A 114981-nucleotide genomic window follows, 5' to 3' on the forward strand; every position below is an offset into this window, starting at 1 on the left:
GCGGGGGCCGGATTTGAACCGACGACCTTCGGGTTATGAGCCCGACGAGCTACCAGGCTGCTCCACCCCGCGTCCGTGGAAGCGCACTATACACTCCATAGGAGGGTATGCAACCTCTATTTGAAAAAAAGAGGATCTTCCCAACATGTATGTCGGTTTTATCTGCTAATTGTTTGTTTTTTGTTCGATTTGAGGCTGTTTTGGAGTTCAATACGTTTTCATATGGAAATGTGTTTGTTATTGTGCGCTCACTGATTTGCCATGCTGTAATGAGAGCGTAAGAGAAATGAGAGGATGTTGGGGTAAGTATGTGCTGACCGGAGTAGTGATTGCTATTCTGGCCGGGTGTCAGTCCAGACCGACTGACCGTGGGCAGCAGTATAAAGATGGGCGGCTTGAGCAGCCACTTGCGCTCGTTAATGAACCCAACGCCACCGGTAAGCCGGTGAATGCAGGCGACTTTGTTAATCAGGTGACTGAGATCAAGAACGCCTCTCCCGCGCTGTATGCCCGCAATCAGGACATCTTTCAGGCCATTCAACGTTGGATGCAGGCTGGTGCCGACACGCGCAATCTGAGCCAGTTTGGCCTTAATGCCTGGCAAATGGAGGGCGTGGACAATTTTGGCAACGTGCAGTTTACCGGGTACTACACGCCGGTAGTGCAGGCGCGTTACACCCGTCAGGGTGAATTCCGCCATCCTCTTTATGGTATGCCTGCCCCCAACAAAAAGAGTCGTCGCTTACCCGATCGGGCGGGTATTTATGCTGGTGCGCTGGGCGAACGCAATGTCCTCGCCTGGACCAACTCGCTGATGGACAATTTCTTGATGGAAGTGCAGGGCAGCGGGTATATCGATTTTGGTGATGGCCGACCGCTGACCTTCTTTGCCTATGGCGGCAAGAACGGGCACGCCTATCGCAGTATTGGTAAAGTGCTGATCGACAGAGGCGAAGTGCCTAAAGAAGAGATGTCGATGCAGGCGATCCGCCACTGGGGCGAGACGCACTCCGAATATGACGTGCGTGAACTGCTGGAGCAGAATCCTTCCTTCGTTTTCTTTAAACCGATGTCATCTGCGCCAGTGAAGGGCGCAAGCGCCGTACCGTTGATTGCCAAAGCCTCTGTGGCGTCCGATCGTTCGCTGATCCCGCCGGGCACGGCTTTGCTGGCAGAAGTTCCGTTACTCAACAACGAAGGGAAGTTTACCGGCCGCTACGAGATGCGCATGATGGTAGCGCTTGACGTTGGCGGTGCCATCAAGGGCCAGCATTTTGACATCTATCAGGGGATCGGGCACGAGGCAGGCCATGCCGCCGGGTATTACAACCACTATGGCCGCGTCTGGGTGCTGAAAAATAATGCAGCGTCTCCCTTCAGCACTACTCCTTTATTAATGCAAAGCGCCGCGCGTTAACGCATTCCTTATCGATGCCGGGAAAGAATATCTTTCCCGGCATTTTTATTGAGCAACGGTTTATTTTATTATTAATGCTTATGCCATATTCTGGATAAGGTAATAAATATAACTTTGTTTGCAAAAATGAACTTATTGTTACACTCCTCAGGCGCATCAATTTGATACGCCGTCATTTATCGCGGAAGGGACTCCCTTCGTCTGTGAAGTTGTTGACGTCATCATAATAGCAGTAATGCAATTTGATTCTCGGGGAAATACAATGAAATTAAAATTAATCACGCTGGCAATCACTTCGTTGGTTACGCTCAATACGCTTGCGGCGACCATCGATTATCGTCACGAATTCAAAGATACTTCAAACGGTGACCATAAAGATCGTTTGCTGTTTTCTCATCGTTTTGAGCAAGGTTTTGGCCTGTCAGTGGAAGCGCGTTGGGGGCAACACACCAATGATAAGACGCCAAACAAACCGTTTAACGAAAGCGTCAGCAACGGCACGGAAGTTGTCGCCAGCTATCTGTATAACTTCAATAAAACCTTCTCGTTGGAGCCGGGCTTTTCGTTAGATTCCACCTCTAACTACAATAATTATCGTCCATACCTGCGCGGTAAGGCGAATATTACCAACGATCTGTCGGTGTCGCTGCGTTATCGCCCTTATTATAAACGCAACAGCAATAATATTGGCACGTCGAGTAAAACTTCGGAAAATGGCTATAACCTGACATCAGTGATTGCTTATAACTTCCTCAAAGATTATACGCTTGAATATGAATTGGATTATCAAAAAGCCAACGCGGCAAGAATAAAACTATCCGATAATGACAATTACTCTTTCGGCCATGATGTGAAGTTGAGTTATAAATGGGATAAAAACTGGCGTCCTTTCGTGGCGGTGGGGAATGTTCCTGAATCATCAGGTATCACGGATAACCGTCAAACCCGCTACCGTGTCGGGGTTCAATACAGCTTCTGATGAAGCATGTGGTGATAAAATAAAAGCCGCCTGACTATTCAGGCGGCTTTTTTATGAACAGCTAATTTATCAACCTTTAAAACCGTACTTCTTGCTCAGGCCCAGTTCGTTGACGATACGAATACCATTTTGTAACGCATCGCCTTGCAGGTCACGCAGCGGTCGACGCAGGCTGCCCGCCGGCAAGCCGATGGCTTTCATCAGCGATTTTACCGCCACCGGGTTGATGGCCGAATAGGTGTAGTGCAACAGCGGCAGCAAGTGCTGGTAAGCGGTGCGGAAGCGTGCAGCGTCGTCGCCGTTTTTCCACGGGCGTGAGATTTCTGCCAGCTCTGCCGGCGCAATGTTGCCCGTCATGTTGGCGGTGCCGTGTCCACCGAGTGACATGGTTGGAACCACCAGTCCCAGATTTGGGGAGTCGCAGCACATAACCGAAACGTCCGGGTTGCCTGCCAGTACTTGCGCTACCTGCCCCACGCGGGTGGTGGATTCTTTATGTACCACATAGTTCGGGTGCTTGAAGATACGCAGCAGTGATGTCCAGTGCAGATCGGACTTCACGCGCGGTGGGTTGTTGTAGATGCCGAGCGGCAAATCGGTGGCATCCGCCACTTCAAGGAAGTAACTTTCGATATCGCTTTCCGGTGCACAGATATAGGCCGGTGCTGCGATGATCGCGCCGTCTGCGCCGTTGTCTTGCGCATAGCGAACATAATCGATGGTGGTGTCAGTGTTATTGCCGGTGCAACCGAAGAAAATCTTCATGTCGCCCTGACGGAATTGCGCCGTGCGGTGAATAATGGCCTTACGTTCTTCCGCTGACAGCATCGAGACTTCACCGGTTGATCCCATGATCAGCACGGCGGAGGTGCCGTTTTCAGCCTGGAACTGCAACAGCGTCTCAAATGCGCCGAAATCGACGCTGCCATCCTCGTTGAACGGGGTAATCAGCGCTACAAAGGAGCCTTCAATTTTTGGTTTACTCATGGTTTTCAGCCTGCATTATTTCCTGACGGTGTGAAAAACGGCACGGACGACGCGTGTGACGGCGTTTCCATGCGATGAATGTGAGAGATATCGTTATGGGAAGGCGCGCAGAAACCGGTGCTGACGAAGGTGAGCAAATGCGCCAGCACCTGTTCGTCGTCACGGTTATCGCACAGCCCTTGTGACAGTAAAGCCAATCTGCCCGAACGAGGATCGGCATCGGTCAGCACATGCATGGCGGCACCGCGGGCAAATTCATAACGCCAAATCACTTCCGCACGCGCCAGATGTGGCAAGGTGCGCGAAAGTGCATCAATAAACCGATGTGCTACATGGTCGAACTGGGCGGAAAGCAATGACGTGACGCTGTGTTCCGGTGTGGCGCGCAAGTGTTGCAACAGCCGCACCACAATGCGACCACCATCGGGCGTTTTGGCGGTTTGTACCAATGGGCGCAACAGCGCATCCAACAGCGCGTCTATCGGAATGGGGCGATCGCCGTAGCGGGCTTCGGCGGCATCCAACAACTGCGCGCGCGCCTCGCTCAGCGGGCCCAACACGGCGTCCAGCACCGCGTGCAGCAGGCCATCCTTGGAGCCGAAGTAATAGTTTACCGAGGCCAGATTCACCTGCGTGGCCTGAGTAATTTCACGGATAGTGGTCAACTCAGAGCCTTTATGGGCAAAACGCGCAATCGCCTCTTGCAGGATGCGCTGACGGATTTCCGGTTGTTTCTCTCTTGTCGCTGTGGTCATGGCAGTATCCTTGATTCAGGCGCTTTTCAGCTCCTGATACACCAGCGCGGCCCAATACTGGACGCCGACAGGAATCAGGTCATCGTTAAAGTCGTAGTGTGGCGTGTGTAGCGCAGAAGTATCGCCGTTACCGACCATCATGAATGCGCCAGGGCGCTGTTCCAGCATGTAGGCGAAATCCTCTGCGCCCAGTAGCGGTGTCATGTTCGGGTTCACGCTGGCGACCGTATGCGCGGCGCGGATCGCACGGTCGGTGGCGTCGGCATCGTTCACCAGCACCGGATATTGATAGTCATAAGTGACTTCCGCGCGCGCGCCGTAACCCTGGGCACAATGCTGTGCCAACGTTTCAAGGCGGGAAGCCAGCAGTTCACGAATTACGGGCGAATAGCTTCGTCCCGTGCCTTTGATACGCACCGTGTCGGGAATGACGTTCGGCGCATTGGCATCACCCGCCTGAATGTGACCGATACTCAACACGGCGGACTCCATGGCCGGCACGTTACGGCTGACGATGGTCTGCAACGCGCTGATAAACTGCGCCGCGGGCAGCGTAGGGTCGATAGACAGGTGTGCGCCCGATCCACCGTGTCCCCCCGTGCCGCGAAACACTACCTGCCAGGTATCGCTGGCGCACAGCATCGGCCCGGCGCGCAGCGCAAACGTGCCGAGAGGGACGCCCGGTTTGTTGTGCAAACCGTAAAGGGCATCGCAGGGGAAGCGTTCCAACAACCCATCGTTGAGCATGGCCGGTGCGCCGCCCAACCCCTCTTCTGCCGGTTGAAAAATAAAGTGTACGGTGCCTGCGAAGTCGGGATGCAGCGACAGGTAACGCGCCGCACCCAGCAGCATAGCCACATGGCCATCGTGGCCGCAGGCGTGCATCTTGCCGGCGTGCGCAGACGCATAAGGCAGCCCGGTTTGTTCATGGATATAGAGTGCATCCATATCGGCACGTAGGCCGAGACTGCCCGTGCCGGGATAACGCCCTTTTAGCGTGGCGACAACGCCGGTCCCGCCGATATCGGTGGTAACCTCAATGCCCCATTCGGTTAAGGTGCTCGCAATCAAGCGAGCGGTTTGCCACTCTTCAAAACCGATTTCCGGGTGCTGGTGAATCTGGCGGCGCAGTGCCGTCAATTCGGGCAATAAGGTCTCTACTGTCGCCTTATTAACGCGCGGCGTCTCTGTTGATGGTGCAGATGGCGTCATGATGATTCCTTAAAACGTACCGGGATAGCTGCCGCCATCAATCAACAGGTTTTGTCCGGTGATAAACCCGGCTTGCTGTGAGCAGAGAAACGCGCAGGTGGCACCAAACTCTTCGGGTTTCCCATAGCGCTGAGCCGGGTTAGCCGCCGCTCGTTCCTTGTGGATTGCCGAAAAGTCGCGTCCGGTCTGTTCGCTCAGCGACTGAATATGGTGCCATTGGCCTTCGGTATCGAAGATGCCAGGCAGGATATTGTTGATCGTCACGTTGCGGTGCACTTGCGTGCGCGCCAATCCGGCGACAAAACCCGTCAGGCCGGAACGTGCACTGTTGGACAAGCCCAGTTCCAACTGCGGGATCTTGACGCTACGCGAGGTGATATTGATGATGCGACCAAAACCGCGCTCTGCCATGCCGTCAACCGTGAGGCGCATCATGGCAATCGGGCCGAGCATCATGCTGTCGAGCGCATCGAGCCAATCTTGTCTCTGCCATTCGCGAAAATCACCCGGCGTTGGGCCGCTGGCGTTATTGATCAGAATGTCGGGAGCAGGGCAGGCAGCAATGGCCGCCTGTCGGCCCGCTTCTGTGGTGATATCCGCCACAACGGCATTCGGACGCACGCCGGTTTGCAGCAAAATGCTCTCTTGTGCTTCGTGCAAGGCCTGAGGGGTGCGTGACAGTAGCGTGACCTCAACCCCTTCCTGAGTCAGTTGCAGCGCGGCTGCTTTTCCCAGCCCGCGGCTGGCTCCCCACACCAATGCTTTTTTTCCTTGAATGCCCAAATTCATGCCGTTTGTCTCTCTGTCAGGTGGACGGTTGGGGACGTGCTCGCCGGGAGTTCTTGTGCAGTACGCGGCGTCGCGCCCGGTACTGCATCGATCAGTTTTCGGGTATACGGGTGTTGCGGCTGATGCCAGATGCGGTAACTGTCGCCTTGTTCCACGCAGTTGCCGTTGTGCATCACCATCACGTTATCGGCGATATAGCGCACCACGGCCAAATCGTGCGAGATAAACAGCAGCGCCAGCCCCATTTCGTTTTTCAGTTCCACCAGCAGGTTAAGAATTTGTGCCTGAATGGACACATCCAGCGCAGAGACCGGCTCATCACAAATGACCAGCGAGGGTCTGATCACCAGCGCGCGGGCAATGCCGATGCGTTGGCGCTGGCCGCCAGAAAATTCGTGCGGGTAGCGTTCCAGACTGCGTTGCGGCAGCCCGACTTTATCAAGGATTTCGCGCACGGCGCGTTGGCGTTCGGCGCGCGAACCCATGCCGTGCACCACCAGTGGCGTTTCCAGAATGTGCTGAATGCTGTGGCGCGGGTTAAGCGACGCGTAGGGGTCCTGAAATATCATCTGCACACGCTGACGCAGTGACGCCAGGCGTGACGCTTTGTGGTGGGTGATATCCTCACCGTCGAAAATGATGCTGCCCTGCGAGGTGGGCAGCAGGCGCAGGATGGTTTTTGACAAGGTCGATTTTCCGCAGCCGGATTCGCCGACCAGCCCCAGGGTTTCCCCCGGATGGATATCCAGCGATATGCCGTTTACCGCGCTGACTGTCCCTTGTGCCGTCTGGTATTCGGTGTGGACGTCGCGCAGCGACAGCAGCGGCTGTTGATCGGTCTGACGCGGGCTGTGAACCAACGGCGGCGGGGTGATCAGTGTGAAAGCGGAACCTTGCGCGTCCTGCTGATGATGAATTTCCGGCAGACGTGAATCCCGGTAATGCATGTCCTGATCCATATGCAGCGAGGTGCCAAGCAGTCCGCGCGTGTAAGGATGCTGCGGTGCGCTAAACAGTTGCGCGGTGGGCGCTTCTTCGACCTTTTGCCCGGCATACATTACCGCCACGCGATCCGCCCACTGTGACACCAAGCCGAGGTCGTGCGTGATCAGCAGCAGCCCCATCGACAATTCGCGTCTCAATCGATCCAGCAGTGCCAGAATCTGCGCCTGAATGGTGACATCGAGCGCCGTGGTGGGTTCATCGGCAATCAGTAAACGCGGCTGGCAGGCAACCGCCATGGCGATCATCACGCGCTGGCGCTGTCCGCCGGAGAGGTTATGCGGGTAATCATCAACGCGCCGCGCCGGTTCGGGGATCCGTACCAGATCGAGTAATTCAATGGCCCGCTTGCGCGCAGCGGCTGGGGTTAATTGCTGGTGCACATGCAGCGTTTCCACGATTTGCTGACCGATGCTCAACACCGGGTTTAGCGATGTCATCGGCTCCTGAAAGATCATAGAAAGCTGATTGCCACGCCGGTGGCGCATTTGTGCATCGGACAACGTCAGCAGGTTTTGCCCGTCAAACAGAATTTCCCCCTGCAAACGCGCGCTGTCAGGCAGCAGGCGCATCAGCGACAGGGCGGTGGCTGATTTTCCGCAACCGGATTCACCGACCAGTGCCAGCGTTTCACCGGCATTCAGGGTCAGGTTCAAACCACGCACCGCCTCATGGCCGGGAAAGGTGACGCGCAGATCGTTGATAGTGAGTAGCGAAGTCATGATGCTCTCCTGCGCAAACGGGGGTTCAACGCGTCGTTAAGCGCATCACCGACCAGATTGAGTGACAACACCGTCAGCACCAGCGCGCCGCCGGGCAATGCAGTGAGGAACCAGGCGGTGCGCAGCGATTCGCGTCCGGCACCGATCATGCTGCCCCAACTGACCCGGTTGGGATCGCCAAAACCGAGAAATGCCAACGCGGATTCAATCAGAATGGACGACGCCACCATGACCGAGGTGGTCACGATGATGGACGGCAGGGCGTTTGGCAGCATTTCCTGAAAGATAATGCGCAGCGACGAAAAACCCTGACTGCGGGCTGCCATCACAAAATCGCTGGCGCGCAGCGAACGAAACTCAGCGCGTACCAGACGGGCAATGGTTGGCCAGGAGGCAATGCCGATCGCGCTGGATATCAGGCCAATCGAGGGATTACCAATGGCGACCAACACCACCACCAATAAGAAGGTGGGAAAGGTTTGGAACAGTTCGGTGATATGCACCAGAACATCGTCGATTGTGCCGCCAAAATAGCCTGCTAATGCACCGACGACGGTGCCGATAGCAAGGCTGACCAACACGGCGCTGAAGCCTATCTGCAACGAAACCTGTGAACCGTGCACAATACCGGCGGCCACGTCACGGCCCAGCGAATCGGTTCCCAGTGGGAACTGGGGATCCTGTCCGGGCCACAAAAACGGCTGTGCCACCATATCCAGGGGATCGCCCGGATAGATGAGCGGGGCGAGAAACGCCATCACCAACACCGCCAGTAGCATCAGAAAACCTGCCATGCCGGAAGGATTACGCAAAAAGGCGTTCACTTCAGGTGACAGGCGGAACGTGCGGCGCACAGGGCCTTTTTCATCAACAAGGTTACTCATGTCGGGAATTACCTATTTCATTGTATTCTGGTGTGATTTTCGACCAGACTCAGTGCGCTTTGATGCGCGGATCCAACCAGGACTGAAGTAAGTCCACCAGAATATTCGCCACAATCACCAGCAGGGCGGACAGCAGCAGTACACCCAGCAGCACGTTAAAATCACGTGCCATCACCGCTTCCAGCGCCAGCCTACCCAGGCCAGGCCAACTGAATACGGTTTCTACGACGGCAGCGCCGCCAAGCAGGTTGCCAAAGTGCATACCTGCGACGGTAGTGATCGGCAGTAACGCGCAGCGCAGAATGTGACGCACGGTGACAAACCACGGCGCAAGGCCTTTGGCATGGGCGGTGCGGACAAAATCCTGCTGGGCGATTTCCAGCATCGCCGCGCGGGTTAAGCGGGCGTATATCGCAATAAAAAAGCTGCTCAACGCCAGCACTGGCAAAATGGCGTGACGCAGCATATCCGCGACGTAGGCCCAGCCAGTGAGATCGGCGCCGATGGTGATGTTGCCGCCGCTCGGCAGCCAATCAAGCTGTACCGAGAACAGAATCAGCGTCATCAGCCCGATCCAGAACCCCGGCGTGGAGTAGAGCAGCAGCGCCAGCAGCGACAGCAGACGGTCAGGCCATTTCCCGGCCCATACCGCCATCACCGCGCCCAGCGCGATCCCGAGCACGATAGCGATGGTCTGCGACAGCAGCATCAACAGCAGCGTGCTGGGCAGACGCGACATGATCAGGTCCATCACCGGTGCGTTATAACGCGGTGAGAAGCCGAGGCTGAAGTGGCTGAGATTGCCAAGGTAGCTGAGAAGTTGGGAAAGAATAGGCTGATCCAGCCCGAACTGGGCGCGCAGCATCGTCATGGTTTCTGCGGTGGCACTGCCCGCTTCGGCAGCCAGCACGTCGGCGGCATCGCCCGGTACCAGTTGCAGCAGAAAAAATACCACGATCACGATGCCGAGCGTCGTGGGCAGCGCATGCAATAGCGTGCGTTGCAAAATACGTCGGGTGCGTTGCAATCTGTTCATCGCCCTACCTCTATCAAAAAAACACAGCCCCGCCGTCGCGGGGCTGTCGTATTACTTACTGTTCAATCCAAACGTCAGCCAGGCTGCCATTCACACCCTGAATACCGTTGATAAAGCCGTGGACGTGTTTGTTGTAGATAGTCAGTCGGTTGATCTGCAACAGGTTCAGGTCCGGGATCTCGGTGGCGATGATGTGTTGGAACTGTTTGTACAGCTCCACGCGTTTCGCCTGGTCGGTCTCAACGGCGGCTTGCTCCAGCAGACGGTCTACTTCCGGGTTGCTGTAGTGCGAGCCATTACCAAACGGAACGCCCGGTGAGTAGGTTTTCGACCAGTAGAGGCGCTGCACGCCAACAGCCGGATCGAACAGGTTGGAAATGGAGCCGTTGTTGAAGTCAAAGTCGCGGTCGGTATAGACGCGTTTAACAAAGGTGGCGAAATCCTGAGAACGGATGGTGACGTCAATACCCACTTTGGCCAGTGCGGATTTCAGGTATTCAGCGACGCGTTTAAAGCTGTCACCGTAAGGCATAAAATCGTGCACCAGTTGGAAACGGATACCGTTGGCCTGACGCGGGAAGCCCGCTTCATCCAGCAGTTTGTTGGCCTTGGCGATGTCGAAATTGTACGGTGACGGCGTGCTGTCGTGGAATTGCGTCAATTCCGGCGTGATCCCGGTAGGGGAGTTCGAGGCATAGCCATACCACACCACTTTTTTCAGCACGTCGAGATTGATGCTGTGCGCGATCGCCTGACGAACCTTAAGGTTTTTTAGATAAGGGTTATCCAGGTTGAACTCGATACGGGTTTGCGTCGGGCTGTAGCCATAACCACGGGTTTCGATACCCAGTTTCGGGTTCTTCTTGATGCGCTCAATTTCACTCATCGGGATGGGCGTATCACTGCCCAGATCCAACGCGCCGGTTTCCAAGGCAATGGTGCGCGTGGCGGCATCAGGAATGATTTTTACCACTAAACGATCGATATAAGGCTTGGGCTTATCCCAGTAGTTCGGGTTGCGTTCATACAGAATGTGGCTGCCGCGTACCCACTCTTTAAACACAAACGGGCCAGTACCGACCGGTGCCGTGTTGTAAGGGTTGGAGAGAATATTGGTGCCTTCATAGAGATGCTTGGGAACGATAGGCGCTTCGTTGGCAGAAAACGCGCTCAACAAATAGGGCGCGGGCTGCGACAGCTCGATGATAGCGGTATAAGGATCGGGCGTTTTCACCTCGGTGACGTTAGCAAACGTGCCTTTACCCCGGGAGTTATACTGTTTCACGGTGAGAATGGAGAAGGCGACGTCCGCAGAGGTGAAGTCTTTGCCATCGTGCCATTTTACGCCCTGACGCAAATGGAAGGTATACTCTTTGCCATCTGGACTGACAGACCAACTGGTCGCCAGTTGCGGCACCGGGTTCATGTTGAAATCGTAATCCAGCAACCCTTCGATCACTTTGGCGTTAACCTTCATCACCGCACCGCTGGTGCTGACCAGGCTGGTCAGCACGGGGGGTTCCGGCTCCGCCAGGAAATTGAGCGTTCCGCCGCGTTGTGGGGTAACACCCGGTTGCGGCGTTGCCGTATCGGCTAACCCCGGCAGACTGAATAATGAGGTTGCCATTATCAGCGCAGATAATATCGCTTTATGTTTCATGGTATTTATCCGTATTTTTCAGGGATATTATCCCTGTCGATTATGCGGTTTTTTGTGAGCGTTTTTTCCGCTGATATACCAGCCTGACAGCGTAAGCATTCGACGCGCTATTCAGAGGAAAAGTGCGGTAATCACGGTGATCGTGAAATAACTGTCAGGAAACTAACATCGGGTCATCAATAAAGGGATTGTCTGTGCGTGAGTCATTGTGAATTCCTGGCTTTGGTGTTTGCTATTTAATAAAAACTAACTAAAACAAGTGATTATTTATTATTTTCGCATGGTGCGAATCAATCACAGCCCGTTGCTGAGGCAAACTTTCTGACTGTGCTTATTGAGGCTAAACCCTATCCTAACGTGCGTTTTAAACAAACGTTTAAATCTGCATAAGCAAAGCTATATTCCGCATAACCCGCATACTTGATGTATCTGGGGTATTTCTTTTATAACTGTGGCATTGTTTGTTGCGACAATGTTTTTACGATTTTTTTAACGCCGTATTTGGCGTTGTTTCTTACCAGGGCTGCGTTGTCGCGCTATCCAGCGTGACACGAGAAAGTATTGAGGTTGCGAATGGCTATTAAGCGTTATCCACATCTGGCGCATTGGGGCGCTTTTACCGCCGTCGTGGAGGACGGAAAACTGATCCGCTGCGAGCCGTTTGCCAGCGATCCGGCCCCCTCTGCGATGCTTGATTCTATCGTGCCGTTGGTCTATTCCGACAAGCGCATTCGTCGCCCGGCCGTGCGCCGTTCCTGGTTACAAAAGCGTGAAAACAGCGACGGTGCGCTGCGCGGCAAAGAGGATTTCGTTGAGGTGGACTGGGATGTTGCGCTCGATCTGGTGGCGCAGGAGAACCGGCGCGTACGCGATCGTTACGGCGCAGATGGCCTGTTCGCCGGATCCTACGGCTGGTCCTCTGCGGGGCGCTTTCACCATGCGCGTTCGCAGGTGCGACGTTTCTATTTTTCCGGCGGCGGTGCCGTTGATCAACAGGGCAACTACAGCTGGGGCGCGGCGCAATTCTTTTTGCCCTACGTCATCGGCACCTTTCAGCCGTTAACCGGGAAGGTGACTGAGTGGCGCAGCGTGTTAGAACACTGCAATATTTTTCTCGCGTTTGGCGGATTGGCGCTGAAAAACGCGCAGGTGGCTTCCGGCGGGGCGGGATATCACAGTCTGGAACCGGCGTTGCGTCAGTTGGCTGAGAAAAAAATTCCGGTTATCAATATCAGCCCGATGCGCGACGACTGTCCGGCCTTTCTCGGTGCCGAGTGGATCCCGATTCGTCCAAATACCGATGTGGCGTTGATGCTGGCGCTCGGTTATGAAATTCAGCGGCAGGGCGCGGATGACATCGATTTTCTGCGGCGTTATTGCGTGGGCTATGAGGCGTTACGTCACTATCTGACCGGTGAACGCGATGGTGTGCCGAAGACGCCGGAGTGGGCCAGCGCCATCACCGGCATTCCCGCCGAGCGCATTCGTCGTCTGGCGCAGCAACTGATTGGCGTGCGCAGTTTCATCACCTGTGCCTATTCGGTGCAGCGTGCCCATCGTGGAGAGCAGCCGTATTGGATGATGATCGCGCTGTCGGCCATGCTGGGCCAGATTGGCCTGCCGGGCGGCGGTTTTTCCTTCGGCCATGGCTCCATGAATGGCGTCGGCAATGAGCGTATCTCAAGCCCCGCGCCAGAATCTCCCTCGGTGAAGAACCCAGGGCGAGCCATTCCGGTGGCGCGTATTGCCGATATGCTGCTGCATCCCGGCCAGCCCTATACCTTCAAGGGCGAAACCCATCGCTACCCCGAGATCCATCTGATTCACTGGGCCGGTGGCAATCCGTTTCACCATCATCAGCAGCTTAACCGTCTGGTTGAAGGCTGGCGCAAGCCTGAGACGGTTATCGTACAGGATATCGTGTGGACGCCCGCCGCGCAGATGGCCGACATCGTACTGCCCGTGACCACCACGCTTGAACGTAACGATCTGGGCGGATCGTCGCGCGATCGACATCTGTTCGCCATGCATCAGGCGATTGCGCCGCAGCATCAGGCGCGTAATGACTATGATATTTTCAGCGAACTGGCGGAACGACTGGGTTATGGCGATGCCTTTACTCAAGGGCGTGATGAGCAGGCATGGCTGGAAGCACTGTATGAGGAGTGCCGTGGGCGTCAGCAGGGCGTGGAATGGCCTGAGTTCGGCGAGTTTTGGCAGCGCGGGCATCTGGATGTGCCACAAGGTGAGAAGCCGTTTGTGTTCTTTGACGCGTTCCGCGACAGCCCCGAACAGCATCCGCTGCAAACGCCGAGCGGCAAGATTGAACTGTACAGCGATACTATCGCCCGTTACGGCTATGAGGATTTTGCCCCGCATCCGGAATGGCGTCCGCCGGTAGAGTGGCTCGGGGCCGAAACCGCAGAGCGCTGGCCGCTGCATTTTATCTCTATCCAGCCATCCGATCGTTTGCACAGCCAACTGGCCGCGACGCCGCAGGTGGCGGCGAACAAAACCGCAGGGAAAGAGACGCTTTATATGCACCCGCAGGATGCAAATGCGCGCGGCATTGTGGATGAGCAGCAGGTGGAAGTATTTAACGCGCGCGGTCGCATTTATGCCGGGGTCCGCGTGACCGAAGGGGTGGCACCCGGCGTGGTGATCATGTCTACCGGTGCCTGGTTCGAACCGGGTTTCGGTCAGAAAGAGTGGCATGCGGTGGAACAGTCCGGCAATGCCAACGTGCTGACGCTGGATATTGGCACCTCACCGCTGACGCAGGGGCCGAATGCCATGAGCTGCCTGGTGGACGTGGCGGCAGCCTGATTTTCATTTCATCAGTAGCGCAACAGGCTCGATCGCTTTATGATCGGGCCTGTTTTTTTAGCGATTATCAGAGTCAAGGGTTGGTGGTCATGAGTGGTACGTTATCCGAAGCCTATCTGCAACGCTTCGGCGGCACAGCGCGGTTATACGGTCAGCAGGCGCTGGCGCTGTTTGCACAGGCGCACGTGTGCGTTATCGGCATTGGTGGTGTGGGCTCCTGGGCCGCAGAGGCACTGGCGCGCACCGGCATTGGTGCGATTACGCTGATTGATATGGATGACGTCTGTGTCAGCAACACCAACCGGCAGATTCACGCGCTGCGCGAACATACCGGGCAGGCGAAAACGGAAGTGATGGCGGAGCGTATCCGTGCCATCAATCCTGAATGTCAGGTCACCTGCGTGGATGATTTCGTCACGGTGGATAACGTGGCGGAGTATCTCAACCGTGGCTTTAGCTATGTGATTGATGCGATTGACAGCGTGCGTCCGAAAGCGGCGCTGCTGGCCTACTGTCGGCGTTATAAAATTCCGGTGGTGACGACCGGCGGGGCGGGTGGGCAAATCGATCCGACACGCATCAGCGTGGTGGATCTTGCCAAAACCATTCAAGACCCGCTGGCGGCCAAGCTGCGTGAGCGTCTCAAACATGATTTCAACGTGGTCAAGAACAGCAAAGGTCGGTTAGGCATCGATTGTGTGTTTTCCGATGAGCCGCTGATGTACCCGCAGGCCGATGGCTCGGTGTGCGCGTCGCGCAGTACCGCGGAAGGGGTGAAACGTATGGATTGCGCCTCCGGTTTCGGGGCTGCCACCATGGTGACCGCGACCTTTGGTTTTGTCGCGGTATCCCACGCGTTAAAGAAAATGATGGCGAAGGCGGCGCGCGAGGCGCAGCAGGTTGCTTCCTGAGTAGTGCTTGGCCCGTGATACCTTAATCCATCATTCCTGTATACCCCTCGTCATTCCCGCGCAGGCGGGAATCTCCCACAGGCTAAACGCCTTCTTCCTGGCAGAGATCCCCGGCTTACGCCGAGGATGACATAGGTGTGGCCTAGCTGGGATCCCTTGTCGCCTGCGCGGCTATGGCCTGAATCCGCTGTGCCAGCGCGGACAACCCGCTGGCGCGTGAGGCGCTGAGCTGCGCGCGCAGGCCAAGTTGATCAAACAGGGACAACGGATCTTGCCCGAGCACATCGGCAGCCTGTTTGCCTTCTACCGCCGTGAGCAGAACGGCAAGCAAACCGCGCACGATACGCCCGTCGCTGTCGCCGTAAAAGTGCAATCGACCATCCTGCTGTTTCTCATAGCCTAACCAGACGCGGTTTTCACAGCCGGACAGGGCGATGGTGTCATTTTTCAACGTGTCCGGCAGGGCAGGAAGCTGTTTAGCCAGCAGGATCAGTTGCCGATAACGCTCTTCCCACGAGCGGCAGGCATCGAAGGTGTGCTGTAAGGTCTCTGCCGTGATGGCGCTGCCAAAAGGGTGAGCGGTGTGCTCAGTCATGGAGTGTTGTGTCATGGTGTAAGCCAGTCCCATTTTTTTGCTATCAATCCAGCAGTAAATCCAACGCATTGCCAACGGCAGTCACCAGCGCGGTGACATCGTGCTCGTTATTATAAGGCGCGAAAGAGGCGCGTACTGCGCCATCAAAGCCCAGTGCCGTGAATAACGGTTGAGCGCAATGGTGCCCGGCGCGAACGGCAATCTGCTGCTCTGCAAGAAGCGTTGCCAGATCGTTCGGGTGCACGTCGGTCAGGGTAAACGACAGGATGGTCGCGTTGGGACTGCGCAGTGAGCGAAAACCGGGGAAACGCGCCAACTGCTGTTCAGCCAACTGGGCCAACCCTTGGCTATATCGCTCCGCTGCGCGCCAGTCATAGCCTTGCATCCATGTCAGCGCCGCCCCTAACCCGAGCACTTCAGCGATAGCGGGTGTGCCTGCTTCAAAGCGTTGAGGAATGGCCTGCGGTGTAAATCCATCAAAAGAGACCGCGCTCATCATTTTCCCCCCGCCGTGCCAGGGCGGCATGGATTCCAGCAGGTCGGCCTTGCCGTACAACACGCCAATACCGGTCGGGCCAAAAAGCTTATGGCCGGAGAACGCGTAAAAATCGATATCCAGCGCCTGTACATCCGGTGCGCTGTGCACAATGCCTTGCGCGCCGTCGATCATCACCACGGCACCGACCTGATGCGCCAGCGCGATGGCTCGCGCCAGATCGGGTTGACCCCCTGTCACATTAGACATCTGGCCCAGTGCCAACAGCCGTGTGCGTGAGGTCATCAGGTCGGCTAATGCCTCCAGATTGGGCTGTGCATCCGCGCCAATCGGCAGTTTGACGACGTGGGCACCGGTTTGCTGCGCCACCATCAGCCAGGGAATCAGGTTGGCGTGGTGCTCCGCTTCACTGACGATGATCTCATCACCCGGCTGCAAACGTGGACGCGCATAGCTCTGCGCCACCAGATTGATGGCCTCTGTCGTTCCGCGCGTCCACACGACACAACGTGGATCGTCGGCGTTGAGCAGTGTGGCTACTGCGCATCGAACCTGCTCGAACCGCGCTGTCACCTGCTGCGCGTGGGCATGTTGGCTGCGGTGCACATTGCCGGTCTCGGCGGTGTAATACTGCGAGATAGCATCAATGACCGGCTGCGGCTTAAGCGCCGTTGCCGCGCTGTCCAGATAAACGCCGGATTGCGCGAGTGCAGGGAAGTCATTACGAAAGGTTGCGGGATTGAATGCTGTCATGGTGTTCCTCTTCTGGCAGACGATCCTGTCGCATTTTTCACGGGGAAACAAGTTTTAGGACGATCCCTAAACGCATATTGAAATGATTTTGCTAGGCTTAACAGTGTCAATAAACGGAACTATCGTTCGGTAGTGGCGAGATAAGTAACTTAAAAATTTACTTGGAGTACACTATGAAGAATAAAATAGCAATTATTGCCATTGCGATGGCCGCGCTCTCTTTAACTGCCTGTTCGAGTAATTATGTGCTGCATACCAACGACGGGCGCACCATTGTCGCTGAAGGGAAACCGAAAGTGGATGAGGATACCGGGATGATCCGCTATATCGATGCCTACGGTCACGAGCAGCAGATCAACCGCGATAACCTGAGGGAAATGGTGGAAGCCAAGTAGTTTTCCTCTGGTGTAACCTGTGTCTAGATTCCCGCACTGCCATTTCGCTGCTTACCTACCGGGTAGGGCTTGTCTGAAATGTCAGCGCGGGAATTGTCATTTCTGGCGCATGGCGCGTCGTCGATGAGTCGCCTGTCAGGCAAAAAAAAAGCACCGCTAAAAAGCGGTGCCACATAAAAATCACTATGGACAGACAGGGTAAATGTACAGGAAGTGAAAGGTAGCCTTGGCTACCATGTCTGAAAAGCAGACAATAAATAGCAAACACAACATCACAACCACAAGCCAAAAGCACTTCAGGAAACGCCTGCCGCACCTTTCGTTCCGGCTCAAGGAAGTGGCGCTAATATAGGTATTTGCTGGTGCATCCTCAACGGACAAATTATAATGTCTCGGATAAAAAAAACTAATGGCTGGAACGGTGCTGCCTCCGTGCACCTCTTAGGAAAAAGAAGAACATTACCCTATGTCAAAGCGACTCCCTCCGCTCAATGCGTTGCGTGTATTCGATTCCGCCGCCCGCCATCTCAGTTTCACCAAAGCGGCGGAAGAACTGTTTGTCACACAGGCTGCCGTCAGTCATCAAATCAAGTCATTAGAAGATTTTTTGGGGCTCAAGCTGTTTCGTCGCCGCAATCGCTCGTTGCTGCTGACGGAAGAGGGGCAAAGCTACTATCTTGATATAAAAGAGATCTTCTCTTCACTCAATGAAGCGACGCGCAAGTTACAATCACGCAGCGCCAAAGGGGCATTGACAGTCAGTTTGTTGCCCAGCTTTGCTATCCATTGGCTGGTGCCGCGGTTATCGAGCTTCAATGCGGAGTTTCCGGGGATTGATGTGCGAATTCAGGCAGTGGATCGCCAGGAAGATCGCCTGTCAGACGATGTGGACGTGGCGATTTTTTACGGGCGTGGCAACTGGCATGGATTGCGCGTTGAAAAGCTCTATACCGAATATCTATTGCCCGTCTGTTCTCCTGTCTTGCTAACGGGTAAACATCCGCTTAAAACCCCGCAGGATCTGGTAGGGCACACCTTGTTGCACGACGCGTCTCGGCGTGACTGGTTGGCCTACACCCGGCAGCTTGGCGTGCAGATTAACGTACAGCAAGGGCCGATATTCAGCCACAGCGCGATGGTGTTGCAGGCGGCGATCCACGGGCAGGGGGTCGCTTTGGCCAATAACGTGATGGCCCAGACTGAGATTGAAGCGGGTCGGTTAGTGTGTCCGTTTAACGAAGTTTTGGTCAGCAAAAATGCTTTTTATCTGGTTTGTCATGACAGTCAGTCTGAACTGGGTAAAATAGCCGCCTTTCGCCACTGGATTTTGGCGCGTGCGGCGAGCGAGCAAGAGAAGTTTCGTTTCCGCTATGACAACGCCGCGCGTTGAGATGTGGCGTTCGGGTGGTATTTGATTCGATTTACTGTGGAAAATACGATGAACAGTCGTTTTATGCTGATGTTTTCCGCGATCAGCGGGTTTGTGTTTGTGGCATTGGGCGCCTTTGGTGCACATGTGCTCAGCAAATCGCTGGGCGCTGCCGAAATGGCCTGGCTAAAAACCGGGCTTGAATATCAGGCGTTTCATACGCTGGCGATTCTGGCGCTGTCGGTATTGATGCGCCAGCGTCGTAATGTGTGGTTTTATTGGAGCAGCATTGCGTTGGCACTTGGCACCGTGCTGTTTAGCGGCAGCCTTTATTGTCTGGCGCTGTCGCACCTGCGGTTTTGGGCGTTTGTCACGCCGGTTGGCGGTCTGTTCTTCCTGACCGGATGGGTATTGATGTTGGTTGGCGTGCTGCGCCAGACAAGAAAGGCGAAAAGTCATGAATAAGGTAATTTTATATTGCCGCCCCGGTTTCGAAAAAGAGTGTGCGGCAGAGATAACGGAAAAAGCCACCGCCCACGAGGTTTTTGGTTTTGCCAGGGTTAAAGAAAATTGTGGCTATGTGATGTATGAATGCTATCAGCATGAAGATGCCGATCGCTTAATCAAAACATTGCCGTTTGATACGCTGGTTTTTGCCCGGCAATGGTTCGTGTGCGGTGAGCTGTTGCGCGACTTGCCGCCGGAAGATCGCATTACCCCGATCGTGGGTATGCTGACCGGTGCGATTGAACGGGCAGGGGAACTGCGCGTTGAAGTACCGGACACCAATGAAAGCAAAGAACTGCTGAAATTTTGCCGCAAGTTTACCGTGCCTTTGCGCGCCGCCCTGAAAGAAAACGGCATTCTGCTGCCGTATGAAAAGGCCCATCGCCCGGTTGTCCATGTGCTGTTTATTGCTCCGGGGCATTGCTATGTGGGCTATTCCTACAGTAATAACCACTCGCCGTTTTACATGGGTATCCCGCGCCTGAAATTCCCTTCCGATGCCCCAAGCCGTTCTACGTTGAAACTGGAAGAGGCGTTTCACGTCTTCATTCCGGCAGATGAGTGGGATGAGCGTTTGGCAAGCGGCATGTACGCGGTGGATTTGGGGGCGTGCCCCGGCGGTTGGACTTATCAACTGGTGAAGCGCAGCATGATGGTGCACGCCGTGGATAACGGCACCATGGCGCAAAGTCTGATGGATACCGGGCAGGTAACACACCATGCCGTCGATGGTTTCCGCTTTGAGCCGCCGCGTAATAACGTGACTTGGCTGGTGTGCGATATGGTGGAGAAACCGGCGCGGGTGGCCAACCTGATGGCCGACTGGCTGGTGAAGGGCTGGTGCCGGGAAGTGATATTCAACCTTAAGCTGCCGATGAAAAAACGCTATGAGGAAGTGACGCAAAATCTGGCGTTGCTGAGCGAACGCTTGAGTGAGAATGGCATTAATTTTGAGATCCGTGCTCGCCAGTTGTATCACGATCGCGAGGAAGTGACGGTACACGCGCGGCGCATATGGGGCGCGGTGCCGGGACGGCGCGACGAGCGTTAATTTTTATATTCGTCATCCTCGGCGAAAGCCGGGGATCTCTGCCAGAAGAAACGTGTTTTACCGGCCAGAGATTCCCGCATTCGCGGGAATGACGGAGGGTGGCGGGAATGACTGTTCTAGTAGGTTTGTCACCAACCTCATGCGTCGTTCGAGAAGAATGGCGTGTTTATTTCCCCGCTGTCAGCCGTAGCTGCTGTAAATTCCCTTCCAGTGCCAAATCCGTGCGTAACGTTGCCACCTGACGACTCGCAAAGGCCATCTCACGTTGTGATTCCAGCTTGTGCCGCCATTTTTCCGGTATGGCATCCAACTGCTGATAAATCTGCTCCAACGTTCCCGCGTGGGCAAGCAGTTGACTGGCGCTTTTGGGGCCAATGCCCACTACACCGGGTATTTTGCTGCTGCTGATGCCTGCCAGCCCCCAGAAATCAGGCAGTTGCTGTGGTGAAACGCCAAACTCCTGGGCGATAAAAGGCACATCCAGCCAGCGCTTTTGAAAATAATCGCGAATCTGGATAGTTGGCGCCAGCAGTTGGCAGTAGCCCTTGTCGGTCGAGACAATTGTCGCCTGATGGCCAGCCTGGGCAACTTTTGTGGCGAGCGTTGCCGCCAAATCATCGGCTTCATTGCCTGGCGTATGCCAGCAGACAATGCCCATTGTTTCCAGCGCTTGCCGTATGTGTGGCAGTTCCAGCGCCAGATTCTCTGGCATGGGCGGGCGGCCCGCTTTGTAGTCCGGCAGTAACTGGTGCCGCCAACTGTCGGCGCGCTGTTCATCATCAAACACCGCGACGGCGTGCGTCGGCTGGCTATGCTGTAGCAGTTGGGTAACGGCGTGCTGACAGGCTGTCACACAGGGCGATCCCTGCACGGCATGGATACGACGAATCAGGTTTAATGCATCGATAATCAGCAAATGTACAGGCATCAGGCGGTCCCGGCGTGAAGCGTGGTGAAGGTGGCGGGAAAATCCGGTTTTCCCGCCAGCATGGCATCAGGAGCAGATCTCATAGCAAGGGATGTAGGCGCTGCCCGGCAGCTTCATCCTTTGCTGCGCAACGAACCCTTGCAGCAACTTATCCATGCTTTGCATCAGCTGCGCATCGCCGTGGATCTTGTACGGGCCGTGCTCTTCAATCGCCTGAATGCCAACCTCTTTGACGTTGCCCGCCACAATGCCGGAAAACGCTTTGCGCAGCGCAGAGGCCAACGCTTCCGGTGCTTGATTGGGGTGCAGGTTGAGATTTGCCATATTTTCGTGAGTGGGCTCAAACGGCAATTGCAGATCGGGTGCGATACGCAATGACCAGTTGAAGCTGTAAGCATCACCGGTATGGCGGCGATGGTCTTTCACCTGCGGCATTGCTTTCTTCATCTGCCGCGCCACTTCCGCCGCATCATTGATGATGATGGAGTAGTAACGGCGCGCCTGACGGCCCAGGGTGGTGATGATAAATTCATCCAGAACGTGGAAATAATTGGCACTTTCTTCTGGCCCAGTCAGGATGATCGGCAGCACCTGTTCGCTGTTTTCCGGGTTCATCATGATACTCAGCAGGTAGAGGAATTCTTCCGCTGTACCCACGCCGCCGGGGAAAATAATGATACCGTGTCCGATACGCACGAAGGCTTCGAGGCGTTTTTCGATATCAGGCATGATGATAAGTTCATTCACCAGCGGGTTGGGCGGCTCGGCGGCGATGATGGACGGTTCCGTCATGCCAATAAAGCGGCCTTCTTTATAGCGCTGCTGCGCGTGGCCGACGGCGGCACCTTTCATAGGCGCTTCCATTGCGCCGGGACCGCAGCCGGTGCAGATGTTTAGCTCACGCAATCCCAACTGGCTGCCGACTTTTCGCCCATAGAGATATTCGGTTTCATTGATGGAGTGGCCGCCCCAGCACACCACCATGTTTGGTTCTTCACCAACGTGCAGCGCGCGCGCATTACGCATGATGGAGAACACCAGGTTGGTGATGTGGGCGCTGTTTTCCAGATTCAGGTTCTGATAGCGGCCTGCCGAGGTGATTTGTCCGCTAACAAACAGAATATCGCGCAGAACGGCGAACAGGTTGGCCTGTAATGAACGGATGATATTGCCATCGACGAACGCGTCTTCCGGAGGGTTGACCAGTTCCAGTTTCACGCCGCGCTCACGGCGTAACACGTTGATATCGAAATCTTCGTAGCGGGATAGCAGCTCTTTGCTGTTATCGGTTTGGCTGCCGGAGTTCAGCACGGCAAGCGAACAGTTGCGGAATAAACGGTAAAGATCGCTGCTGGCCGTGCTTTTCAACATGTCCACTTCCAACTGCGATAACAAATCCATAGACCCTAACGGGCTGATATGTGTAATCAATTTTACTCCTTGAGAACGCAGTGTATAACAACAACATTTCCAGGCTACCCCTTGTCGCCGCGGCGGTGGCAAGACGCATAACACTGATTTTATGTATTACTCCACCTTAACCTGATGGTATCAGTTTTTCCAATAATGACGTTTCTGAATGGCGATATTGTATCGTATCCCGCACTATTGCCGGGGTAAGCGCCCGGTGTTTGCAATAAAGTCGGTGTTGCTGCGCCAGGGGTTGATGTCCAGCCCGCCACGGCGCGTATAGCGCGCGTAAACGGTCAGTGCTTCTGGCTGGCAAAAACGCATCAAGTCGTTGAAAATGCGCTCCACGCACTGCTCATGGAACTCGTTGTGGTGGCGAAAGGAGACGATGTAGCGCAGCAGGGCTTCTCTGTCGATACGTTTGCCCCGGTAGTGAATTTGGACCGAGCCCCAATCCGGCTGGTGCGTGATCAGGCAGTTGGATTTAAGCACATGGCTCACCAATGTTTCTTCAACAACGGGGCTCTGCGCGTGACAGGCGCGGGCGAGATGGTCGGCATTAAACGCATAATCCGCGATCTGAATATCCAGTCCGTCAATGCATTCCCCCTGGAACTGGCCCAGCGTCTGTCCCTGAAAGGTATCCAGTGAGAACAGCGTCACGCTAACCTTACCCTGCGCACAGGCGGCCAGATCGCGCGTTAACGTCTCTTGTACCCGTTGCCAATTTTCAAATACCGTCTGATTGAAGCTGTTCAGGTAGAGCTTGAAGCTTTTGGATTCGATCAGGTTCGGGCTATCGGCCTGCAAATGCATTTCGCCTACGGCAACCTGCGGCACCCCGTTGGGCGCCAGCCAGGAGAGCTCGTATAATGTCCAGATATCTTCACCGTGAAACGGCAAATGCGCGGCATCGATGCCCAACGGGTCGCGGTTTAAACTGCGAGGCACCGCTTGTAATAAGCCCGCATCGTAGCTGTCGTGGTAAGCTGTGGGCTTTCCTAACGGTAACGCACTGAGCGCATCCTGTTTGTCAAAAGTGGACATAACATGCCTTTGCAAAGTAAAAACGATATGCAGTAGTGTAACCGACTCGCCCAGTGAAGAGAAAAAGTATGGATGACAATGTGCAGCAAGCGCTCCAAGGGTTTACCCAGCGCTACATGGCGGCCTGGCGGCAAGCCTATGACCATTTGCCCGCCAGTGAGGCGTTGTTTGGTGTTGCTTCACCCTGCGCGGTGGAAAATGACGGCGAGCGGGTATTTTGGACGCCTCAGCCAGTGGCCGAGGGGGCTGCGCTTGACGGCGTGTCGCGTGCGCTGAATATTGCCTTGCATCCTGACGCTGAAGCCTTTTTTACCACGCAGTATGCCGGGGATATGGAAGCGCACTTTGCCGATATCGATTGTCTGCTACTGCAATCGTGGAGCGAGGATGATTTTGTGCGTATGCAGGAAAATCTGATCGGACATTTGCTGACGCAAAAGCGACTTAAATTGCCGCCGACGCTGTTTTTAGCCATGACGGAATCAGAAATGGCCCTGATCTCGTTATCCAATGTCAGCGGTGAAGTGTGGCTTGAAACCTTTGGTACACGTGAACATCGGGTGCTGGCCCCCTCTTTGTTTGTGTTCCTGCAACAGCTGCAACCGAGAGTAAGATGATTTTTGTCCGCGCTATCTGGCGGATATGCGTGTAAGAGATATCTTACATTTGTTGTGAGATATCTCTGTGTTTTACCCATTTTACGCGTTTTTTTTAAATTTTTATCCTTTTAAATTAATGTATTATATTTTTCTTTGCATTCAGGGTTTCAGCGTAAATATAAGAAAAAAACCGATCAGGGTCTTGCTGTTCGTCGCCATTTAATACATCTTAGTAACCGGTTACAGGATGTATCACTTTATCGCTAAATGTGGTGAAGAAGGATAGCGGCTTCAGGATGAAACCAAGGACACCTCCAGGAAGGAGATTGAGAGCCGTTACGGAGTGGCGGTGGGGCAGGAGCCTGAAAGGAATATCTTCACGGAAGATGCAGGAAGAACGGTCAGGACGAAAGTTGGACGCTTGCACGGAGAGCTGGTTAGGATAACCGCCAAGGAAAAGTTTTCACGGATGAGCAGGGACGCAGTGGTGTAGCGGGAAAGCTATAAAACGAACCGGGGGCACTGAATATCAGTGCCCCCAACTTTTTTGTCGCACAGTATCCGTTAACGCTATGCAGACACCGTCCCCTATTCTGCCGCCACCGCCACCGCCACCGCCACCGCCACCGCCACCGCCACCGCCACCGCAGCCCCGTGCCTGTTGGGCTCCTCTTGCTTCAATGGTATGCTTTGCCGTCCACGCAGCCGGTGAGAGGAAAGCATGACGCACCAAGACCAGATTCGACACGCCTTATGGGAAATTGAACGCACGTTACGCGACAGTGTGTTTTGGCAATCCACCCCGCCGCAGGCCAGTGCGTTTACCAGCACAGAACCTTTTTGCATTGACACCATGAGCGCCGAACAGTGGTTGCAATGGGTATTGTTGCCGCGATTGCATGCGATGCTGGATGGCGGCGTTCCCTTGCCCGAGGCGCTCGCGATTACCCCCTATTTTGAAGAAGCCCTGACGGGTGACATCAACGACACCGCGCCGCTGTTGGAGCAACTGCGTGCGTTGGATGCGCTGTTTGTGCCTGTCGATGCGCAGGGAGATCTGGATGCTTGAAATTCTGTATCAGGATGAGCACTTGATCGCCATTAATAAACCCGCAGGATGGTTGGTTCACCGCAGTTGGCTGGATCGCAGAGAAAAAGTGGTGATCATGCAGACGCTACGCGATCAGATTGGTCAGCATGTTTTCACCGTCCATCGGCTGGATAGGCCAACCTCAGGTGTGCTGCTGCTGGGGCTTTCCAGTGACATTGCGCGCCTGCTTTCGCAACAGTTCGAGCAGCATCAGATTCAGAAAACCTACCATGCGGTGGTGCGTGGTTACCTTTCCGGCAGCGACACTATTGACTACGCGCTGACTGAAGAGTTGGACAAAGTGGCTGACAAGCTCGCACAGCGCGATAAAGAACCTCAGACGGCCATCACCCATTACCGCTCTCTGGCGCAAGTGGAGCAACCGGTGGCGGTAGGGCGCTATCCTACGGCCCGATACAGCCTGGTTGAGTTGATGCCGCAGACCGGACGCAAACATCAGTTGCGCCGTCATATGGTGCATTTGCGACATCCTATTTTGGGCGACTCGAAACACGGTGATTTGCGTCAGAATCGCGCAATGGCTGCGCATTTCGGTTGTGGGCGCTTGATGTTACATGCCAGTCAGCTAGCGCTGTGCCATCCTGTAACGGGGGAACCCTTGGTATTACGTGCCGGGTTGGACATGGCCTGGATGCGGGTAATGACGCAATTTGGCTGGCTAGGCAGTCTCCCTGATGTTGAAAGGGTTGAGTTTCCGCCTGACTCGGGGCAGGATAACGGCCTTTCCAGTACTGCCGAATAGCGCGGATGCGCGCTATCGGGCACGCAGCGATACATTACACGTGGAGTCATCATCATGGCGCAAATTGGTATTTTTGTTGGCACGGTTTATGGAAACGCATTGCTGGTTGCAGAAGAAGCAGAGAACCTGCTGAGCGAGCGCGGCCATCAGGTCAAGGTGTTTGAAGATGCCGACCTGTCATCCTGGCTGGTGTATCGCGAGCAGTATGTGTTGGTGGTGACATCCACCACCGGGCAAGGGGATCTGCCAGATTCCATCGCCCCGTTGTTTGCTGCGCTACGTGAAAAGGGTGGGCATCAGCCAGCGTTGCGCTATGGCGTCATTGCACTGGGCGACAGCAGCTATACCCATTTTTGCGGCGCGGGTCAGCAGTTTGACGCCTTGTTGCAAGAGATGGGGGCTCAGCGTGTGGGAGATGTGCTCCAGATTGATGCGACAGAATGCCCGGAACCGGAAGTGCTCTCCTGCCCGTGGGTAGAGCAGTGGGCAGGGTTGGTTGAAGCAGGCTGATAACCGCGCATGGGCTATACATATGCTATGCATCTGCATATACTTGGGATATGCGTTGAAAGCATCAAGGCCGAACGGCCAGTGAGGTATAACCATGCGTATCGTTTCTGTGTTTAAAAATGGCAATAACCGGGCTATCCGCCTGCCTCGTGATATGGATTTTGAAGGCGTCACCGAACTGGAGATCGTGCGAGAGGGCGATACGCTCATCTTGCGCCCGGTCAAACCCAGTTGGGGCTCCTTTCTGCAAGAAGCAAAGGCGGATGCAGATTTCCTGACAGAACGTGAGAACGTTGTCTGCGATGAGGGCCGCTTTCAGCTATGAGCAACCTGTACATGCTGGACACCAATATCTGTTCTTTCATCATGCGAGAGCATCCTGAGGCGGTTATTCGTCGTCTGGAACAGGCTGTTTTACGCCGCCACCGTATTGTGGTGTCGGCGATCACTTATGCTGAAATGCGTTCTGGCGCTATCGGTAAAAAAGCCTCTCCGCGCCATACTGCGTTGGTTGATGCGTTTTGCCTTCGCCTTGATGCCGTATTGCCTTGGGACCGGGCTGCCGTTGATGCGACGACTGCTATCAAGGCAGCGATGGCGACAGCGGGAACGCCCATCGGGCCAAATGATACCGCGATTGCTGGTCATGCCGTGGCTACGGGCGCGATTCTTGTCACCAACAATGTGCGGGAATTTGAACGCGTGCCCGCGTTGATGCTGGAAGATTGGGTACACTGACACCAGGTCAGTGACGTAAAAACCTGTCACAGTAAAAACAAAACCCCACGTCAATGCATGGGGTTTGTTAGCAGCCATCAAAGACGTGGAGACGTGCAGCGTATCAACGCCCTTTGGTCAGCTTCTCCAGATCGGACTCGATCTCATTAATTTTATTCGCCACCACGCTTTCCAGATGACGCAGATCGTCGAGGATTTTGCGTTTCAGATCGACTTCAACCTGATCGCGTTGGCAAATTTGGTCCAATTCATCAATGACATAGCGCAGGTTGGGGCTGATCTCATTGATCTCTTTAAAGCCTTGCCCGCTGTTATCCGCGACGATGGTTTTACGCTGGCGCGGATATTTAAATTTTACGCTTTTGGCGAAAAACTCCCCTTTATCCTTACGAAAATAGATTTTCAGGATGTCGTTGCTGGCCTCCTGGCGCAGGCTATAGCGATCAATTTCATCGGGATGGGAGATACCCAGGCTTTTTAGATTGTCATACATGGCGCCACCTTTTGGGGAGTGATAAAGAAAAGGCGGGTAACACCCGCCTTGTTCAGTTTAGTCGATGGTGCGAAGCAACTCATTGATACCCACTTTACCGCGGGTTTTCGCATCCACTTTTTTCACGATCACGGCACAGTACAGGCTGTAGCTACCATCTTTCGACGGCAGGTTGCCGGAAACGACGACCGAGCCTGCCGGTACGCGACCGTAATGCACTTCACCGGTTTCGCGATCGTAGATTTTAGTGCTTTGGCCGATAAACACGCCCATGGAGATGACGGCGCCTTCTTCCACGATCACGCCTTCTACCACTTCAGAGCGGGCACCGATAAAGCAGTTGTCTTCGATGATGGTCGGGTTAGCCTGCAACGGCTCCAGCACGCCACCGATGCCGACGCCGCCGGACAGGTGAACGTTTTTCCCGATCTGTGCGCAAGAGCCAACGGTCGCCCAGGTATCAACCATGGTGCCTTCATCGACGTAAGCACCGATGTTGACATAAGACGGCATCAGCACCGTGTTGCGGGCGATAAACGCGCCCTGACGCACGCTGGCAGGGGGCACTACACGGAAACCTTCGCGTTGGAAGCGCGCTTCATCGTAACCGGCGAATTTCATCGGCACTTTGTCGTAGTAGCGGGTTTCCGTGCCTTCCATCAGTTGGTTGTCATTGATACGGAAAGAGAGCAGCACCGCTTTTTTCAACCATTGGTGCGTCACCCACTCGCCATTGATTTTTTCCGCCACGCGCAGAGCGCCGCTGTCCAATAAGCCAATCACCTGATTAACGGCTTCACGAGTTACGCTGTCCACGGAGGTCGGCGTAATGTCGGCACGGCGTTCAAAGGCGGTTTCGATAACGTTTTGTAATTGATGCATCCTGTTTCTCTTTCTGTGCTGTCAGTCAATAATTAATTCAGGGTTACTTTATCGTTTGGGTCGAGGGCTTCTGTCAACCGTTGTTGCAAGATAAGGCGCAATTCCGGAGATAATGCGCGTCTGTCTTTGTCTGCAAGGATAAAAAGGTCTTCTACCCGCTCGCCAATCGTGGAAATGCGCGCGCCGTGTAACGACACGTTGAGATCGGCGAACACTTTACCCAGGCGTGCCAGCAGACCCGGTTGATCGAGTGCGCTCAACTCCATGTAGCTGCGTCTGTCCGTGTGCGTCGGCAGGAAGGTGATTTCCGTGGGTACGCTGAAATGGCGCAATTTGGAGGAGGCGCGGCGCGGGCGAGGATGTTGGTAATCGCGTTGCGTGAGCGCCTGAACCAACGCCTGGCGAATAAATTCGTGGCGATCCGGGGCGACCGGGCTGCCATCGGGCTCCAAGACGATAAAGGTATCCATCGCCATGCCATCGCGGCTGGTGAAGATTTGCGCATCATGTACGCTCAGGTTACGACGATCGAGTTCGCCCGCTACGGCGGCGAACAGGTAAGGGCGGTCTGGGCTCCAAATGAAAATTTCTGTGCCACCCCGGCTGGCCTGATGGCTGATAAGCACCAACGGCTGATGCAAATCGTGCTCAACCAGATGGCGAGCATGCCAGGCAAGCTGATTTGGCGAATGACGCAGAAAATAATCCGCGCGGCAACGGCTCCAGATAGGGTGCAGCGCTTCTTCATCGATATTGTCCATGCGCAGCAACGCCAAGGCCTGAAGGCGATGATGGCGTACGCGATCGCGCACATCGGGCGTGTTTTGCATCCCGCGGCGCAACTGTTTCTCAGTGGCGAAATAGAGTTCGCGCAACAGGCTCTGTTTCCAACTGTTCCACAAGGTTTCGTTGGTCGCACAGATATCGGCCACCGTGAGACTGACCAGATAGCGCAGGCGGGTTTCGCTTTTCATTTCAGCGGCGAATTGCTGGATAACCGCCGGGTCCTGAATGTCGCGACGTTGTGCGGTAACTGACATCAACAGGTGGCAGCGCACCAGCCAGGAAACCAGTTGCGCCTCGCGTGAATTGAGCTGGTGCAGCGCGGCAAACTCAAGCACATCTTGCGCCCCCAGCTCCGAGTGATCGCCGCCGCGCCCTTTGGCGATGTCATGAAACAGGGCGGCAAGCAGCAGCAACTCCGGCTGCGGCAGGCGCGGATACAACTCAACGCACAGCGGATGCTGCGCGCGCGTCTCTTCGTCGGCGAAGCTTTCCAGTTTGAGCAGCACGCGCAGCGTATGCTCATCCACGGTATAGGCATGAAACAGATCGAACTGCATCTGCCCGACGATATTGCTCCACAGTGGCGTATACGCTTCCAACACGCTATGACGATGCATCGGCAGCAGGGCACGGTTCACCGCGTGTGGATGGCGCAGAATAGCCATAAAAAGGTGCCGTGCTTCGGGAATGGTGCACAACGGTTGGGCCAGATGGCGACGCGCATGGCGTAACTGGCGCAGCGTGGTGGAGTAGATGCCGATAATCTCACCGTTGCGCACCATGGTGCTAAACATGCGCATAATGGCTTCCGGCTTATGCATGAACAGGGTTTCATCACGCAGGTCGATCAGGTTGCCACGCAGTTGGAATTCGTCATCTATCGCGCGCGGCTTTTCACTGGCATCCAGCGCCAGGATGGCCTCATCGAACAGTTGCAGCAGCATATGATTAAGCTCGCTGACGCGGCGCGTCGCGCGATAGAAATCTTTCATCATGTGCTCAACCGGTGCATTACCCTCGCCACGGTAATTCAGCAACTGTGCCACGTTGAGCTGGCGGTCAAACAGCAGGCGGTTGTCATAACGCGTCAGGATCAGGTGCAAGGCAAAGCGAATGCGCCACAGGAAGCTCTGGCATTCATTGAGCTCGTTGCGCTCGGCTTCGGTGAGAAAACCAAAACCGACCATTTCGTTGAGCGAGGTGGCACCAAAATGACGTCGGGCAACCCAGAGCAGGGTGTGGATATCGCGCAGCCCGCCGGGACTACTTTTTATATCCGGTTCGAGATTGTAGCTGGTGCTGTGGTAACGCTGATGCCGCTCTTGCTGCTCGATAATTTTTGCCGGGAAAAAGGCGGCGGAGGGCCAAAAATCTTCGCTAAAAATCTGTTTTTGTAAGGAGAGAAACAGCGCCACATCGCCGCAGATCAAGCGTGATTCGATGAGGTTTGTCGCCACGGAAATATCCGCTCTGCCCTCTTGCAGGCACTCATCCAGCGTACGCACGCTATGGCCGACTTCAAGCTTGAGGTCCCACAGCAGCGTAATAAACGCGCCCACTTGCTGAGATTGGTGGGCGCTGAGCGACTGACCGCTGAGCACCAGCACATCAATATCCGACAGCGGGTGCAATTCACCGCGCCCGTATCCGCCAACGGCCACCAGCGCCGTTTGTGCGGCGGATTCGAAACCGTAAAACGTCCACAGGCGTTGCAGCAGATGGTCGATAAAAAAGGTTCTGGCGGTAATCAGCGTTTCGGCAGCCACCCCGGCGCGAAACTCAGCGTTCAGCCACGCCTGAAAACGCTCCATAGAGAGTTTTAGCGCTGAGCAATCCAATTCGCTATCGCTGTAGGTTAACGGGGAGGCGGGGGGCTGTATGTCAGCGGTGAACAGGTCGGCGGAGTGAAAAGCGTTGTTGTCATTCATAAATTCACAGCCCTTAAGCGTTGCCTGGCAAACGCCACAAAAGAGACGCCAGCCCTGTTAACGGTATCCCTGGCCGCCGCCGAAAGATAACCCGTCGGGCTGGCGCACCATTATGCCGGGTGCGAAATGATGTTGGGGATGGTGTCGTCTTTCCTCAGCGTCATAATTTCGCAACCGTTTTCGGTTACCACAATAGTATGCTCGTATTGCGCCGACAAGCTGCGATCTTTGGTTTTTACCGTCCAACCGTCTTTCATGGTGCGGATGCGGAAATCACCGGCGTTAAGCATCGGCTCAATGGTGAATGCCATGCCCGCTTGCAGCACTACGCCGCCGTCATCGGCATCGTAATGCAGCACCTGCGGCTCTTCATGGAAACCGCGACCAATGCCGTGGCCGCAATATTCACGCACCACGGAGAAATCGTTGCTTTCCGCGAATATCTGGATGGCTTTACCCAAGGCGCGCAGCCGGATGCCCGGTTTGACCATTTTCAGCGCCAGATAGAGGCTTTCCTGTGTGATGCGGCACAGACGTTCGCCCAGAATGGTGGGGGTACCGGCGATGAACATCTTGGAGGTATCACCGTGGAAGCCGTCCTTGATGACCGTGACGTCGATATTGACGATATCACCGTCTTTCAGCAGACGCTCATCGCTGGGAATGCCGTGGCACACCACTTCGTTGATAGAGATACACACCGATTTCGGGAAGCCGTGATAACCAAGGCTGGCAGAAATGGCCTGCTGCTTATTGGTGATATGGTCGTGGCAGATGCGATCCAGCTCGCCAGTGCTGACACCGGGAACCACATACGGTTCGATGATTTCCAGCACTTCCGCCGCCAGGCGGCCAGCGACGCGCATTTTTTCGATGTCTTCAGGGGTTTTTATTGATATAGCCATGCAAAATTGTCCGCAGGTGTCGAAGCAGTCGACGAATTTAAGGTTACTCACTAACCACTTATGTTATCAGCCCTGACCGATGGTGCCAAATCCCCATTTGGATTCAATGGCGGTGTGTCAGGAGAAAATCGGGTAAAGGGTGCAACAAAAGTTGGTGTCCGTAGCGACTTTATGGTATAAAGCGCGCCGGTGATCTGACTGGGTCTGGCTAACAGGTTCAGCGGAATTCACTAAACTCATATGTGTAAATAACACACACATGTCGACACGTTCACCGGGGTGCTCGAAGGTTACTGTCTTATGACGTGGCTGGAGGGTCGGTGTAATGGGACATGTGGAGGCTTAACCCCATACTCAATTTATAGAGGTAATCATGGCAACTGTTTCCATGCGCGATATGCTCAAGGCTGGCGTACACTTCGGTCACCAGACCCGTTACTGGAACCCGAAAATGAAACCCTTCATTTTTGGTGCACGTAACAAAGTTCACATCATCAACCTTGAAAAAACCGTTCCGATGTTCAACGATGCATTGGCTGAGCTGAGCAAAATCTCTTCTCGCAAAGGCAAAATCCTGTTCGTTGGTACGAAACGCGCTGCAAGCGAAGCGGTAAAAGATGCTGCAAACAACTGCGACCAGTTCTTCGTGAACCATCGCTGGTTGGGTGGTATGCTGACCAACTGGAAAACCGTTCGTCAGTCCATTAAGCGTTTGAAAGATCTGGAAATCCAATCTCAAGACGGCACCTTCGACAAGCTGACCAAAAAAGAAGCTCTGATGCGTACCCGTGAACTGGACAAGCTGGAAAACAGCCTGGGTGGTATCAAGGATATGGGCGGCCTGCCAGATGCGCTGTTCGTGGTCGATGCAGATCATGAACACATCGCCATCAAAGAAGCAAACAATCTGGGTATCCCGGTATTTTCCATCGTTGATACCAACTCCGATCCGGATGGCGTTGACTTCATCATCCCTGGCAACGACGACGCCATCCGTGCAGTAACCCTGTACCTGAGCGCTGTTGCTACCGCTGTCCGTGAAGGCCGTTCTCAAGATCTGGCCGTTCAAGCGGAAGAAGGCTTGGTAGAAGCTGAATAATAAGACTGGCTCCGTCGAGCCCTTATTAACCAGGTATTGAATATGTTGGTTAGGGGGCCTTAATAGGCCCCCTTTTACTTATCTCCCACGAGATAACCGAGGAAAAGATAATGGCTGAAATTACCGCTGCCCTGGTAAAAGAACTGCGCGAGCGTACTGGCGCTGGCATGATGGAATGCAAGAAAGCGCTGGTTGAAGCTAACGGTGATATCGAACTTGCTATCGATAACATGCGTAAGTCTGGCCAGGCTAAGGCTGCGAAAAAAGCAGGCCGTGTTGCTGCTGAAGGTGTGATTCTGACCAAGATCGCGGCTGACGGCAAATATGGCGTTATCGTCGAGCTGAACTGCGAAACTGACTTCGTTGCTAAAGATGCTGGCTTCAAAGCTTTCGGTGAAGAAGTTGCAACGGCTGCGCTGAACGAACGCATCACTGACGTTGACGTTCTGAAAGCGAAATTCGAAGAACAGCGTACTACGCTGGTTGCGAAAATTGGTGAAAACATCAATATTCGCCGTATCGCTATTCAGGAAGGTGACGTGCTGGGGGCTTACCTGCACGGCGCGCGTATTGGCGTACTGGTTGCCGCTACCGGCGCTGACGACGAGCTGGTTAAGCACGTTGCCATGCACATTGCTGCCAGCAAACCTGAGTACGTGAAATCCGAAGACGTTCCGGCGGATGTGGTTGCTCGTGAGCACCAGATCCAGTTGGACATTGCCATGCAATCTGGCAAACCGCGTGAAATCGCAGAAAAAATGGTCGAAGGCCGTATGCGTAAATTCACCGGCGAAATCTCTCTGACCGGTCAACACTTCGTGATGGATCCCAACAAAACCGTTGGCGATCTGCTGAAAGAGCACAAAGCTGACGTCATCAGCTTCATCCGTTTCGAAGTGGGTGAAGGCATTGAGAAAGCGGAAGTTGACTTCGCTGCTGAAGTCGCCGCGATGAGCAAGCAGTCTTAAGATGCAAAAAAGGAGCCGCCAGTTGGCGGTTCCTTTTTATACCCGTCATACTTCACAAAATTTTCAACACGTTTTACTGCCACTGCGCATTTCTGCGTCGGTTTAATGACGCGCGCGGTATGAGGCACTAAGGCGTGACAGTAATCACATTCCCATTATGATGATAGCCCGTTAGGACAACAACACCATGGCAACCAACGCAAAACCCGTATATCAACGTATCCTGCTTAAGCTCAGTGGCGAAGCATTACAAGGAGCCGAAGGTTTTGGTATTGATGCGAGCATTCTGGATCGCATGGCTCAGGAAATTAAAGAACTGGTTGAGCTGGGCATTCAGGTCGGCGTCGTTATCGGTGGTGGCAACCTGTTCCGCGGTGCCGGTCTGGCACAGGCCGGTATGAATCGCGTGGTGGGCGATCACATGGGGATGTTGGCCACCGTCATGAACGGCCTGGCAATGCGCGATGCGCTGCACCGTGCCTATGTCAACGCGCGCTTGATGTCCGCCATTCCGCTCAACGGCGTGTGCGACAATTACAGCTGGGCCGAGGCTATCAGCCTGCTGCGTAATAACCGCGTGGTGATTTTCTCCGCCGGTACCGGCAACCCCTTCTTCACCACCGATTCTGCCGCTTGTCTGCGCGGTATCGAGATTGAAGCTGATGTGGTGCTGAAAGCCACCAAAGTGGATGGCGTTTTCTCAGCCGATCCGGTGAAAGATCCCACTGCGACGCTGCATGAGTCGCTAACCTATCAGGACGTTCTCGAACGGGAACTGAAAGTGATGGATTTGGCCGCCTTTACGCTGGCTCGCGATCATAATCTGCCGATCCGCGTGTTCAACATGAACAAACCCGGTGCATTGCGCCGTGTGGTCATGGGTGAAAAAGAAGGCACCTTGATCACGAAGTAATAACGGGTGTACTGAAAAATAAGGTACTATCCTGATCGTGGTAGTACTGCCTTATTTTCGTAATACCGATAGATAACGCGCTGCGTCGGCACCCCGGCGCAAGCATCAATGATTTACCGGGTTTGCTGTATGCATCCCTGTCTGCTTTTATCATGCGCGTTGGTTTCATGATAAAGCGCAGGGCAATAACCTGTCTGGCAACCAGTATTCAAGGGTCCGCAACGTGATTAATGACATCAGAAAAGATGCTGATACACGCATGGAAAAATGTGTAGAAGCGTTTAAGCACCAAATTAGCAGAGTTCGTACTGGCCGCGCTTCACCGAGCCTGCTGGACGGCATCCAGGTAGAATATTACGGTTCTGCCACGCCGCTGCGTCAGTTGGCGAACGTTGTGGTTGAAGACACGCGTACTCTGGCGATTACCGTGTTTGACCGCTCGTTGGGCCCGGCCGTTGAGAAAGCGATCATGGCCTCCGATCTGGGGTTAAACCCGTCCTCTGCGGGCGCGGTAATCCGTGTGCCGTTGCCTCCGCTGACGGAAGAGCGCCGTAAAGATTTGACCAAAGTGGTGCGCGGTGAAGCGGAACAAGGGCGTATCTCCGTGCGTAACGTGCGCCGCGATGCGAACGACAAGCTGAAAGCGCTGTTGAAAGATAAAGCGATCAGTGAAGATGAAGAGCGTCGTGCGCAAGATGACGTGCAAAAACTGACTGACGCCTATATCAAGAAAGTTGATGTCGCGCTGACAGAAAAAGAAAATGAGCTGATGGAGTTTTAATCGGCTTCCAATGTATACCCTAAATAATTCGCGTTGCAGGACAAAACGTTAACGTTTTGAACAGCGCTTGCGCTGGCCCTTTAGGGCGAGACTCATTGATGAGTCTCGTCATGCGGCAAGTGAGCGAATTCCGATGAGCTTACTCAGGTAAGTGATTCGGGTGAGTGAGCGCAGCCAACGCATCTGCAACGTGAAGTATGACGGGTATAAAAGCGCCAGCCAGCATCATTACTGGCGGCGCTTTATTTTTTAGAGCAATTTCATGAAGCAACTGACGATCCTCGGTTCAACCGGTTCGATTGGCGTTAGTACGCTGGCTGTAGTGAAAGCCAATCCGGATAAATTCGCCGTCACTGCCCTGGCAGCGGGGCGTAACGTTGATGTGATGCTGGCGCAATGCCTGCAATTCCAACCTGCCTATGCCTCCCTGTCCGATCCTCAGGCTGCAACACAGTTACGTGCACGGCTGATGGCCGCAGGCTGCCGTACCGAAGTGCTGGCGGGTGAGCAGGCTGCGTGTGAGTTGGCTGCGCTGGATGGCGTCGATCAGGTGATGGCGGCCATCGTCGGTGCAGCAGGATTACTGCCAACGCTCGCGGCCATCAAGGCCGGTAAGCAAGTGCTGTTGGCGAACAAAGAGTCTTTGGTCACCTGTGGCCGATTGTTTATGAACGCTGTTGCACAATATGGTGCGCAACTGCTGCCGATAGACAGTGAACACAACGCCATTTTTCAGAGTTTACCTGAGCACATTCAACGCCAATTGGGTTACGCTTCATTAACGGAACATGGGGTGGAACGTATTGTCCTGACCGGTTCGGGTGGCCCCTTTCGTGAAACACCGCTTGGTGCATTGGCGGCGATGACGCCCGATCAGGCCTGTGCTCATCCAAACTGGTCCATGGGTCGCAAGATTTCCGTAGATTCCGCCACCATGATGAACAAAGGGCTGGAGTATATCGAGGCGCGCTGGTTGTTTAACGCGTCAGCGGCACAGATGGAGATCATCATCCATCCGCAGTCGGTTATTCACTCCATGGTGCGCTATCGGGATGGCAGCGTCTTGGCTCAACTTGGCACACCGGATATGCGTACGCCGATTGCTCATGCAATGGCCTATCCGCAGCGGGTTGTATCTGACGTGGCACCGCTGGATTTTATGCGTCTTGGTCCACTCACGTTCAGCGAGCCGGACATGACGCGTTATCCCTGCTTGCAGTTGGCGATCGATGCCTGTAATCAGGGCCAGGCGGCAACAACCGCGCTTAATGGGGCCAATGAAATTGCCGTTGACGCCTTTTTGCACGGTGAGATTCGCTTTACCGATATCGCGTCGTTGAATCAGCGCGTGCTGGCACAGCTTTCCTGCGCCGAGCCAGAGTCCGTTGACGATGTCCTGGCCATTGACCGTTGGGCTCGCGAGAAAGGCCGGCAGGCGTTACGCGCTTTCCACTGACAATGTGCGCTTGCTGACGCGATCGTCACGGCACAATTTGTTCATGTGGGATCAAGGTGATATAGTCTGCGCCATTCGCGTCGAGGTCAGTGCGAAAACACTGGCGAAAGACGGACAGCCGTGCTCGTTCACGGCTTTTTTGTGCTAACGGGTCTGATGTTAGGGATGGATTGTTTTCTTACTTGAGGATATTAAGTTCGCGTTATGCCGTCGGATAATCAACAAACACCCACTACGCCACCCGAAAGCGGGCCAAGGCATGTCGCCATCATCATGGATGGTAATGGCCGTTGGGCGAAAAACCGTGGCAAGCTGCGCGTTTTTGGCCATCAGGCTGGTGTGAAAGCGGTGCGGCGTGCTGTGAGCTTTGCGGTAAGCCATCGGCTGGATGCCTTGACCTTATATGCCTTTAGTAGCGAAAACTGGAACCGTCCGGCGCAAGAAGTGAAAGCGCTGATGGAACTGTTTGTTCGGGCGCTGGACAGTGAGGTCAAAAGCCTGCATAAACACGGCGTTCAGTTGCGTATCATCGGTGATATCAGCCGTTTCAGTCCGCGTTTACAAGAGCGCATTCGCCGCTCCGAAGCACTGACAAAAAATAATCCAGGGTTAATACTGAATATTGCCGCGAATTATGGCGGACGTTGGGATATCATTCAGGGCGTCAGACAATTGGCTGAGCAGGTGCAGGAAGGCACGCTCCGCCCGGATACGATCGATGAAGATACCTTATCCCACACCCTGTGTTTGAGCGATCACACGCCGGTCGATTTGGTCATCAGGACGGGGGGAGAACACCGCATCAGTAATTTTTTGCTGTGGCAGATTGCTTACGCTGAGCTTTACTTTACCGATGTCCTTTGGCCTGATTTCGATGAACACGATTTTGAAGGTGCGATGAATGCATTTGCGCAACGTGAACGGCGCTTCGGTGGAACTGCACCTTCCGATGCTGACGCATCATAGGGGGAAGGTGTGCTGAAGTATCGATTGATAACTGCCTTGATTTTAATCCCATTGGTGATTGCGGCACTGTTTATGCTGCCACCGAAGGGATTTGCTCTGGTAACGCTTGGCGTTTGCATGTTGGCCGCCTGGGAGTGGGGTCAATTCGCCGGGTTAGGCTCCTCTGCCCAGCGCTTGTCTCTTGCCTTTATGTGCGGCGCACTGCTGGCATTGATGACGCTATCACTGCCCAATTATCACTATTCAGTCCATCTGCTGCCTATCCGCGTTTCGCTCTGGGTATCACTGGTGTGGTGGTGTGCCGCACTGCTGCTGGTGCTCTCCTACCCCGGTTCTGCGGGATTTTGGCGCAACTCGAAAACGCTGCGTCTGCTGTTTGGCGTATTGACCATCGTGCCTTTCTTCTGGGGCATGGTGGCGTTGCGCCAGCACCATTATGATAGCGATCCCTTCTTCGGTGCCTGGTGGTTGCTCTACGTGATGTTGCTGGTGTGGGGCGCAGACAGCGGTGCGTACATGTTTGGTAAACTGTTTGGCAAGCATAAACTGGCACCCAAAGTGTCTCCGGGTAAAACCTGGGAGGGCTTTATCGGTGGCTTAGCCACGTCCGCGATTATCTCCCTGCTGTTTAGCGTTTATGCGCCTTTGGGCGTTGCGCCTTTTACGCTGCTCATCTGTTCGGTGATTGCGGCGCTGGCATCCGTGCTGGGCGATTTGACAGAAAGCATGTTCAAACGGGAAGCCGGTATTAAAGACAGCAGCCACCTGATTCCCGGACATGGTGGCGTGCTTGACCGCATCGATAGCCTGACGGCGGCGATCCCGGTATTTGCCTGCCTGATGTTTTTAGTGTTTAAAACGGTTTAGGATGACCTGACAGATGATGAATGTCCTTTGGAGTTTGGCTGCATTTGTTGTTGCACTGGGTGTATTGATCACGGTGCATGAATTTGGCCACTTCTGGGTTGCTCGTCGCTGTGGGGTTAAGGTTGAGCGTTTTTCTGTCGGATTTGGCAAGGCGCTATGGCGTTGGCGCGATCGGCGGGGGACAGAGTTTGTCATTGCCTTAATCCCGCTGGGTGGCTATGTCAAAATGCTCGACGAGCGCGTAGATACCGTCTCGCCGGAACAGCATCATCTCTCTTTTAACCGTAAAACCGTGTGGCAGCGCGCTGCCATCGTCAGTGCGGGTCCGATTGCCAATTTCTTGTTTGCGATTGCCGCCTACTGGCTGGTGTTTATTATTGGCGTGCCGGGTGTACGGCCCGTGGTTGGCGAAATAGTGCCCAACTCGATTGCCGCTGTGGCGCAAATGTCGCCGGGTATGGAACTAAAAGCGGTAGATGGTATCGAAACGCCTGACTGGGACACGGCGCGTTTAACGCTGATCGGCAAGATTGGCGATAACGAGGTCACGCTTGATGTGGCTCCGCTTGGCTCTTCTTCCGTAGTGCGTAAGACGCTGGATTTGCGTGACTGGCAGTTCAATCCTGAAAAGCAGGATCCCGCTTCCTCATTGGGTATGGTGCCGCGCATGCCGCAAATCGATGCGGTGCTGACACAGGTGCAGGATGGGTCGGCGGCGCAAAAAGCCGGTTTGCAAGTCGGGGACAGGATCGTTAAAGTCGATGGGCAACCGCTGACGCGCTGGTCGCTGTTTGCCAGTACGGTGCGTGACAAGCCGGATGCAGATATTGCGCTGGACATTGAACGAAATGGTGAGACTCGCTCTCTAATCTTGACGCCGGACAGCAAAACGACCGGTGGCAGGGTGGAAGGGTTTGCCGGGGTGGTGCCAAAAGTCATCCCGCTGCCCGAGGAGTACCGGACGGTGCGGCAATACGGACCGTTTAGTGCGATTTATCAAGCTGCGGATAAAACCTGGCAACTGATGCGGTTAACCGTCAGTATGCTGGGAAAACTGATAACAGGCGATGTTAAGCTCAACAACCTGAGCGGGCCAATCTCTATCGCTCAGGGGGCCGGGATGTCGGCCGACTATGGGCTGATTTACTACCTGATGTTTTTGGCATTGATCAGTGTAAATCTGGGCATTATCAATTTGTTCCCGCTACCGGTTTTGGATGGTGGACACCTGCTCTTTCTGCTGGTTGAAAAACTGAAAGGCAGGCCGGTTTCTGAGCGTGTGCAGGACTTTTGTTATCGTATCGGCACGGTGGTGTTGATGCTGTTAATGGGGCTCGCACTTTTTAATGATTTCTCTCGCCTGTAGGCGGGGGAGTAGGTTAGGAAAAACGCATAACAACGATGGCGATGAAAAAGTTGCTCATAGCGTCGCTGCTGTTCAGCAGCGCCACCGTATACGGTGCAGACGGATTCGTGGTGAAGGATATTCATTTCGAGGGCTTGCAGCGTGTTGCTGTCGGTGCGGCACTACTCAGCATGCCTGTCCGTGTGGGTGATACCGTCAGTGATGACGATATCGGGAATACCATCCGTGCTCTGTTCACGACCGGAAACTTCGAGGATGTCCGGGTACTGCGTGACGGTGAAACCTTGATTGTGCAGGTGAAAGAACGGCCCACCATCGCCAGCATCACATTCTCCGGCAATAAAGCGGTCAAGGATGAGATGCTGAAAGAAAACATGGAAGCGTCCAGCGTGCGTGTCGGCGAAGCGTTAGACCGCACCACACTCTCTTCTATCGAGAAGGGGCTGGAGGATTTCTACTACAGCGTCGGTAAATACAGCGCCTCTGTAAAGGCGGTGGTGACACCGCTACCGCGCAATCGTGTTGACCTCAAACTGGTGTTTACCGAAGGGGTTTCCGCGCAGATCCAGCAGATCAACATTGTTGGTAACAAAGCCTTCACCTCTGATGAATTGATTGCCCAATTCCAACTGCGCGATGACGTGCCGTGGTGGAACGTCATGGGCGATCGTAAATATCAGAAACAGAAACTCTCCGGCGATCTGGAGACGTTGCGCAGCTTCTATCTCGATCGCGGCTACGCGCGTTTCACGATTGATTCCACTCAGGTGAGCCTGACGCCCGACAAAAAGGGCATCTACATTACCATCAACATCACGGAAGGCGATCAGTACAAGCTGTCCGGGGTGGCGGTGCGCGGTAATCTGGCGGGCCACTCAGCCGAGATTGAAGGGCTGACGAAAGTGAATCCGGGCGAGCTGTATAACGGCGCCAAAGTGACCCGCATGGAAGAGGATATCAAAAAGCTGCTGGGCCGTTATGGCTACGCTTATCCACGTGTGGTGACACAGCCTGAAATCAGCGACGGGGATAAAACCGTCAAGCTCAATATCAACGTCGATGCCGGTAACCGCTTCTCGGTGCGCCGTGTGCGCTTCGAGGGTAACGATACCTCCAAAGATTCCGTACTGCGCCGCGAAATGCGCCAGATGGAAGGGGCGTGGTTGGGCAACGACTTGGTTGAGCAGGGCAAAGAACGTCTCAACCGTCTCGGCTACTTTGAAAGCGTTGACGTAGAAACCCAGCGCGTGCCGGGCACCGCCGATCAGGTGGATGTCACCTACAAGGTGAAAGAGCGTAATACCGGTACCTTGAACTTCGGTGTCGGCTTCGGTACGGAAAGTGGTGTCAGCTTCCAGGCAGGGGTTCAGCAAGACAACTGGCTGGGCACCGGTAACTCGGTGGGCATCAGCGGGACCAAAAACAGCTACCAGACCTATGTCGAGCTGTCGATGACCAACCCCTACTTTACCGTGGATGGTGTCAGCCTCGGTGGTCGTATCTTCTATAACGACTTTAAAGCCTACGATGCTGAACTTTCTGACTATACCAACCGCAGCTACGGCGTAGGCACGACGTTAGGTTTCCCGATCAATGAGAACAACTCATTGCGTCTGGGTCTGGACTATGTACATAACGATGTGTCGGATATGTCACCGCAGGTGGCGATGTGGCGCTATCTTAATTCGGTGGGTGTCAATCCTCCGGTTGTAGAATCGGGTAACCATTCCAGCGCCGATTTTAACGCGAACGATTTCTTCCTGAATGCGGGATGGGTCTACAATAGTCTGGACCGCGGCTTCTTCCCGACGGAAGGGAGCCGTGCCAGCTTCAACGCCAAAGTGACGGTGCCGGGTTCTGACAACGAATATTACAAGCTGACCTTTGATTCAGCGACCTACTTACCGTTGAGTGAAAACCACCACTGGGTGTTGATGGGCCGTGCACGCGCGGGCTATGCGGACGGCATTGGCAGCAAGGATGTGCCGTTCTACGACAACTTCTACGCCGGTGGTTCCAGTACGGTACGTGGCTTCCAGTCCAATACCATTGGTCCTAAAGCGGCATATTACCGGTGTAAAGGTACGCCTTTACCTGGCAGTTACTCGGGTTGTCCGGTAGAGAACTCGGATGATGCGGTGGGCGGTAACGCCATGGCGGTCGCCAGTGCGGAACTGATTCTGCCGACGCCGTTTGCCAGCGATAAGTATGCCAGTTCGCTGCGTACCTCGCTGTTTGTGGATGCCGGTACGGTATGGGATACCAACTGGAAAAACACCTCTCAGACAAGGGATGCGCAGATTCCAGACTACAGCGAGCCGGGCAATATTCGCGTATCGACCGGTCTTGCCGTGCAGTGGATGTCCCCGCTTGGGCCATTGGTGTTCTCCTACGCCCAGCCGGTCAAGAAAATTGACGGAGACAAGTCGGAGCAGTTCCAGTTTAACATTGGTAAGACATGGTAGTGTAACGACAAACACGTCGTCTCTATGTGAGGTATAGGGCTCTGGTAACGCGCCGCGTGCGTCGACCCAGAGCTTTATGCACGTTAATGTGTGATAAAAAAGATCAGGTTGAGGAGTAATAACGTGAAAAAGTGGTTGTGTGCCGCAGGTCTCGGTTTAGCTCTGGCTGCGTCTGCCAGCGTTCAAGCGGCCGACAAGATTGCCGTTGTCAACGTTGCCAGCATTTTCCAGCAGTTGCCACAGCGTGAAACCGTTGCCAAGCAGTTGGAAAACGAGTTCAAAGGCCGTGCTTCAGAATTGCAGAAAATGGAAAACGATCTGCAAACCAAAATGCAAAAATTGCAGCGTGATGGTTCTACCATGAAAGCCAGCGATCGCAGCAAGTCTGAAAACGATCTGATGGCGCAGCGTGAGCAGTTCTCCAACAAGGCTCAGGCGTTTGAACAAGACAATCGCCGTCGTCAGATGGAAGAACGTAACAAGATCCTGAGCCGTATTCAGGATGCCATCAAAAGCGTTGCCAGCAAAGATGGCTACGATATCGTGATTGATGCCAACGCGGTTGCCTATGTCGGCAACGCGAAAGACATCACGGCTGATGTGCTGAAACAGGTTAAATAACTCATGGTTTCAATTCGACTGGACGCCTTGGCAGCACAGTTGGATGCGCAATTACACGGTGATGGCGATATCGTCATCACCGGTGTTGCTTCTATGCATTCGGCACGCTCTGGACAAATCACCTTTCTTTCAGACAGCCGCTATCGTGAGCAACTGGACTCGACACAGGCGTCAGCCGTGGTGGTGACAGAGGCTGACCTGCCGTACTGCAAAGCAGCCGCATTGGTGGTGAAAAACCCGTATCTGACTTATGCGCGTATGGCGCAATTGATGGATACCACGCCGCAACCTGCGCAGGATATCGCACCCAGTGCGGTGATTGCCGATGATGCTGTGCTGGGGCGCAATGTCGCCATTGGTGCGAATGCGGTTATCGAGTCGGGCGTTGAGTTAGGCGATGGTGTGGTGATTGGTGCCGGTTGTTTTGTGGGAAAACACGCAAAGATTGGCGCGGGTTCTCGTCTGTGGGCCAATGTGACGATCTATCATCGGGTTGAGTTGGGGGCGCAATGCCTGATTCAATCTGGCGCGGTGATTGGTTCCGATGGTTTTGGCTATGCCAACGAGCGCGGTAACTGGATAAAGATCCCGCAGTTAGGGACGGTGCGCATTGGCGATCGCGTCGAAATTGGCGCTAGCACCACCATCGATCGTGGCGCGTTGGATGACACCATTATTGGTGACGGCGTTATCATTGATAACCAATGCCAGATTGCACACAACGTCGTGATTGGCGACAATACAGCAGTCGCGGGTGGCGTCATCATGGCAGGCAGCCTGAAAATTGGCCGTTACTGCATGATTGGCGGTGCCAGTGTGATTAATGGTCATATGGAAATTTGCGATAAGGTCACGGTTACCGGCATGGGGATGGTCATGAGACCTATCACCGAACCCGGCGTATACTCATCGGGAATTCCGTTACAGCCAAATAAAACGTGGCGTAAAACCGCAGCGCTGGTGATGAGTATTGATGATATGAGCAAACGGCTGAAAGCCGTTGAGCGTAAAGTCAACCAGGATTGATCTCCGTGCCAGCCTTGCCAAAACAGTGGCAGGCGGCGTGATGGATACGGGTTTATACGCGTTGGTTGTTGTGGATTGCCTGCTTAGGCCGGCGTAAAAATCCTTATTTGCGGCCTGCCAGATGATCCTCCTTTTGGGATCTCGCAGGCCGTGTTGTTGATGGCATCAGTTTTTACGGACAGGAAGAGTATTTTGACAACTAACACTCATACTCTGAATATTGAAGAGATATTAGAACTATTACCGCACCGCTTCCCCTTTTTGCTGGTGGACCGCGTATTGGATTTCGAAGAAGGGAAATTCCTGCGTGCGGTGAAAAACGTCTCGTTCAATGAACCCTTCTTTCAGGGACACTTCCCCGGGAAGCCGATTTTCCCCGGCGTGCTGATTCTGGAAGCCATGGCTCAGGCCACCGGCATTCTGGCGTTTAAAAGCGTGGGTAAACTGGAACCGGGTGAGCTTTACTACTTCGCGGCTGTGGACGAAGCACGTTTCAAACGTCCGGTACAGCCAGGGGATCAGATGATTCTTGAAGTTGAATTCATTAAAGAGCGCCGTGGTGTTGCGCGCTTCAAAGGCGTCGCCAAAGTAGATGGCGAAGTGGCTTGTGAAGCGTCAATGATGTGTGCTCGTCGTCGGGAGGCCTGATAACGTGATTGATCAAACCGCCTTTATTCATCCCAGCGCCATTGTTGAAGACGGTGCCATTATTGGTGCGCGTGTACACATTGGCCCGTTCTGCTATGTCGGTTCTCACGTTGAGATCGGCGAAGGCACGGTATTAAAATCCCATGTTGTGGTAAACGGGATCACTAAAATCGGCCGTGATAATGAGATCTACCAATTTTCCTCCATTGGTGAGGTAAATCAGGATCTGAAATACGCCGGTGAACCTACCCGCGTAGAGATCGGCGATCGTAACCGTATTCGTGAAAGCGTCACGATTCATCGTGGTACGGAACAAGGTGGTGGATTGACTAAAGTCGGCAGCGATAATTTGCTGATGATCAACACGCATATCGCCCATGACTGCGTCATTGGCAACCGCTGCATTCTGGCGAACAATGCCACGCTGGGCGGACACGTTGAAGTCGATGATTTTGCGATTATCGGCGGCATGACGGCGGTGCACCAGTTCTGTGTCATCGGTGCACACGTCATGGTCGGCGGCTGTTCCGGTGTGGCACAAGATGTGCCGCCGTACGTTATTGCTCAAGGTAACCATGCGACGCCGTTCGGCCTCAATATTGAAGGGCTGAAACGCCGCGGGTTTGAAAAAGAGACCCAGCAGGCGATTCGTAACGCCTACAAGCTGCTGTATCGCAGTGGGAGAACGCTGGAAGAGGTGAAACCGGAAATCGAAGCGCTGGCGAAAGATCATGCTGCGGTTCAAGCTTTTATCGATTTCTTTGCCCGTTCTACCCGCGGCATTATCCGGTAATTCATGTCAACGCGTCCCCTTGTGATAGGTATCGTCGCCGGAGAAACCTCCGGCGACATTCTTGGTGCGGGCCTGATTCGGGCGCTGAAAAGTCAGATGCCTGACGCTCGCTTTGTCGGTGTTGCCGGGCCGCGCATGCAGGAAGCCGGGTGTGAAACCTGGTATGAGATGGAAGAGCTCGCGGTGATGGGCATCGTTGAGGTGCTGGGCCGTTTGCCGCGCCTGCTGTCGATCCGCCGTGACCTTACGCAGCGTTTTACCGAACTTGCGCCTGACGTTTTTGTTGGCATTGATGCGCCCGATTTTAATATCACGCTCGAAGGCCGTCTCAAGGCGCGCGGTATCCGCACTATTCATTACGTCAGCCCCTCTGTGTGGGCCTGGCGTCAGAAACGCGTTTTTAAAATTGGGCGCGCCACCGATTTGGTGTTGGCGTTTCTTCCCTTTGAAAAAGCGTTTTACGACAAATTCAACGTGCCTTGCCGCTTTATCGGTCACACCATGGCCGATGCCATGCCGTTACAGCCGGATAAACTGGCGGCGCGCGCGCATTTAGGCATCGCGCCTGAGCGCCATTGCCTGGCGCTGCTGCCGGGCAGCCGCGGAGCCGAAGTGGAGATGCTGAGCGCTGATTTTCTACGCAGCGCACAGCTATTACGCCAGCGCTACCCTGATTTAGCCGTGTTAGTGCCGCTGGTGAATGCCAAACGGCGTGAACAGTTTGAACGCATCAAGCAAGAAACCGCTCCTGAGCTAGACGTGCATTTGCTGGATGGTCAGGCGCGTGAAGCGATGATCGCCAGCGATGCGGCGCTGCTGGCATCTGGCACCGCCGCGTTGGAATGTATGCTGGCGAAATGCCCGATGGTGGTGGGTTACCGCATGAAGCCCTTTACCTTCTGGCTGGCAAAGCGACTGGTCAAAACCCCCTGGGTGTCGTTGCCCAATTTGTTGGCCGGGCGCGAACTGGTAAAAGAGTTGCTGCAAGAGGATTGCACGCCGGACAAGCTGGCGGCGGCGTTGCTTCCCTGGCTGGACGGTGGGGAAGACGTGAAACAACTGCACGAGACCTTTTTGGCGCTGCACCAACAGATTCGTTGTGATGCTGATGCGCAGGCGGCACAGGCTGTGCTGGAATTGGCCCGAGGTGAAGTGAACCATGTATGATGTTTTTGTCTATCCGGATGCTGCGCGCATAGCCGGTGTAGATGAAGTGGGGCGCGGCCCGCTGGTTGGCGCGGTCGTCACCGCAGCGGTGATTCTCGACCCGCAGCGCCCGATTGTTGGATTGGCTGATTCAAAACAGCTCAGTGAAAAACGCCGCTTGGCGCTTTATGATGAGATCAAGGACAAAGCGCTGTCATGGAGTCTGGGGCGCGCCGAGCCCGAAGAGATTGACCAATTGAATATCCTGCATGCCACGATGCTGGCAATGCAGCGCGCTGTGGCTGGGTTACACCTGGCACCCGATTACGTGCTGATAGACGGCAATCGCTGCCCGCTGTTGCCTATGCCCGCGCTGGCGGTGGTGAAAGGCGATAGCCGTGTTGCCGAGATCAGTGCCGCATCCATTCTCGCCAAAGTGACGCGAGACCGGGAAATGGTCGAACTGGATGCCCGTTTTCCTGAATATGGCTTTGCGCAGCACAAAGGTTACCCGACGGCTTATCACCTTGAGAAACTCGCGCTGTTAGGCGCTACCGAGTACCATCGGCGCAGTTTCGCCCCCGTAAAACGCGTATTGGGGTTGGCATAGCCCGTCAACCGCGCGCAATCAGGTAATATCGGTACCCCGCGGGTAATGCGGGGCTGTTTTCGACAACGTCTAGGATCTGGATATGGCCGAACCACGTTTTGTCCATCTGCGTGTGCACAGTGACTATTCCATGATCGATGGGTTGGCAAAAGTCGGGCCGCTGGTAAAAAAGGCGGCCGCGCTGGGCATGCCAGCCCTGGCGATCACGGATTTCACCAACCTGTGCGGGCTGGTGAAATTTTATGGCGGCGCACACGGTGCGGGCCTTAAACCCATTGTCGGCGCGGATGTTCTGGTGAGTAGCGATGTGTTGGGCGATGAACTTGCGCAACTCACCCTGCTCGCCATGGACAACGAGGGCTATCAAAACCTCACCCTGCTGATCTCCCATGCTTATCAGCGCGGCTACGGTGCCGAAGGTCCCACCATCGAACGCGACTGGCTGATCGAATACGGTAAAGGTTTACTGCTGATTTCGGGCGCCCGGCACGGCGACGTGGGCAAGTTTATCCTGCGCGGTAATCAGGCATTGGTCGAGCAAAGCCTGGCCTTTTATCAAGAGCACTTTCCAGGCCGCTATTATCTGGAACTGATTCGCACCGGTCGCCCGGATGAAGAGAGCTATCTTCACGCGGCGATTGAATTAGCCATGAAACACCATTTGCCGGTGGTGGCGACTAACGATGTCCGATTCATCAACGCCGAGGAGTTCGATGCCCATGAGATTCGCGTCGCGATCCACGATGGGTATACGCTCGATGACGCAAAGCGCCCGCGTAACTACAGCGCGCAGCAGTATATGCGCAGCGAAGACGAGATGTGCGCGCTGTTCGCCGACATCCCGGAAGCGCTGGTTAACAGCGTCGAGATAGCCAAACGTTGTAACGTCACCATCCGTCTGGGGGAGTATTTCCTACCCCAATTCCCTACCGGTGAGATGTCCACTGCGGATTTTCTGGTTAAACGCGCCAGGGAAGGGCTGGAAGAGCGCCTCGCTTTCCTGTTTCCCGACGAAGAGGTGCGTAAGCAGCGTCGCCCGGAATATGACGAGCGTCTGGAGATCGAACTCAACGTTATCAACCAGATGGGGTTCCCTGGCTACTTCCTGATCGTAATGGAGTTTATCCAGTGGTCTAAAGACAACGATGTGCCAGTAGGACCGGGGCGCGGCTCGGGGGCGGGTTCACTGGTGGCCTACTCACTGAAAATCACCGATCTCGACCCGCTTGAATTTGATCTGCTGTTCGAACGCTTTCTTAACCCGGAACGCGTGTCAATGCCTGACTTTGACGTCGACTTCTGTATGGAGAAGCGCGATCTGGTCATCGATCACGTCGCGGAGATGTACGGGCGTGATGCGGTATCGCAGATCATCACCTTTGGTACCATGGCGGCCAAAGCCGTTATCCGCGACGTGGGCCGTGTGCTCGGGCACCCTTACGGCTTTGTCGACCGAATTTCCAAGCTGGTGCCGCCCGATCCGGGCATGACGCTGGAAAAAGCGTTTGTGGCCGAGCCGCAACTACAAGAAATTTACGACGCCGACGAAGAAGTCAAAGCGCTTATCGACATGGCGCGCAAACTGGAAGGGGTGACGCGCAACGCGGGTAAACACGCCGGTGGGGTGGTGATATCACCGACCAAAATCACCGACTTTGCGCCGCTCTATTGCGATTCGGAAGGGAATCATCCGGTTACCCAGTTTGACAAAAACGACGTGGAATATGCCGGGCTGGTGAAGTTTGACTTCCTGGGTCTGCGCACGCTGACCATCATCGACTGGGCGCTGGAGATGATCAACGCCCGTCGTGCCAGACAAGGGCTGGAGCCGATTGATATCGCGGCGATCCCGCTTGACGATAAAAAAAGTTTCGACATGCTGCAACGTTCGGAAACCACGGCGGTGTTCCAGCTTGAATCGCGCGGCATGAAAGACCTGATCAAACGTTTGAAGCCGGACTGCTTTGAAGACATGATCGCACTGGTGGCGCTGTTCCGTCCGGGGCCTTTGCAGTCAGGGATGGTGGATAACTTTATCGACCGTAAACACGGACGTGAAGAAATCTCCTATCCTGATATTCAGTGGCAGCATGAATCGCTCAAGCCGGTGCTGGAGCCGACCTATGGTATCATCCTGTATCAGGAACAGGTGATGCAGATAGCCCAGGTGCTTTCCGGCTATACGCTGGGCGGCGCAGACATGCTGCGTCGCGCCATGGGTAAGAAAAAACCCGAAGAGATGGCCAAGCAGCGCTCCGTGTTTGAGGACGGGGCGAAGAGTATGGGCGTCGACGGCGAATTGTCGATGAAGATCTTCGACCTGGTGGAAAAATTTGCCGGGTATGGGTTTAACAAATCGCACTCAGCCGCTTACGCACTGGTGTCGTATCAAACGCTGTGGCTTAAGGCGCATTATCCTGCCGAATTCATGGCCGCCGTAATGACGGCGGACATGGATAACACCGATAAAGTGGTGGGGCTGGTGGATGAGTGCTGGCGTATGGGGTTAAAAATCCTGCCGCCGGATATCAACAGCGGGCTGTACCATTTTCACGTTAATAATGACGGCGAAATTGTCTATGGCATCGGCGCGATCAAGGGCGTCGGTGAAGGGCCGATAGAAGCGATCATCGACGCGCGAAATCAGGGCGGGTATTTCCGCGAGCTGTTCGATCTCTGTGCCCGCACTGATATCAAGAAACTGAATCGCCGCGTGCTGGAAAAGCTGATCATGTCCGGTGCGTTTGACCGGCTGGGGCCGCATCGCGCGGCGTTGATGAATTCGCTCAACGATGCGCTGAAGGCCGCCGATCAGCATGCCAAGGCCGAAGCAATCGGTCAGGCAGATATGTTTGGTGTTCTGGCGGAAGCGCCGGAGCAGGTAGAACAGTCCTACAGCACGGTGGTTCCCTGGCCGGAGCAGGTGGTGTTGGACGGTGAGCGGGAAACGTTAGGGCTTTATCTGACGGGCCACCCGATCACGCAGTATCTCAAGGAGATTGAACGCTATGCTGCTGGCTTGCGTTTGAAGGACATGCACCCGACGGATCGGGGCAAAGTGACAACGGCCGTCGGCCTGGTGCTGGCTGCCCGCGTAATGGTCACCAAGCGAGGCAATCGCATTGGCGTGTGTACATTGGACGATCGTTCCGGCCGATTGGAAGTGATGCTGTTTACGGAAGCGTTGGATAAGTATCAGCATCTGCTCGAAAAAGACCGAATTCTGATCGTCAGTGGACAGGTCAGCTTTGATGACTTTAGCGGGGGCCTTAAAATGATGGCCCGAGAGGTCATGGATATCAGTGAAGCGCGTGAAAAATATGCGCGCGGGCTTGCTATCTCGCTGACTGACAGGCAAATTGATGACCAGCTATTAAACCGTCTCCGCCAATCGTTGGAACCTCACCGATCGGGGACGATCCCGGTACACCTTTACTACCAGCGGGAGGATGCCTGCGCCCGGTTACGTTTTGGCGTGGCATGGCGTGTGACGCCAACCGATGTGCTGCTTAATGACCTGCGCACGCTGCTGGGGAACACCCAGGTGGAACTGGAATTTGACTAAAATAGGAATACTATGAGTCTGAATTTTCTTGATTTTGAGCAGCCGATTGCAGAGTTGGAAGCGAAAATTGACTCGCTGACCTCAGTCAGCCGTCAAGATGAAAAATTGGATATTAATCTGGACGAAGAGATCCAGCGACTGCGGGAAAAAAGCGTTGAGCTGACGCGCAAGATTTTTGCCGATCTGGGTGCCTGGCAGATTGCGCAATTGGCACGTCATCCGCAGCGTCCCTACACGCTGGACTATGTCAGCCATATTTTTACCGACTTTGATGAGTTGGCGGGCGATCGCGCCTATGCCGATGACAAAGCGATTGTGGGCGGCATCGCGCGTTTGGATGGGCGTCCGGTGATGATCATTGGTCATCAGAAAGGGCGCGAAACCAAAGAGAAAATTCGCCGCAACTTCGGTATGCCTGCGCCTGAAGGATACCGTAAAGCGCTGCGCCTGATGGAAATGGCAGAGCGTTTTAACCTGCCGATCATCACCTTTATCGACACGCCGGGCGCATACCCTGGCGTTGGCGCTGAAGAGCGCGGCCAGTCAGAAGCCATTGCGCGCAACTTGCGTGAGATGTCCGGTCTGAGCGTGCCGATTATCTGTACGGTGATCGGTGAGGGCGGTTCCGGTGGTGCATTGGCGATCGGCGTGGGTGACAAGGTCAACATGCTGCAATACAGCACCTATTCCGTGATTTCACCGGAAGGCTGTGCCTCTATCCTGTGGAAGAGCGCCGATAAAGCGCCGCTGGCGGCGGAAGCGATGGGCATAATCGCCCCGCGTCTGAAAGAGTTGAATCTGATTGATGCTATCATTCCTGAACCGCTGGGATCTGCGCACCGTGATGTAGAAACCATGGCGGCGTCGCTGAAGGCGCAACTGCTGTCAGACTTGCGTGAGCTGGATGAATTTGATAAAGACGCGCTGCTGGATCGCCGTTATCATCGTCTGATGAACTACGGTTACTGTTGATCCCAGACGTATCAGGCTGAACAAAGTCCGCTTTCCGCAAGGAGGCGGACTTTTTGCTATTATGCGGCTATTCCCATTACCCCCTTGCCACCACAAGGAGTACGCATGCTGGCGTTGACCGCTATTCACCACATTGCCATTATCGCTTCTGACTACCAGCGCAGTAAGGCATTTTATTGCGATGTCCTTGGGTTTGAGCTGTTGGCGGAAACCTATCGGGCAGAGCGTGACTCATGGAAGGGCGATCTGGCGTTAAAGGGGCGCTACGTTATCGAGCTGTTCTCGTTTCCCTCTCCACCGCCACGACCTACTCAGCCTGAATCCTGTGGCCTGCGCCATCTTGCTTTTGCGGTGGCCGATATTGACGAGGCGTGCGATGCACTGCAACGCGCAGGCGTCGCCTGTGAGGCTGTGCGCGTGGATGAATTTACCCAGCGTCGTTTCACCTTCTTACGCGATCCGGATGGATTACCGTTGGAGCTTTATGAGCAGTGAGCGAACAGATGTGGCAACGCTACTCAAAAACGTAGCGGTGCAGCTTGCTGGCTGTCAGCGTGTGCTGGTGGCTTATAGCGGTGGGCTGGATTCCAGCGTGCTGTTGCATATGCTGTATCAATTGATGCAGCAGCGCTCGGATCTTGTTGTACGTGCTGCCTATGTGCACCATGGGCTAAGTGCTCAGGCGGATCGTTGGGCGCAGCACTGCATGCATACCTGCCAGCAATGGGACATTCCCTGCGCGGTGCTGCCGGTCACGGTCGATGCGCGTGAGCGTGGCGTTGAAGCGGCAGCGCGCGAGGTGCGCTACCAGGCACTGCGCCAGCATCTGCTGCCTGACGAGGTGCTGCTCACCGCACAGCATCTCGACGATCAGAGTGAAACGTTCCTGTTGGCGCTCAAGCGCGGCAGCGGCCCCGCCGGGCTTTCCGCGATGGGGGCTACGGGGTTGTTGGGGACGAATCCCTTACTGCGCCCATTGCTGGGTGTAGCGCGGGCGCGACTTGATGATTATGCCCATCATTACCGGCTCGCGTGGGTGGAAGACGAGAGCAATGGCGACGCGCGTTACGATCGCAACTTTCTCCGTTTGCAGGTACTACCGCAACTAAAACAGCGCTGGCCGTCATTTCCAGAGGCCGTAGCACGCAGCGCGCGGCTGTGCGCCGAGCAGGAACAACTGTTGGATGAGCTTTTGGCGGCATCGCTTCAGTTGGCCTGTGATACAGAAGGCGCGCTGGCGATTGATGCTTTGATCCCTCTGAGTGAACCGCACCGTTTTGCGCTGTTGCGGCGTTGGCTGAGAGCGCATGAGGTGACGATGCCTTCACGCGAACAACTGCTGCACCTGTGGCAGGATGTGGCACTCAGCCGTCAGGATGCAGAACCGCTGTTACAGTTGGGTAGCGTGCAGATTCGACGCTTTCGTCAGCGTTTGTACTGCGTTGCCCCATGCGCCAACGTCGCCAGCCTGGTGTTACCCTGGCACCCCGAGCAGGGCGCACTAACGCTTCCGCACCGGTTAGGTTTTCTGTCCTTGGCCGAACAAGGGATGCGTATCCGACGCCCGCATCCCGACGAGCAAGTGAGCGTGCGTTTTGGTCTGAAAGGGACACTGCATATTGTTGGGCGCAGCGGCGGACGATCTGCGAAAAAACTGTGGCAGGAATATGCGATCCCTCCGTGGAAGCGCGAACAAATTCCTATTGTGTATTATAACCAGCAGCCGATCGCCGCTGTTGGTGTCTTTGTGATGCGGGAAGGGGATACGTCAGCAAATGATACCGCATGGCAGATAGTGTGGCGGATGACGTAGCGCTGATTCAGAATCTATCAGCGCTACTCAGGCTACTGACTACCCATGCAGGGGCAAAGCGATAAAGGGTAAGTCTGTTTCGGTGTGGGCGGGTACTATTTGGGGCTGTATATTGAGCTGCTGCCTCAATCTCTCTATTTCTGCTCGTAACGGCTGTATTGTCACTTCTAACTGTCGCGTGATTTCCTGCTGGATACTTTCTTGTTGTTCTGATGTATCACGCAGTAACGCGTTGCCCCCGTTGAGTAATTCCGCTTTTCTTGTGGCCAAACTGGTTATACCGATGAGTTTAATCTCATTCAAATAATCGTGTAATTTTGAAAATGCATCAGCGAATTCAATGGATTCCGTTTTCTTCGACTTTTGATAGCACTTATTTATTGCATCACGAATATTCAGTGACCCATCGGTGCAGGAAACCAACAACCCCAACCCGCGTAGCGCACCCAGTAATAGCGGGGCTGAAATAGCCAGTGCCGGAATAGCGATAGGCAGAACAAATGCGGTAGCTGCCAACGCCATACCGACGATTGTAAGGGCGATTCCCAACACCACCCGCCTGGAGAAAAAGCATTTTTGAGACGCTTCACTGTGGATGATTCTGTCGCTCTTCCTGATGTCTGACAAGGTATTGAAGAACAAATCCGCAGTGGCTTCAATTTCTTTTATTTTTTCTTTCAATTCAGGGGTGATGCGATGTGAAGCCGATTCGTCATGGTGCAGCGCTAAGATTTTTTCCACAACCTCAAGATCAATTTCGCGTAACTTTTTCTGGCACTGTAAGATCTTTTCATAGGTGGCAGAGTCACTGGCAAAATGTCGGGAATAATTCGTTTCCATCAGCGCAGCCTGTAATGCCGGGAATTTCTCCCATTTCTTTTTGGTGAATGTATTACTGATATTACTGACATGCAGTAATTTTTGTGGCCACACGGCTTTATCGGGGTTTGTCTGCGAAGATTTCCCCATGACGGTAGCATTTTGACCCTGGTTTAATGGCTGGTAGTCGTTCGTTGAATAGAGTTGGCGATCCAGACTTATTCCAGCGATACACATAAAACCCCCTTGAACAGATTGTCTGATTTATTTCATAGATAGATTTATCTGAGAGCGGTTTTTTGTCACTCGGGTTTTTACTGGGGGACATTTTTTTTCGCGTGATCTACAGCAAATATTAGCGATTTAGTCGTGGATGCAAAACGGACAACCAGGGTTGTCCGTTAGAGAAATGTTGTATTGAGCATTGGCGCTCTTAGGCGTCAGGATTCACTGACCACCACTTTGCCGATGCCTGGATTACTGAAGCTCACGATATGATCCAGACGCAGCTCTCGCAGTGCGCCATTTTCTTCCACTACCAGATATTCCACTTGCTTGCGCGAGACAATATCCTTGGCCTTGCCTGTGAGGGTTTCTCCGCTGCGCAACTCGAGCGTCAGCGTGAGATGTTGCTGGCACGTAGCCTCAAGGCTATCGTAATCATCACAATTGATGGGTTGATATTCGTTACTCATTGACATAATCGCTCACCAATAAGTTAGCTGCGGCGAAGGCCGCCTGTTCCCTGACGGTGGACGGCAAGTCGCCATTGGCTGCGATCCCATCCAGGGTTTGCAAAACACAACCTAATGCATCGGGTATGTAGCCCAGATTGCCGCTGGCGATCTCCGCGTATAAACGACGAACCAATTCAGAATGTTGCTGCACAATATCCTCCCTTGGAAGCCCACCGCCGTAGGCTTTTGTGCCTGTTGTCGCCGCGATGGCCTCGTTTTTTGCTGATAAGGGGAGATAATCCCACGAAAATAAGTATTCGTTATCAAAAGGACTATAGCATAGGCATCAGCAGGATATCAGCATTCCGCTGTTAAGCAATGCTTCAGTTAGCGCACAATTTTAACCTTTTGAGGTGTTATACGTGAGGCTGTGACCGGTCTGTTTTCCGAATTGCTGTCGGTATGCTGTGCGTCTCACCGGTTCTCAAGGTACACTTGTGGCAGACGGAGACGAGGTAGCGAATGGCATTAAAAGCAACGATTTATAAAGCAGCAGTGAATATTGCGGATTTGGACCGCTCTTTTTTTTACGATGCCAATTTGACCTTGGCGCAGCACCCCTCCGAAACCGAACAGCGCATGATGCTGCGGCTGCTGGCGTGGATCTGCCATGCGGATGAAAATTTGCGCTTCACCAAGGGGTTATGTGCCGATGATGAACCGGAAATCTGGTTGCGTGATGACACACTGGCGCTGAAACTGTGGATTGAATTAGGGCTGCCCGATGAGCGTCGGCTCAAAAAAGCCTGCAACCAGTCTCCCAACGTCGTGCTGTATGTCTACGGTGAGCGAGCGGCCCATGTCTGGTGGCAATCGATGGAACAAAAGCTGCGGCCGTATCGCAATCTTGCCGTCCGTTTTTTAGACGATCGCCAATTGCAGGCGCTGGCCTCCATGGTACAGCGCACCATGACGTTACAGGCAACCCTCCAGGATCGTGCGGTGTGGTTGTCTGATGATAAGAATAATCTGGAAATTACCTTTGCCGAGTGGCAACCGGCCCAATAGTCGTCATGATCCTGGGTGACAGGAGAGGATGGGGGAGGAGTATAGCGTGAAAAAAATGGCGCTTGGCTTACTACTGGTTTTAGTGGCAGCAGGGTTGATGGGGTGCCATACGCCCAAACCGGTGCGTGAGGAAGCATTGCAGCCCATGGCACAGAGTTATCGCGGCGTATTGCCTTGTGCAGATTGTGCCGGTATCGATACTTCATTATTCCTGGCTGAAAATGGTACGTTCATACTACAACATCATTATCAAACCGATCGCCCTGGCAATCGCGTGTTTGCGACCTATGGCAAATGGGCGCGCACGGCGGATAAGCTGGTGCTCACCGATGTGCAAGGCGAAAAAAGCTACTTCAGACCGCTGGAAAATGGTCTGGAAATGCTCGATCGAGACGGTGCGCCAATCGTATCGTCCAATACCTATCGCCTGACGGCGACCCAAGCGCCGTTGCCGACCACACCGATGGCGATGCGTGGTTTGTACCGCTATATGGCCGATGCGGCGGTATTTGCTGATTGTTTTACCGGTGTCACCTACCCGGTGGTAAACAATATCGTGATGGAAAAGCGTTACTTACAGGTGCGTAAATCCTCGGAGGACGCGGTGCTGCTTACCTTCAGCGCGCATTTTGCCGTTGTGCCTTCGATGGAAGAGGGGATGACGGTAAAAAGCCTGGTGCCCAGCAGCGCGCCATTTCAGATGAAAGCGCAAAACCACTGTAACGAATAACAACACCGAAGCGACGGGATAAAAAGCGGCCTCCCAGAGAAAGGCCGCTGTTGTCGTGACGCTATACCATCGCTTTCAGTTTATACAGCCATTCCAGAGCCTGACGCGGCGTTAACGTATCGGGATCTAACGCTTCCAGTGCTTCGACCGCCGGAGCAGGCTCTTCACTGGTTAACAGTGCCAGTTGCGCACCATCCACGTGGCTGGCAGAAGCGTGATTGGAAAGTGACTCCAGCTCTTTAAGCTTTTGCCGCGCACGTTTAATCACTTCCTTGGGCACGCCCGCCAGTGCCGCAACGGCGAGGCCGTAGCTCTTGCTGGCGGCTCCCTCCTGAACGCTGTGCATAAACGCTATGGTGTCGCCATGCTCCAGTGCATCCAGATGCACATTCGCTACGCCTTCCATTTTTTCTGGCAAATGGGTTAATTCAAAGTAATGGGTTGCAAACAGCGTCATGGCTTTGATGCGTTGCGCCAGATTTTCCGCACAGGCCCAGGCCAGGGATAAACCATCGTAGGTCGATGTGCCACGCCCAATTTCATCCATCAATATCAGGCTGTTGGCGGTGGCATTGTGCAGAATGTTGGCCGTCTCCGTCATCTCTACCATGAAGGTGGAACGTCCAGAGGCAAGATCGTCTGCGGCACCAATACGGGTGAAGATGCGATCAACCGGCCCAATGGTGGCCTTATCAGCAGGCACAAAGCTGCCGATATGGGCCATCAGCACGATCAGCGCCGCCTGACGCATATAGGTACTCTTACCGCCCATGTTCGGGCCGGTAACGATCAGCATACGGCGCTGCGGTGTGAGCGACAGGGGGTTGGCAATAAACGGCTCGCTCAACACCTGCTCCACTACCGGATGGCGGCCCCCTTCAATTTTTAACCCCGGCTGCTCGCTCAGCGTCGGGCAAACGTAATTCAGCGTATCTGCACGTTCTGCCAGATTGCTTAGAACATCAAGTTCCGCTAACGCGGCGGCGCTTTGTTGCAGTGCTTCAAGGTGCGGCAGCAGTTGGTCAAACAGGTCGTCGTACAGGGCTTTTTCCAGCGCCAGCGCCTTGCCCTTAGAGGTGAGCACTTTATCTTCGTACTCTTTCAATTCAGGAATAATGTAGCGCTCGGCATTCTTCAGCGTTTGGCGGCGCACATAGTGAATGGGCACCAAATGGCTCTGCCCACGGCTCACCTGAATGTAATAACCGTGCACGCCGTTAAACCCGACTTTGAGGGTATCCAGTCCCAGTTTTTCGCGTTCGCGTATTTCCAAACGATCGAGATAATCGCTGGCACCGTCGGCCAGCGCACGCCATTCATCCAACTCGGCGTTATAGCCGCTGGCGATCACTCCGCCATCGCGCACTAGCACGGGGGGGGCTTCCACCACGGCACGCTCCAGCAGTGCGCACAGTTCGTCAAACTGATGAACATGCTGAGAAAGCTGTTGGATATATGCTGCGCTGCTTTCTGCCAGCAGCGCATGGATGGCTGGATATTGATGAAATGCATGGCGCATGCGCGCCAGATCGCGCGGTCGGGCGGTGCGCAGCGCCAGACGAGCCAAAATACGTTCCAGATCGCCAATCTGCCGCAAGGGGGGCTGAAGGGCTTCTGCCAGCGGCTGCAACGCGAGAATGGTGCTCTGGCGTTGCGTCAGCGCGTGTCTGTCGCGAGTGGGCATGTGCAGCCAGCGCTTAAGCATACGGCTACCCATTGGGGTGACGGTACAATCCAGAATGGCAGCCAGGGTATTTTCGACGCCGCCTGCCAGATTCTGTGTCAGTTCCAGATTACGACGCGTAGCGGCATCCATAATGATGCCGTCTTGCAGGCGTTCCATGGTGATGCTGCGGATATGTGGCAGTGAGGTACGCTGCGTATCTTTGGCATACTGAAGCAGGCAGCCTGCGGCGCGCAGTGCCAGTTTCGCCTGTTCTACGCCGAAACCGATCAGATCGCGTGTGCCAAACTGCATATTGAGCTGCTGACGCGCCGTTTCCAACTCAAATTCCCACAGCGGACGGCGGCGCAGCCCATGGCGATGCTCAATCAAATGAGAGGCACCAAACGATTCCGGGTAAAGCAACTCCGCGGGGTTGGTTCGTTGCAGCTCTGCCGCCATGGTCTCTTCATCAGCCGGTTCCATAACGCGAAAACGCCCGGAGCTGATATCCAATGTGGCATAGCCAAAGCCACGCCCGTCCTGCCAAATGGCGGCTAAAAGATTGTCCTGTTTTTCCTGCAACAGCGCTTCATCGCTGATCGTTCCCGGGGTGACGATACGCACCACTTTGCGCTCTACCGGGCCTTTGCTGGTAGCAGGATCGCCAATTTGTTCGCAGATGGCGACGGATTCGCCTTGCTGCACCAGTTTTGCCAGGTAGTTTTCAACCGCATGGTGCGGGACGCCTGCCATGGGGATGGGCTCACCGGCCGAAGCACCGCGTTTGGTGAGCGAAATATCCAATAGCTGTGATGCACGTTTGGCATCATCGTAAAACAACTCATAAAAGTCGCCCATGCGGTAAAATAGCAGGATGTCAGGATGCTGCGCCTTTAGCCTGAAATACTGCTGCATCATGGGCGTATGGTCGGTGAAATCCTTCTCGATAGGTTCATTCATCTCTGTCTTACTCATTTTTAGCTATTGGGGATTCAATGGACAAGCCACTTATGCTGCAAGCACTTGCTTAAACCAAAAGACCCTGCCAGCAACATTTCCAATCCAGGGTACGGTATATCTTACCACTTCCCCCCGCACGGATTCACCCAAAGAGGTTTACCCTCCAGAACGTTATCAAAGCGCTAACGGAAAATGTATCTGATTCTGATGCTAGCTTCTTCATGCGCGAAGCGTATCGTATATTTATGCGGATAATTTGCAAACGGCGGGCATGGGTACCGAGTACCATGATAACAATGCGACGGATAGTTGCGTTGAACGAACGGCATTGTCTATTTTTTTCTTGGTATGGTTAATTTCCTGTGTCCTGAGCAAAAAGGGATTGTTATATTCCCCCCATCTTTATGACTTATCCACGCGTTATTATAGTGGGAAAATTTATTATCTATAACGATAAATGTATTAATCTCTCCGGAAATTGTCTTTGCTGTCTTGGTGGTGAACAAGGGATGCCGTAAATAGCGGCATCCCCCTTGTTATGCATTATTTATTTTTCCGGGTATTCTCGTCAGGCAAAACAATAAGCGGTTCGATATCACTTTCTTTTTTTATCACCAGGGTATCATCGCCACGCAAACAAGCGCCGCCATAACTGCCGCCGATGGTAAAAGTACAAACCTGAAGGTATTTTCCGTCCACCTTCGGCAGGCACCAGAGTTGTTGATAGATGTTTTTCCGGTCAACAAACTGGCCGTGGGTCTGGTCCAGCACTTCCTCGTGCCGGTTGATCAAATCAATGTTGTTGCCACAGCGTCCCGATATCGGTTTTACCGCATATCCCGTTTGCGCCAATTCCTCATTCACCACGAAGTCGGTATCGAGTAAGTAGCGATGGTGGGGAAACAGTGACCACAATACCGGCAGTATTGCCTTGTTTCCGGGGATCATGGTCCACAGCGGCTCAAAGACTCGCACTTCAGGGCGCAGCAGCACGTCAATAAGGCGCACCTCATTTTGCGGATGGCCGGTACGGATAGGCAGCGCGGCATATTCGGTATCGCTTACTTCACGAAGCTGCTCAACCACGGTTTCCCATGCCCAGGTTTTCCACACGCAGTTAACCGGGCGACTTTCGCTATCAATCAGTTGCCCGGCACTATCCCAGCCCAATTCATCCAGTCCGTAGAGGATTTTGCTGTCAAAGCCCGCCTGTGTCAGTGCACGTTGCATAAACTGCGCGTGATAGCTTTCTTCCACATCTTTGTCCTGCATGATGTGAACGAAGGGGGCGGCGTGGCTGTGCTGCCAGGCACCCGCCAATTCGTCAAGCAACGCTTCCGAGGGGTTGTAGCCGTCGGTGATATTGCCCTGCTTCATCCACTGCTCAAGAATCAGTCCACCTTCTGTGTGGCATGATGCGGAATCTGCATTGTATTCATAGACTTTCAGTCCACGCTCATCCATACAAAAATCCAGCCGCCCGGTGATCATATGGTGACGCCGGCGTTGCCAGGAAAGCCGCAGACGTGGCCACAAGATCCTGGGGATATCAAACAGTGCCAACAGATCGTCATCTTTCAAGACCTTATCCGTTGCATGTAGATACATCAAATGCAGTTCATTGGTGGCTTTGATCAGTTCCTGCTCGGCGCGTTCCGTCATGGTGAAGTAACGGCAGGGATCGGCATTAATGCGGTGGCCGTTGGCCTGCGCATAGGCATTCTGCAACGGATCGGCTTCGTTGAGCCATTTGCCGTCGAACTGCCCTTTATTTTCGAGTCGCGCGCTACCGAGCACCAATGCTGCCGGGGGAATGGTCGGCTGCGGCAGGCTGTGCTCCGTGTTGCTGGTCTGGATCATCCAACCCAGGATGGTGGTGTCGCTGAAGGTATCTTTGAGGGTGTAGTGGCCTTCACTGACTTCCAGCGTTAATTCTCGTGTCCACTGCTGACCGGGGGGCAGCGGTGTGTGGTGAACGTTCTGTTCTGCAATCCTGACCTTATTACCCAGCAGTTGGGTAATCACGGCGACGTGGCCCGTGTGTTTGAACTCACCGCCTTTCTGCCAGATCAACAAGGCCCCGGCGACAGGAGGACGCGGGGAGCCGTTGGCGAAGGCTTGAAGTGGCAGCAGATTGTCGTTAACGACTTGGCGCAGGAAGCGTAAGGAGAAGATTTCATAGGCCATCCCGACATCAGTAAAGACGGAGCCATAGTTCAGGAACAAAAAACGGCGGGCAAACTCAACGCACTGCCATTTATGCCCCATATATTCATTGCCAATATAGCTGCGGAAACTGGCATCACGGTGATCGTGTTCTGGGGGTAACGTGCTGTAATTCGAAGAATAAATGGCTACGCCGCCGGGCGCATATCCCAATAGCGTGCCAAAGGGGGCATCGCTACCTGTTGACGCTGTACTCATTAGTCAGACCTCAGATGTATGCCTCTCTGGCCGTAGCAATTGAAATCCCTCTTTGCCCTTCAGCCAAAGGAGCGTCTCAGACAGATGTGGCTCCATGATAGCACCAATCGTTCCCGTCAAAAGCACATGCTGTTTGCCCAGTGTGTAACCTGATAATGCTGCGATAGTCAGGAGGGAGAAGATAAATGCGCGAAATAAGATTGAAATGATATTCATTTTCTTTTTTCTTTTTTTTATTTGAGTCGATTTTTGGTTTGTGGGTTTGTTTTTTAAATTTTTTTAAAATGAGTGTATCGAAATTAGGAAGAGCGTTCATGAGGTTATATGTTCCAATATATTGTGTTGATGTGGCGTTAATTTCTTCGCCCTGATTTTGGGCGTATCCTGCCTTTTCGTATTCTGGTCGATGTTAATTGTTTTTTGAAATTTCCAGTGATGAATAAATAGGCTTTCATAGTAGATGGCCATGTTTTTATTTCTTGATTTTTGTAATTCGTTTTTCTTCTTTTTTTACGGTGAATAAATATGAACATGACTCCCCAGCGGGGAACGACATTCTGTCAAAAACTTTTTGTCTGGATAAATATAGGCATTCAGGTCTGCTTTCCGCTTCTCGGTACGTTTTCCGTGTCACGGGTTTTCGCCGAGCCAGCACCCACTGTCGACGCTGTCGGCGCTGAGGAACAGACCCTGGCGGAATGGGCTTCCCGGGCCGGAGGATGGTTAAGTGACCGCCATCGAGCCGATGCTTCTGACATGGCGCGTGGCGTTGCGGCAGAACGCGCCAGCCAGGCGATTACGCAATGGTTAAGCCCCTATGCTTCTGTTCGCGCACAGTTTGGCATAGATCGGGAGTTTTCGTTAAAACGGTCTCAATTCGATGTGCTGTATCCGTTGCAGGAACAGAAAGATCGGCTGATTTTTATGCAGGCAAGCTTACATAATAATGATGACCATCCTCAGACCAATCTGGGATTTGGCGTGCGTTATAGCTCAAACGATTATCTCATTGGGGGGAACGCTTTTCTTGATTATGACCTGTCTCAGTCCCATGCTCGCATCGGTTTTGGCCTGGAGTATTGGCGTGATTTTTTAAAGTTTGGTTTCAATAGTTATTTACGCATGAGCGGCTGGAAACCATCACCAGACATTGTTGATTATCAGGCGCGTCCCGCGCATGGCTGGGATATTCGCACCGAGGGATATTTGCCAGACTGGCCACAGCTTGGCGGCAAGTTGGTCTATGAACAATATTACGGTGATGAGGTGGCGCTGTTTGGCAAAGATGACCGCCAACGCAACCCTTATGCTCTCACGATAGGGTCCAGCTATACGCCGTTCCCGCTCTTGACCTTGAACGCCGAACAGCGTCAGGGGAAATCAGGGGCGAGCGAGACGCGATGGGGAATGGAACTCAATTACCGCTTGAATCAACCGTGGCATCAGCAGATCGACCCTGGGCAGGTGACCGCTCTGCGTCGCGTTGCTGGCAGCCGGTTTGATTTCGTCGATCGTAATAATCAGATTGTCCTGGAGTATCGTAAATCCCGCCTGCTTCATCTGTTTACCCCATCTTTACTGATGGGATATGGCGGTGAGCAGAAGGCGTTCCCCCTTTCCGTCAATAGCAAATATGCTCTGGCGCGCATTGACTGGTCTGCCTCTGCGTTACTGGCGCAAGGGGGAAAGATTATTAAAGAGAGCCACGATCGTTTCAGTGTTCAATTGCCGCAGTATCGCCCGCAAGGAGAGAATACCTACAGCATGAGTGCGGTTGCGGTGGATACGCAAGGCAATATGTCGCGCAGTGCGACAACGCAGGTGACGGTATTACCCGCAGAGGTCAGCGCACTCAACAGCAGCCTTGAGCCAGAAAATGTCTCGCTCCCCGCCAATGGTAAAGCGCAGCAGCGCTTAACGCTTAAGGTGAGAGATCTGCACGGAAATCCTGTCGATCTGGATCCCAATGAGATTCAGATTTCGGCAAAAAGGACGAAGCGCAGTGCGGATGCCTCGGTGATTTCTGCATTTCAGCGCCAGTCTGCGGGAGAATATGCCGCAACCTTAACGGCTGGCACGCAGCCCACCGTGTTCACCATCGCGCCTTCTGCGCGTGACATCACGCTGGCGACAACGCGTGTCACGTTGACAGCGGATGCGGCAAGCGCTGCCATTAGCGATTTGGCGGTGGAAACAAATAATGCCGTAGCCAACGGTAAAGCGGCCAATGCGATTAGCGTTACCGTCACGGATGCCAGTGGACATCGGGTTCCCGATGTGCAGATACACTTGCAGGCTGACAATGGCGCCGTGATAAGTGCGACCGCGCTCACCGATGCTCAAGGCGAAGCTCGGGTATCACTGACCAATACCCGGGCGGGCAACACCACGGTGACTGCGCATACTCAGGGTTCATCCGCGCATCAGGTTACGCTGGCATTCCAGCCTGAGCACCACACTGCGCAGGTGGTCGAGCTATTGCCCTCCGCAGCACCTTACATCGCGGACGGCCAATCACCAGTGCACTATCGTGCGTTGATCAAGGATGCTCAGGGTAACCCCGTGCCGGGTGTCAGAGTGAACTGGTCTTCCGATCGTGATGCTCGTGTGGTCAGGTTTAGCAACGTGCAAAGCCTTTCCAACCAGGAGGGTGTTGCCGTAACCGCTATAACCAGTAGCCAGGCGTTTGGTGTTACTGTCACAGCGTCGAGCCCACTTTCAACGCGCGCGGCGGAGACGATAATCTTCACAACCGGTACGTTATCGGAAGCTCACTCCTCGTTACGGGTTCACCCCACCACGCTGGTGGCAGGCAAAGAAAAGGCGGTCTTGCTGCTGGTATTGCGCGACAACAAAGGCAATCCACTGACAGGGCAGCGCGTCGTTGCTGTCAGCGACAAATCCAACGTACTGTTTGGTGAAACCAAAGCGTTCGCGGAAGGACGCTATCGCATCGAGGTCAGCTCGACACATGCACAAGAGGTGTTGCTTTCCGTGCGCGTCAATGATGTTCCGCTCAGTCTTACGCAACCCTTGGTGGTGACCGGCGATGGCAGCCAAGGGGTTATTGACGCAGTAAGTGTCAACAGGATGCGGTTGACCGCCGGAGATCCTGTTGGCATCACTTACAGCGCAACCATTGTCGATCCCAATGGCAATCCGCTACCGGGCATGATGGTATTTTGGCAGCCGGAGGGTAATGTCAGTACGGGAGAGCGGATTACGAGTACCGATGCCAATGGGATCGCTCATATCACTTTAAACACTCAAACGGCAGGCATTCTGCGCATGACGGCGTATCTGAACGATCGGAACCAAAAAAAGGCACCCGATGTCACGATTGATCCCGCTGCCGTTGACCAAGATGTTTCTCGATTCCACGCGGATAAAACGGAGATTGGTTCCGACGGTAAAGATGCCGCATTGTTGAACGTAATGTTGCGGGATGTCTACGGTAATGCAATTTCGGGTAAAACGGTGGTGTTTCATGGCGCAGCGTCGCTTTCCGGATTTTCTATTACGCCAACGCGCGATAACCAGGATGGCTCCTATCAGGCCAGAGCAACATCAGTAGAAAAGGGGCGCGTGTCTCTGAATGCAAGCGTTGAAGGAAAAACCATAGGCAGCGCTGTGGTTATCTCGGTGGGCGCAGTGATGCCGGATTTGCGGTTCGACAATGCCCTACAGAAGGTGACGTATACGCATCAATTTCGCTACTCTCAGACGGTAAAAGGGGCGCCTGCGACGCTGCAACAAATGTGGTCAAGTTCCGATCCTGACATTGCATCGGTTGCCAGGGGAACGGGGCAAATAACGCTGCGTAAAGCGGGAACCGTAACCATCACGGTGCAGACCGCGGGGAACGCGCAATATCATCCCGCCAGTGCGAGCTACCAGCTTCAGGTTGCGAAAGCGTCGCCTGGGCTCAATGTCAAAACTCAACAAATTGCGGCTGTCTGGGGGGAGGGGAAGACGTATTCTGTGGAAGGCCATTTCACTAACCCAGATGTTGGCGCATCGTTACCGTTAACCTATCAGAGCGATCGGGAACGCGTGGTTCAGGTAACGGATAGCGGTGAGCTCCGTCCGATCGCGCCGGGCAATGCCCTGATCTCCCTTCATACGCAGGAAACCGCACAGTTTCTCTCTGAGACGGTGAACGTTTCATACCTGTTAAGTAAGGGAAGTGTACCGGTGCGTTTTGCATCAGAGGTCGTGACGACGACCGATCTCAGCGTATTCACGTTACAGAAACCGACGAACCTGCCTGCCGATGCCATCGTTGAGTGGAGTTCAAGCGATCAGGAAGTCATTGCCATCACGCCTCAAGGGCAGATCTCAGGGCCATTAAAAAAAGGCAAAACCCGACTTCGGCTGACGATTCAGGAAAATGCGTTTTATACCAGCAGCACGGGCGCTTACGATGTGCAGGTGTTCACTACGCCTATGCCCAGCGTATCGGGGGTAAAATATGGCAACAACGGTTTCCTAGTGGAGTCAGGGCAGATATGGGCCCCGGTTTTCACCGAGGATAAACTGCGCGTAATCTGGTCGGTTAACAGCAGCACCCCTTATGATGCCCCGCATTATGTCGAGGTGACGTTACTCGATGAATGGGGCCGCAAACTCGATTATCAACGTATTGATTCACCGACTGGCAGCGTCGAAACCGCTTTTAGCCCGCAGGAACGCTATATCGGTAAGCGTGTACACGTGGAAGTGGTTGCTTATGGCCATGGCATATTGCAAGGGAAAACATCCACTTCTGAGGCAAGTGTCAACCCGACCAAACCGACGCAAATATACGGCAGCCATTTGGCGACCTCGTATTATTCGCGCAGAATTGTCACCAGCACGGGAGAGTATGATGATGCGTGCCAAGGAAGCCATTTTGGCAAAATGCATCATGCACTGGTACAACCCAACACGCGTTTTGATTTAGCAGGGCAAAGGAGGCTGATGGCACCGTTGACCATTGTACACAAGGTTATCGATGGGCAAGGTGATACGCGTAACGTTAATTATCCCATTAATCCAGGCGTCTTTACGAGCGCTGATGTGGGCTATCAAGAGAAGTCACATGTTTATGCGATTAAGGAACAGTGTTGGGCCAGCCATTCCGGCTCGGGCATTTTGCAAACGCGTATAACCTTTACCGGTTTGTCGGAGGTCACCACACATCCTTTCCGGTGGCACGGATAAGCTCTGCTTGCGCCCTGAGGGATATAACCTGGGTGCATCCTTATTATTTACCGTGACGAGGGCAGGGAAGTTTTGCAAGAATCGTTTTTTGCAAGAGTAACCCTGCCCGGAAGATTATAGTGCCATATCATAAATGAATCATATCTTGAAAAAAGGGGGTTATATCAATGTCTAACCAATACCACAAAACCGCTTTCATAGTAAAATTATGTTTTATTATTTTTAATGGCTTGGTGAGACATTTTCAATGTGGCAACTGTTATGCACCGAGCCAAATAACCTATGCTAGCAGCCTGGCGTGATAGACTGTCTTAAAAATTATTATTGTATATATATTTACTTTTTTTCTCTGATCACTTATCGCTAAAAGACCTGGCGTGGTCATCGCGTATCTGAAAATAGATTAGCTGGCATTGATCGTGGAGCCATTTTATTTGATGATTTCGAATGGAATGTGTGAAAGTGTTGTGGTGAGATTGTCTTTTAATTGGCTATCGGTTTTTTCTGTTTCAATGCATTGAAAATCATGCACTTATATGTTTTTCTTTTGATGGGAAACCACCAGTGAAATGACATTTTTATATCTGATTGTGGCGTGTTTTTCTTTTTGTAGCTTAATTGAAAATAATAGTTACACTTGGTTATTAAATGCCATTTTTATCTTGGTATGATTTGTCTTATCGATTGGATGCAATGTTATTAATAGTTTTAAACAGTTTTTAATTCCGCGCATTTACAATGATCATGTATGCATTGCATTAAGAAAAAAACAATGTATTAGAAATCAAAACATCGTTTTTATTATTTCACTTCATGTTTTTATAAAATATTTTCGCTGCTGCATGAACCAATCAAGGTGCGTTTTTATGGTGGGTTATCATAAGGATGGATGATGAGTATCTTGGTGGCAGACATTTAAGGAGGAGAGGTAATCACTGCCACCATGGTTTGTAGTGAGAATTCCCTGATGGTGGATTCCTTTGTTAGATAAAATATCAGGCGGATATGCAAATGAACATTAGCTTAATGAATGATGGCAATATTTACTTTCTTGGCTTCATTTTTAGCCCCAAGCTCAGGACATTAAGCTGTGGTGACACCTTATATCAATTAAGGAAAAAGGAGTCCGATGTGTTGGCTCTGCTTTGCGAAAGATACCCTCATCCCGTGTCACAGGATGATTTCCTGTCCTGTGTGTGGGAAGGGGGATATGTAACATCGCAAAGCATTGCGCAGGTGATCCGCGCACTGCGGCGTAATTTGCAGGATAAAGATAAGCAAATCATCGTGACTATCCCTAAGTTGGGATACCGTTTTGGTGTGACCCCTTCTTTTGATGAGCCTCAGGCAGGTGTGGTGGAAGATGCTTTTAGCACTCACCCTGAAGTAGAAACCCTCTATACGGCGCAGTATGACACGTCGTGTGGGCAGTTTGTTTATGACAGAACCTCATTGATCAATCTGACATCCATTCCTGTTAATTCATTGGCGATTTCTCCTTGTGTCAGGCCAAAGAAAAAAAATATGCGTCTCAGGAATGCAGTGCTGGTTGTGGTGTTTATCATTACGGCTTACCTGTTATGGTATTTAACGAAAAATTCGATGACCTCGGGACATTCGGTTGTCATTGAGCAAGATGGTGAAGTTCACTCGTCGGAATGGACAAATCAACGCTAAACAGGCGCTCCTTGCCACCTTTTAAAGGTGGCGTTGGTCACTCTCTGCTGATGTCTAAAGCAATGCCATGATGGTGTTAAAATTTTTCCAGAACCGTATTCTCCTCATTCGTAGGGAAAAATATATCATTCATCATCGTCGTGTATAGGATATTAGTACCTGTAAGTTGCATGGCCCTTTTGTAGAGAATCGTATTCGCGTATTGCGCATGTGCGGGGTCCTTGCGCATCTTTGCGTTAGCCACATTTACTGCCCTACTCAGAGCCATTAACGTTAATGGTGAGTTGGGTGCAAGCGCTTTCAGTTTTTCCAGTATGCTTTGCAGATTGCCCTGCGGATGATTAACGCTAAGGTAGTGCAAAACCAGGGCGTCGAAGCCATCATTGTCTGGGCCAGGCACATGATTCGATACGGTATTAATTCCTTCGGGTTGGGTGCGTGATATCATCAATCTTCATCCTTGGCAGTGTATGTGAAAGTGGGTATAGCCTGTCGCAGCATGTCAATAATCTCTTGTAGCGTTGCTGGCGTTAATGCATCCAGTTGCTGTGTGAATTCCTGTGTTTCGCTATCAGCCTGTGTCATCCATTGCTGGCAAAGTGCTTGCGCAGGAAAGCGTAGTGCGTGCGAGCCACATTGCAGCGTAATGTGATTTTCATGAGTGGTTAAACACGTCAAATGTGGCGATAGGTCAGGTACCGCGACACCCTCGGGCAAGATAAGCGTCATCGCATCGCTATGGCTGCAATGCGCGTTTAACTGTGTAACAACGTATTCAACGATGATCGGATCGTGCAGGGTTTGGGTCAGCGCCTTCTGCAAATGTTGGCGCTGCTCTGTCCAGCGTTGATGCTGTAGCGTTTCATAGTCGTTCAGCATGGAAAGCATTGTGGTGAAGCACAGTTTGAAACCTGCGGAAAATCCTTCCTTTTCTTTCTGTTTTTTTATCTCCTCGGATGTCTGCTTTTGTTCATCATAAATCTCATGGCAGCGGCGTAAGGTATGCTCAATGGCATTTTGGGAACGGCATTGTTGTTTACGATTTTTAGACCTAATCAGTACTGAGTCGCGGCACTCTTCAGGCAGTTCTGCCAGGGAAATTGTTCGCATAATGCGTGGCCATATTGAATAAGTTGAGATGATCGGGTGTAGGTGGCGCGTCTATTTTTGGGAGTTCAATGCCGGTGGGGAACAACAGCATAAATCGTTGTTGCAGGGCCTGTGGAATCGGATGGCATTGATTTAATATGAACCTTGCCCCACAAGCCAGCAGCGTATACCGTCCTTGCTTAAGCGGGCCGGGATCGACATGGTGCATCAGTGGCAATGCAATAAAATTAAGCAATTGTGGATCTGAAAATAGCGCCAGGTTGAGATCTGACATTGATGATTTAAGAAGATACCCCCCTAATAAATGAGCAATGTCCGGCATGTTATGCCATTGCTTTATCATGACTGCCGCCAGCGTGCATGATGCATCCCAGTTTTTTGGGGGGGAGGCAAGTTGGTAGCGTCTATAAAGCCAGTAATTCAGTAAGGGTTCGCTGGCGCGCTCCTTTGCGCGCCAGGTATCCGGTAGATGAGAAGGGTGTGCGTAAGCGACTGGGTGGTACAGAATACGAAAGAGCTGCTCATGACAAATATTCATGCCGGTGGCTCCTTCTCATGCGTCATCGGTGTTACCGCATCATTGGGCGTTGAACGGCGCATCATCTTGGCGATGAAATAAATTCCTGTCATTAACACCATGAGTAGCGCAAGTATCAGCGCGCCTTGCCAAACCGTGAAGTCGACAGAACGCACTTTTGTAGGGGGAACGTATTGAATAGCGGGAACAGCAAAAAGCACTACAGAAATGTTTTCATAGCGAATATTACTAAGACTGTTTTTAATCAGTGACTTTACCTGCGAAATAAATACGCTTTCATCAATATTTCCCTTATGAGTAATGATCACACCGACATGATCGGAGGTGAAACGATTGGCGGCATCATTGCTAAATAATGGGTAACTGATGTGGACTTTCGCATTTACCACCTGGCTAATAATGCGTAATGACTGTTCAAGGCGTTGCTCTTGCAGTGATATGACCCTGGCCTGCTCTGCGTTGGGAGACGCTACCAATGCGCTCTCCGGGAATGCCTGCCCGATTTGTACATCACCTGACCAGGGCAACTGGTAGAGATTGATAATCGATAATGCAGCAGTGGCCTCAGCCCGGTTAATGGTGATCGTGTAGCCGCCTTTCCCACCGCCTTGCTTTTGGGCCGCAATATCGTATTGCTGTAAAACAGCCAACACCTGATTTGCTTGTTGCTGCGTCAAATTTTCAAGCAGGTGGCTCTCATTACACGCCATGAGTAACATGGCGAGTAGCGTGGCCAGCAGCTTTTTGGCGCATTTGCGAAACATCATTGTGCTTTTTCCAGCGTTTCTATCGTGCTAACGCCTTTACGAGCCAGCGTGCTGATTAATGAAACGTAATTACTGTATTCTCCAAGATAGTTTTGCAGTTGTAATAATGCTTCTGGGTTACTGGTAAACTGTGGTGAGTTGCTAAGGGCATTAATGGCTTGTTTAAATTGCTCATCTGTTTCACTCATTTGCTTAAAGGTAGTGGATACCAGCATGGAAAATGCTTGGTCGTGGACTCGCGTCGAGTCTGTCTCTTCCCAATCATTTTTTTCCGGCGTCAGTTGCGTTAACTCAACCAACGTTTTATTTGTCAGTTCCATAAACATTCCTCGAGTAAGAATAAGATGAAAGCAGTCAATACAGCATTAGCGGAAGTTCTGAATAATGGCTGCACCGATATCTTTATAGGCTTTTATCGTGCTTGTTTGTGCGTTTCTAAATAGCGTGTAAGCCTGCAACTTGGACTGATAGTCAGCCAGAACAGAGGGATTCGAGGGATCAGCAGTCAGTGCCGTTTTGGCTGTGTTCAAATGTTCCATTAAGGTTTTTGCACCCGCTTCAAATTCGCCCGACATCTTGTCGAGAAAAATAGTGTCAACGTGTTGCGGGGTGTATTTTGTATCAGCCATAATTTATGTCCTTTTTGTTTAGTGGAAAATACCAATGCGTAGGGGATATGAAAAGATATCCCTCTTTTGCGTTAAGGTAAGACTTATCTTTGAGAATGTTTTCATTCATGTTGATCGAGAAACTAACGATCTGATCCCCCCATTGATTGTAAAAATCAGTAATAAAAATATTTAGTGCATTTATTGCACTGTCACTAAGGTCATCTCTGATGATCAGTGCAAAGCCATTATCTGTAGTGACACAGCGGTAGAGAATCTGAATACGCTCAAGTCCATGCTGGGCTTGCTTTACAAGGGATTCTTTATCTCTAAAAAAAACATCAATACGTTTTGCATAAGGGAGTGATTGATGTGCCTGTGTTTTTAATGAAGTTTCCTGTTCATTATCGAGTTTCCTGTAGGTATACAGTTGAGGAAATTCGGGCAGCGTCAAATCCAACTGTAAAATAGGAAACCCCTTGTTATGCAGTTTTTTTATCACTTCCTTTCGTGTTCTTGATGTCCATATCGGGGTAACTTTGGTGGTTTCATTGAGTTTGTAGAGAACGTCATGTAACCAGGCAATTTCTTGATATCCCTCTCCAAAAACATAAATCTGATTGTCAGATTTAATGATCTTCAGTGGTGCCGGCGATCCAGCAAGGACGGCATTGAGTGAGACTATTTGACTGGATTGCTGCGAATAGTTATACCAGGCAATGTAAGTGCAAATACAAAAAACTGTTAATATAAGCAAAGAATAGGAATACGTTTTTAGGTTAGCCTTTTTGGCTCTTCCTAGAGAGGCATCCGAGAGTGAGAGCGTTTGGTTTGCTTTTACCCAATTAGACGTGGATATTTCATCTGACCATTTATCATGATTTTTTTTAAGTGCAAGTCGTATATTTCCTTGTTGAAAAAAAACATTCTCTTCGATGAGTACTGTTTGTGAGTTATCGGGTCCCAGTATGTCAACCTGATATCCGGATTTTCCATCAATTTCCAATTTTTCAGTCAAATAGAGCCGAAGATTGTCTGAATCGACTTCGCAAGGAATATATAAAGTTTTGCAAGCGAATGAGGCCATGTTCGCAACCCCTTCTTGCATATCACCACCTGTGCTACTCTGCTTTATTTCGGGATGAATGTTGAAGAAGTAGTTATCCACAGGCAGGTTTAGTTCGCAACCATACATGGGGCCAAAAAGGATTTTTAGGGTGAAAATTTCTCTGTTTGTCGTATTGTCATCAATGTGTTTTTCATCCATATGGCTACCCTAAATAGTTTGTTCCTTGAAATGAGTGGCAATTCTTGATGTTGCCCTACTCTTAATAATTAATAATGAAGCTATGTATGATCACAATGACGGTTTTCGACGAGTGAATACACTCGTGTATCAAACTCTACTGATACGGTTGGAGATATCCTTTAGCTAAATATGATTATGACGCTCTGTATAGGGCTGGATGAAAAAATGTAGGGACATGATAGCGACATAATTTGATATGGCAATGGCGTGGTGTTGAGTTTTTTTTGATTTTTTTATTTATTGTTATGTTTTGTGTTGTTGATTTGGTTATTTTATGCTTTTGATATTATCACGTTTGATGTGGTTTTTTTTGATTTCACATCAATTGGTTACGATGCAGCACAGGGTGCTTGATAAAAAGATAATATTGCCACCTTCTAAAGGAGGCGTGTATTGGTTGGTGATGCGTGCAAATATAATTATGATATTTCTGTGATATATATATTATCTTGATTAATTTATTTTTACATTTTTTGATGTGTATTGACCTCTTGTTTTTAAGTGAATATTCTGGCCCTACACACCGCACCGATAGCTATCGTGGGCTCGCTATTATTCTAGAGCGTATGAGCTGCGCAGTTCAGTATGGCTGACGCAATTTTCTTTAAATGTCATGCGAATTATACAGAGGTCACTATGTCTAGAGAGCTTCAGAATAACCAGAGTAAAAGTATTGCTATTAATACAAACCTCCAGAATTGTAAATACACCCCTGGTTATAATGCAATGGTTGAAGATTCAGTCATCACTGATGAAACATTTAGGGTTAATGACTCATTATTCTTTATCAGGCCATTGACCCCTGAGTCGACATTTACCTTTTCTATAATGAATAGCCGGGAACGCGTCACCTTTACGGGAGATCAATCTGCGGTATTGGTATCAAATAGTGCTATTGAGTTATCGCTTCATGGCAAATGGTTGGTGGGACGATCGTTGATTACCCAGTTGGCGACCTTTTTAGCCTTCACTGAATACCGCTTTAAAGAGTCCTCTCGGCTATGGGGGGCGAATGCTGCTCCTTTACAACATAAAGTCCTGTTCGAGACCGAGAAAATTTTTTGCGCGGTCATTGACAACGCACAAATGAGTTTTATGGATTTGGTTTTTTGTCGTGACTTTATCAGCGATACGGATGTTATCAATAAATTATGTCATTTCATTCGCGGTATCGAGAGCTATTGGGTTGCACAGTTCTTGCTGGATCAAGTTCTTGATAACAGTAAAAGCATGAAGTCACACAAACTTTATAATTCATGTAAAGAATATGGTGTTTCAGAATCCTATTTTAGGAAGCTTTGCTATAACGCTTTTACCTGTGGACCGAAAAAACAGCTCAGAATGTGGCGAGCTGCCTACAGTGCGCTGCAACTGATTGAGAATGATGAGTCGATTGCTACCGTGGCTTGGAATAACGGTTATGCATCATCATCTCATTTCTCCACGGAAATCAAAACCCTTTTTGGTATAACCCCAAGGGAGTTCAAAAATTTGGAAGGCTTTCTGAATGAATAGAATAGGTAAAATGGATTTTTATCTACTAGGGGTTGTTATAGGAATCAGCATGGTTTTTCCTGTATCGGGTTCGTTGCCGATAGAGAGCATGACACAGAATGATGAAATAAACAGCAGGGACGCTTTTTCAGCTGATAACACAACGACGTATGTTGCTAATAATAATAGCGTCCAGCAACTTTTTTATGTGCTCGGTGGGGTATTGAAAAAACCTGTTATTGTCAGCGTGGAAGCTGCTAAAAAACGTATTTCAGGTAATTTTGATTTGACGAACCCGCGCCAGTTATTAAATATGTTATCGGCCCGTATAGCCTTGATCTGGTATGACGATGGCAGTTCGATTTATGTCTACGATGTCAATGAGATGCAGAGCCGCGTAATCAAGCTGGCCTATGCTTCGTTTAATCGCCTGGAGGCCTACTTACAATCGACGGGATTATATGACGATCGTTTCCCACCGCGGTCTCACAGTGGTTCCGGTTCGTTTTATCTATCGGGACCGCCCGTTTATGTTGAACTCGTGGCAGCAGCGGCAAAGTATATTGATAGTACCTACTCTCAGCCAGGTGCTGGAGAGAACGTTATCAGGGTAATCAAGTTGAAAAATACCTTTGTTAACGATCGGGCATATTCACTGCGAGATACGCCAATCACTATTCCGGGGGTGGCGACGGTACTCAATCAATTGCTCAACAGCAGGAAGAGTCATAATAGTGCCAATATAATGCTATCTGGTGAGCCAGATGCCATTGAAAATGACATGCGCTACACCCAGGATGGTGGATATATTCGCCAAATGAGAAACCTACTTCCGTCAACAGGGGACAATTATAGCCAGCGACCCCGTCAAGATGAGGCATTCAACGGCGTGGAGGGTAATGCAATAAATATTGTTGCGTATACCGATACCAATAGTTTACTGATCCAGGGTAGTGAAAAACAGGTTGCCTTTGTGGACGATATTATTCGTGCGATAGATATTGCCAAACAGCAAATCCAACTTTCACTCTGGATTATCGACATCTCGAAAAATGATGTAGAAACCTTAGGGGTAGCGTGGCAAGGTCAGGCAAGTATAGGAAATGTTGGTATTAATTTTAATGGCGCTACAAGCGCATTGAATCCAACCAATAGTATGAATTTTCTAACAAAAGTCAGTGCGCTGGTTGAGAAGGGAAATGCACAAGTGGTTTCTCGGCCAGAGCTTCTTACCCAGGAAAATGTCCCAGCGTTGTTTGATAATAATAGCAGTTTCTATACCCGATTATTGGGAGAACGTTACTCATCATTAGAGAAAGTGACATTTGGCACGATGATCAGTGTTATTCCTCGTTTAGGGAAACAAAGCCAGGAAATTGAGATGATACTCAATATCCAGGATGGAAAAATACCGCAAGTTAATGGCGTCACGGAGAGTATTGATACGTTGCCCGTTGTGAACAATACGCAAATCAGTACCACAGCCCGTGTTCCGATGGGCTACAGCCTGTTGATTGGCGGTTACAGTCGCGAACAGGATGAGCTGCGTGGTGCTGGTATTCCATTGCTCAAAGATATCCCACTAGTGGGAAAGCTGTTTGATTACACCTATACCAGCCATAGAAACATGGTACGGCTTTTTCTTATTCAGCCACGCTTGTTGGCATATGGTGAAACCTGGCAAGGGCGCTGGGACAATAACCCGGTACTGGGTCGAAACCTTGTCGGCGCAGATACGGCAACACTGCAGTCAACGGTCACCATGTTGCGGCAATTTATGAACAAACGGCAAGGCATGTAGATGGCAATACCTCCTCTTGGGCGAGCAAGCCTCCTGCGCACGGATTTTAGGGAGGAGAACAACAGGTTAACGGTGTCAGCCACCAGTGAGGAGGGTGAGCACCAGCCAGTGGCGAACCTGCAAGAGCAGATCAGCAATGCTGCCGAAGAATTTGCCGATGTGCTGAGTACATTTGGTCGTTTTAGCCGAATGGGCCGCAGGAACGACAGTATTGAGCATGACTTTCTTTCTTCCATGTTGGAAGAGAAGGCTGACGAAAAGCACGATGCTTTGATTAAGCAAGTGTCCCGGTTGTCCTTGAACAGAGATGGACTGCTGAAATACGGCAGAAGTCTCTTCCCCAATGACAGCGACTTGATGCTGGCCTTGCGTGAACTGATGCTTAATCGTCAACTTTCTGCGTTACAAAAGAAAAGAATAAAAGAGGCGATGGCCGATCTCGAAAAATTCTCGGATTGCCCGAAAATGCGTTCCGGCATCAATATCGGCCGTCTTGCAAAACGTTTTAGCAGCATGGAGGGCCAGCAGAGCCTCTCCGCTGGAGACTTACGCGACTGTTACTTGCGCTTTTTAGATTTGGATCTGCCCGGTAGCTTTATCTACCAGGACTGGATAGAACAATACGGATGTCATAACCGGCAGCGTTTATTAGCTTTTACCATGAATGCGCTTATTGCCGATATGAAATCGAGTGAGCCGGGTATCCATTTTGATGAATTTGGTCCGTTAAGCGATCGGTTGTCTGATGCCAGAACTATTCACACCTTGGATTTACTATTGAATGAACAATTTTCTACGCTGCCGTTTCGTGAGAGTTTAAAAAATGAAATAAAAATAATGGATGAAAGTGATATAGTCATACTTTACCTCAATGGCATTGTCGCAAGTCATCAATTTGAAGGTTCGCTTTATCATTTTAACCATGATTTTATGCAGCGTTTACTGTTAACACAACGTGCAACGGTGATTCAGATATTAAGAGGTGTGTATAATAAAACGCCAGAAAGAATGTACATTGAACCCGAGTGTCGAAAATATCTATTAAATTTTATTTCTTCGCTGCTTGCTTCTTTTCATGATAAAGAGCGTCGACAAGGTCCGTGGTCTGATTACTACACCTAATCTAAAGCATAACTACTTTGATATAGACATGACGTTGAAATATGATGCTACAGAATTTTATTCTACAAATTAGAAACCGTCCTGAACTCATTATTTTATTGATAATGATTCTTGTCGTCGTGATGCTGATTATCCCTTTGCCTACATATGTGGTCGATTTTCTTATTGCTTTTAATTTGACAATGGCATTGATGATATTTTTAGGGTCATTTTACATTAACCGGATTCTCGATTTTTCATCGTTTCCTGCCATTTTATTGATCAGTACCATTTTTCGATTGGCGATATCCATCAGTACGAGTCGTTTAGTGTTGATGGATGCTGATGCTGGGGACATTATTGCCAGTTTCGGGGAGTTCGTGATTGCCGATAATCTGATTGTCGGTTTCGTTATTTTCTTTATCGTCACTATCGTCCAATTTATTGTTATTACGAAAGGTTCTGAGCGTATCGCTGAGGTGGCGGCGCGTTTTTCTCTCGATGCCATGCCTGGAAAACAAATGAGCATCGATGCCGATCTTAAAGCGGGAGTGATTGATGAAAATGAAGTAAGGCAGCGGCGAACGGTATTGGAGGCCGAAAGTCAACTTTATGGCGCACTGGATGGTGCGATGAAATTTATCAAAGGTGATGCAATTGCCGGGATCGTCATCATATTCGTTAATCTGCTAGGCGGCATTTCTGTTGGGATGATGCAACATGGGATGAGTATGTCGACAGCGCTTTCAGTCTATACGCTGTTGACGATAGGTGATGCGTTAGTTGCACAGATACCTGCACTCCTCATTTCTATCAGTGGTGGTTTGATTGTTACTCGGGTAAACAACAATGAAGATAATAATCTGGGATCCAAAATCATCCACGACATGTTTTCCAATAAATTTATATTGGTGGTTACCGGCATTCTTGCCATTGCACTCGGTCTGCTGCCAGGTTTTCCATTGGCGGTATTTTTGTTATTGGCTGCACTGCTGTTTGGACTCTATTTCAAACACCGGCGGGAAGAAAAACAGCGGGGAGCAATGGCATCACGTTCAGATCAGAAAGAGAACGAGGGTGAAGATAAGGGAAAACCTGTGGTAATCGACGGTGAGTTTATCCCTGAAACCATTCCTTTAATCGTTACTGCATTTTCTGGGCATGAAAAAATAGTAAACCAATATGGTTTTTCATCGTATTTAAAACGCCACTTTTTTATCGAGTACGGTGTTCGTTTACCTGATGTGGTGATGAACTATAAATCGGATACACCACAAAATACTGTCGTCATTTTAATTAATGAGATTGAGGCGGCCAGCTTCCCGCTCTTTCCCGGTATGCATAAGATCTTGCTACGCGGTGATGAGTACCAGGTTCTGGACAGCAATGTACAGGTTAATGAAATTGATCAAGTAAAAACCTATTGGCTCCCGGAGGAACAGTGCAAAAAAGCACACAGTCTTGGATTTTATACGCGTAGTGCACAGGATGAATTTTACGTTTGCGCATCGACACTGCTGGCGAGAAACATTACCGAGTTTTTCGGTATCCAGGAGGCGAAAATGCTGCTTGACGATCTTGATAAAAAATATCCGGAATTACTTAAAGAGTGTTACAGAAATAATACCGTTCAGCGTATTACTGAGGTTTTTCAACGTTTGCTGCAAGAACGTATTTCTATCAGGAACATGAGGTTAATTCTTGAGGCATTAGTACAGTGGGCTCCGAAAGAAAAAGATCCCATTATGTTAGTGGAGCATGTGCGCGGTGTGTTATCGCGCTATATATCAAACCGATTTTCTACGGAAGGAAAAATTCGTGCGTTTGTTATGTCGCATGAGTTGGAAGCGGTAGTGCGTAATGGTATCAGACAAACGTCGGGGGGAACCTTTATCAACTTGCCTCCACCAGAAACTGAGCGAATTATGCAGTGTTTAGAAAAAAGTATTCATGGCAACGGAGTCAATGCCAGGGATATTATTTTAATGGTATCTCTTGATATTCGACGCTTTGTGAAAAAACTGGTCGAAGAACATTATCCTGAAATGGATGTGCTCTCATTTGGTGAGATTTCACAAAGCGTGGACATTGATGTTATAGGTTTACTACAAAACTAACGGGTGAATTATGCAATATGATGTTGTTGCGTTGCTAACCGAGATTTTAGCTGAAGTGGGGATGTCAGAGGTTCTTGATAAAGATCTGAATAATCACTCTACGATATCGTTACATATGAAGGATGATATTCCCACTATCCATATCAAGAGTAATGATGAGGAAATTTGGGTTTGGGCACAGTTGGGCGAATTCAATCTTTCTACTCTGAGTTATTGCAGTGCCAATCTGTTTCCATTGTTATTGGCGCATAACGAAGAGGTGTTTCATGCAGGGCAACCTTGTCTATATCAGATTGATAACAGTTTAGATCTTCGCGCTCAGGTAAAAGAAAAACATTGTGAGTCAGCCTCCGCGTTCATGGAGATGCTGGATACCTTTTTAACGGTGTTGCAGCAGTATCGCACTGCATTAAATTAAAGACGGGAGTGCAACCATGGTCGCGCAAAACTTTGTCCATCTTGCTCACCCTGTAAGAATTCAGGGAAATGTAATAGAGGCCTATTTACCCGGTACCTATATTGGCGAGGTGTGCGAGGTGCAGCGTTCCCTTCAGGATTCAACACGAGTAGGGCTTGCGCAAGTCATTGGTTTTAATCACGAGTACACGCTATTAAGCCTGCTAAATGATAACCAGGGGTTTTCTCGTCGCAATGTGCTCTATCCGACGGGTAACCCGTTCAAGATTGCGCTGAATGACGATGTTGCTGGCACTGTTCTTGATGCGATGGGCAATGTCCGCGCTCGGCTCGATAGCAACGCGTCGCGCGATCCCGGCGTGAAGCATGTGCTGACGGTGCAAGGAGAAGCCAAAGATTTTACCCAGCGCAGGCCGATTGATACGCCACTGGTGACGGGAGTACGAGCGATCGACGGGCTGCTCACGTGCGGCTTGGGTCAGCGCATGGGCATTTTTGCCTCTGCTGGCTGTGGCAAAACATCGTTAATGAGCATGCTGATTGAGCATTCCGAGGCGGACATTTATGTTATTGGTCTGATTGGAGAACGCGGGCGTGAAGTTACCGAGTTTATCGAAACGCTAAAACAATCCCCGCGCAGTGCGCAAGTGGTGCTGGTTTACGCCACATCAGACCGGTCGTGTATTGAACGTTATAATGCCGCGCAGATAGCGACACGTGTGGCGGAATATTTTAGCGCTAAAGGGAAGCATGTCCTGCTGTTTATTGATTCAATAACCCGTTATGCGCGAGCGCTGCGTGATACCGCACTTAGCATGGGTGAAATGCCGGCCCGACGCGGTTATCCCGCCTCGGTATTTGAAGCATTACCTAAGCTGTTGGAGCGGCCTGGACGTTTTCATCAGGGTTCAATAACGGCCTTCTATACGGTATTGATTGAGAATGAAGAAGAACCGGATGTTATTGGCGATGAAGTTCGTTCTATTCTCGATGGACATATTTATCTGAGTAAAAGGTTGGCTGCTCAAGCGCATTATCCGGCGATTGATATTTTACAAAGTATTAGTCGTGTGTTTCTTCATATCACGCCATCAGAGCAACAGCGTGCCGCAGCTCGTTTTCGAGAATTGCTGTTTCGGCAACGAGATATGCAACTGTATCTGGACCTGGGAGAATACCAGCCAGGAGAGAATGCAGAAAACGATACGGCGCTGAATAAAAAGGAGCAGATGGAGGATTTTCTCAAACAGGACATGACGCAGAAAATCGAGATAACCACGTGTTTGGATAAACTTTATGCATGCCTGGCGTAAAGGACATGCTTTTTTGGCTTTGCTGGAGCATAAACAACATCGTGCCGGGCATGATAAAAAAAAGAGTGAAGCGCTATTGGATGAGATGTTTTACGCCATTGCGCAATGCCGTAGGGAGTATGACGCAATAAGCACGAAGATTGCTCAGTTGATGTCGCCTGGGGTGCTTAGTCGCAGTGAAATGTACCAGCGTATTCGGCAGCAGGGTGTATTGATGAGTAACCAGCAAGATATTACTCAGCGCATTATTGATTTGCAGAATGATGCTGATATTGAAAAACAAAAAATAGAACAATGTCAGAGCGTGATAGTCGGGTGTGAAAAAAGACACCGCAATATTGCACGCAATCTTCAACGTATGCGACATAACCAACTTCAACGTGCAGATACCACTACTGAAAATGATATTGAGGAGAGAGTAAGTTATGGAGATAAAACCGGGTGAGGCATCAATAAAATCCCAGATGTCATCGGAAACCGACTCTGAAAGTGAAATATCCCTCGAAAAAATAGCGGAGAAAAAGAAAAAGAAGGAAACACACAGTTCCGAAAAAATTACGTATTTGCATTATTACACTGCAATTCTGCATGACAAACCGTTGAGCCTGAAACAGAACGGAGCGCCAGTGACAGAAAAGGGAAAAAAACATGAGTTACACGATCAGGAAATGCGTCGGCGTGATGTACCTGTTTCACCCACAATCGCGTATTGCGCTACAGCACAGGATGGGATGCCCGTCGTGGTAAATAGCACGATAGTACAAGCCAACGGTCAAGCGGGTTTCGTTCCCCTTCTTGAACAAGGAAACAGCAAGGTGCCTGATATGACTGACCCTGTCACAGTATCTGACGTGTCCAGCGCTGTCGATGTGCGGCCCGTGGCGGAATATGTGCCTGCTGTGGGTCCTGTGCATGACATCAGAGGGCAATACGGCACGTTCCGCTCGCCAGCGGATGTAACCCACCCCCAGCGTAATGAGCCAATGACCACACCCTTTACCACGATTACACAGCGAGAGAGGTTGAATGCGTTGCGCCTTGGTGACTCTCGTGACGATCAAACTGTGCGGATCAGCTACCCGTTCCAACGTTGGTTTGGCGAACACTCCGTCAAGGTGTCGCTACGGCGTGACAGCCTGTTTGAAAGCGCAATGGTTCTGCAACCGTCCGATGTGCGCGCCTCCGATGCGTTAACCCGGCAACTTGATCACTGGCCAAAGCAGACTCCGCACATTTTGCTTCCCGATAGCGTGGGCGATGAACAGCAGCAAGGCCAGCAGCAACGAGAACAGGAAGAGGAACAATAATGAATGTGCGGGAGCGGTTGCGTCGCAGGCCTCAGCAGGTCAATGTCGCCTGGGAAGCAGCACTGCCTGTTCCGGGCAGTGAGATTGCGCAACCCAGTCCCTCGCGTCGTTACCTCAGCCTTGATTTAACGGACGAGGAGCAGAATTGCGCCCAGGCATGGGTTGATGCCGATGAGTGGGCTGCGGCGAGTGGGTGTGAACTGCCTGGTATTGCGTGGGAACAGGTGCCGCTTGGCTATCTTTCTCGTTGGCTGTGTCATCACCAGCCTGATTGGTGGGTGGCAAATAAACGGTGGGAAATTCAACAGGCCTCTATTCCTGCAAGATCGTTGCCGGTTTCACTTACGCTTATACCTGCCAGGCCCTGTTCGTTGCTGTGTTGTGACTGGCCGGAGAACCAAGAACAGGCGCTACTGATTTCCCGTCCCTGGCTTGAACATCTTCCTTTTACCCTGCGCTATATGTTGGGCACTACCCGCTTGCTATTGGCGCAACTGGTGACGATAGCCAAAGGCGATTTGATTCGTATTGAACATTACGATCCCATGCTGCTTATTGAACGTTGTCCAATCGCACATTTTTGTTTAACTCAGGACCTGGAGGTTTTTGTGGAGGAGTTTTATATCGCTGACTCAGATGATGCGCTACGAGAAGAGGATGAAATAACATTTGAATGGATGAATTTGCCTGTCAATATCGAATTTGTATTAGATAAGGTGACGCTTACGGTCGGCGAATTGGATAGTTTGCAACCCGGCGCGCAGTTGCCGTTAAATAGCAATGCGGAAAAACAGATTAGAATTTATCTGAATCGCAAGCTATTTGCGCGCGGTGAGTTAGTTGTACTGGATGACGGCTCACTGGCGGTAGAGGTAAACAATATGAACGGCGCTGCAACGGGGCAAGTGGGCTCAATGTATGCTGAGTAATGACGTCTCATTAATTATACTGCTGTCGTTCTTTACGTTGTTACCTTTTATTATTGCCGGTGGCACCTGTTTTATAAAATTTTCTATCGTGCTTATCATGGTTCGTAACGCGTTGGGGATTCAGCAAGTGCCTTCAACGTTGACATTGAATGGCATAGCATTGATCATGACCGCCTTTGTTATGATGCCAGTCACCCAGAATATACTGAAGTTCGTTGAGCGAAATAATATCAATTTTAATGATGCGCAGTCGGTCAGCCTGTTTATGGATAAAGGGTTAGGAAGTTACAGAAACTATCTGGTGCACTATTCCGATCGCGATCTGATTTATTTTTTCTACAATGTCCAGCAGGGCAACAAAGACAGCGTGCTTCAACTGGAAGAGCATGAAATGCAATCTTTACCGTTGATGACGTTGATGCCAGCATATGCGTTGAGCGAAATACAAAGTGCCTTCAAAATTGCATTTTATCTCTACGTGCCATTTGTTGTTATTGATATGGTGGTTTCCAGCATTCTGTTAGCGCTTGGGATGATGATGATGAGCCCCGTCACGATCTCTATCCCGATAAAATTAATTCTATTTGTTGCGATGAATGGCTGGAGCCTGTTAACCAAGGGGTTAATCACCCAATATACAGAACTCATGACATCATGAATAATATCCTCTTTATTGGTAATAATGCATTGTTGTTAGTGCTTAAGTTAACGGCTGTTCCTATTGCTTTTGCAACTATAGTAGGGATTGTTGTTGGTCTATTTCAAACGGTAATGCAAATACAGGAGCAGACGTTGCCTTTCGGGGTGAAATTATTGGCGGTGTTTGCCAGTTTGTTCATGCTGACTGATTGGTTTTCGGCGGAGATGCTCTATTTCTCATATCAGGTGTTTTCAATGGCGTTTCAGTGAGAAATAACATCATGTTATTCGTTAGTCTCTATTTACATTTTCAACATAATGTCATGATTTTAATGCTTGCCTATGCTCGTCTGGCTATTGTTTTTTATATGTTGCCCATTTTAGGGGAGCGGGTATTGGCGAATCTTATCGTAAAGAACACCGCGATATTTCTTGTGATTATCGGCTTGTGGCCCTGCGTTGAGGCGAGTCCCGCCACGGATTTAGGGGGCGTGATGGTACTGGTAACAGAACTGGTCGTGGGCCTGATTTTAGCCGTAACGCTTTGCTTGCCTTTTTGGATGGTGATAGCGCTGGGTGAACTTATCGATAACCAACGCGGCGCGACGATAAGCGATAGCATCGATCCGGTGCACGGTGTTCAAGGTTCCATTCTCTCTGGTTTTTTCAATTTTGCCTTTGGCGCGATCTTTTTTGCTCAAGGCGGTATGCGTTTGCTGGTTGAAGTATTGGCAGCAAGTTACCGGGTATTGCCCAAAGGGAGTGAGCTGAGTGAAATGAACATTAACGAGACCGGGCATTTACTCTTGATGTTAATGCAAGGCAGCATCATGTTGGCAGCACCTGTGCTCATTGTCATGATGTTGTCAGAAGTATTGTTAGGTGTCTTTTCGCGTTATTGCCCGCAGCTTAATCCATTTTCTCTCTCGTTGACCATCAAAAGCGTCATCGCTTTTGCTGTATTTTTGCTCTATGGATTCCAATCATTGACTGAAAAACCCTTACCTCTTTTTTCCTTACAGGCGTTTCAACGCTTTTTTATTTGACGTCATGGAGAAAGAGATATGGCTGAGAAAACAGAAAAACCGACAGAAAAGAAAAGACGTGATTCAGCAAAGAAGGGACAAACTTTTCGCAGTCGGGATCTTGTTGCAACTGTGGTATTAATTTCAGGTGTTTTTTTCCTGGGGAGCAGCATGGATTTCGGCCCGCTTATAGAACTATACAGTATTGCATTGCTATATAACAACAAGATGACAGCTATCTCATACAGTATTCAATTGGTGGTGATTTTATTGCAGATGTGTCTGCCTTTTATCGCTCTGTGTATCGTTGTCGGGTTTGCCACAACATTGTTGCAAACTAAATTTTCAATAGCTACTGAAGCTTTACGTTTTAATATCAAAGCACTCAATCCAATCGAAGGGTTTAAAAGGATATTTAGTCTTAGGACTGCTAAAGATTTTGTGAAATCATTTTTGTATCTGGGCGTATTGTTTGGAACGTGTTATACTATTATCGTCTACGAATTAAAAAACATACTTTTGGTTTATCATGGCACCCTTATGCAGTTAATTGCCTATTGGGTGTCTGTCACGATAAAAAGTATATTGCTCTTTATTCTTTGGTCTGTGCTTGTTTTGTTGGCGGAATTCATTGTTGAATACTTTCTCTACATCAGAGAGATGAAAATGGATAAGCATGAGGTAAAACAAGAGCGCAAAGAGTTGGATGGTAATCCTGAAATCAAGCGAGCCCGACGCCGGGCGCATCATGAAATTCTCTCAAGTGAAGAGCGAACCGCAATCCGAAACTCAGAAGTGATCATGGCCAATCCTACACATATTGCGGTTGCAATTTATTTTAATATGGAAGTGGCTTATTTACCGTTTATCTCTTTGCGATGTTCAAACATGAAAGCGCAGGCAGCAATTGCCTATGCGGAAAAAGAAGGAATACCGGTTGTTCGTGACGTAAAGTTGGCAAGGAAACTTTATAGCAGTTACACCGCATACAGTTTTATTTCAATAAACGATGACGCGCTTATGGCTGTTATGGATATATTGATATGGTTGCGCCGAGTCGAACTCGAAGAATTGGATGCGTTTAACGATAATAATGAGGTCAATGAGTGTGAAGGCGAGGTTTCTCAAGAATCGCCATTGGCAGATTCTGGAACAAAATTATGTGATAAGAAACAATAGTACGTTTTTTTTGTACCCGGGTTTCATGGGTGAACAGTATGATAGTGCTTGTATTCATTACTATCTACACTCTCGATGAATTTATCGTTATATTAACATTTTTCCATTTTATCCATAATATGGAAGGTCTAAGATGAGCTTTAAAAAGGTAATGGATGCTAAAAATGAATTGCGTGATGAAGTTGAGGAAACATTGCTCAAAGATTATTCTGAGCAACTCATGGATGCCATTCATAATGGTGCAACGTTAAAAGATGTTCATGGCGTATCGAACGAAACAATGAGTGATGTTTATAAGCTTGCCTATGACTTTTATCATATGGGCAAGTTAGATGACGCTGAATCACTTTTTCGCTTTTTATGCATCTACGATTTTTATAATCCAGAGTATGCAATGGGGTTGGCTGCTGTTTATCAATTGAAGAAGAATTACTCAAAAGCCATTGATTTTTATGCATTATCATATTCACTGTCAGAAAATGACTATCGGCCTATGCTCTACGCCGGACAGTGTAACCTGATGCTCTGTCGTTCGGTTCAGGCGAGTAAGTGTTTTGATATTGTAACCGAAAAATGCACTGACGTAAGCTTGACGGAGAAGGCACAGGCTTATTTGGCTGCCTTAAAAGATATGGATGCTAACGAAGAAAATGGATCGCAAAAAGAGGATGCTAATAGGGAGGCATAATGAACATAGCTATTGATGATTTTTCTTCGGCATTCGCATTCTCTGGTGGTGGAGACGTTGAAACATATCGAACTGAATTAATAAAGCAGAGCACCGCTATTAAACGTTTTGGTGAGGCAGGGCTGAGAGAGCATCCGCAACGAGATTCTGTTGCAGTGGCGATGACACTATTACGGCCAGAGCAACTGGCTGCCATTTTGCAAAATACTACTAACGCGTTGCAGGGAAACGCTGCTCAGCCCCGGACACCACAAGATGCCAATATACCGCAATTGGCATCGGAGCCTTTCGCTTTATCTCCGTTGTCCCAAATCGCATCGGGTGCAGACAACCCCGCGACTTCGCTGACTGCCTCTGCTCGCATGACTAGCCTGTTAGGCAAAATAAATCAGCTGACTGGCGATGTGACACTACAGAAAATGGTCGATCAACTGAAGATATACAATGCGCAACTGGCGGGTCATTCTCAGACATATGGTGTACTCGCCGATCAATTAGAGCAGCATGCTCAGCAGTGGGCCAATGACAGTGATGCGTTGACGCAGGCACAGACGCTGGTCAATGGGTTAAAACAGCAGGCTACCGCGGCAACGGACACCTATACCGATGCGCAAAAGCAGTTGCAGTTTTTGCAGAATCAAGCAGAGCGGGAATTACAAGAGAACGGCGTGCTATCCCCTGACCTGAGTAAGAAAATAGAGGAAGCGAAATGTGCTGTTACCGAGGCATATAACCACAAACAGCGCGCTGTGGCCCACTATGAGGATGCACTCAAAAACAGACTGGAGCCTGCACGCCTGGCAGAAATTGCCAGTAGAGCCATTCTGGAAAACACCAGGCAGCAAGCACAAGCCCTGCTGGGCTCTATGCCTAACCAGCAAATATCCGTTATTGAATATAAACGGAAACAGCAAAATGAAAATGCAAAAAGTCTCAGTTATTTGCTGGCCATTGTCGCTGAACTCATCAATAAAAGTGCCAGTGAGGATTTACAGGCTGGCGCTGCATTGAAGCAGAAACTGGCAGAAGCAGCGGTTAAAGATGCTGAAAAAAAAGCGCGTGAATACGACATTGAGCAGCGTAAAGCGGAAGAGATGCAAAAAACCATGGGCTGTATTGGTAAAATTCTCGGTTGGGCTATCGCCATTGTCGGTTTCGCAGCGGCTATTTTTACTGGTGGGACATCATTAGCGCTGGCTGCCGTCGGGTTGGCATTGACGGCTGGCGATGCCATCTACCAGGCGGTCACGGGCGAGTCTTTTATACAACAGGCTATGCAACCGATTATGGAACACATTATTAAGCCATTAATAGATCTTCTGGCTAAATATTATTCATTTATTTTGGAACAACTTGGGGTTGATAAAGAAACGGCTGCAATAATAAGTGAAACGCTGGGGGCAATTGCTGCCGTTGTACTATTAATTGCAGTAGCAATGGTGGCAGGAAGCCTGATGGGTAAGCTGGTCGATAAACTCTCTTCCACTGCGATAATACAATCCACCCGGGAGGCAATGAAAAAGATGTTGCAAACCATGATGGACAACACGATTGGACGAACCATTATGGCGTGGGGGTCAACGGCTACGCGTTCGTTCATCGTTCAAAGTATAAAAAGTGCCAGATGGGTTAATAGGGTACAACAATCCCAAAATGTCGCGATGACCGTTAACGTTGCAATGCAAACCGGCATGGAAATCGTTGTGGCTGGAAATAAAGTGGAAGCAGAAAAAGTACGCGCCAAAATGCTAGAGGATCTTGCACTGCAAAATATATTGAATGCACTGATGGACCGAATGGTGGATAGCTTTACTCAACGCATTGCAGCTGCCAATGCCATTATCGAAAATATGGCTACTGTGGCTGAAAACCAGATGCAAGCGGGTAAATTCATTACCCGAAAAATGCAACACGTTGCGGGGTAACCCTATTTATCGTAAGTGGATTTCAAAAATGATATATTTATTAACACGGAGTTGAAAAATATGATGACCACATTATCACCTGTTGCAACTCAAAACGAGCTGATTTTAAAAACGGATAATACCGCACCCTCTACGCAGCCTTTCACCGAGCGTTCGCCGGATGTCCTTTCTTTGGCGCACCTGGTCTCTGTTTCCAGAAGTATCGGTGACGCGAATAACGCCTATGCCAATTCGCTTCCCGTTGAATTGATGGCTCCTGCATCAACCAATAAAGTCATACCTTCTGATACCAAAGCTGAACTGATGCAGAGGCTGTCTGATTCCCAGCAAGGAAGAGACATCGACAAGATAGAACAGGTCGTTGCGGGGGCTGCTACCCTGTGCAGCGCGCAACTTCTATCTGCAACAGATAATCCGTCAAGACGCAGTGAAAATGAAAAGGCAGGCAGGGCAGCGACGTCCCATACCGTGGAACACACCGCTGTGCGTTCGCACGCCGCCGTTGAAGGGGGAACAGACATTACACCGGTACATTCTGGCGGCTATCGTTATAGTAACGTGATGGGCAATATGGGTATTTTAGATGCGTTTACCGATATTTTGCAGTCGTTAAATCGGCAGGAAGCGCATTTTAATGCATCGGCGGCACAGTGGTCTCATTTTGCCATGACGTCAGCCAATGCGACTGGCCAGCATCTGGTTCGCGCTGCACGGGAAAATCAGACTGGCGCGATTGTTGCCGGGTCGTTAAGCATGGGGATGCAGGGCATCTCGGCATTCTCGACGGGCAAATCTTTGAAATCGGAATCAGCCTCAATAGAAAACAATTTGAAAAGGTCTCATCAACTTAACGAACAAGCGGATATGGCCAGAAACGGCCTACAGCACCATAAGGATAAATTGGTTAATGACGGTATCACGGTCGATAGTGATGTTTCCGCACGTCTGGTACAAGCACACGCAAAGTTGAATACGGAAAGTCAAATACTGCGCGATAGCCATCAACAAATATCGAATACATCGATGAAAAACCGCATTCAAGCCGATGCTTTGATGCAAGCTAGCCGATCGGTTCACGATATCACACAGGGGACATACGGTGTCACGGCGGCGGAGCAAAGCAAAGAAGCCGAAATAATGCGAGCGAATCAAACGGTGAGTGGTGAAGTGGACAGTGTTCATCAGCAAACGGCAAAAAAATCCAGTGAGGGCGAATCTGCCTTACGGCAAGCGTTACTGGCTATTCTTAATAACAACAATGATGCGGTCTCCGCAGTTGCCAGCAAGATGGCATAACGCATTCGCGGCTTCTGTTGCGACATCTTCTTGATAGTTGAGCCGCTATCTCTTTTATTTTGGGCGAAAAAATGACTATTTCTACTGTGCTATTACCGGCCTGCACGGCAAGGTTTCCCGGCGTGGACGCCGCTCCCTTTACCACAGCAGCGTCTTGGCAGGGGGCACCGGAGGTCTCCGAGGCTTATTCGCTGCATGATGTGAAAACCGTTTTGCTGTTTCTTATCACTGACAACCAAGAGGAAAATACGCTAACCCGATGGCCGATAGCATTCTGCGAAATGCATGACAAAATGCTCAGTCTTGAGCAGTTGCTTACCCGTTTTAACATGAATCCCAGTTTGCCATCCGGTGAGAAATTATTGCAGTACGTTGACGATATCCGTCTTGCGCAACAACAGAGTGCTTTGCCGGGAGAAAACGGCGATGACATAACAGCGCAGTTGACGGCATTGCAGCAGGCCATTCAGGCGCAACTTAACAAGATTCAGCATCAGATTCGTGACGACAAGTTGAATAATAAAGCATCGTTAGCCAGGTCGGAAAGCATGGCGCACCATGCGCAGGATGTTATTCCTGATGAGGAATCTCAGCCCACGTTGCATCGTGCCCGAAGAAGTGTGGATGCGCGAAGTGAGCCGTTTACTACGAGTACCAGTTACGCGGATCTGTGGGCGGAAATCGTTAACGTTATCGCAGGTGTTAAAACCAACTACGTGGATTTCTATGGCAATTTATTGCAGAAATACACTGAAATGTACGATGAATACAATAAAACGGTGCAAAAGGTTGCCGCCGACTCTACGCATTCAGGAAAAGAAGCAAATTCAGTCAACTTTGATGAGCCCAACCTGAGAAAATACGGGTATCAGGTTTTTAATAACTGGATTGGAAAAACTCCGCTTGGCAGTGTACCTGACTGGGATAAGATGAGCCCCAGTCAGCAAAAAGAAATGGTAGCGACGTTGGAGCCGGCTTTCAAAGTCAGTACTGATGGGAAAGTCAGTTTTAACAAGGATACCTTTGATAGCGTTTCTTTGGCGAAAGTAACGGATGATGGTTCGTATACTGATGTTTCGACCACCCGCTATCAGGCCTGGCTGGCGAGCTTCAATTCTGTAAGCAGCGCTTTCCAGAGTAACATGCAATCTTTCGCCCAGCGATATAGTCAGGCGAACAGCACATTCGATAATTTAAACAAAGTACTGAGTAGTGTCATCAGTACGCTGGGGGAGAGTGCCAGAGAGGTACTAAAAGCACTGTCATAATATTCAATCCACCTGTTTTTTAAAATATCTATGAATTTCAAACCCAGAAATAATAGTGACATTCTTTTGCCGTATTATAATTTGATGAGAAATTCGGCAATGACAACGTCAGAATTATGTAATCTAAAAGATTATGTTTATCGATATAATTATAGTATACCGGAGAAGGTTGAGGTGATAAAAAATCAGCCGATGACGGACAGGGAGCGAGAGCTTTATCAGAAAGAACGGCGTGTCCGCTATTTTAGAAAAGTACCAGTATATAACGCTCCGCCCGTTTATGGGGATAACCCATCAGTCAATGCACACATGGATGCGATGCGTCCCAGAATACCTGAACCCAGAGCCGAAATTACCTGCTCACGGTGTTGGCGTGTGGTGGTTAAACATATAGAACGAGTAAGAAATAGTATCGTAGTGAGTTTGAGAAAATTAGTTAATTACTGATTATCGTGGAGGCTTTATGACAATTGGAGCATCTGGAAATGTAAGTCCAGGGTTTGGCAGGTATATTCAGGCCGATGTTTATCATCGAATGAATCGAGAGCTCCCCCAGATTGAGACAGTGACTGATAATGTGGTTGGGTGCGCTAACGACGGTGTTTCGCTAGCCGTAAAAAACTTTATCCATGCACCCGACAAAGTAGGCTGTGTATACGGATTGATTCACACCCAGTCGCAAGCCGCGCTGCCTGAAGCGTTACGCAATGCCAATACAACGGTTGAATGCCGTGAGTTATTCAAAAGCGTTCTGGGTCTGCTTTCCACTAAGGAAGCTAATTTCACTTCAACCGAGAAAGCCTGTTATCAAAAATTATGCGACCGTTTTTGTTCCGAAATCATAAAAGAGCCTGAGGAGTTCAACGCGAATATTAGTCTGAATAAACATGTAAAAAATGTCACTAAAGACGATAAACAATTTTGGGTAGCAGCGGCACCGCTGCTTGAAACCTACAGTAAGGATATATTGGAGGATCTCACCGCGCATATGCTCAATCAGTCGATCAATGCGTGGTGTGAATATCATAATGTCACCGATCGTGAGTGGGCGCGCTCGAATATTGAACAGATTTTCTCTGGCAATATTCGTATGTGCTTCAACGTGATCGATGATGAGGTCATGGGGATTACCAAGGAGGCAAAAGCCGCAAACCAGGATCACGCGGATATCCACGGGGCGATTATCCGCTTTGGGTATATGAAAATTTTTGATGCTGTTGCGTCAATCCCATTAGCGCTTCAGCGTCAAACGCCCACTGGCGCTGCGAAGCCAAGCACCTCAGAAAAGGCGGTGGGAACGTCAGATGCAACGGACAACGTGAATGGGCATCACTTACCGACAGCACCGACAGCATCATCTTCCCCAGGTAATATCACCGTTTATGGCAGCAATGCGACGGCCACATCGTACGGTGGAAATACGCCAACGACGCCACCTGATCCCTGGAGTTCAATAACAGAAAAGCTATTGGCTTCAGATAAAATAGATAAAGATCAGCGCTTTGTGTTATTGAAAGATCTGATTGCCTCGATGGGTGAGCGGCGCGAGACACCGTCGGATTTTATCAACCGCTACCCGCTGCTCAGCCGATTGAATGGCATCAGTACGCAAGATTTACCTGTCTATTCGACGCTGCCGAATGGGAAGATCACCACGATGGCCGAGTCTTTCTCTATGGGGACTGACAGCGTGAAGCCCACCGCACCGGAGGTTGAACACGGACGGGAACCTCGCGTTCAGGTACAACGGCTTCCTTCCTCCAGTAGCTCCGTGGGTTCCGCTATATCGACGATGTCACCGCCACGATCGCCTCTGGATAATTTCCAAATTGGTACACTATCGCCCAAGCACAACATCAACCCCTTGGCATCACTGGCGGCATACCCTACCGCCGAAGCCTATCCCTCCGCCGTTGTCGCTGAAAAGGGGCCTGCGGCAAATGACGATTTTTCTGTGACAGAAGCGACTGGCCATTCGGAGGTAGCCTCTTCAGCAGGGGGGGGCTCATCCGGCATCAACAAGGATGATCTGGCCTTGCTGAAGCGCTGGCTTGGTGAGGAAGTCCCAGAGAATGAAAACGAAATGGCGAGCATCGATAAACTGATCCTGCGCGAGGACGGCGTGTATACCCAAACGCTGGAACACTTCCTGGAAAGAGCATTTCTCGCCGATGTAGGCACTGAAGAGCGCAGTGATATGCAGCAGGTCTATATCAACGAGGCATTTCGTAAAATGCAATTGCACGAAGATTTTTTCCAACTGAGCCGCAACGCTCAGAGGTTGGTAGAGAAATACAGCGAAAAACGCAATTCTCGGGTCTTGACCACCATGCCTGGCGTGAGGCGCACCCTCTCTTCACAGACATCACGAGGATGATGGTGTGATAATGGGGAGTGATAATGAGCGTCAGGTGAAAGCATTGATTCATCAGGTAAGCGGCATCCCTGTTGACAGCATTGGGTTGAACGATAGCGTGATCGTCACGTTAGGTCTGGATTCGGTCGAGATGATAGATTTACTGATGCAGCTTGAGGCATTCGGGGTGACGATCCCGTCAGCGCAGATAGACGCTGCGCTGACGGTACGCAATATTGTTGAACTTTTCGCCGGTGCATCTTATCCCGAAAGGGGTCAACCCACTTTGTAATCGGCAAGATGGATATTAAGCAGCTTGAGTTTACGCCACAAGGACGTGCGGCCAATGTTTAACGATAAAGCCATTTGTGAGGCTTTTCCCCGGCAGTGAATGGCTGCCTGGATGAGCGCATCCCGCTCCATCTCTTGTAACGACTGAGGATGGAGGCTCGCTTCTCGCGATGATGTCTCAAGAATGTTTTCACTCAATGGTGCCGGAATATCTTTGACTTTTATTCGGTTGCCGTTGCTATAGCTGTAAGCGCGCTCCAGCACATTGCGCAGTTCTCGGTTATTTCCCGGCCAGGCATAGCGCATGAGCAATTGTTGTGCATCTTCAGAGAGCGTCACGTTAGCGCCGATCTCGCGGCTCATGATCTTAAGGTAGCGCTTGATCAATGCAGGGATATCTTCGCTGCGTTCCCGCAGGGCAGGTACGTGGATGTCGAACGATTGTAATTCGTAAAGCAGGTGGCGGCGAAAGCGGTTTTCCTCAACAAACTGATTGATGTCTATATCTGTGGTGGTGATCAACCTGACATCCAGCGGCACCAACGTCTGGTTGGCCTTGTTGAGCAACCCGGTTTTCAGCAGTTGTAACAGCGCGGTTTGCACTTCTTGTGTCAGGTATTCGACATTCTCTAACAGCAATGTGCCACCTTTCGCCAACTCGAATTTGGAAATGACCGGTTTATCGGTATGCGCGTTGTTGCCCAAAAATTCGCTCGCCATCGCCTCGCGCGGTATTGCCTGGCAATTGATGGTAATAAAGGGCTTATCCCTGCGCTCGCTGGCGTTATGAATAGCCTGTGCCAGATAGGCCTTGCCAAGTCCCTCTTCACCGTGCAGCAGGACGGAGCCGCGCCCCTTTGCCGCCTGCTGTGCAAGGCGAACCACACGCCGAATAGCGCTGGAGGTGCCAACGTAATCAAGATCGTCAAATGTCAGCCGTGCATACGCCCCGCCGTGGCGATGCACCAATTCACGAATGTGATCGATAGGGTGCAACAGCGCGATGTAACGATCGGGCGTATTGGCGACGCCTTTGACAATTTTGAGCGACATCGCCAGTGCGATAAACGCACCTTGAAATTCGACGGCGGTTTCGAACAGGTAGACATCCCGGTTTTCCGCAATGGCATGCGCGATCCGCTGCGGTAAGGTCAACGTATCCTGAATATTTTTTCCTAACAGCTTCTCGCCCTTAACATTGAGCAGGTCGCTGCCGTTTTTGTTCAGATAGAGGATGGTGCCTTTATGATCCCAGGCGAGCACGCCTTCTTCCACGCCATCCAGCAGGGCGTGTACTTCACTTAAATGTTGGTTGGATTCAGCCAAAATCATATCCGTGTGCAATTTTGCGCTGATTTGCTGCGCAGTGGAATGCACTAGCGCCAGGGCGGAAACCGTGTCGCTGTCGTTTAGCAGAATCAGCCCGACCGCACCCATCACCGCGCTGTAACTGTCGAAAACCGGCGTGGCAAAGCAGGCAAATTGATGCAAGTGCTGATTGAAATGCTCATAGCCTTGCAGGCTGACCGGCTCGTGTAACAGCAGCGCCGTTGTGACGGCATTATTCCCCATCATGCTTTCGCGCCAGTAAATTCCCTCGCCAATGCCTAACGTCATTAGCCGTTGGCTCATGGCCGGGGAAGCGTGAAAACTCAGCGTACACCCGGTTTCATCGGTCAGTAGCAGGGCGCATTCCGTGGTGGTGAGATAGGCAAAGATATCCTCCAGTATGGGTGAAGAGATATTGATCATATCGGCACGGTTGCGACACAGAGACTTGAACGTAATGCCTTTGGCGTAGAGTGGCGTTGACCAATGATCGTGACGCTGTTGTCGACGGCAACGCAGCCACGATTCGGTGACATAGGGCTTTAGCGCGAGGTGTTCCATGCTGGCGGCATCGGGATACCTTATTGGGTCCGGCGTGATGAAATCGTGCCACAGGGTTTTCAATGCAGTCTGTTTCACCGGTTGCTCCTTTATCGTACCTATTTGGGAAATAGGTAGCGCATTTATGTTCCATTTTGGAAATATTATGTCGAATTTGTGATGCATATCGCCAACCACCAATGGCGATGAGATAGAACCGATGATTATATTTAATTTATTGAATTTGAATGTCTTTATTCTTTCATTCAACAAAGTGTGAGTTGCTACACAACTTTTGTCACAGTTTGACGGGTATCAAATAACAGGGCGTGCTGCGGTATTTATGTTTCATATTGGGACTTTTTGGTGCGCCACGATGTTCCTGAATTGAACAAAAAAATATTTTTTACAGCATAGATTCGGCTTCCTACTCTCATCGTGTTCGTTACGTCATGTGGGTAACCCCTCAAGCTAAAACGAAGGAGATAGCGATGAACGTTTTTCTTGCAGAATTGATTGGCACCATGGTGCTGATACTGCTTGGCAACGGTGTAGTAGCCAACGTGGTGTTAGCGCGAACCAAAGGAGGCAATAGCGGCTGGATCGTTATTACCGCCGGGTGGGGATTTGCAGTAGCAATCGCGGTATATATCACGGGCTGGGTGAGCGGGGCGCATCTGAATCCGGCGGTGACTTTTGGCATGTGGCTGTATGGCAGCATCTCTGGCGCAATGGCATTGGCCTATGTCGTCGCTCAATGTATCGGCGCTTTCCTCGGCTCGATTCTGGTCTATCTTACCTACAAACGTCACTACGACGAGACTGAAGATGCAGGGCTGATACTGGCGACCTTTTCCACCGGGCCTGCGGTACGCGACTTTAAGTGGAACCTGGTCACAGAAATTATCGGTACGGCTGTTTTAGTCTTTGGCGTACTGGGTATTTTTAATTCGCATAACGGGATTGCGTCCGGCTTTGGCCCGTTCGCGGTGGGGATTCTGGTGTATAGCATCGGGTTGTCGTTGGGGGGGCCTACCGGCTATGCCATCAACCCGGCGCGTGATTTAGGGCCGAGAATTGCTCATGCCTTGCTGCCCATTAAAAATAAAGGCCATTCCGATTGGGAATACGCCTGGGTACCGATTGTCGGCCCGCTGATCGGGGGTGGCATCGGTGCGCTGTGCTACAAATTTTTACCGGTTTTTGCCTAACGGGCGGTTCGCCGCTCAGCCATGGAAATCGTCCTTTCCCCAGAGAAAGGGCGGTCATCAAGAGGAAGGGTCATGAAAAAGCTCATCAACAAAGTCGATGATGTTGTCAGAGAACAGCTTGAAGGTTTCGCACTTGCCCACCCCGAATTGACGGTGAATACCGAGCCTTTCTATGTTTACCGTCGCTCGGACAAACCCAAAGTGGCGCTGATCTCCGGCGGAGGCTCCGGGCATGAGCCGATGCATGCCGGTTTTGTCGGTTTTGGCATGCTGGATGGCGCGTGCCCCGGCCATATCTTTACCTCGCCTACGCCCGATCAAATGTATGAGTGCGCGCAGAACGTCAGTAACGAAAATGGCGTGTTGCTGCTGATCAAAAACTATACCGGGGATATCCTTAATTTTGAGACCGCCGCAGAGCTGCTGCACGGTGAAGGTATTGCCGTGCAGGTGGCCGTGATTGACGATGATGTCGCGGTAAAAGACAGCTTGTACACGGCGGGTCGTCGTGGGGTTGCCACCACGGTGCTGGCGGAGAAACTGTTGGGGGCCGCGGCAGAAGAGGGGTATAGCCTGGAGCAATGTTCAGCGCTGGCGACGCGTATTGCCGATCAGGGGCGTTCTATTGGCGTCGCACTCTCCTCGTGCACCGTACCCGCAGCCGGTAAGCCCAGTTTTTCATTGCCGGAAGATGAAATCGAATTCGGTATCGGTATCCACGGCGAGCCGGGCATCCGCCGGGAAAAGTATACTGATGGTGACACCATTGTCAGCGCCATGCTGGATGAAATTCTTGATAACACCCCTTACGTACGAACGCTGCGTCAATGGGATCGGGAAAAAGGCGAATGGTTTGACGATACCCGTACCACCACGCCGCTCAACGCGGGCGACAATGTGATTGTGCTGGTTAACGGACTGGGGGCCACGCCAGCCTCGGAGCTGTACGGCGTTTATCGCAAAGTGGCGGAGATTCTGGCGGCGAAGCACATCAACATTGCACGTAATCTGGTCGGCACCTATTGCAGTGCAATTGATATGCAGGGCGTCTCCATCACGGTGCTGAAAGCGGATGACGAAATGCTCTCGCTATGGGATTTCCCGGTCAGTACACCGGCGCTGAGATGGAAAATGTAGTGTAGTCAGGCAAGCTGCCGCCGTTGGCGGCAGATCGCGCGCAGATGCAGGGGGAGCCTGCATCCGGCGCTGATGCGGTGAAAACTGAGGTGCGATGATGGTGGTAACCAAAAGCAAAGTGATCGCCTGGCTGGATGCGGCGGCCGATGTGTTTGAGCAACAACAAGAGTTTCTTACCGATTTGGATCGTGAAATCGGCGACGCGGATCACGGGCTGAACATGAACCGTGGCTTTCGCAAGGTAAAAGAAAAACTGCCGACGCTGGCGGATAAAGATATCGGCACCATCATGAAGAATACCGGCATGGTGCTGCTTTCCACCATTGGTGGAGCCAGCGGACCGCTGTACGGCACTTTCTTTATCAAAGCGGCAGAAACCGTGATGGCAAAAGAAGAGCTGACGGTCACGGATCTCTACCATATGTATCAGGAAGGGACGGAGCGCATTATCGCTCGCGGCATGGCGCATCCCGGTGATAAAACCATGGTGGATACGCTGAGCGCGATTGTGGCATCGCTGAAAGCCCGGCAAGAAGATCCGCTCTCCTCGGCGCTGGCGGCAACGCTGAAAGCGGCGGAGCAGGGAATGAAAAGCACTATCCCACTGCGTGCGGCAAAAGGTCGTGCCAGCTATCTTGGCGAGCGCGCTATCGGACATCAGGACCCTGGTGCCACATCCAGCTACCTGCTGTTCAAAACGCTCTGTGATGTCGTGGACATGTGATGCCCTGATGACCCGATTGGGTAAGGCTGTAGAAAATGGTCAATATCGTGGTGGTTTCTCACAGTAAGCGCCTGGCAGACGGGGTGGTGGAACTGGCAGCGCAGATGACGCACGGCAGCGTAAAATTTGCGGTGGCGGCTGGCATTGATGATCCCGATAACCCGATTGGCACCGATCCCATTGCCGTGATGACGGCAATACAGGAGGTGCAAGATGAGGGCGACGTGCTGGTGATGGTCGATATGGGAAGTGCGATTTTGAGCACCGATCTGGCGTTGGAACTGCTGGGTGAGGCCTATGCGACCCGCGTGCACGTTTGCGCCGCGCCGCTGGTGGAAGGAACCATCGCCGCCGCAGTCGTGGCAGCGTCCGGTGGTGATATCCGCCAGGTGATGGCAGAAGCGCATCAGGCTCTGGCGGCGAAATATCACCATCTGAATCAGGATGATAAGCTCATGGCCGCCATCCCGCCTGTTGCCTTGACGGCGGAGACGCCAGCCTCAGCGCTCACCTTTTCCTGGCGTGTGGCTAACCCGGCGGGCATTCACGCGCGTCCGGCCTCGGCGATTGCCACCTGCCTCAATCGCTACAATGCCGATGTGCAACTGGTGAAAGGTGCACAGACGGTAAACGGCAAAAGTGTGAATAATATTGCGCTATTGGCGATCAAGCGCGGCGATGAAGTCACACTGCACGCGAGCGGTGAGCAGGCGCAGCAGGCGATAGATGCCTTTACCTTGCTGGCGCACGAGCATTTTGGCGATCGTTTGGAAGCGAAAGACGCTGCGTTGGCGCGCCCTGAGCGGCACCCGGTGGGGGAATTGGTAACGGCCACCGTGTGTCGGGTAGACCGGACGTTGCCCGCCGTGACGCCGCGCGTCAGTCAATCCGCGCAGGCCGAGCTGGCTCAACTTGCGCAGGCGATTGATGCTGCCGTGCAAGACCTGGATGAGCTGTGTGCGTTTACCGCGCAGCGCCTTTCTGATAAGGAAGCCGGGATTTTCCTGGCGCATCGGATGATGCTGGAGGATGGCGAACTGTACGCTGCGGTCGCCGAGCGAATGGGGCAAGCGGCGGTGCAGGTTGATGCGCTGTGGCTAACGGTGATTTCCTCGCTGGCACAGGAGTATCAGGGAATTGAAGATACCTACCTGCGTGAACGCTACATCGATATCTATGACGTCGGTCTGCGCGTGTTGCGGCATTTGAACCATCAGCCCGACAGCGTGGTTACGCCCTGTCACACACCGATGGCGATTGTCGCCAACCTATTGCTGCCTTCTGAAACGGTGCAGTTAGATCCCGCCTGGATCAAAGGCGTCTACTTCACCGACAGCGGCAGAAACTCTCACGCGGCCATTCTGGCGACGGCGTTGGGCATTCCGGTGTTTATCGATAAGCCGGGCCATACGCGGGCGTTACGTCACGGAGAAACGATCACGTTCAATGATGACAACGGTGAGATTGCCGCTGAAGCATGAGGGTCTGGCGTTGCTATCCCAGTGAACACGGGATAGCAACGGCGAAAACAGTCTGTCTTCTTAGCGGCTGGAGACAGCCAACGCCGATCCAGCCAACACAAACACGCCGCCAGTGGCGCGATTAAGCAACGCCATGCGGCGTGGATTGCTGAATACACCAGACAGGCGTCGCCCGGTGCTGGCGTAGAAAAACATGATGCTGAAATCAAACAGCACCCAGGTCAGCGCCAGAACGGCAAACTGGAGCGCATGGGGTTCCGTGGTGCTGATAAAGTTGGGAAACAGCGCGGCAAAAAACAGCAGATCCTTCGGATTGCTGATACCGACTAAAAAGCCTTTACGAAACAGCGCAACTCGCGTGGGTGACGCATCCATCTGCACCTGTTCGGGCGCGTGAGCGGCGGCGGCCGAACGCCATGAGGCAATGCCAAGCCAAATCAGATAGAGCGCACCAACGATTTTCAGGATCATAAACGCGGTGGTTGAAGCCGCTAATACGGCTCCCAATCCCAGCGCCGAGAGTGACATCAGCACCAGCGCGGCGCTCACGCCGCCCAGTACGGTGGCGGCAGCGCGGCCACGGCCATAGCGCAAACCGTGCGTCATACTGATCAGCGCTGACGGACCGGGAATGGCAATTAAAACGGTAATCACGCCGACAAAGGCGAGCCAAAGGTGTAGCTCCATGTTTTCTCCAACCGAATGCGTGTAACGGGCACAAATGCAGCACCGCGCGCTATGTTCTCACATATAGCGCGCGGTGCCAAAACGGAATTTAGGTAGGCAGCGGTTAACGCACGAGAGTGACCAGTCGTTTGACCAGTGGACCTTTAATCGCCATATCCAGCGTCATCAACGCCAGCCCTTTAGCCAGTGAGCGGGTGTAGCGATGAAGCGACCTGTCGATGTAGGTCTGGTTTCTGGCAACGGAAAGCCATCCTGCTGGCTCAATCTGTGCCAACAGCGCATCGCCAGACAGCATTTTGCTGTCGAAACAAATCGCGACAGAACCGGCATAATGCCGATGGGTAATCTCCTGCACGCCCGCGATTTGACGCAGTTGCGCAATGGTCTCGGTCACGCGTTCCGGGTTGCGCTGAATATATTCGGAGCGAATTCGAATGCGATTCTGAGTTTGATGCAAATAGGGAGACATGTCGCCGCGACTCATAGGGATTAGAATGATAACAATTTACATTATCGTAGTGAGAGTGTCTATCACCTCTGTTTATCGCACGAATTGATAAAAAACAAACAACCAGCAATTAACCACATAAATCTTAAGTGGTTCTCCTAACGTTACGTTATTGTGACGTTGCCTTCGCGCAAAAATATTTACATTCCTGACGTGGTGACAGGGGCAACCTTGTCGCTTCGTGTTGTGCGCGCGGCATGGGTTGATGTCGCACGAGGTTGACGCGGCATTGATGTTAGTAGGCAAAGGGAGGCTGTAGTCACCGTTATGGCGGCAGATGATTTGCAGAGTTTGATGGCGCTACGCCGTTTTGTCACGGTAGCGCACCATATACCGGGGCGAATTCGCCTCAGTTTTACCAATCGTTTGGTCTCCGCACTCAGCCAAAGCCGGTTGGCTGCGCTGCAATCGCTGTGTCACCCCGAAGGGTGTTTGAAATCGTGCAGCATTAATGCCGCAACCGGCAGCGTGGTACTGGAATATTGTGCCAGCACACTGTCCCCCACGCTGCTGACGCATCTGTTTGGTCACGATGATCAGGCGGCGCAACAGGCGCTGACGCAAATTCAGGCCGTGCTCTCCCAGTAAACCTAGTCAAGCGAGGGTCGTTATGAGTAATGATAATAATCCTGTGAATCAGGCTCCCTATTTCCCACCTTATGGCTATCCCTATTACGTGCCGCAAGGTGATCCCGCCGCGCAGGGGGCTTTTCCTCCCCCACCCGGATGGCCGCCGCAGCCAGCATGGTATCCGCAGATGGCGCCGGGTGCGGTGCCTCCCGGTTATTTACCGCCTGGCTATTCAATGCCTGGGTATCCGCTGCCAGGGTATCCATTCCCTGGAAATGCGGTGCCGCAAGGTGCACACCATCACGGTCATCATGCAGCGCCGGGCATGGATTGGAGCGCGCATGCGCAAGGTGTGGTTGAGAATGTGATGGGAGAACAGGCCGGACTGTTGAAAAGCCTGATCGGCACCATCGGTGCGGATGATAAAGAGTTTTGGAAAGGCGCCATGATAGGGGCGGCTGTCACGCTGCTGCTGACCAATGACAGTGTGCGCCAGACGCTGACACAAACATTGGCGAGTGCGGGCGATCTGTTGAAAACCGGCGGCGACAAAGTCAAATCCTCGGTAGCCAGCGGAGCCGAAAGTGTGAAAGAGAGCGTGGCGGCGGGCAGCACCATTTTTCGCGACACGGTGAAGGCGGGTAAGGCGGAATTTCAGGCCTCGGTAGAGCGCCAGCGCACAGCGCCTCCTGCGCCTGAGGAGACACCGAATGAGCAACAACCGTGACGCGCTAAGCCCCATCAGCCGTGCGGTGGTGGCGGGTGCGTTGGTCGGCACCACTACCTCTTGCATCGAACAGTGGCGGCGTTACCAACGCGGTGAAACCACGCTGAATGAAAGCGCCGTCAAGGTGGCTAGCGATGCGGCCAAAGCGGGCGTGGTGAGCGGTGCCGTGATGGCGGTAGCCAGCGCCAGTGCGGGACGGCCTTTGCTTACCTGGTTAACGCTGGCGAGCGCTGGTGTTGCCAGTCTTTATGTGCTGGATGCCATGCAGCGGCGCGACGCGCCACAGGACCAACCCCAAGAAGGAGTGCCGGAATGAACCCTCCCAACATGCCTTATGTGTACGCCTATCGGTTGCCGAACGGGCAGGTTGCCTATGCCAGCTACCCGCCAGCCACACCTGCCGCCCCTTATCGTCAGGCAAACAGCAAAACCCATTTTGTCACTGGCGTAGTGGCGGGCGCTGCCATTGCGTATTTGTTGACCAATCCGCAGGTGCAGCAAGGGGTCGCCACCACGGCGAAAAAAGCGTGGGGTACCGTGCGCGGCGAGGTAGAAGAGTTAAAAGAGCGGCTGGCGGATCTCCAGGCGGAGCTGGATTACTACCGGCAGCAGGAGAATGACGCGTCGTGATGCCCGATCGGGAGGTCACTCTCGCGCCGGGTATTCGGGTTAAGCACCGCTTGCCCGGACGTTTGCGGCTGAGCATGACGCTGCTGGCGCGTTTCCCTGACGGAGCGAACTGGCTGCGCCATCAACTGTTGGCGCTGTTGGGCGTCACAAGGGTGCGCCTGCGTCCGGCGATTGGCTCGGTGGTGATTGAGTACCACCCGGATCAGACCGACGAATCCACGCTGTTGACGCACGTGGCTGGCATTGACTGGCAGCAGCGTACCGAGAGCGAGCATGAGCCGGAGTATTGCGGTGGCGATAATCTGCTCAACGCGGGCGGTTTGCTGCTGGCGCAGTGTCTGCCTCGACGCTGGGCGGCGCTGCCAACGCTGCTACTGACCGGGGAAACCTTGGCTGAAGGTGTGTCCTCGCTGACCCGGCGCGAGCTGAACGTTGAGGTGCTGGATGCACTGGCCGTTGGGCTTTCCGTGCTGCGCGGTGATAACCGCACCGCGATGTTGACGCAAACGCTGCTGACGCTGGGCGAGTACATGGAGCAGGAGACCAGCCGTCATTCCGATGCGCTGTTGGCTAGCCTGTTACGACCGCAGGAACACAGCGTGTGGGTCGAGCGCGCAGGAGAACGTCATCAAATACGCTCCTCTGCGCTGACGATTGGCGATGTGATGCTGCTTGGACCGGGAGACACCATTCCGGCGGACGGCAAGGTGCTGCGCGGTGTTGGCCTGATTAATCAGGCCTCGATGACCGGGGAAAGCGTGCCAGTGCGGCGCGAGAAGGGCGCCTGGCTGTATGCGGGCACGCAGGTGCAGGAAGGCAATATTGCGGTACAGGCCGATCGGGTGGGGGAAGCGTCCTCGATTGCCAATATTCGCCGCTTTATCAGTGAATCGTTAAGCCAGCAAAGCGAAACACAAAAAGTGACACAGGCGATGGCAGACCGGCGTGTGGCGATCACGCTCGGTGTAGGGGGGGCGGTGTTTGCCCTGACCCGCGACTGGCGGCGTCTGGCATCAGTGTTTTTGGTGGATTATGCCTGTGCGCTGAAGCTAAGCACGCCGATCGCGTTTAAATCCATTATGTACCGCGCGGCGCAAAGTGGCTTGCTGCTGAAAGGCGGGCGGGCGATTGAACAACTCGCCGCGGTCGATACGGTGGTGTTCGACAAAACCGGCACCCTGACGCACGGTGATATGCAGGTGACGGAAGTGGTCAGTTTCGATCCGGAGCGGGCCTGGGCGGAGCGCCTGCTGGCGATCGCGGCCTCAGTTGAGGAACACAGCAACCATCCGTTGGCGAAAGCGGTGGTGGCGTCGGCGCACCACCATGCGTTGCCCCATATCAACCACGGCGAAGTAGAGTATGTGATTGCACACGGTCTGCTGTGTGAACTGGATGGTCATCGCATGGCGATCGGCAGCCGCCATTTTCTCGAAGCGCACTATCAGGTTGTGTTCTCACCGTACGAGGCCGAGATTAGCGCGTTGGCTCAGCAGGGGTGCCATTTGCTGTTCATCAGCCTTGATGAACGGTTGGTTGGTATGATTGGCTTACAGGATAACGTGCGGGCGGAAGCACTCGAGGTGATCGCACAACTGCGTCAGTCGGGGATCGATCGCATCGTGTTACTGACTGGCGATCGCGTTGAAAAGGCGCAGCAACTGGCTAACGCGTTAGCGATGGATGAATGCGTGGCCGAATGCACGCCAGAGAGTAAGGTGGATGTGGTTCAGGCACTGCAACAGCAGGGCCGCAACGTGCTGTTTATCGGCGATGGTGTCAATGATGCCCCGGTGCTGGCGCAGGCGGATGTCGGACTGGCGATGAACCAGAGTACCGAGCTGGCGCAGCAGGCGGCGGATGCGGTACTGATGCAGGACAGCCTGCACGGCGTAGTGCTGGCGCGTGAACTGGCGCTGGAAGCGATGAAGCTGGTACACAGCAATATTGCCCTGACAGAATGGGTCAACAGCGGCATTATGCTGACGGCGGCGCTGGGCGGGTTGTCGCCGGGCGGCAGCGCCCTGCTGCACAATGGCACCACCCTTGCAGTATTGCTGCGTGCGCTGGCGGCTCGGCGGACGAGTGTGACGCGTTAAAGCGAGAACGGCGGCAGTTGACGGAACGTGTTCTGTAACCCTTCCGACCAGGCTTTGCGAATGGTGGCGAAGTAGGGATCATCTTCGGTAACACGGCGCTGTCCGCTGTCATCAAAGCTGTCAGCCCGGTAGATCATCACATCCAGCGGCAGCCCGACGGACAGGTTACTGCGCAGCGTGGAATCAATCGAGATCAGCGCACAGCACATCGCCTGCTCAAGCGTGGTTTCACGGGTTAATACCCGGTCAATGATCGGTTTGCCGTATTTGCTTTCGCCAATCTGGAAGTAGGGCGTGTCGCGCGTTGCCTCGATAAAATTGCCTTCGGGATAGATATGAAACAGTCGGGGGGCTTCTCCGGCGATTTGCCCGCCTAACAGCAGGTTACAGCCAAAGTTGGTGGTGCTGGCATGTTGTTGCATACGACTGTCACGATCGATAACTTCGCGTAAGGTGGCACCGATCAGCGTTGCGGCGTCGTACAGGGTTGAAACCTGCAACAGGTTGGGCTCGCTGTCACTGCGCATGCGCGTTTCTAGCAGGCTGACAATGCTTTGTGTGGTGGCCAGGTTTCCGGCGGACTGCAACACCAGCACCCGATCGTCGGCGCGGTGAATCACATGCAGTTTTTTGAACGTTGCAATATGATCCACCCCGGCATTGGTGCGGGAATCCGAGGCGAACACCAGCCCGTCCGACAGGCACATGGCCACACAGTAAGTCATAATCCGATCATCTCATGGTTATTGCTGCTGCGCCTGTTGTGAAAAGCGCCGCACTTCAGCTTCAGAAAACAGCATTTCGCTTCCGCCACCCAGCCGACTGCCGCGTATCGGGCAGGCATCCAGATAGTCCAACCCGGTCGCCAGACGCAAATGCTGCGTCAGGCTGCGCGAGTTGTTGGTGATATCAAAATTCAGCCAGCGTCCATTCAGCCACACTTCCGCCCAGGCGTGCATCGCCACATGGCGCGAATCCGGGCTATGAACGTAGCCGCTGACATAGCGCGCCGGCAGGTGTAGGCTGCGACAGCAGGCCAGAAACACATGGGTGTGATCCTGACAGACTCCCTGCCCGCGTGTAAAGGCCTGCGCTGCGCTATCTTGCACCTGCGTGGCACCGGGGGTGTAAGGCATACTGACCAACAGCGCCGCCATCAGCGCGTTCAGGCTCTCTTCCGCCGCTTCCGGCCGGTAGTAGCGCAGTGCGAAGGCGCGAATCGGCGCATCCGCCTGCGTCAGCGGCGTGCTGCGCAGGAACACCAGTGGTGACAACAGCTCATTCTCTGGCGCGATATCATCGTTATCGGCAATGTCTACCACACCCTGAGCGTGAATGATGATTTCCTGATGCGGATGATCCAGCGTCAGCACATGCAACACGTTGCCCCAGGTGTCGGTGGTGGTGACAGCGGACCCCTCAGACAGTGTTAACGACCATGAGTCCACGCGCTGGCGGGCGGAATCACGCGGCGTCAAACGCAGATACTGGGTGCTGAATTTCACTTGTTCATCATAGCGATAGCGCGTGAGATGATTAATGGTCAGTTTCATACCGTCTCCAGATAGGTTTGTCGCACGCTGTCAGCCAGCGCGTTGATCCGGGCCAACAGCCCGGTGAGATAGACCTGCATATCCGATTGCGCCAAATCTTCCCGTGTGCTGAAGCGCAGATCGACGTTTAACTGGTGCGCCAGCCGTAACGGCAGGTGAGAGCGGGTGTTAGCGATCTGCTCCAGCTGGCTAACGACGTCTTCGATGCAGGCACGCAGCGAGCGCGGCACGTCGTTGCGTAGGATCAGCAACTCGGCCACCGTATCGCGTGTCACCGGCTGACGATAGATACTGTTATAGGCCTCGCGCGCGCTGACCGCGCGCAGCAGCGTATCCAGCCGATAATATTCACGCACCGGATCGGTGTCGTTATTCAACTGCTGATCTTTGAGCAGCAGCAGTTGCGTGGTGGCGAACGCCCGTTCGATTAGCGTGCCGATACGGATAAAACACAGCGCATCGTTACGCAGCAAGGTGCCGAACACCGCGCCGCGAAACAGATGGGCGCGATCTTTAACCCAGTCAAAGAAGGCATCGATACCAACCTCTTCCACCCCTTTTTGCCGCAGCGTGCGCAACTGAATGCGCGTGGTGTTGATGCACTCCCACACCTCGGCGGAGAGGCTGCCGCGCACCGCATGGGCGTTGTTCCAGGCCATTTCGACGCAACTGTAGATACTGCTGGGGTTATCGCTGTCGAGGGCAAAAAAGTTGATCAGGTTCGCCATGGAAAACTGCGGATAACGCACCTGAAACAGCTCATGGGTCAACGAGAGATTGAGCGGCAGCGCCAAATCGCGCTGCTGCTGACTGTGGCGCGGCACCATCGACAGCTTGTAGGTGACATCGAGCACGCGGGCGAAACTCTCCGCCCGCTCCAGATAACGCGCCATCCAAAACAGTTCACTGGCTGTGCGGCTTAGCATGATTCGTCATCCTCCATTACCCAGGTGTCCTTGGTGCCGCCCCCTTGCGAAGAGTTCACCACCAGCGAGCCTTCGGTGAGCGCCACCCGCGTCAACCCGCCGGGCACCAGGCGGATCTCCTGCCCGTAGAGCACAAAGGGGCGCAGGTCGATATGGCGCGGGGCCAGCCCTTGTTCCACAAAGGTCGGGCAGGTGGAGAGCGCCAGCGTCTCCTGCCCGATGTAGTTCGCCGGGTTGGACAACAAGCGCTGGCGAAATTCCTCTATTTCAGCGCGGCTGGCGCGCGGTCCTACCAGCATGCCGTAGCCGCCTGCACCGTGGACTTCTTTCACCACCATCTGATCCAGATTATCCAACACGAAGCGCAAATCCTCCGGTTTGCGGCACTGCCAGGTGGGGATGTTGTTCAATAGCGGCTCTTCGCTCAGATAGAAACGGATCATCTCCGGTACGTAAGGGTAGATGGATTTATCATCGGCCACACCGGTGCCGATGGCGTTGGCGAGCACCACGCCGCCTGCGCGATACACCGACAGCAGACCCGGCACGCCGAGCATGGAATCAGCGCGGAACGCCAGCGGATCGAGAAAGGCATCATCAAGGCGGCGGTAAATAACATCCACCTTGCGCGGCCCTTCGGTGGTACGCATGTAAACCGCCCCTTCCTTGATAAACAGGTCGGCGCTTTCAACCAGCTCCACCCCCATTTGTTGGGCTAAAAAGCTGTGTTCGAAGTAAGCGCTGTTGAAGCGTCCCGGCGTCATCACCACCACGCAGGGGTCGTCCACCGGTGAGCTTTCGCGCAGGGTTTGCAGCAGGTAACTGGGGTAGCGCTCCACCGGGGCGATATGTTGCTGGGCAAACATATCCGGATAGAGGCGCATCATCATCTTGCGGTTTTCCAGCATGTAAGAGACGCCGGACGGCGTGCGCAGATTATCCTCCAGAACGTAATACTCACCGTCACTGTTGCGCACCATATCGATGCCGGTGATATGGGCATAAATCTGATTGGGCAGGGAGATGCCCTGCATGCAGGGTTGGAATTGCTCGTTTGCCAGCACCTGTTCGGCGGGGATAATGCCCGCTTTGAGGATGTGTTGATCGTGATAGATATCATGCAGAAAGGCATTCAGCGCCTTGACGCGTTGACGAATGCCGCTGTCCAGTTTGCGCCACTCCGCCGCCGGAATAATGCGCGGCACACTGTCAAACGGGATTAACCGTTCGGTGCCCTCATCGTCACCGTAAACGTTAAAGGTGATCCCCACCCGATGAAACAGCAGTTCTGCCTGCTCCTTCTTCTGCCGTACCGATTGCTGATCGGTGCGTTGCAGCCAGCGCCACCATGGATCGTAATGCTGCCGCTGCCGTCCCTCTGCCGTGAGCATTTCATCGTAATAAGGTCCACTAGGAAGCGTTATTTTTATCATTGGCATCTCCGGGCATTACGCAATAAGAAGATAATGGTTGCCATGCATAAAAAATGCCAAATAACGCAATCTTGTTTTTCGCTAGTGCAATCGTGGCGCTTTGCACGCTATTGAGTCAGGAATGCACTGCCAGCGCGCGTTTGTGCCAGACGGTAGTGCGTTCAACGGCGGTGGTTTTGTGTCAATGTGGTGCGCATTGCTTTATCGCTGTGCAGGGCTGCGCCATGGGGTTGCAGGGCGTTTGGCTGTACGCTGTGAGAGAAATAGCGTAAAATAGTGACAATGCATCATGTTTGCTTATGATTTTATTATTTATTTTACCTTTTTATTGAATTTTTAGGAGTCATGCCGTGTCAACCTTACCAAATTGTCCAAAATGCGACTCTGCCTTTACCTGGCAGGCCGATGAACAGCTCAATTGTCCTGAGTGCGGCCACGAGTGGTCCATGAATGCCGAGACCGCTGATGACGACGGGCTGGTAGTGCGTGATGCCAATGGCAACCTGTTGGCCGATGGCGACAGCGTGACGGTTATTAAAGACCTGAAAGTGAAGGGCAGTTCTTCCACGCTGAAGATTGGTACCAAAGTGAAAGGTATCCGTCTGGTCGAAGGTGACCACAACATTGATTGCAAGATTGATGGTTTTGGCCCGATGAAGCTGAAATCCGAATTTGTGAAGAAAAGCTGAGTTTTTTCGCTACGCGCCGCGTTTGCTGCGGCGCGAGCGCGTCTCCTGCAAGTTTTCCCTGAGTCTCCCTCAATAAATTCCCGATCGCGCTTTTGCCGTGCTGTGGGTATTTTCGTGTTACCCCTCAGAATCAGTGGCAAATAAGGATAAGGGATGGTGACGATACTCTGCGTGTTTTTGCTAGCGGGCATGATTAAAGGCATTGTCGGCCTCGGTTTGCCGACGGTCGCCATGGGACTGCTGGCGTTAACCATGCCGCCGACAAGCGCTGCTGCGCTGCTGCTGATCCCCTCTTTCGTCACCAACCTGTGGCAACTGCTTGCTGGCCCGGCATTTTTATTGCTGGCGCGGCGTCTTGGCAGCTTTCTGGTCGCGATACTGATAGGAACGCTGTGGAGCGGCATTCCCAGTCTGGCGGACGCATCGCCATGGGCCCCGGTTTTCCTTGGGGGGATGCTGGTGGTTTATGGCGTGTGGGGGCTGATTGCACGCCGCCTGCCAGCGCCCGGTCGCCATGAAAGCTGGCTTTCTCCGGTCATGGGCTACCTCACCGGAATGATTACAGCGGCGACCGGCGTGTTTGTGATACCGGCGGTGCCTTATTTGCAGTGTCTGGCATTGAAGAAAGATGACCTGGTGCAGGCGCTCGGGCTGGCGTTTACGGTTTCAACGCTCGGGCTGGCACTGTCGTTGGCGCAGGGCGGTGGTCTGCCTGCGTTGAATCTGTCGTTGTCGCTGCTGGCACTGATCCCGGCGCTGCTCGGTATGGTGCTGGGTCAACGGGTGCGAAAATATATTGGTGAAACGCTATTTCGCCGCTGCTTCTTTCTCGGATTGATCGCTCTGGGGCTCACCATGGTGCTCGGCGTCGGGGGCTGATGCCTGTCTGCCGCTTATCTGTTCGACAAATTCCTGAAGGTAGCCAGGCAGTGCGCTGAACTGGCGCGCGCACAGCAACAAGTGGCGCTGCGCCCACGCGTCGCTAAGCGAAATGGCGCGCACCTGCTGCGCATCCGTTTGCGCCAGGGCTTTTTCGGGCACAATCCCGATGCCGAGACCTTGCTGGATTAACCCGATCAACGCCGGGAAATCATTCAAACGCACGCGGTAGTTAAGACGCTTGCCACGCTGGCGCGCATGGTGGTCGATATGCTCCTGCAACGCGCTGCCCAGGTTCAAACCGACAAACTCCGCGTCCAGCAGGGCTTCAAAAGCCAGCACCGGCGAGGCCGCCCACGGTGAAGCGACCGCAGCCGCCACCACCAGCGGATCCAGGCAAAACTCACGGGTTTCCAGACCTTGCAACGGGACTGAATCGGCAACGATACCCAGTTCCGTACGCTGGTTTTTAATCGCATCCACGATCTCGTGGCTGGGCTTTTCGCTGACGCTCAGGGAGATACGCGGGTGGGCGAGCAGATAGTCACTCAAGCGCGACGGAAGATGCAGGCTTAGTGCAGACGCATTGCAGAGCAGGGCGATATGCCCTCGCAACCCGTTGCCAAACTGCTGCAACTCGCTTTGCATATGATTGCGCTGCTGCAATAGCGTATTGGCATGGCGAGCCAGCGCAAAGCCCGCTTCGGTGAGCGTCACGCCGTTACTGACACGGGTTAGCAGCGCCACGCCAAGTGCTTCCTCCATACCGCGAATACGCTCGCTGGCGGCCTGAAGTGTCAGGTGTGAGCGAGCGGCGCCAGCGGTGATGCTGCCCGCTTGCTGCACATGAAGAAACAGACGCAAATCAGTGAAATCAAAGCGCATGGTTTATCCTGAACATACGCTAGACCAGATAGCGCCGGAACCAGGCCAGAGTGCGTTCCCACGCCAGATCGGCGGCAGCCTTGTCATAGCGCGGGGTGGAGTCATTGTGAAAGCCGTGGTTGGTGTTGGGATAAATGTGCGCCTGATACACCTTTTTTCCGGCAATCAGCGCGTTTTCGTAGGTGGGCCAGCCTTCGTTAATACGTTCATCGCGTTCGGCGTAGTGGATCAGCAGCGGTGCCTTGATGCGCTCAACGTCTTCCGGTTTTGGCTGGCGACCATAGAAAGGCACCGCGGCGGCCAGTTCCGGGTAGGCAACCGCTGCCGCATTGGCGACGCCGCCGCCGTAGCAGAAACCGGTGATGCCCACTTTACCGGTACTGTCCGGATGCTTGAGCATAAATTCGACAGCGGCGAAAAAGTCGTTCATCAGTTTAGTGGGATCGACCTTTTGTTGCAGTTCCCGCCCTTTTTCATCATTGCCGGGGTAACCGCCGACGCTGCTCAGCCCGTCAGGGGCCAGCGCGATAAAACCGGCTTTCGCCAGTCGTCGTGCAACGTCTTCAATATAGGGATTGAGGCCGCGGTTTTCGTGCACCACCACCACCGCAGGCACCGGGCCGGTCAGGTTGGCGGGTTTCACCAGATAACCGCGCACGCTGCTGTGTCCATTGGGTGACGGATAGGTGATGTATTCAGGGAGGATATCCGGGTCCGTGAACTCGACCTGCTGTGCCAGCGCGTAGTTAGGGCTCAGCAGCGACAGCAGCGTCATGGCGGTCAGGCCGCCCACCGCATATTTACCTGCACGTTCCAGAAACTCTCGCTTGGTGAGTTTCCCATGCGCATAGTAGTCGTACAGTTCGAGCAGTTCAGGCTGGAAATCTTGTGCAGTAAGACGTGGCATGGTGATACGCTCTCCTTTGGCAACCCATCCAACACGGGCTCTCCTCACTGTAGCAAAAGTGACTCAACGCCGCGCTAATGCGCTCTGGCGTTCCTCGTCATCTTTACCTTTTTTTACGTTGGAGAACGTGGGTACCGGCTTAGCGAAACATCACACGATTACGTCCTTGCTGCTTGGCTTCATACAGCGCCGTATCGGCGGCGTTGTACAGCGTATCAAACCCGGTCGTTGCGGGGGCCCAACTGACGCCAAAGCTGGCGGTCACCGGATAAGCGGGCAGCGCTGCCAGGTTTGAGCGGTTCAGATCGGCATGGATGCGCTGCGCGTACAGGACCGCCTGTTGCAGGGCAACGTTATCCAGCAAAATCGTGAACTCTTCTCCGCCTACGCGCCCAATGCTGCCGACGCCGCCCAATGCGTGACGTACGCGGGTGATCAAATCGCAGATCACTGCATCGCCCGTTGGGTGACCAAAGTTGTCGTTTACCCGCTTGAAATGGTCGATATCCAACACAATCAGCGAGGCCTGGCGCTGCGTGAGCACCGTGCTGATGATGTCGATAATGGCACCACGGTTGTAGACATCCGTGAGCGGATCGTGCGTCGCTTTGTAAGCCAACTCATCGGCCAGTTGATGGAGCTGATGGTTTAGGCGCGTCAATTCGCGCTCTGCCCGATCGCTGCGCGAGATGAGACGGTGGGATTCACGCACCAGACGCTGATAGTGTTCGGTCAGTGCCAGCAGACTATCCCGGTAGACTTCCGCGGGCCTGTCAGGCTGCGAAGCCACGTTGCGCGCGGCGAGCAGGATGTCATATTCCGGGGTGAACAGCTCAAAGGTGCTCATGATTACTCCATGATATGG

109 protein-coding genes (1 of these 109 only partly in view) are annotated in these 114981 nt (G+C 52.3%); 67 read left to right on the forward strand and 42 right to left on the reverse strand.

Going from position 1 to position 114981, the window contains the following annotated elements; genetic code table 11:
• Positions 1-286: 286 nt before the first annotated feature.
• Together mltA and J5069_RS15775 are read left to right on the forward strand one after the other, a co-directional pair.
• Entirely contained in the window at positions 287-1417 is a 1131-nt protein-coding gene (gene mltA, locus J5069_RS15770; RefSeq protein WP_264644785.1) for a murein transglycosylase A, read from the forward strand.
• Between the two features lie 262 nt (positions 1418-1679).
• The gene (locus J5069_RS15775) at positions 1680-2396 is read left to right on the forward strand and encodes an oligogalacturonate-specific porin KdgM family protein (RefSeq protein WP_264644786.1); all 717 of its coding nucleotides are present in this window, start codon (positions 1680-1682) and stop codon (positions 2394-2396) included.
• A gap of 69 nt (positions 2397-2465) precedes the next feature.
• Here J5069_RS15775 and J5069_RS15780 read toward each other — a convergent pair whose 3' ends face one another.
• The 8 genes from J5069_RS15780 to J5069_RS15815 are packed head-to-tail and all read right to left on the reverse strand — an operon-like array spanning position 2466 to position 11443.
• Positions 2466-3383, reverse strand: a complete 918-nt coding sequence (locus J5069_RS15780) for a 4-hydroxy-tetrahydrodipicolinate synthase family protein (RefSeq protein ID WP_264644787.1) — start codon at positions 3381-3383, stop codon at positions 2466-2468.
• 5 nt (positions 3384-3388) lie between these two features.
• Positions 3389-4138, reverse strand: a complete 750-nt coding sequence (locus J5069_RS15785; RefSeq protein ID WP_264644788.1) for a TetR/AcrR family transcriptional regulator — start codon at positions 4136-4138, stop codon at positions 3389-3391.
• A gap of 15 nt (positions 4139-4153) precedes the next feature.
• Positions 4154-5350 (reverse strand): M20 aminoacylase family protein, encoded by a 1197-nt coding sequence (locus tag J5069_RS15790; RefSeq protein WP_264644789.1) that lies wholly within the window; start codon positions 5348-5350, stop codon positions 4154-4156.
• 9 nt (positions 5351-5359) lie between these two features.
• Positions 5360-6139 (reverse strand): SDR family oxidoreductase, encoded by a 780-nt coding sequence (locus tag J5069_RS15795; RefSeq protein ID WP_264644790.1) that lies wholly within the window; start codon positions 6137-6139, stop codon positions 5360-5362.
• Positions 6136-7863, reverse strand: coding sequence for an ABC transporter ATP-binding protein (locus J5069_RS15800; protein ID WP_264644791.1), 1728 nt, complete (start codon positions 7861-7863; stop codon positions 6136-6138). Before J5069_RS15800 ends, J5069_RS15795 begins: the two co-directional genes overlap by 4 nt.
• Positions 7860-8747 carry an ABC transporter permease gene (locus tag J5069_RS15805; protein WP_264644792.1) on the reverse strand — a complete coding sequence of 296 codons (888 nt, stop codon included), beginning with the start codon at positions 8745-8747 and terminating at the stop codon, positions 7860-7862. The genes J5069_RS15800 and J5069_RS15805 overlap by 4 nt, the downstream gene beginning before the upstream one ends.
• Before the next feature lie 49 nt (positions 8748-8796).
• Complete coding sequence (locus tag J5069_RS15810) at positions 8797-9783, reverse strand: ABC transporter permease (RefSeq protein WP_264644793.1); 987 nt, start codon at positions 9781-9783, stop codon at positions 8797-8799.
• Between the two features lie 55 nt (positions 9784-9838).
• Positions 9839-11443, reverse strand: coding sequence for an ABC transporter substrate-binding protein (locus J5069_RS15815; protein WP_264644794.1), 1605 nt, complete (start codon positions 11441-11443; stop codon positions 9839-9841).
• Positions 11444-12016: 573 nt separating this feature from the next.
• Between J5069_RS15815 and J5069_RS15820 the strand changes: the two genes are divergently transcribed.
• Both J5069_RS15820 and tcdA read left to right on the forward strand, forming a co-directional pair.
• Positions 12017-14269, forward strand: coding sequence for a molybdopterin-dependent oxidoreductase (locus tag J5069_RS15820; RefSeq protein WP_264644795.1), 2253 nt, complete (start codon positions 12017-12019; stop codon positions 14267-14269).
• 89 nt (positions 14270-14358) lie between these two features.
• Entirely contained in the window at positions 14359-15180 is an 822-nt protein-coding gene (tcdA, locus tag J5069_RS15825; protein WP_264644796.1) for a tRNA cyclic N6-threonylcarbamoyladenosine(37) synthase TcdA, read from the forward strand.
• 142 nt (positions 15181-15322) lie between these two features.
• Here the strand turns inward: tcdA and csdE are convergent, their stop codons facing one another.
• Together csdE and csdA are read right to left on the reverse strand one after the other, a co-directional pair.
• Positions 15323-15775 (reverse strand): cysteine desulfurase sulfur acceptor subunit CsdE, encoded by a 453-nt coding sequence (gene csdE / locus J5069_RS15830; protein ID WP_413542252.1) that lies wholly within the window; start codon positions 15773-15775, stop codon positions 15323-15325.
• Between the two features lie 43 nt (positions 15776-15818).
• On the reverse strand, positions 15819-17024 hold the full coding sequence (gene csdA / locus J5069_RS15835; protein WP_264644797.1) for a cysteine desulfurase CsdA: 1206 nt from the start codon (positions 17022-17024) through the stop codon (positions 15819-15821).
• A 173-nt stretch (positions 17025-17197) separates the two neighbouring features.
• Between csdA and J5069_RS15840 the strand changes: the two genes are divergently transcribed.
• From J5069_RS15840 to rlmM, 4 genes are all read left to right on the forward strand, one after another.
• Positions 17198-17419, forward strand: coding sequence for a YgdI/YgdR family lipoprotein (locus J5069_RS15840; RefSeq protein WP_222158408.1), 222 nt, complete (start codon positions 17198-17200; stop codon positions 17417-17419).
• A 466-nt stretch (positions 17420-17885) separates the two neighbouring features.
• Positions 17886-18809 carry a transcriptional regulator GcvA gene (locus J5069_RS15845; protein WP_264644798.1) on the forward strand — a complete coding sequence of 308 codons (924 nt, stop codon included), beginning with the start codon at positions 17886-17888 and terminating at the stop codon, positions 18807-18809.
• 48 nt (positions 18810-18857) lie between these two features.
• Positions 18858-19253, forward strand: a complete 396-nt coding sequence (locus J5069_RS15850) for a DUF423 domain-containing protein (RefSeq protein ID WP_264644799.1) — start codon at positions 18858-18860, stop codon at positions 19251-19253.
• Positions 19246-20346, forward strand: a complete 1101-nt coding sequence (rlmM, locus tag J5069_RS15855) for a 23S rRNA (cytidine(2498)-2'-O)-methyltransferase RlmM (RefSeq protein ID WP_264644800.1) — start codon at positions 19246-19248, stop codon at positions 20344-20346. Before J5069_RS15850 ends, rlmM begins: the two co-directional genes overlap by 8 nt.
• Before the next feature lie 166 nt (positions 20347-20512).
• Here rlmM and xni read toward each other — a convergent pair whose 3' ends face one another.
• From xni to queF, 3 genes are all read right to left on the reverse strand, one after another.
• Positions 20513-21274 (reverse strand): flap endonuclease Xni, encoded by a 762-nt coding sequence (gene xni / locus J5069_RS15860; protein WP_264644801.1) that lies wholly within the window; start codon positions 21272-21274, stop codon positions 20513-20515.
• Positions 21275-21340: 66 nt separating this feature from the next.
• The gene (gene ppnN, locus J5069_RS15865; RefSeq protein ID WP_264644802.1) at positions 21341-22705 is read right to left on the reverse strand and encodes a nucleotide 5'-monophosphate nucleosidase PpnN; all 1365 of its coding nucleotides are present in this window, start codon (positions 22703-22705) and stop codon (positions 21341-21343) included.
• Between the two features lie 174 nt (positions 22706-22879).
• On the reverse strand, positions 22880-23731 hold the full coding sequence (gene queF, locus J5069_RS15870) for an NADPH-dependent 7-cyano-7-deazaguanine reductase QueF (protein WP_264644803.1): 852 nt from the start codon (positions 23729-23731) through the stop codon (positions 22880-22882).
• A gap of 68 nt (positions 23732-23799) precedes the next feature.
• Between queF and syd the strand changes: the two genes are divergently transcribed.
• Positions 23800-24348, forward strand: coding sequence for a SecY-interacting protein (syd, locus tag J5069_RS15875; protein ID WP_264644804.1), 549 nt, complete (start codon positions 23800-23802; stop codon positions 24346-24348).
• Between the two features lie 570 nt (positions 24349-24918).
• Here the strand turns inward: syd and J5069_RS15880 are convergent.
• Positions 24919-25053, reverse strand: a complete 135-nt coding sequence (locus J5069_RS15880; RefSeq protein WP_264644805.1) for a hypothetical protein — start codon at positions 25051-25053, stop codon at positions 24919-24921.
• Between J5069_RS15880 and J5069_RS15885 the strand changes: the two genes are divergently transcribed.
• The 5 genes from J5069_RS15885 (at position 25052) to J5069_RS15905 (ending at position 27431) form a co-directional block, all read left to right on the forward strand.
• Positions 25052-25399, forward strand: coding sequence for a YqcC family protein (locus J5069_RS15885; protein ID WP_264644806.1), 348 nt, complete (start codon positions 25052-25054; stop codon positions 25397-25399). The two genes, J5069_RS15880 and J5069_RS15885, sit on opposite strands and share 2 nt — an antisense overlap.
• The gene (truC, locus tag J5069_RS15890; RefSeq protein WP_264644807.1) at positions 25392-26183 is read left to right on the forward strand and encodes a tRNA pseudouridine(65) synthase TruC; all 792 of its coding nucleotides are present in this window, start codon (positions 25392-25394) and stop codon (positions 26181-26183) included. Before J5069_RS15885 ends, truC begins: the two co-directional genes overlap by 8 nt.
• A 54-nt stretch (positions 26184-26237) precedes the next feature.
• Positions 26238-26693, forward strand: coding sequence for a flavodoxin (locus J5069_RS15895; RefSeq protein WP_264644808.1), 456 nt, complete (start codon positions 26238-26240; stop codon positions 26691-26693).
• A gap of 94 nt (positions 26694-26787) precedes the next feature.
• The gene (vapB, locus tag J5069_RS15900; RefSeq protein ID WP_264644809.1) at positions 26788-27018 is read left to right on the forward strand and encodes a type II toxin-antitoxin system VapB family antitoxin; all 231 of its coding nucleotides are present in this window, start codon (positions 26788-26790) and stop codon (positions 27016-27018) included.
• Positions 27015-27431 carry a type II toxin-antitoxin system VapC family toxin gene (locus tag J5069_RS15905; protein WP_264644810.1) on the forward strand — a complete coding sequence of 139 codons (417 nt, stop codon included), beginning with the start codon at positions 27015-27017 and terminating at the stop codon, positions 27429-27431. The genes vapB and J5069_RS15905 overlap by 4 nt, the downstream gene beginning before the upstream one ends.
• Positions 27432-27534: 103 nt before the next feature.
• Here the strand turns inward: J5069_RS15905 and J5069_RS15910 are convergent, their stop codons facing one another.
• The 4 genes from J5069_RS15910 to map form a co-directional block, all read right to left on the reverse strand.
• The gene (locus J5069_RS15910) at positions 27535-27924 is read right to left on the reverse strand and encodes a DUF3461 family protein (RefSeq protein WP_196905956.1); all 390 of its coding nucleotides are present in this window, start codon (positions 27922-27924) and stop codon (positions 27535-27537) included.
• A gap of 57 nt (positions 27925-27981) precedes the next feature.
• Positions 27982-28806, reverse strand: a complete 825-nt coding sequence (gene dapD, locus J5069_RS15915) for a 2,3,4,5-tetrahydropyridine-2,6-dicarboxylate N-succinyltransferase (protein ID WP_222158397.1) — start codon at positions 28804-28806, stop codon at positions 27982-27984.
• Between the two features lie 32 nt (positions 28807-28838).
• Positions 28839-31520 carry a bifunctional uridylyltransferase/uridylyl-removing protein GlnD gene (gene glnD, locus J5069_RS15920; RefSeq protein WP_264644811.1) on the reverse strand — a complete coding sequence of 894 codons (2682 nt, stop codon included), beginning with the start codon at positions 31518-31520 and terminating at the stop codon, positions 28839-28841.
• 110 nt (positions 31521-31630) lie between these two features.
• On the reverse strand, positions 31631-32425 hold the full coding sequence (gene map, locus J5069_RS15925) for a type I methionyl aminopeptidase (protein WP_264644812.1): 795 nt from the start codon (positions 32423-32425) through the stop codon (positions 31631-31633).
• A gap of 373 nt (positions 32426-32798) precedes the next feature.
• Between map and rpsB the strand changes: the two genes are divergently transcribed.
• From rpsB to tilS, 19 genes are all read left to right on the forward strand, one after another.
• The gene (gene rpsB / locus J5069_RS15930) at positions 32799-33524 is read left to right on the forward strand and encodes a 30S ribosomal protein S2 (protein ID WP_264644813.1); all 726 of its coding nucleotides are present in this window, start codon (positions 32799-32801) and stop codon (positions 33522-33524) included.
• Between the two features lie 110 nt (positions 33525-33634).
• On the forward strand, positions 33635-34492 hold the full coding sequence (tsf, locus tag J5069_RS15935) for a translation elongation factor Ts (RefSeq protein WP_264644814.1): 858 nt from the start codon (positions 33635-33637) through the stop codon (positions 34490-34492).
• 187 nt (positions 34493-34679) lie between these two features.
• Positions 34680-35405 (forward strand): UMP kinase, encoded by a 726-nt coding sequence (pyrH, locus tag J5069_RS15940; protein ID WP_264644815.1) that lies wholly within the window; start codon positions 34680-34682, stop codon positions 35403-35405.
• A gap of 223 nt (positions 35406-35628) precedes the next feature.
• Entirely contained in the window at positions 35629-36186 is a 558-nt protein-coding gene (frr, locus tag J5069_RS15945; RefSeq protein ID WP_264644816.1) for a ribosome recycling factor, read from the forward strand.
• A gap of 262 nt (positions 36187-36448) precedes the next feature.
• On the forward strand, positions 36449-37642 hold the full coding sequence (ispC, locus tag J5069_RS15950; RefSeq protein ID WP_264644817.1) for a 1-deoxy-D-xylulose-5-phosphate reductoisomerase: 1194 nt from the start codon (positions 36449-36451) through the stop codon (positions 37640-37642).
• 204 nt (positions 37643-37846) lie between these two features.
• Complete coding sequence (gene ispU / locus J5069_RS15955; RefSeq protein ID WP_264644818.1) at positions 37847-38608, forward strand: (2E,6E)-farnesyl-diphosphate-specific ditrans,polycis-undecaprenyl-diphosphate synthase; 762 nt, start codon at positions 37847-37849, stop codon at positions 38606-38608.
• 9 nt (positions 38609-38617) lie between these two features.
• On the forward strand, positions 38618-39475 hold the full coding sequence (gene cdsA, locus J5069_RS15960; RefSeq protein ID WP_264644819.1) for a phosphatidate cytidylyltransferase: 858 nt from the start codon (positions 38618-38620) through the stop codon (positions 39473-39475).
• 13 nt (positions 39476-39488) lie between these two features.
• Positions 39489-40841, forward strand: a complete 1353-nt coding sequence (gene rseP, locus J5069_RS15965) for a sigma E protease regulator RseP (protein ID WP_264644820.1) — start codon at positions 39489-39491, stop codon at positions 40839-40841.
• 35 nt (positions 40842-40876) lie between these two features.
• A complete protein-coding gene (bamA, locus tag J5069_RS15970; RefSeq protein WP_264644821.1) occupies positions 40877-43306 on the forward strand; it encodes an outer membrane protein assembly factor BamA in 2430 nt (809 codons plus the stop codon).
• 123 nt (positions 43307-43429) lie between these two features.
• Positions 43430-43927 (forward strand): molecular chaperone Skp, encoded by a 498-nt coding sequence (gene skp / locus J5069_RS15975; protein ID WP_264644822.1) that lies wholly within the window; start codon positions 43430-43432, stop codon positions 43925-43927.
• A gap of 3 nt (positions 43928-43930) precedes the next feature.
• Positions 43931-44953, forward strand: coding sequence for a UDP-3-O-(3-hydroxymyristoyl)glucosamine N-acyltransferase (gene lpxD, locus J5069_RS15980; protein ID WP_264644823.1), 1023 nt, complete (start codon positions 43931-43933; stop codon positions 44951-44953).
• A gap of 159 nt (positions 44954-45112) precedes the next feature.
• A complete protein-coding gene (fabZ, locus tag J5069_RS15985) occupies positions 45113-45601 on the forward strand; it encodes a 3-hydroxyacyl-ACP dehydratase FabZ (protein ID WP_264644824.1) in 489 nt (162 codons plus the stop codon).
• Between the two features lie 4 nt (positions 45602-45605).
• Complete coding sequence (gene lpxA / locus J5069_RS15990; protein ID WP_264644825.1) at positions 45606-46394, forward strand: acyl-ACP--UDP-N-acetylglucosamine O-acyltransferase; 789 nt, start codon at positions 45606-45608, stop codon at positions 46392-46394.
• Positions 46395-46397: 3 nt separating this feature from the next.
• Complete coding sequence (gene lpxB, locus J5069_RS15995) at positions 46398-47561, forward strand: lipid-A-disaccharide synthase (RefSeq protein ID WP_264644826.1); 1164 nt, start codon at positions 46398-46400, stop codon at positions 47559-47561.
• Complete coding sequence (rnhB, locus tag J5069_RS16000) at positions 47554-48150, forward strand: ribonuclease HII (protein WP_264644827.1); 597 nt, start codon at positions 47554-47556, stop codon at positions 48148-48150. The genes lpxB and rnhB overlap by 8 nt, the downstream gene beginning before the upstream one ends.
• A gap of 82 nt (positions 48151-48232) precedes the next feature.
• Positions 48233-51715 carry a DNA polymerase III subunit alpha gene (dnaE, locus tag J5069_RS16005; protein WP_264644828.1) on the forward strand — a complete coding sequence of 1161 codons (3483 nt, stop codon included), beginning with the start codon at positions 48233-48235 and terminating at the stop codon, positions 51713-51715.
• Between the two features lie 12 nt (positions 51716-51727).
• Positions 51728-52687: an acetyl-CoA carboxylase carboxyl transferase subunit alpha gene (gene accA, locus J5069_RS16010; RefSeq protein ID WP_264644829.1), complete on the forward strand. Its 960-nt coding sequence runs from the start codon at positions 51728-51730 to the stop codon at positions 52685-52687.
• A gap of 105 nt (positions 52688-52792) precedes the next feature.
• Complete coding sequence (locus J5069_RS16015) at positions 52793-53182, forward strand: VOC family protein (protein ID WP_264644830.1); 390 nt, start codon at positions 52793-52795, stop codon at positions 53180-53182.
• Positions 53172-54500, forward strand: coding sequence for a tRNA lysidine(34) synthetase TilS (gene tilS / locus J5069_RS16020; protein ID WP_264644831.1), 1329 nt, complete (start codon positions 53172-53174; stop codon positions 54498-54500). Before J5069_RS16015 ends, tilS begins: the two co-directional genes overlap by 11 nt.
• 39 nt (positions 54501-54539) lie before the next feature.
• On the opposite strand, the gene J5069_RS16025 is transcribed toward tilS, so the two are convergent.
• From J5069_RS16025 to J5069_RS16035, 3 genes are all read right to left on the reverse strand, one after another.
• Entirely contained in the window at positions 54540-55556 is a 1017-nt protein-coding gene (locus J5069_RS16025; RefSeq protein WP_264628168.1) for a hypothetical protein, read from the reverse strand.
• A 203-nt stretch (positions 55557-55759) separates the two neighbouring features.
• A complete protein-coding gene (gene rof, locus J5069_RS16030) occupies positions 55760-56020 on the reverse strand; it encodes a Rho-binding antiterminator (protein ID WP_222158377.1) in 261 nt (86 codons plus the stop codon).
• A complete protein-coding gene (locus tag J5069_RS16035; protein ID WP_222158376.1) occupies positions 56007-56207 on the reverse strand; it encodes a YaeP family protein in 201 nt (66 codons plus the stop codon). The genes rof and J5069_RS16035 overlap by 14 nt, the downstream gene beginning before the upstream one ends.
• A 311-nt stretch (positions 56208-56518) precedes the next feature.
• Here J5069_RS16035 and J5069_RS16040 point away from each other — a divergent pair, with 311 nt between their 5' ends.
• Together J5069_RS16040 and nlpE are read left to right on the forward strand one after the other, a co-directional pair.
• The gene (locus J5069_RS16040) at positions 56519-57064 is read left to right on the forward strand and encodes a YaeQ family protein (RefSeq protein ID WP_264644832.1); all 546 of its coding nucleotides are present in this window, start codon (positions 56519-56521) and stop codon (positions 57062-57064) included.
• A 46-nt stretch (positions 57065-57110) separates the two neighbouring features.
• Complete coding sequence (gene nlpE, locus J5069_RS16045) at positions 57111-57794, forward strand: envelope stress response activation lipoprotein NlpE (protein ID WP_264644833.1); 684 nt, start codon at positions 57111-57113, stop codon at positions 57792-57794.
• Positions 57795-57855: 61 nt separating this feature from the next.
• Here nlpE and mutS read toward each other — a convergent pair whose 3' ends face one another.
• From mutS to J5069_RS16060, 3 genes are all read right to left on the reverse strand, one after another.
• On the reverse strand, positions 57856-60420 hold the full coding sequence (mutS, locus tag J5069_RS16050; protein ID WP_264644834.1) for a DNA mismatch repair protein MutS: 2565 nt from the start codon (positions 60418-60420) through the stop codon (positions 57856-57858).
• A gap of 543 nt (positions 60421-60963) precedes the next feature.
• Entirely contained in the window at positions 60964-62844 is a 1881-nt protein-coding gene (gss, locus tag J5069_RS16055) for a bifunctional glutathionylspermidine amidase/synthase (RefSeq protein WP_264644835.1), read from the reverse strand.
• A 76-nt stretch (positions 62845-62920) separates the two neighbouring features.
• Entirely contained in the window at positions 62921-63160 is a 240-nt protein-coding gene (locus J5069_RS16060; RefSeq protein WP_264644836.1) for a hypothetical protein, read from the reverse strand.
• A 311-nt stretch (positions 63161-63471) separates the two neighbouring features.
• Between J5069_RS16060 and J5069_RS16065 the strand changes: the two genes are divergently transcribed.
• Complete coding sequence (locus J5069_RS16065) at positions 63472-68046, forward strand: inverse autotransporter beta domain-containing protein (RefSeq protein WP_264644837.1); 4575 nt, start codon at positions 63472-63474, stop codon at positions 68044-68046.
• A gap of 1011 nt (positions 68047-69057) precedes the next feature.
• A complete protein-coding gene (locus J5069_RS16070) occupies positions 69058-69723 on the forward strand; it encodes a transcriptional regulator (RefSeq protein ID WP_264644838.1) in 666 nt (221 codons plus the stop codon).
• Between the two features lie 76 nt (positions 69724-69799).
• On the opposite strand, the gene J5069_RS16075 is transcribed toward J5069_RS16070, so the two are convergent.
• From J5069_RS16075 to J5069_RS16105, 7 genes are read right to left on the reverse strand one after another with little or no spacing between them, the layout of a single operon-like run.
• Positions 69800-70171, reverse strand: a complete 372-nt coding sequence (locus J5069_RS16075) for a hypothetical protein (protein ID WP_264644839.1) — start codon at positions 70169-70171, stop codon at positions 69800-69802.
• Positions 70171-70833, reverse strand: a complete 663-nt coding sequence (locus J5069_RS16080; protein ID WP_264644840.1) for a hypothetical protein — start codon at positions 70831-70833, stop codon at positions 70171-70173. Before J5069_RS16080 ends, J5069_RS16075 begins: the two co-directional genes overlap by 1 nt.
• Positions 70802-71371, reverse strand: a complete 570-nt coding sequence (locus J5069_RS16085; RefSeq protein ID WP_264644841.1) for a type III secretion system protein — start codon at positions 71369-71371, stop codon at positions 70802-70804. Before J5069_RS16085 ends, J5069_RS16080 begins: the two co-directional genes overlap by 32 nt.
• Complete coding sequence (gene sctJ / locus J5069_RS16090; protein ID WP_413542248.1) at positions 71368-72138, reverse strand: type III secretion system inner membrane ring lipoprotein SctJ; 771 nt, start codon at positions 72136-72138, stop codon at positions 71368-71370. The genes J5069_RS16085 and sctJ overlap by 4 nt, the downstream gene beginning before the upstream one ends.
• Positions 72135-72458: a type III secretion system inner rod subunit SctI gene (gene sctI / locus J5069_RS16095; protein WP_264644842.1), complete on the reverse strand. Its 324-nt coding sequence runs from the start codon at positions 72456-72458 to the stop codon at positions 72135-72137. Before sctI ends, sctJ begins: the two co-directional genes overlap by 4 nt.
• 45 nt (positions 72459-72503) lie before the next feature.
• Positions 72504-72767: a type III secretion system needle filament subunit SctF gene (gene sctF / locus J5069_RS16100; RefSeq protein WP_264627956.1), complete on the reverse strand. Its 264-nt coding sequence runs from the start codon at positions 72765-72767 to the stop codon at positions 72504-72506.
• The gene (locus tag J5069_RS16105; RefSeq protein WP_264644843.1) at positions 72760-74013 is read right to left on the reverse strand and encodes a PrgH/EprH family type III secretion apparatus protein; all 1254 of its coding nucleotides are present in this window, start codon (positions 74011-74013) and stop codon (positions 72760-72762) included. The genes sctF and J5069_RS16105 overlap by 8 nt, the downstream gene beginning before the upstream one ends.
• Positions 74014-74691: 678 nt before the next feature.
• On the opposite strand from J5069_RS16105, the gene J5069_RS16110 reads away from it, so the two are divergent.
• The 19 genes from J5069_RS16110 (at position 74692) to J5069_RS16200 (ending at position 95202) form a co-directional block, all read left to right on the forward strand.
• Positions 74692-75570, forward strand: a complete 879-nt coding sequence (locus J5069_RS16110) for a helix-turn-helix domain-containing protein (protein ID WP_264644844.1) — start codon at positions 74692-74694, stop codon at positions 75568-75570.
• A complete protein-coding gene (gene sctC / locus J5069_RS16115; protein WP_264644845.1) occupies positions 75563-77350 on the forward strand; it encodes a type III secretion system outer membrane ring subunit SctC in 1788 nt (595 codons plus the stop codon). Before J5069_RS16110 ends, sctC begins: the two co-directional genes overlap by 8 nt.
• Positions 77351-78472, forward strand: coding sequence for an HrpJ domain-containing protein (locus J5069_RS16120; protein WP_264644846.1), 1122 nt, complete (start codon positions 77351-77353; stop codon positions 78470-78472).
• Positions 78473-78516: 44 nt separating this feature from the next.
• Positions 78517-80568, forward strand: coding sequence for an EscV/YscV/HrcV family type III secretion system export apparatus protein (locus J5069_RS16125; protein ID WP_264645075.1), 2052 nt, complete (start codon positions 78517-78519; stop codon positions 80566-80568).
• A 10-nt stretch (positions 80569-80578) separates the two neighbouring features.
• Positions 80579-80986 (forward strand): hypothetical protein, encoded by a 408-nt coding sequence (locus J5069_RS16130; RefSeq protein ID WP_264627866.1) that lies wholly within the window; start codon positions 80579-80581, stop codon positions 80984-80986.
• Positions 80987-81002: 16 nt separating this feature from the next.
• Positions 81003-82298, forward strand: a complete 1296-nt coding sequence (gene sctN, locus J5069_RS16135) for a type III secretion system ATPase SctN (RefSeq protein WP_264644847.1) — start codon at positions 81003-81005, stop codon at positions 82296-82298.
• Positions 82282-82743, forward strand: a complete 462-nt coding sequence (locus J5069_RS16140) for a hypothetical protein (protein WP_264644848.1) — start codon at positions 82282-82284, stop codon at positions 82741-82743. Before sctN ends, J5069_RS16140 begins: the two co-directional genes overlap by 17 nt.
• A 379-nt stretch (positions 82744-83122) precedes the next feature.
• Positions 83123-83605: a hypothetical protein gene (locus J5069_RS16145; protein WP_264644849.1), complete on the forward strand. Its 483-nt coding sequence runs from the start codon at positions 83123-83125 to the stop codon at positions 83603-83605.
• The gene (locus J5069_RS16150) at positions 83605-84534 is read left to right on the forward strand and encodes a FliM/FliN family flagellar motor switch protein (RefSeq protein ID WP_264644850.1); all 930 of its coding nucleotides are present in this window, start codon (positions 83605-83607) and stop codon (positions 84532-84534) included. Before J5069_RS16145 ends, J5069_RS16150 begins: the two co-directional genes overlap by 1 nt.
• Positions 84524-85192, forward strand: coding sequence for an EscR/YscR/HrcR family type III secretion system export apparatus protein (locus J5069_RS16155; RefSeq protein WP_264644851.1), 669 nt, complete (start codon positions 84524-84526; stop codon positions 85190-85192). The genes J5069_RS16150 and J5069_RS16155 overlap by 11 nt, the downstream gene beginning before the upstream one ends.
• Positions 85189-85443, forward strand: a complete 255-nt coding sequence (sctS, locus tag J5069_RS16160) for a type III secretion system export apparatus subunit SctS (protein ID WP_264644852.1) — start codon at positions 85189-85191, stop codon at positions 85441-85443. The genes J5069_RS16155 and sctS overlap by 4 nt, the downstream gene beginning before the upstream one ends.
• 11 nt (positions 85444-85454) lie before the next feature.
• The gene (gene sctT / locus J5069_RS16165) at positions 85455-86219 is read left to right on the forward strand and encodes a type III secretion system export apparatus subunit SctT (RefSeq protein WP_264644853.1); all 765 of its coding nucleotides are present in this window, start codon (positions 85455-85457) and stop codon (positions 86217-86219) included.
• Between the two features lie 18 nt (positions 86220-86237).
• Positions 86238-87377, forward strand: coding sequence for an EscU/YscU/HrcU family type III secretion system export apparatus switch protein (locus tag J5069_RS16170; RefSeq protein ID WP_264644854.1), 1140 nt, complete (start codon positions 86238-86240; stop codon positions 87375-87377).
• 133 nt (positions 87378-87510) lie between these two features.
• On the forward strand, positions 87511-88065 hold the full coding sequence (gene sicA / locus J5069_RS16175; RefSeq protein ID WP_413542249.1) for a type III secretion system translocator chaperone SicA: 555 nt from the start codon (positions 87511-87513) through the stop codon (positions 88063-88065).
• Positions 88065-89990, forward strand: a complete 1926-nt coding sequence (sctE, locus tag J5069_RS16180) for a type III secretion system translocon subunit SctE (RefSeq protein ID WP_264644855.1) — start codon at positions 88065-88067, stop codon at positions 89988-89990. Before sicA ends, sctE begins: the two co-directional genes overlap by 1 nt.
• Before the next feature lie 60 nt (positions 89991-90050).
• Positions 90051-91286: an IpaC/SipC family type III secretion system effector gene (locus J5069_RS16185; protein WP_264644856.1), complete on the forward strand. Its 1236-nt coding sequence runs from the start codon at positions 90051-90053 to the stop codon at positions 91284-91286.
• Positions 91287-91372: 86 nt separating this feature from the next.
• The gene (locus tag J5069_RS16190; protein WP_264644857.1) at positions 91373-92554 is read left to right on the forward strand and encodes an IpaD/SipD/SspD family type III secretion system needle tip protein; all 1182 of its coding nucleotides are present in this window, start codon (positions 91373-91375) and stop codon (positions 92552-92554) included.
• A 463-nt stretch (positions 92555-93017) separates the two neighbouring features.
• Complete coding sequence (locus J5069_RS16195; protein WP_264644858.1) at positions 93018-94931, forward strand: hypothetical protein; 1914 nt, start codon at positions 93018-93020, stop codon at positions 94929-94931.
• 10 nt (positions 94932-94941) lie between these two features.
• The gene (locus J5069_RS16200) at positions 94942-95202 is read left to right on the forward strand and encodes an acyl carrier protein (RefSeq protein WP_264627976.1); all 261 of its coding nucleotides are present in this window, start codon (positions 94942-94944) and stop codon (positions 95200-95202) included.
• On the opposite strand, the gene dhaR is transcribed toward J5069_RS16200, so the two are convergent.
• The gene (dhaR, locus tag J5069_RS16205; protein WP_264644859.1) at positions 95187-97169 is read right to left on the reverse strand and encodes a dihydroxyacetone kinase operon transcriptional regulator DhaR; all 1983 of its coding nucleotides are present in this window, start codon (positions 97167-97169) and stop codon (positions 95187-95189) included. The genes J5069_RS16200 and dhaR overlap by 16 nt on opposite strands.
• Positions 97170-97561: 392 nt before the next feature.
• On the opposite strand from dhaR, the gene J5069_RS16210 reads away from it, so the two are divergent.
• The 4 genes from J5069_RS16210 to dhaM all read left to right on the forward strand — a co-directional run bounded on the left by J5069_RS16210 (position 97562) and on the right by dhaM (position 101623).
• Positions 97562-98281 carry an MIP/aquaporin family protein gene (locus J5069_RS16210; RefSeq protein WP_264644860.1) on the forward strand — a complete coding sequence of 240 codons (720 nt, stop codon included), beginning with the start codon at positions 97562-97564 and terminating at the stop codon, positions 98279-98281.
• A gap of 72 nt (positions 98282-98353) precedes the next feature.
• On the forward strand, positions 98354-99418 hold the full coding sequence (gene dhaK, locus J5069_RS16215; protein ID WP_264644861.1) for a dihydroxyacetone kinase subunit DhaK: 1065 nt from the start codon (positions 98354-98356) through the stop codon (positions 99416-99418).
• Between the two features lie 97 nt (positions 99419-99515).
• Positions 99516-100142 carry a dihydroxyacetone kinase subunit DhaL gene (dhaL, locus tag J5069_RS16220; protein WP_264645077.1) on the forward strand — a complete coding sequence of 209 codons (627 nt, stop codon included), beginning with the start codon at positions 99516-99518 and terminating at the stop codon, positions 100140-100142.
• A 35-nt stretch (positions 100143-100177) separates the two neighbouring features.
• Positions 100178-101623 (forward strand): dihydroxyacetone kinase phosphoryl donor subunit DhaM, encoded by a 1446-nt coding sequence (dhaM, locus tag J5069_RS16225; RefSeq protein ID WP_264644862.1) that lies wholly within the window; start codon positions 100178-100180, stop codon positions 101621-101623.
• Between the two features lie 60 nt (positions 101624-101683).
• Here the strand turns inward: dhaM and J5069_RS16230 are convergent, their stop codons facing one another.
• Together J5069_RS16230 and J5069_RS16235 are read right to left on the reverse strand one after the other, a co-directional pair.
• Positions 101684-102310, reverse strand: a complete 627-nt coding sequence (locus tag J5069_RS16230) for a LysE family transporter (protein WP_264644863.1) — start codon at positions 102308-102310, stop codon at positions 101684-101686.
• Positions 102311-102413: 103 nt separating this feature from the next.
• Positions 102414-102779 (reverse strand): HMA2 domain-containing protein, encoded by a 366-nt coding sequence (locus J5069_RS16235; RefSeq protein WP_264644864.1) that lies wholly within the window; start codon positions 102777-102779, stop codon positions 102414-102416.
• Positions 102780-103085: 306 nt separating this feature from the next.
• Here J5069_RS16235 and J5069_RS16240 point away from each other — a divergent pair, with 306 nt between their 5' ends.
• Genes J5069_RS16240 through J5069_RS16260 form a run of 5 tightly spaced genes read left to right on the forward strand, consistent with a single transcriptional unit; the run spans position 103086 to position 106844 of the window.
• On the forward strand, positions 103086-103406 hold the full coding sequence (locus J5069_RS16240; RefSeq protein WP_264644865.1) for an HMA2 domain-containing protein: 321 nt from the start codon (positions 103086-103088) through the stop codon (positions 103404-103406).
• A 22-nt stretch (positions 103407-103428) separates the two neighbouring features.
• The gene (locus J5069_RS16245) at positions 103429-104115 is read left to right on the forward strand and encodes a YtxH domain-containing protein (protein WP_264644866.1); all 687 of its coding nucleotides are present in this window, start codon (positions 103429-103431) and stop codon (positions 104113-104115) included.
• Positions 104099-104431 carry a hypothetical protein gene (locus J5069_RS16250; RefSeq protein WP_264644867.1) on the forward strand — a complete coding sequence of 111 codons (333 nt, stop codon included), beginning with the start codon at positions 104099-104101 and terminating at the stop codon, positions 104429-104431. Before J5069_RS16245 ends, J5069_RS16250 begins: the two co-directional genes overlap by 17 nt.
• Positions 104428-104745 carry a DivIVA domain-containing protein gene (locus J5069_RS16255; RefSeq protein ID WP_264644868.1) on the forward strand — a complete coding sequence of 106 codons (318 nt, stop codon included), beginning with the start codon at positions 104428-104430 and terminating at the stop codon, positions 104743-104745. Before J5069_RS16250 ends, J5069_RS16255 begins: the two co-directional genes overlap by 4 nt.
• Positions 104745-106844, forward strand: a complete 2100-nt coding sequence (locus J5069_RS16260) for a heavy metal translocating P-type ATPase (protein ID WP_264645078.1) — start codon at positions 104745-104747, stop codon at positions 106842-106844. The genes J5069_RS16255 and J5069_RS16260 overlap by 1 nt, the downstream gene beginning before the upstream one ends.
• Here the strand turns inward: J5069_RS16260 and J5069_RS16265 are convergent.
• From J5069_RS16265 to J5069_RS16280, 4 genes are read right to left on the reverse strand one after another with little or no spacing between them, the layout of a single operon-like run.
• The gene (locus J5069_RS16265; RefSeq protein WP_264644869.1) at positions 106841-107569 is read right to left on the reverse strand and encodes a proteasome-type protease; all 729 of its coding nucleotides are present in this window, start codon (positions 107567-107569) and stop codon (positions 106841-106843) included. The two genes, J5069_RS16260 and J5069_RS16265, sit on opposite strands and share 4 nt — an antisense overlap.
• 18 nt (positions 107570-107587) lie before the next feature.
• A complete protein-coding gene (locus J5069_RS16270; protein WP_264644870.1) occupies positions 107588-108397 on the reverse strand; it encodes a transglutaminase family protein in 810 nt (269 codons plus the stop codon).
• Positions 108394-109323: an alpha-E domain-containing protein gene (locus J5069_RS16275; protein WP_264644871.1), complete on the reverse strand. Its 930-nt coding sequence runs from the start codon at positions 109321-109323 to the stop codon at positions 108394-108396. The genes J5069_RS16270 and J5069_RS16275 overlap by 4 nt, the downstream gene beginning before the upstream one ends.
• The gene (locus tag J5069_RS16280; RefSeq protein WP_264644872.1) at positions 109317-110756 is read right to left on the reverse strand and encodes a circularly permuted type 2 ATP-grasp protein; all 1440 of its coding nucleotides are present in this window, start codon (positions 110754-110756) and stop codon (positions 109317-109319) included. The genes J5069_RS16275 and J5069_RS16280 overlap by 7 nt, the downstream gene beginning before the upstream one ends.
• 350 nt (positions 110757-111106) lie before the next feature.
• Between J5069_RS16280 and J5069_RS16285 the strand changes: the two genes are divergently transcribed.
• Entirely contained in the window at positions 111107-111445 is a 339-nt protein-coding gene (locus tag J5069_RS16285; protein ID WP_264624261.1) for a zinc ribbon domain-containing protein YjdM, read from the forward strand.
• Positions 111446-111598: 153 nt separating this feature from the next.
• Positions 111599-112324 carry a sulfite exporter TauE/SafE family protein gene (locus J5069_RS16290; protein ID WP_264644873.1) on the forward strand — a complete coding sequence of 242 codons (726 nt, stop codon included), beginning with the start codon at positions 111599-111601 and terminating at the stop codon, positions 112322-112324.
• On the opposite strand, the gene J5069_RS16295 is transcribed toward J5069_RS16290, so the two are convergent.
• The 4 genes from J5069_RS16295 to J5069_RS16310 all read right to left on the reverse strand — a co-directional run.
• The gene (locus tag J5069_RS16295; RefSeq protein ID WP_264644874.1) at positions 112253-113209 is read right to left on the reverse strand and encodes a LysR substrate-binding domain-containing protein; all 957 of its coding nucleotides are present in this window, start codon (positions 113207-113209) and stop codon (positions 112253-112255) included. The genes J5069_RS16290 and J5069_RS16295 overlap by 72 nt on opposite strands.
• Positions 113210-113228: 19 nt before the next feature.
• Complete coding sequence (gene yghX / locus J5069_RS16300) at positions 113229-114116, reverse strand: YghX family hydrolase (RefSeq protein ID WP_264644875.1); 888 nt, start codon at positions 114114-114116, stop codon at positions 113229-113231.
• A gap of 139 nt (positions 114117-114255) precedes the next feature.
• Positions 114256-114963, reverse strand: coding sequence for a GGDEF domain-containing protein (locus J5069_RS16305; RefSeq protein ID WP_264644876.1), 708 nt, complete (start codon positions 114961-114963; stop codon positions 114256-114258).
• Positions 114964-114965: 2 nt separating this feature from the next.
• On the reverse strand, positions 114966-114981 hold the final stretch of the coding sequence (locus J5069_RS16310; protein WP_264644877.1) for a DUF1987 domain-containing protein. It continues 404 nt past the right edge of the window; 16 of the gene's 420 nt are visible here — the last part of the coding sequence; its start codon lies beyond the right edge, outside the window; its stop codon occupies positions 114966-114968.

It is taken from the genome of Candidatus Symbiopectobacterium sp. NZEC127, from assembly GCF_025962675.1.
Lineage (GTDB): Bacteria > Pseudomonadota > Gammaproteobacteria > Enterobacterales > Enterobacteriaceae > Symbiopectobacterium.

What these genes read in the sequence shown, in the direction of transcription:
- mltA (WP_264644785.1), top strand. Translation starts at nt 287, where the DNA reads ATGAGAGGATGTTGGGGTAAGTATGTGCTGACCGGAGTAGTGATTGCT.
- J5069_RS15775 (WP_264644786.1), top strand. Translation starts at nt 1,680, where the DNA reads ATGAAATTAAAATTAATCACGCTGGCAATCACTTCGTTGGTTACGCTC.
- J5069_RS15780 (WP_264644787.1), bottom strand. Translation starts at nt 3,383, where the DNA reads ATGAGTAAACCAAAAATTGAAGGCTCCTTTGTAGCGCTGATTACCCCG.
- J5069_RS15785 (WP_264644788.1), bottom strand. Translation starts at nt 4,138, where the DNA reads ATGACCACAGCGACAAGAGAGAAACAACCGGAAATCCGTCAGCGCATC.
- J5069_RS15790 (WP_264644789.1), bottom strand. Translation starts at nt 5,350, where the DNA reads ATGACGCCATCTGCACCATCAACAGAGACGCCGCGCGTTAATAAGGCG.
- J5069_RS15795 (WP_264644790.1), bottom strand. Translation starts at nt 6,139, where the DNA reads ATGAATTTGGGCATTCAAGGAAAAAAAGCATTGGTGTGGGGAGCCAGC.
- J5069_RS15800 (WP_264644791.1), bottom strand. Translation starts at nt 7,863, where the DNA reads ATGACTTCGCTACTCACTATCAACGATCTGCGCGTCACCTTTCCCGGC.
- J5069_RS15805 (WP_264644792.1), bottom strand. Translation starts at nt 8,747, where the DNA reads ATGAGTAACCTTGTTGATGAAAAAGGCCCTGTGCGCCGCACGTTCCGC.
- J5069_RS15810 (WP_264644793.1), bottom strand. Translation starts at nt 9,783, where the DNA reads ATGAACAGATTGCAACGCACCCGACGTATTTTGCAACGCACGCTATTG.
- J5069_RS15815 (WP_264644794.1), bottom strand. Translation starts at nt 11,443, where the DNA reads ATGAAACATAAAGCGATATTATCTGCGCTGATAATGGCAACCTCATTA.
- J5069_RS15820 (WP_264644795.1), top strand. Translation starts at nt 12,017, where the DNA reads ATGGCTATTAAGCGTTATCCACATCTGGCGCATTGGGGCGCTTTTACC.
- tcdA (WP_264644796.1), top strand. Translation starts at nt 14,359, where the DNA reads ATGAGTGGTACGTTATCCGAAGCCTATCTGCAACGCTTCGGCGGCACA.
- csdE (WP_413542252.1), bottom strand. Translation starts at nt 15,775, where the DNA reads ATGACTGAGCACACCGCTCACCCTTTTGGCAGCGCCATCACGGCAGAG.
- csdA (WP_264644797.1), bottom strand. Translation starts at nt 17,024, where the DNA reads ATGACAGCATTCAATCCCGCAACCTTTCGTAATGACTTCCCTGCACTC.
- J5069_RS15840 (WP_222158408.1), top strand. Translation starts at nt 17,198, where the DNA reads ATGAAGAATAAAATAGCAATTATTGCCATTGCGATGGCCGCGCTCTCT.
- J5069_RS15845 (WP_264644798.1), top strand. Translation starts at nt 17,886, where the DNA reads ATGTCAAAGCGACTCCCTCCGCTCAATGCGTTGCGTGTATTCGATTCC.
- J5069_RS15850 (WP_264644799.1), top strand. Translation starts at nt 18,858, where the DNA reads ATGAACAGTCGTTTTATGCTGATGTTTTCCGCGATCAGCGGGTTTGTG.
- rlmM (WP_264644800.1), top strand. Translation starts at nt 19,246, where the DNA reads ATGAATAAGGTAATTTTATATTGCCGCCCCGGTTTCGAAAAAGAGTGT.
- xni (WP_264644801.1), bottom strand. Translation starts at nt 21,274, where the DNA reads ATGCCTGTACATTTGCTGATTATCGATGCATTAAACCTGATTCGTCGT.
- queF (WP_264644803.1), bottom strand. Translation starts at nt 23,731, where the DNA reads ATGTCCACTTTTGACAAACAGGATGCGCTCAGTGCGTTACCGTTAGGA.
- syd (WP_264644804.1), top strand. Translation starts at nt 23,800, where the DNA reads ATGGATGACAATGTGCAGCAAGCGCTCCAAGGGTTTACCCAGCGCTAC.
- J5069_RS15885 (WP_264644806.1), top strand. Translation starts at nt 25,052, where the DNA reads ATGACGCACCAAGACCAGATTCGACACGCCTTATGGGAAATTGAACGC.
- J5069_RS15880 (WP_264644805.1), bottom strand. Translation starts at nt 25,053, where the DNA reads ATGCTTTCCTCTCACCGGCTGCGTGGACGGCAAAGCATACCATTGAAG.
- truC (WP_264644807.1), top strand. Translation starts at nt 25,392, where the DNA reads ATGCTTGAAATTCTGTATCAGGATGAGCACTTGATCGCCATTAATAAA.
- J5069_RS15895 (WP_264644808.1), top strand. Translation starts at nt 26,238, where the DNA reads ATGGCGCAAATTGGTATTTTTGTTGGCACGGTTTATGGAAACGCATTG.
- vapB (WP_264644809.1), top strand. Translation starts at nt 26,788, where the DNA reads ATGCGTATCGTTTCTGTGTTTAAAAATGGCAATAACCGGGCTATCCGC.
- J5069_RS15905 (WP_264644810.1), top strand. Translation starts at nt 27,015, where the DNA reads ATGAGCAACCTGTACATGCTGGACACCAATATCTGTTCTTTCATCATG.
- J5069_RS15910 (WP_196905956.1), bottom strand. Translation starts at nt 27,924, where the DNA reads ATGTATGACAATCTAAAAAGCCTGGGTATCTCCCATCCCGATGAAATT.
- dapD (WP_222158397.1), bottom strand. Translation starts at nt 28,806, where the DNA reads ATGCATCAATTACAAAACGTTATCGAAACCGCCTTTGAACGCCGTGCC.
- glnD (WP_264644811.1), bottom strand. Translation starts at nt 31,520, where the DNA reads ATGAATGACAACAACGCTTTTCACTCCGCCGACCTGTTCACCGCTGAC.
- map (WP_264644812.1), bottom strand. Translation starts at nt 32,425, where the DNA reads ATGGCTATATCAATAAAAACCCCTGAAGACATCGAAAAAATGCGCGTC.
- rpsB (WP_264644813.1), top strand. Translation starts at nt 32,799, where the DNA reads ATGGCAACTGTTTCCATGCGCGATATGCTCAAGGCTGGCGTACACTTC.
- tsf (WP_264644814.1), top strand. Translation starts at nt 33,635, where the DNA reads ATGGCTGAAATTACCGCTGCCCTGGTAAAAGAACTGCGCGAGCGTACT.
- pyrH (WP_264644815.1), top strand. Translation starts at nt 34,680, where the DNA reads ATGGCAACCAACGCAAAACCCGTATATCAACGTATCCTGCTTAAGCTC.
- ispC (WP_264644817.1), top strand. Translation starts at nt 36,449, where the DNA reads ATGAAGCAACTGACGATCCTCGGTTCAACCGGTTCGATTGGCGTTAGT.
- ispU (WP_264644818.1), top strand. Translation starts at nt 37,847, where the DNA reads ATGCCGTCGGATAATCAACAAACACCCACTACGCCACCCGAAAGCGGG.
- rseP (WP_264644820.1), top strand. Translation starts at nt 39,489, where the DNA reads ATGATGAATGTCCTTTGGAGTTTGGCTGCATTTGTTGTTGCACTGGGT.
- bamA (WP_264644821.1), top strand. Translation starts at nt 40,877, where the DNA reads ATGGCGATGAAAAAGTTGCTCATAGCGTCGCTGCTGTTCAGCAGCGCC.
- lpxD (WP_264644823.1), top strand. Translation starts at nt 43,931, where the DNA reads ATGGTTTCAATTCGACTGGACGCCTTGGCAGCACAGTTGGATGCGCAA.
- fabZ (WP_264644824.1), top strand. Translation starts at nt 45,113, where the DNA reads ATGGCATCAGTTTTTACGGACAGGAAGAGTATTTTGACAACTAACACT.
- lpxB (WP_264644826.1), top strand. Translation starts at nt 46,398, where the DNA reads ATGTCAACGCGTCCCCTTGTGATAGGTATCGTCGCCGGAGAAACCTCC.
- rnhB (WP_264644827.1), top strand. Translation starts at nt 47,554, where the DNA reads ATGTATGATGTTTTTGTCTATCCGGATGCTGCGCGCATAGCCGGTGTA.
- dnaE (WP_264644828.1), top strand. Translation starts at nt 48,233, where the DNA reads ATGGCCGAACCACGTTTTGTCCATCTGCGTGTGCACAGTGACTATTCC.
- accA (WP_264644829.1), top strand. Translation starts at nt 51,728, where the DNA reads ATGAGTCTGAATTTTCTTGATTTTGAGCAGCCGATTGCAGAGTTGGAA.
- J5069_RS16015 (WP_264644830.1), top strand. Translation starts at nt 52,793, where the DNA reads ATGCTGGCGTTGACCGCTATTCACCACATTGCCATTATCGCTTCTGAC.
- tilS (WP_264644831.1), top strand. Translation starts at nt 53,172, where the DNA reads ATGAGCAGTGAGCGAACAGATGTGGCAACGCTACTCAAAAACGTAGCG.
- J5069_RS16025 (WP_264628168.1), bottom strand. Translation starts at nt 55,556, where the DNA reads ATGTGTATCGCTGGAATAAGTCTGGATCGCCAACTCTATTCAACGAAC.
- rof (WP_222158377.1), bottom strand. Translation starts at nt 56,020, where the DNA reads ATGTCAATGAGTAACGAATATCAACCCATCAATTGTGATGATTACGAT.
- J5069_RS16040 (WP_264644832.1), top strand. Translation starts at nt 56,519, where the DNA reads ATGGCATTAAAAGCAACGATTTATAAAGCAGCAGTGAATATTGCGGAT.
- mutS (WP_264644834.1), bottom strand. Translation starts at nt 60,420, where the DNA reads ATGAATGAACCTATCGAGAAGGATTTCACCGACCATACGCCCATGATG.
- gss (WP_264644835.1), bottom strand. Translation starts at nt 62,844, where the DNA reads ATGAGTACAGCGTCAACAGGTAGCGATGCCCCCTTTGGCACGCTATTG.
- J5069_RS16060 (WP_264644836.1), bottom strand. Translation starts at nt 63,160, where the DNA reads ATGAACGCTCTTCCTAATTTCGATACACTCATTTTAAAAAAATTTAAA.
- J5069_RS16070 (WP_264644838.1), top strand. Translation starts at nt 69,058, where the DNA reads ATGAACATTAGCTTAATGAATGATGGCAATATTTACTTTCTTGGCTTC.
- J5069_RS16075 (WP_264644839.1), bottom strand. Translation starts at nt 70,171, where the DNA reads ATGATATCACGCACCCAACCCGAAGGAATTAATACCGTATCGAATCAT.
- J5069_RS16080 (WP_264644840.1), bottom strand. Translation starts at nt 70,833, where the DNA reads ATGCGAACAATTTCCCTGGCAGAACTGCCTGAAGAGTGCCGCGACTCA.
- J5069_RS16085 (WP_264644841.1), bottom strand. Translation starts at nt 71,371, where the DNA reads ATGAATATTTGTCATGAGCAGCTCTTTCGTATTCTGTACCACCCAGTC.
- sctJ (WP_413542248.1), bottom strand. Translation starts at nt 72,138, where the DNA reads ATGATGTTTCGCAAATGCGCCAAAAAGCTGCTGGCCACGCTACTCGCC.
- sctI (WP_264644842.1), bottom strand. Translation starts at nt 72,458, where the DNA reads ATGGAACTGACAAATAAAACGTTGGTTGAGTTAACGCAACTGACGCCG.
- sctF (WP_264627956.1), bottom strand. Translation starts at nt 72,767, where the DNA reads ATGGCTGATACAAAATACACCCCGCAACACGTTGACACTATTTTTCTC.
- J5069_RS16105 (WP_264644843.1), bottom strand. Translation starts at nt 74,013, where the DNA reads ATGGATGAAAAACACATTGATGACAATACGACAAACAGAGAAATTTTC.
- J5069_RS16110 (WP_264644844.1), top strand. Translation starts at nt 74,692, where the DNA reads ATGTCTAGAGAGCTTCAGAATAACCAGAGTAAAAGTATTGCTATTAAT.
- sctC (WP_264644845.1), top strand. Translation starts at nt 75,563, where the DNA reads ATGAATAGAATAGGTAAAATGGATTTTTATCTACTAGGGGTTGTTATA.
- J5069_RS16120 (WP_264644846.1), top strand. Translation starts at nt 77,351, where the DNA reads ATGGCAATACCTCCTCTTGGGCGAGCAAGCCTCCTGCGCACGGATTTT.
- J5069_RS16125 (WP_264645075.1), top strand. Translation starts at nt 78,517, where the DNA reads ATGCTACAGAATTTTATTCTACAAATTAGAAACCGTCCTGAACTCATT.
- J5069_RS16130 (WP_264627866.1), top strand. Translation starts at nt 80,579, where the DNA reads ATGCAATATGATGTTGTTGCGTTGCTAACCGAGATTTTAGCTGAAGTG.
- sctN (WP_264644847.1), top strand. Translation starts at nt 81,003, where the DNA reads ATGGTCGCGCAAAACTTTGTCCATCTTGCTCACCCTGTAAGAATTCAG.
- J5069_RS16140 (WP_264644848.1), top strand. Translation starts at nt 82,282, where the DNA reads ATGCATGCCTGGCGTAAAGGACATGCTTTTTTGGCTTTGCTGGAGCAT.
- J5069_RS16145 (WP_264644849.1), top strand. Translation starts at nt 83,123, where the DNA reads ATGACTGACCCTGTCACAGTATCTGACGTGTCCAGCGCTGTCGATGTG.
- J5069_RS16150 (WP_264644850.1), top strand. Translation starts at nt 83,605, where the DNA reads ATGAATGTGCGGGAGCGGTTGCGTCGCAGGCCTCAGCAGGTCAATGTC.
- J5069_RS16155 (WP_264644851.1), top strand. Translation starts at nt 84,524, where the DNA reads ATGCTGAGTAATGACGTCTCATTAATTATACTGCTGTCGTTCTTTACG.
- sctS (WP_264644852.1), top strand. Translation starts at nt 85,189, where the DNA reads ATGAATAATATCCTCTTTATTGGTAATAATGCATTGTTGTTAGTGCTT.
- sctT (WP_264644853.1), top strand. Translation starts at nt 85,455, where the DNA reads ATGTTATTCGTTAGTCTCTATTTACATTTTCAACATAATGTCATGATT.
- J5069_RS16170 (WP_264644854.1), top strand. Translation starts at nt 86,238, where the DNA reads ATGGCTGAGAAAACAGAAAAACCGACAGAAAAGAAAAGACGTGATTCA.
- sicA (WP_413542249.1), top strand. Translation starts at nt 87,511, where the DNA reads ATGAGCTTTAAAAAGGTAATGGATGCTAAAAATGAATTGCGTGATGAA.
- sctE (WP_264644855.1), top strand. Translation starts at nt 88,065, where the DNA reads ATGAACATAGCTATTGATGATTTTTCTTCGGCATTCGCATTCTCTGGT.
- J5069_RS16185 (WP_264644856.1), top strand. Translation starts at nt 90,051, where the DNA reads ATGATGACCACATTATCACCTGTTGCAACTCAAAACGAGCTGATTTTA.
- J5069_RS16195 (WP_264644858.1), top strand. Translation starts at nt 93,018, where the DNA reads ATGACAATTGGAGCATCTGGAAATGTAAGTCCAGGGTTTGGCAGGTAT.
- J5069_RS16200 (WP_264627976.1), top strand. Translation starts at nt 94,942, where the DNA reads ATGGGGAGTGATAATGAGCGTCAGGTGAAAGCATTGATTCATCAGGTA.
- J5069_RS16210 (WP_264644860.1), top strand. Translation starts at nt 97,562, where the DNA reads ATGAACGTTTTTCTTGCAGAATTGATTGGCACCATGGTGCTGATACTG.
- dhaK (WP_264644861.1), top strand. Translation starts at nt 98,354, where the DNA reads ATGAAAAAGCTCATCAACAAAGTCGATGATGTTGTCAGAGAACAGCTT.
- dhaL (WP_264645077.1), top strand. Translation starts at nt 99,516, where the DNA reads ATGGTGGTAACCAAAAGCAAAGTGATCGCCTGGCTGGATGCGGCGGCC.
- dhaM (WP_264644862.1), top strand. Translation starts at nt 100,178, where the DNA reads ATGGTCAATATCGTGGTGGTTTCTCACAGTAAGCGCCTGGCAGACGGG.
- J5069_RS16230 (WP_264644863.1), bottom strand. Translation starts at nt 102,310, where the DNA reads ATGGAGCTACACCTTTGGCTCGCCTTTGTCGGCGTGATTACCGTTTTA.
- J5069_RS16235 (WP_264644864.1), bottom strand. Translation starts at nt 102,779, where the DNA reads ATGTCTCCCTATTTGCATCAAACTCAGAATCGCATTCGAATTCGCTCC.
- J5069_RS16240 (WP_264644865.1), top strand. Translation starts at nt 103,086, where the DNA reads ATGGCGGCAGATGATTTGCAGAGTTTGATGGCGCTACGCCGTTTTGTC.
- J5069_RS16245 (WP_264644866.1), top strand. Translation starts at nt 103,429, where the DNA reads ATGAGTAATGATAATAATCCTGTGAATCAGGCTCCCTATTTCCCACCT.
- J5069_RS16250 (WP_264644867.1), top strand. Translation starts at nt 104,099, where the DNA reads ATGAGCAACAACCGTGACGCGCTAAGCCCCATCAGCCGTGCGGTGGTG.
- J5069_RS16255 (WP_264644868.1), top strand. Translation starts at nt 104,428, where the DNA reads ATGAACCCTCCCAACATGCCTTATGTGTACGCCTATCGGTTGCCGAAC.
- J5069_RS16260 (WP_264645078.1), top strand. Translation starts at nt 104,745, where the DNA reads ATGCCCGATCGGGAGGTCACTCTCGCGCCGGGTATTCGGGTTAAGCAC.
- J5069_RS16265 (WP_264644869.1), bottom strand. Translation starts at nt 107,569, where the DNA reads ATGACTTACTGTGTGGCCATGTGCCTGTCGGACGGGCTGGTGTTCGCC.
- J5069_RS16270 (WP_264644870.1), bottom strand. Translation starts at nt 108,397, where the DNA reads ATGAAACTGACCATTAATCATCTCACGCGCTATCGCTATGATGAACAA.
- J5069_RS16275 (WP_264644871.1), bottom strand. Translation starts at nt 109,323, where the DNA reads ATGCTAAGCCGCACAGCCAGTGAACTGTTTTGGATGGCGCGTTATCTG.
- J5069_RS16280 (WP_264644872.1), bottom strand. Translation starts at nt 110,756, where the DNA reads ATGATAAAAATAACGCTTCCTAGTGGACCTTATTACGATGAAATGCTC.
- J5069_RS16290 (WP_264644873.1), top strand. Translation starts at nt 111,599, where the DNA reads ATGGTGACGATACTCTGCGTGTTTTTGCTAGCGGGCATGATTAAAGGC.
- J5069_RS16295 (WP_264644874.1), bottom strand. Translation starts at nt 113,209, where the DNA reads ATGCGCTTTGATTTCACTGATTTGCGTCTGTTTCTTCATGTGCAGCAA.
- yghX (WP_264644875.1), bottom strand. Translation starts at nt 114,116, where the DNA reads ATGCCACGTCTTACTGCACAAGATTTCCAGCCTGAACTGCTCGAACTG.
- J5069_RS16305 (WP_264644876.1), bottom strand. Translation starts at nt 114,963, where the DNA reads ATGAGCACCTTTGAGCTGTTCACCCCGGAATATGACATCCTGCTCGCC.